This window comes from Cellulophaga sp. L1A9 (assembly GCF_009797025.1).
GTDB lineage: Bacteria > Bacteroidota > Bacteroidia > Flavobacteriales > Flavobacteriaceae > Cellulophaga.
In genome coordinates this window covers 3,863,986-3,979,328 of the sequence record NZ_CP047027.1, presented here as the reverse complement: position 1 = coordinate 3,979,328, position 115,343 = coordinate 3,863,986, and the positions used below count along the sequence as shown (strand labels likewise).

The 115,343-nt window shown below is 33.3% G+C and carries 111 protein-coding genes, 1 tRNA gene and 1 pseudogene (2 of these 113 only partly in view); 78 read left to right on the top strand and 35 right to left on the bottom strand.

What is annotated here, in order from left to right:
* Positions 1-609, bottom strand: partial view of a chorismate-binding protein gene (locus tag GQR94_RS17505; protein ID WP_158977571.1) — the 5' portion only. The gene continues 498 nt to the left of window position 1, outside the view; the window shows 609 of its 1,107 coding nt (coding positions 1-609); the start codon lies at positions 607-609; the stop codon falls past the left edge of the window.
* A gap of 1 nt (position 610) precedes the next feature.
* Complete coding sequence (locus GQR94_RS17500) at positions 611-1,033, bottom strand: PaaI family thioesterase (protein ID WP_158977568.1); 423 nt, start codon at positions 1,031-1,033, stop codon at positions 611-613.
* Between the two features lie 117 nt (positions 1,034-1,150).
* Between GQR94_RS17500 and GQR94_RS17495 the strand changes: the two genes are divergently transcribed.
* Positions 1,151-1,795, top strand: coding sequence for an alpha/beta hydrolase (locus GQR94_RS17495; RefSeq protein ID WP_158977566.1), 645 nt, complete (start codon positions 1,151-1,153; stop codon positions 1,793-1,795).
* Positions 1,796-2,368, top strand: a complete 573-nt coding sequence (locus GQR94_RS17490) for a GNAT family N-acetyltransferase (RefSeq protein ID WP_158977563.1) — start codon at positions 1,796-1,798, stop codon at positions 2,366-2,368.
* A gap of 103 nt (positions 2,369-2,471) precedes the next feature.
* Here the strand turns inward: GQR94_RS17490 and GQR94_RS17485 are convergent, their stop codons facing one another.
* From GQR94_RS17485 to GQR94_RS22975, 5 genes and pseudogenes are all read right to left on the bottom strand, one after another.
* Positions 2,472-2,846: a hypothetical protein gene (locus GQR94_RS17485; RefSeq protein WP_158977560.1), complete on the bottom strand. Its 375-nt coding sequence runs from the start codon at positions 2,844-2,846 to the stop codon at positions 2,472-2,474.
* A 170-nt stretch (positions 2,847-3,016) separates the two neighbouring features.
* Positions 3,017-3,811 carry a hypothetical protein gene (locus tag GQR94_RS17480; protein WP_158977558.1) on the bottom strand — a complete coding sequence of 265 codons (795 nt, stop codon included), beginning with the start codon at positions 3,809-3,811 and terminating at the stop codon, positions 3,017-3,019.
* Between the two features lie 74 nt (positions 3,812-3,885).
* Positions 3,886-4,827 carry a hypothetical protein gene (locus GQR94_RS17475; RefSeq protein ID WP_158977555.1) on the bottom strand — a complete coding sequence of 314 codons (942 nt, stop codon included), beginning with the start codon at positions 4,825-4,827 and terminating at the stop codon, positions 3,886-3,888.
* 267 nt (positions 4,828-5,094) lie between these two features.
* Complete coding sequence (gene dnaK, locus GQR94_RS17470; RefSeq protein ID WP_158977552.1) at positions 5,095-6,999, bottom strand: molecular chaperone DnaK; 1,905 nt, start codon at positions 6,997-6,999, stop codon at positions 5,095-5,097.
* 403 nt (positions 7,000-7,402) lie between these two features.
* Positions 7,403-7,555 (bottom strand): annotated as a pseudogene (locus GQR94_RS22975) (hypothetical protein); the annotation flags it as partial.
* A 325-nt stretch (positions 7,556-7,880) separates the two neighbouring features.
* On the opposite strand from GQR94_RS22975, the gene GQR94_RS17465 reads away from it, so the two are divergent.
* The 3 genes from GQR94_RS17465 to GQR94_RS17450 all read left to right on the top strand — a co-directional run bounded on the left by GQR94_RS17465 (position 7,881) and on the right by GQR94_RS17450 (position 10,873).
* Positions 7,881-9,305 (top strand): L-serine ammonia-lyase, encoded by a 1,425-nt coding sequence (locus GQR94_RS17465; RefSeq protein WP_158977549.1) that lies wholly within the window; start codon positions 7,881-7,883, stop codon positions 9,303-9,305.
* Positions 9,306-9,580: 275 nt separating this feature from the next.
* Positions 9,581-10,366 (top strand): DUF3050 domain-containing protein, encoded by a 786-nt coding sequence (locus GQR94_RS17455; RefSeq protein WP_158977547.1) that lies wholly within the window; start codon positions 9,581-9,583, stop codon positions 10,364-10,366.
* A gap of 9 nt (positions 10,367-10,375) precedes the next feature.
* A complete protein-coding gene (locus GQR94_RS17450) occupies positions 10,376-10,873 on the top strand; it encodes a GyrI-like domain-containing protein (RefSeq protein ID WP_158977544.1) in 498 nt (165 codons plus the stop codon).
* A 47-nt stretch (positions 10,874-10,920) separates the two neighbouring features.
* Here the strand turns inward: GQR94_RS17450 and GQR94_RS17445 are convergent, their stop codons facing one another.
* Entirely contained in the window at positions 10,921-11,484 is a 564-nt protein-coding gene (locus GQR94_RS17445) for a hypothetical protein (protein ID WP_158977541.1), read from the bottom strand.
* A 193-nt stretch (positions 11,485-11,677) separates the two neighbouring features.
* Here GQR94_RS17445 and panB point away from each other — a divergent pair, with 193 nt between their 5' ends.
* From panB to GQR94_RS17430, 3 genes are all read left to right on the top strand, one after another.
* Complete coding sequence (gene panB / locus GQR94_RS17440; RefSeq protein ID WP_158979666.1) at positions 11,678-12,496, top strand: 3-methyl-2-oxobutanoate hydroxymethyltransferase; 819 nt, start codon at positions 11,678-11,680, stop codon at positions 12,494-12,496.
* A 159-nt stretch (positions 12,497-12,655) separates the two neighbouring features.
* Positions 12,656-13,135: a signal peptidase II gene (gene lspA, locus GQR94_RS17435; RefSeq protein ID WP_158977538.1), complete on the top strand. Its 480-nt coding sequence runs from the start codon at positions 12,656-12,658 to the stop codon at positions 13,133-13,135.
* On the top strand, positions 13,135-13,833 hold the full coding sequence (locus tag GQR94_RS17430; protein ID WP_158977535.1) for an RluA family pseudouridine synthase: 699 nt from the start codon (positions 13,135-13,137) through the stop codon (positions 13,831-13,833). Before lspA ends, GQR94_RS17430 begins: the two co-directional genes overlap by 1 nt.
* Positions 13,834-14,026: 193 nt before the next feature.
* Here the strand turns inward: GQR94_RS17430 and GQR94_RS17425 are convergent, their stop codons facing one another.
* From GQR94_RS17425 to GQR94_RS17410, 4 genes are all read right to left on the bottom strand, one after another.
* Entirely contained in the window at positions 14,027-14,623 is a 597-nt protein-coding gene (locus GQR94_RS17425) for a hypothetical protein (protein ID WP_158977533.1), read from the bottom strand.
* 6 nt (positions 14,624-14,629) lie between these two features.
* Positions 14,630-15,664, bottom strand: coding sequence for a YHYH protein (locus GQR94_RS17420; RefSeq protein WP_199271488.1), 1,035 nt, complete (start codon positions 15,662-15,664; stop codon positions 14,630-14,632).
* Positions 15,665-15,981: 317 nt separating this feature from the next.
* Positions 15,982-16,803: a DMT family transporter gene (locus tag GQR94_RS17415; RefSeq protein ID WP_158977530.1), complete on the bottom strand. Its 822-nt coding sequence runs from the start codon at positions 16,801-16,803 to the stop codon at positions 15,982-15,984.
* A 58-nt stretch (positions 16,804-16,861) separates the two neighbouring features.
* The gene (locus tag GQR94_RS17410; RefSeq protein ID WP_158977527.1) at positions 16,862-18,406 is read right to left on the bottom strand and encodes a hypothetical protein; all 1,545 of its coding nucleotides are present in this window, start codon (positions 18,404-18,406) and stop codon (positions 16,862-16,864) included.
* A 146-nt stretch (positions 18,407-18,552) separates the two neighbouring features.
* On the opposite strand from GQR94_RS17410, the gene GQR94_RS17405 reads away from it, so the two are divergent.
* Together GQR94_RS17405 and leuB are read left to right on the top strand one after the other, a co-directional pair.
* Positions 18,553-19,725, top strand: coding sequence for a 2-isopropylmalate synthase (locus tag GQR94_RS17405; protein ID WP_158977524.1), 1,173 nt, complete (start codon positions 18,553-18,555; stop codon positions 19,723-19,725).
* A complete protein-coding gene (gene leuB, locus GQR94_RS17400) occupies positions 19,725-20,843 on the top strand; it encodes a 3-isopropylmalate dehydrogenase (RefSeq protein ID WP_158977521.1) in 1,119 nt (372 codons plus the stop codon). Before GQR94_RS17405 ends, leuB begins: the two co-directional genes overlap by 1 nt.
* Before the next feature lie 58 nt (positions 20,844-20,901).
* On the opposite strand, the gene GQR94_RS17395 is transcribed toward leuB, so the two are convergent.
* Complete coding sequence (locus GQR94_RS17395; protein ID WP_158977519.1) at positions 20,902-22,131, bottom strand: peroxiredoxin; 1,230 nt, start codon at positions 22,129-22,131, stop codon at positions 20,902-20,904.
* Between the two features lie 277 nt (positions 22,132-22,408).
* Here GQR94_RS17395 and pheT point away from each other — a divergent pair, with 277 nt between their 5' ends.
* Positions 22,409-24,835, top strand: a complete 2,427-nt coding sequence (gene pheT / locus GQR94_RS17390) for a phenylalanine--tRNA ligase subunit beta (protein ID WP_158977516.1) — start codon at positions 22,409-22,411, stop codon at positions 24,833-24,835.
* Between the two features lie 37 nt (positions 24,836-24,872).
* Here pheT and GQR94_RS17385 read toward each other — a convergent pair whose 3' ends face one another.
* Positions 24,873-25,424, bottom strand: a complete 552-nt coding sequence (locus GQR94_RS17385; RefSeq protein ID WP_233268412.1) for a fasciclin domain-containing protein — start codon at positions 25,422-25,424, stop codon at positions 24,873-24,875.
* Between the two features lie 229 nt (positions 25,425-25,653).
* Between GQR94_RS17385 and GQR94_RS17380 the strand changes: the two genes are divergently transcribed.
* On the top strand, positions 25,654-26,370 hold the full coding sequence (locus GQR94_RS17380) for a hypothetical protein (RefSeq protein ID WP_158977513.1): 717 nt from the start codon (positions 25,654-25,656) through the stop codon (positions 26,368-26,370).
* A gap of 52 nt (positions 26,371-26,422) precedes the next feature.
* On the opposite strand, the gene bshB1 is transcribed toward GQR94_RS17380, so the two are convergent.
* Genes bshB1 through ccsA form a run of 3 tightly spaced genes read right to left on the bottom strand, consistent with a single transcriptional unit; the run spans position 26,423 to position 31,576 of the window.
* Positions 26,423-27,145 (bottom strand): bacillithiol biosynthesis deacetylase BshB1, encoded by a 723-nt coding sequence (gene bshB1, locus GQR94_RS17375; protein ID WP_158977510.1) that lies wholly within the window; start codon positions 27,143-27,145, stop codon positions 26,423-26,425.
* A 44-nt stretch (positions 27,146-27,189) separates the two neighbouring features.
* Positions 27,190-28,341 carry a PLP-dependent aspartate aminotransferase family protein gene (locus GQR94_RS17370; protein WP_158977507.1) on the bottom strand — a complete coding sequence of 384 codons (1,152 nt, stop codon included), beginning with the start codon at positions 28,339-28,341 and terminating at the stop codon, positions 27,190-27,192.
* A gap of 52 nt (positions 28,342-28,393) precedes the next feature.
* Positions 28,394-31,576, bottom strand: a complete 3,183-nt coding sequence (gene ccsA, locus GQR94_RS17365; RefSeq protein WP_158977505.1) for a cytochrome c biogenesis protein — start codon at positions 31,574-31,576, stop codon at positions 28,394-28,396.
* A gap of 228 nt (positions 31,577-31,804) precedes the next feature.
* Here ccsA and GQR94_RS17360 point away from each other — a divergent pair, with 228 nt between their 5' ends.
* The 7 genes from GQR94_RS17360 to GQR94_RS17330 all read left to right on the top strand — a co-directional run bounded on the left by GQR94_RS17360 (position 31,805) and on the right by GQR94_RS17330 (position 39,683).
* Positions 31,805-32,569, top strand: a complete 765-nt coding sequence (locus GQR94_RS17360) for a Rossmann-like and DUF2520 domain-containing protein (RefSeq protein WP_158977502.1) — start codon at positions 31,805-31,807, stop codon at positions 32,567-32,569.
* Positions 32,553-33,080 (top strand): HAD family hydrolase, encoded by a 528-nt coding sequence (locus GQR94_RS17355; protein WP_158977499.1) that lies wholly within the window; start codon positions 32,553-32,555, stop codon positions 33,078-33,080. Before GQR94_RS17360 ends, GQR94_RS17355 begins: the two co-directional genes overlap by 17 nt.
* A 3-nt stretch (positions 33,081-33,083) precedes the next feature.
* Positions 33,084-33,671 carry a Maf-like protein gene (locus GQR94_RS17350; protein ID WP_158977496.1) on the top strand — a complete coding sequence of 196 codons (588 nt, stop codon included), beginning with the start codon at positions 33,084-33,086 and terminating at the stop codon, positions 33,669-33,671.
* 39 nt (positions 33,672-33,710) lie between these two features.
* Positions 33,711-34,661 (top strand): septum formation inhibitor Maf, encoded by a 951-nt coding sequence (locus tag GQR94_RS17345; protein ID WP_158977493.1) that lies wholly within the window; start codon positions 33,711-33,713, stop codon positions 34,659-34,661.
* Between the two features lie 3 nt (positions 34,662-34,664).
* Positions 34,665-35,216 (top strand): mechanosensitive ion channel domain-containing protein, encoded by a 552-nt coding sequence (locus GQR94_RS17340; protein ID WP_158977491.1) that lies wholly within the window; start codon positions 34,665-34,667, stop codon positions 35,214-35,216.
* Positions 35,217-35,303: 87 nt separating this feature from the next.
* Positions 35,304-37,835 carry a PIG-L family deacetylase gene (locus GQR94_RS17335; RefSeq protein ID WP_158977488.1) on the top strand — a complete coding sequence of 844 codons (2,532 nt, stop codon included), beginning with the start codon at positions 35,304-35,306 and terminating at the stop codon, positions 37,833-37,835.
* A gap of 108 nt (positions 37,836-37,943) precedes the next feature.
* Positions 37,944-39,683: a sodium:solute symporter gene (locus tag GQR94_RS17330; RefSeq protein WP_158977485.1), complete on the top strand. Its 1,740-nt coding sequence runs from the start codon at positions 37,944-37,946 to the stop codon at positions 39,681-39,683.
* 54 nt (positions 39,684-39,737) lie between these two features.
* Here GQR94_RS17330 and GQR94_RS17325 read toward each other — a convergent pair whose 3' ends face one another.
* Positions 39,738-40,583, bottom strand: coding sequence for a DUF2911 domain-containing protein (locus tag GQR94_RS17325; RefSeq protein WP_158977482.1), 846 nt, complete (start codon positions 40,581-40,583; stop codon positions 39,738-39,740).
* Between the two features lie 149 nt (positions 40,584-40,732).
* Here GQR94_RS17325 and GQR94_RS17320 point away from each other — a divergent pair, with 149 nt between their 5' ends.
* The 5 genes from GQR94_RS17320 to GQR94_RS17300 all read left to right on the top strand — a co-directional run bounded on the left by GQR94_RS17320 (position 40,733) and on the right by GQR94_RS17300 (position 44,420).
* Complete coding sequence (locus GQR94_RS17320; RefSeq protein WP_158977480.1) at positions 40,733-41,230, top strand: SRPBCC family protein; 498 nt, start codon at positions 40,733-40,735, stop codon at positions 41,228-41,230.
* A 3-nt stretch (positions 41,231-41,233) separates the two neighbouring features.
* The gene (locus GQR94_RS17315; RefSeq protein ID WP_158977477.1) at positions 41,234-41,926 is read left to right on the top strand and encodes an SDR family NAD(P)-dependent oxidoreductase; all 693 of its coding nucleotides are present in this window, start codon (positions 41,234-41,236) and stop codon (positions 41,924-41,926) included.
* A gap of 20 nt (positions 41,927-41,946) precedes the next feature.
* Positions 41,947-43,257 (top strand): deoxyribodipyrimidine photo-lyase, encoded by a 1,311-nt coding sequence (locus GQR94_RS17310; RefSeq protein ID WP_158977474.1) that lies wholly within the window; start codon positions 41,947-41,949, stop codon positions 43,255-43,257.
* A gap of 91 nt (positions 43,258-43,348) precedes the next feature.
* The gene (locus GQR94_RS17305; protein WP_158977471.1) at positions 43,349-44,008 is read left to right on the top strand and encodes a hydrolase; all 660 of its coding nucleotides are present in this window, start codon (positions 43,349-43,351) and stop codon (positions 44,006-44,008) included.
* Between the two features lies 1 nt (position 44,009).
* A complete protein-coding gene (locus GQR94_RS17300; RefSeq protein ID WP_158977468.1) occupies positions 44,010-44,420 on the top strand; it encodes a GNAT family N-acetyltransferase in 411 nt (136 codons plus the stop codon).
* A 46-nt stretch (positions 44,421-44,466) separates the two neighbouring features.
* Here GQR94_RS17300 and GQR94_RS17295 read toward each other — a convergent pair whose 3' ends face one another.
* The 6 genes from GQR94_RS17295 to GQR94_RS17275 form a co-directional block, all read right to left on the bottom strand.
* Positions 44,467-45,957, bottom strand: coding sequence for a calcineurin-like phosphoesterase family protein (locus tag GQR94_RS17295; protein ID WP_158977466.1), 1,491 nt, complete (start codon positions 45,955-45,957; stop codon positions 44,467-44,469).
* A gap of 10 nt (positions 45,958-45,967) precedes the next feature.
* Positions 45,968-47,764, bottom strand: coding sequence for an alkaline phosphatase (locus GQR94_RS17290; RefSeq protein ID WP_158977463.1), 1,797 nt, complete (start codon positions 47,762-47,764; stop codon positions 45,968-45,970).
* A 77-nt stretch (positions 47,765-47,841) separates the two neighbouring features.
* Complete coding sequence (locus tag GQR94_RS17285) at positions 47,842-49,434, bottom strand: RagB/SusD family nutrient uptake outer membrane protein (RefSeq protein ID WP_158977460.1); 1,593 nt, start codon at positions 49,432-49,434, stop codon at positions 47,842-47,844.
* 16 nt (positions 49,435-49,450) lie between these two features.
* Positions 49,451-52,348: a TonB-dependent receptor gene (locus tag GQR94_RS17280; protein ID WP_233268685.1), complete on the bottom strand. Its 2,898-nt coding sequence runs from the start codon at positions 52,346-52,348 to the stop codon at positions 49,451-49,453.
* Positions 52,335-52,517 (bottom strand): carboxypeptidase-like regulatory domain-containing protein, encoded by a 183-nt coding sequence (locus GQR94_RS22720; protein WP_233268409.1) that lies wholly within the window; start codon positions 52,515-52,517, stop codon positions 52,335-52,337. The genes GQR94_RS17280 and GQR94_RS22720 overlap by 14 nt, the downstream gene beginning before the upstream one ends.
* Before the next feature lie 177 nt (positions 52,518-52,694).
* A complete protein-coding gene (locus GQR94_RS17275) occupies positions 52,695-56,411 on the bottom strand; it encodes a two-component regulator propeller domain-containing protein (RefSeq protein WP_158977457.1) in 3,717 nt (1,238 codons plus the stop codon).
* A 155-nt stretch (positions 56,412-56,566) separates the two neighbouring features.
* Between GQR94_RS17275 and GQR94_RS17270 the strand changes: the two genes are divergently transcribed.
* From GQR94_RS17270 to GQR94_RS17230, 10 genes are all read left to right on the top strand, one after another.
* Entirely contained in the window at positions 56,567-57,010 is a 444-nt protein-coding gene (locus tag GQR94_RS17270) for a VOC family protein (RefSeq protein ID WP_158977454.1), read from the top strand.
* A gap of 5 nt (positions 57,011-57,015) precedes the next feature.
* Positions 57,016-58,011: a pirin family protein gene (locus GQR94_RS17265; protein ID WP_158977451.1), complete on the top strand. Its 996-nt coding sequence runs from the start codon at positions 57,016-57,018 to the stop codon at positions 58,009-58,011.
* 3 nt (positions 58,012-58,014) lie between these two features.
* Entirely contained in the window at positions 58,015-59,121 is a 1,107-nt protein-coding gene (locus GQR94_RS17260; protein WP_158977448.1) for a DUF695 domain-containing protein, read from the top strand.
* Between the two features lie 33 nt (positions 59,122-59,154).
* The gene (locus GQR94_RS17255; RefSeq protein WP_158977445.1) at positions 59,155-59,724 is read left to right on the top strand and encodes a PAS domain-containing protein; all 570 of its coding nucleotides are present in this window, start codon (positions 59,155-59,157) and stop codon (positions 59,722-59,724) included.
* Positions 59,725-59,817: 93 nt separating this feature from the next.
* Entirely contained in the window at positions 59,818-60,369 is a 552-nt protein-coding gene (locus GQR94_RS22845) for a TetR/AcrR family transcriptional regulator (protein ID WP_158977442.1), read from the top strand.
* A 609-nt stretch (positions 60,370-60,978) separates the two neighbouring features.
* Positions 60,979-61,818, top strand: coding sequence for a peptidylprolyl isomerase (locus GQR94_RS17245; RefSeq protein WP_158977439.1), 840 nt, complete (start codon positions 60,979-60,981; stop codon positions 61,816-61,818).
* Between the two features lie 415 nt (positions 61,819-62,233).
* Positions 62,234-62,500 carry a transposase gene (locus tag GQR94_RS22500; RefSeq protein WP_034669045.1) on the top strand — a complete coding sequence of 89 codons (267 nt, stop codon included), beginning with the start codon at positions 62,234-62,236 and terminating at the stop codon, positions 62,498-62,500.
* On the top strand, positions 62,482-63,378 hold the full coding sequence (locus GQR94_RS17240) for an IS3 family transposase (protein ID WP_199271582.1): 897 nt from the start codon (positions 62,482-62,484) through the stop codon (positions 63,376-63,378). Before GQR94_RS22500 ends, GQR94_RS17240 begins: the two co-directional genes overlap by 19 nt.
* A gap of 163 nt (positions 63,379-63,541) precedes the next feature.
* Positions 63,542-65,101, top strand: coding sequence for a hypothetical protein (locus GQR94_RS22495; protein ID WP_233268406.1), 1,560 nt, complete (start codon positions 63,542-63,544; stop codon positions 65,099-65,101).
* A 153-nt stretch (positions 65,102-65,254) separates the two neighbouring features.
* Positions 65,255-66,025, top strand: coding sequence for a hypothetical protein (locus GQR94_RS17230; RefSeq protein ID WP_158977436.1), 771 nt, complete (start codon positions 65,255-65,257; stop codon positions 66,023-66,025).
* A 67-nt stretch (positions 66,026-66,092) separates the two neighbouring features.
* Here the strand turns inward: GQR94_RS17230 and murA are convergent, their stop codons facing one another.
* The 3 genes from murA to GQR94_RS17215 form a co-directional block, all read right to left on the bottom strand.
* Entirely contained in the window at positions 66,093-67,403 is a 1,311-nt protein-coding gene (murA, locus tag GQR94_RS17225) for a UDP-N-acetylglucosamine 1-carboxyvinyltransferase (protein ID WP_158977433.1), read from the bottom strand.
* 16 nt (positions 67,404-67,419) lie between these two features.
* Positions 67,420-68,094: a DUF4290 domain-containing protein gene (locus tag GQR94_RS17220; RefSeq protein ID WP_158977430.1), complete on the bottom strand. Its 675-nt coding sequence runs from the start codon at positions 68,092-68,094 to the stop codon at positions 67,420-67,422.
* Positions 68,095-68,181: 87 nt separating this feature from the next.
* The gene (locus GQR94_RS17215) at positions 68,182-68,469 is read right to left on the bottom strand and encodes a DUF493 family protein (RefSeq protein ID WP_158977427.1); all 288 of its coding nucleotides are present in this window, start codon (positions 68,467-68,469) and stop codon (positions 68,182-68,184) included.
* Between the two features lie 189 nt (positions 68,470-68,658).
* On the opposite strand from GQR94_RS17215, the gene GQR94_RS17210 reads away from it, so the two are divergent.
* The 5 genes from GQR94_RS17210 (at position 68,659) to GQR94_RS17190 (ending at position 73,166) form a co-directional block, all read left to right on the top strand.
* Positions 68,659-69,201, top strand: a complete 543-nt coding sequence (locus GQR94_RS17210; protein WP_158977424.1) for an AAA family ATPase — start codon at positions 68,659-68,661, stop codon at positions 69,199-69,201.
* On the top strand, positions 69,201-71,102 hold the full coding sequence (locus GQR94_RS17205; protein WP_158977421.1) for an ATP-dependent DNA helicase RecQ: 1,902 nt from the start codon (positions 69,201-69,203) through the stop codon (positions 71,100-71,102). Before GQR94_RS17210 ends, GQR94_RS17205 begins: the two co-directional genes overlap by 1 nt.
* Positions 71,099-72,046, top strand: coding sequence for a methionyl-tRNA formyltransferase (gene fmt, locus GQR94_RS17200; protein WP_158977418.1), 948 nt, complete (start codon positions 71,099-71,101; stop codon positions 72,044-72,046). Before GQR94_RS17205 ends, fmt begins: the two co-directional genes overlap by 4 nt.
* Before the next feature lie 172 nt (positions 72,047-72,218).
* Positions 72,219-72,491, top strand: a complete 273-nt coding sequence (locus GQR94_RS17195; protein ID WP_013552055.1) for an HU family DNA-binding protein — start codon at positions 72,219-72,221, stop codon at positions 72,489-72,491.
* A gap of 114 nt (positions 72,492-72,605) precedes the next feature.
* Positions 72,606-73,166, top strand: a complete 561-nt coding sequence (locus GQR94_RS17190; protein ID WP_158977415.1) for a YqgE/AlgH family protein — start codon at positions 72,606-72,608, stop codon at positions 73,164-73,166.
* Positions 73,167-73,242: 76 nt separating this feature from the next.
* Here the strand turns inward: GQR94_RS17190 and GQR94_RS17185 are convergent, their stop codons facing one another.
* Both GQR94_RS17185 and GQR94_RS17180 read right to left on the bottom strand, forming a co-directional pair.
* Entirely contained in the window at positions 73,243-74,088 is an 846-nt protein-coding gene (locus GQR94_RS17185) for an aminotransferase class IV (RefSeq protein WP_158977412.1), read from the bottom strand.
* A 55-nt stretch (positions 74,089-74,143) separates the two neighbouring features.
* Positions 74,144-74,527 carry an START-like domain-containing protein gene (locus GQR94_RS17180; protein ID WP_013552052.1) on the bottom strand — a complete coding sequence of 128 codons (384 nt, stop codon included), beginning with the start codon at positions 74,525-74,527 and terminating at the stop codon, positions 74,144-74,146.
* A gap of 137 nt (positions 74,528-74,664) precedes the next feature.
* Here GQR94_RS17180 and GQR94_RS17175 point away from each other — a divergent pair.
* Positions 74,665-74,741, top strand: a tRNA-Met gene (locus tag GQR94_RS17175).
* 245 nt (positions 74,742-74,986) lie between these two features.
* On the opposite strand, the gene GQR94_RS17170 is transcribed toward GQR94_RS17175, so the two are convergent.
* Positions 74,987-75,370, bottom strand: a complete 384-nt coding sequence (locus GQR94_RS17170; protein ID WP_158977409.1) for a hypothetical protein — start codon at positions 75,368-75,370, stop codon at positions 74,987-74,989.
* An 85-nt stretch (positions 75,371-75,455) separates the two neighbouring features.
* Here GQR94_RS17170 and GQR94_RS22970 point away from each other — a divergent pair, with 85 nt between their 5' ends.
* From GQR94_RS22970 to GQR94_RS17125, 10 genes are all read left to right on the top strand, one after another.
* Entirely contained in the window at positions 75,456-76,115 is a 660-nt protein-coding gene (locus tag GQR94_RS22970) for a tyrosine-type recombinase/integrase (protein WP_370458260.1), read from the top strand.
* A gap of 23 nt (positions 76,116-76,138) precedes the next feature.
* A complete protein-coding gene (locus GQR94_RS22965; RefSeq protein WP_370458259.1) occupies positions 76,139-76,582 on the top strand; it encodes a tyrosine-type recombinase/integrase in 444 nt (147 codons plus the stop codon).
* Between the two features lie 52 nt (positions 76,583-76,634).
* A complete protein-coding gene (locus GQR94_RS17160) occupies positions 76,635-77,387 on the top strand; it encodes a hypothetical protein (RefSeq protein WP_158977404.1) in 753 nt (250 codons plus the stop codon).
* Between the two features lie 218 nt (positions 77,388-77,605).
* Positions 77,606-78,043, top strand: a complete 438-nt coding sequence (locus GQR94_RS17155) for a hypothetical protein (protein ID WP_158977401.1) — start codon at positions 77,606-77,608, stop codon at positions 78,041-78,043.
* Between the two features lie 229 nt (positions 78,044-78,272).
* Entirely contained in the window at positions 78,273-78,848 is a 576-nt protein-coding gene (locus tag GQR94_RS17150; RefSeq protein WP_158977398.1) for a hypothetical protein, read from the top strand.
* Positions 78,849-79,080: 232 nt separating this feature from the next.
* A complete protein-coding gene (locus GQR94_RS17145; protein ID WP_233268404.1) occupies positions 79,081-79,461 on the top strand; it encodes a transposase in 381 nt (126 codons plus the stop codon).
* Positions 79,462-79,474: 13 nt separating this feature from the next.
* Positions 79,475-80,332, top strand: a complete 858-nt coding sequence (locus tag GQR94_RS17140) for an IS3 family transposase (protein ID WP_158977367.1) — start codon at positions 79,475-79,477, stop codon at positions 80,330-80,332.
* Between the two features lie 47 nt (positions 80,333-80,379).
* Positions 80,380-80,751, top strand: coding sequence for a hypothetical protein (locus GQR94_RS17135; protein WP_158977395.1), 372 nt, complete (start codon positions 80,380-80,382; stop codon positions 80,749-80,751).
* A 307-nt stretch (positions 80,752-81,058) separates the two neighbouring features.
* Entirely contained in the window at positions 81,059-82,576 is a 1,518-nt protein-coding gene (locus tag GQR94_RS17130; protein ID WP_158977392.1) for a lipopolysaccharide assembly protein LapB, read from the top strand.
* Between the two features lie 261 nt (positions 82,577-82,837).
* Positions 82,838-83,251 carry a DUF3997 domain-containing protein gene (locus tag GQR94_RS17125; RefSeq protein ID WP_158977389.1) on the top strand — a complete coding sequence of 138 codons (414 nt, stop codon included), beginning with the start codon at positions 82,838-82,840 and terminating at the stop codon, positions 83,249-83,251.
* A 232-nt stretch (positions 83,252-83,483) separates the two neighbouring features.
* Here GQR94_RS17125 and GQR94_RS22710 read toward each other — a convergent pair whose 3' ends face one another.
* Positions 83,484-83,654 carry a transposase gene (locus GQR94_RS22710; RefSeq protein WP_158977302.1) on the bottom strand — a complete coding sequence of 57 codons (171 nt, stop codon included), beginning with the start codon at positions 83,652-83,654 and terminating at the stop codon, positions 83,484-83,486.
* A 94-nt stretch (positions 83,655-83,748) separates the two neighbouring features.
* On the bottom strand, positions 83,749-84,948 hold the full coding sequence (locus tag GQR94_RS17115) for a transposase (RefSeq protein ID WP_158977382.1): 1,200 nt from the start codon (positions 84,946-84,948) through the stop codon (positions 83,749-83,751).
* A gap of 300 nt (positions 84,949-85,248) precedes the next feature.
* Here GQR94_RS17115 and GQR94_RS17110 point away from each other — a divergent pair, with 300 nt between their 5' ends.
* From GQR94_RS17110 to GQR94_RS17005, 22 genes are all read left to right on the top strand, one after another.
* A complete protein-coding gene (locus tag GQR94_RS17110) occupies positions 85,249-85,938 on the top strand; it encodes a hypothetical protein (protein WP_158977379.1) in 690 nt (229 codons plus the stop codon).
* Between the two features lie 247 nt (positions 85,939-86,185).
* Positions 86,186-86,557 (top strand): transposase, encoded by a 372-nt coding sequence (locus GQR94_RS17105; protein ID WP_024479941.1) that lies wholly within the window; start codon positions 86,186-86,188, stop codon positions 86,555-86,557.
* Positions 86,557-87,414: an IS3 family transposase gene (locus tag GQR94_RS17100; protein ID WP_158977367.1), complete on the top strand. Its 858-nt coding sequence runs from the start codon at positions 86,557-86,559 to the stop codon at positions 87,412-87,414. The genes GQR94_RS17105 and GQR94_RS17100 overlap by 1 nt, the downstream gene beginning before the upstream one ends.
* 159 nt (positions 87,415-87,573) lie before the next feature.
* A complete protein-coding gene (locus tag GQR94_RS17095) occupies positions 87,574-87,933 on the top strand; it encodes a hypothetical protein (RefSeq protein ID WP_158977376.1) in 360 nt (119 codons plus the stop codon).
* A gap of 217 nt (positions 87,934-88,150) precedes the next feature.
* A complete protein-coding gene (locus tag GQR94_RS17090; RefSeq protein WP_158977373.1) occupies positions 88,151-89,146 on the top strand; it encodes a phosphotransferase in 996 nt (331 codons plus the stop codon).
* Between the two features lie 30 nt (positions 89,147-89,176).
* Positions 89,177-89,926, top strand: a complete 750-nt coding sequence (locus GQR94_RS17085) for a hypothetical protein (protein WP_233268398.1) — start codon at positions 89,177-89,179, stop codon at positions 89,924-89,926.
* Between the two features lie 1,047 nt (positions 89,927-90,973).
* Positions 90,974-91,510: a hypothetical protein gene (locus GQR94_RS17080; protein WP_158977371.1), complete on the top strand. Its 537-nt coding sequence runs from the start codon at positions 90,974-90,976 to the stop codon at positions 91,508-91,510.
* 16 nt (positions 91,511-91,526) lie between these two features.
* Positions 91,527-92,141, top strand: a complete 615-nt coding sequence (locus GQR94_RS17075; RefSeq protein WP_158977370.1) for a DUF6037 family protein — start codon at positions 91,527-91,529, stop codon at positions 92,139-92,141.
* 265 nt (positions 92,142-92,406) lie between these two features.
* Positions 92,407-92,778: a transposase gene (locus GQR94_RS17070; protein WP_024479941.1), complete on the top strand. Its 372-nt coding sequence runs from the start codon at positions 92,407-92,409 to the stop codon at positions 92,776-92,778.
* On the top strand, positions 92,778-93,635 hold the full coding sequence (locus tag GQR94_RS17065; RefSeq protein WP_158977367.1) for an IS3 family transposase: 858 nt from the start codon (positions 92,778-92,780) through the stop codon (positions 93,633-93,635). The genes GQR94_RS17070 and GQR94_RS17065 overlap by 1 nt, the downstream gene beginning before the upstream one ends.
* A 113-nt stretch (positions 93,636-93,748) precedes the next feature.
* Positions 93,749-94,093 (top strand): PadR family transcriptional regulator, encoded by a 345-nt coding sequence (locus GQR94_RS17060; protein WP_158977365.1) that lies wholly within the window; start codon positions 93,749-93,751, stop codon positions 94,091-94,093.
* Positions 94,066-94,755 carry a permease prefix domain 1-containing protein gene (locus GQR94_RS17055; RefSeq protein ID WP_158977362.1) on the top strand — a complete coding sequence of 230 codons (690 nt, stop codon included), beginning with the start codon at positions 94,066-94,068 and terminating at the stop codon, positions 94,753-94,755. Before GQR94_RS17060 ends, GQR94_RS17055 begins: the two co-directional genes overlap by 28 nt.
* A 216-nt stretch (positions 94,756-94,971) precedes the next feature.
* Positions 94,972-95,661, top strand: a complete 690-nt coding sequence (locus GQR94_RS17050; RefSeq protein WP_158977359.1) for an SH3 domain-containing protein — start codon at positions 94,972-94,974, stop codon at positions 95,659-95,661.
* A 332-nt stretch (positions 95,662-95,993) separates the two neighbouring features.
* On the top strand, positions 95,994-96,479 hold the full coding sequence (locus tag GQR94_RS17045) for a hypothetical protein (protein WP_158977356.1): 486 nt from the start codon (positions 95,994-95,996) through the stop codon (positions 96,477-96,479).
* A gap of 34 nt (positions 96,480-96,513) precedes the next feature.
* Entirely contained in the window at positions 96,514-98,253 is a 1,740-nt protein-coding gene (locus GQR94_RS17040; protein WP_158977353.1) for a hypothetical protein, read from the top strand.
* A 221-nt stretch (positions 98,254-98,474) separates the two neighbouring features.
* Entirely contained in the window at positions 98,475-99,377 is a 903-nt protein-coding gene (locus tag GQR94_RS17035) for a peptidoglycan DD-metalloendopeptidase family protein (RefSeq protein WP_233268397.1), read from the top strand.
* 1,034 nt (positions 99,378-100,411) lie between these two features.
* Entirely contained in the window at positions 100,412-101,716 is a 1,305-nt protein-coding gene (locus GQR94_RS17030) for a leucine-rich repeat domain-containing protein (RefSeq protein ID WP_158977347.1), read from the top strand.
* 160 nt (positions 101,717-101,876) lie between these two features.
* Positions 101,877-103,877 (top strand): ATP-binding protein, encoded by a 2,001-nt coding sequence (locus GQR94_RS17025; RefSeq protein ID WP_158977344.1) that lies wholly within the window; start codon positions 101,877-101,879, stop codon positions 103,875-103,877.
* A 229-nt stretch (positions 103,878-104,106) separates the two neighbouring features.
* A complete protein-coding gene (locus GQR94_RS17020) occupies positions 104,107-104,490 on the top strand; it encodes a VOC family protein (protein WP_158977341.1) in 384 nt (127 codons plus the stop codon).
* Between the two features lie 416 nt (positions 104,491-104,906).
* Positions 104,907-105,377, top strand: coding sequence for a hypothetical protein (locus GQR94_RS17015; RefSeq protein WP_158977338.1), 471 nt, complete (start codon positions 104,907-104,909; stop codon positions 105,375-105,377).
* 165 nt (positions 105,378-105,542) lie between these two features.
* Positions 105,543-106,724 (top strand): M949_RS01915 family surface polysaccharide biosynthesis protein, encoded by a 1,182-nt coding sequence (locus tag GQR94_RS17010; RefSeq protein ID WP_158977335.1) that lies wholly within the window; start codon positions 105,543-105,545, stop codon positions 106,722-106,724.
* Positions 106,725-106,874: 150 nt separating this feature from the next.
* Positions 106,875-107,564 (top strand): hypothetical protein, encoded by a 690-nt coding sequence (locus tag GQR94_RS17005; RefSeq protein WP_158977332.1) that lies wholly within the window; start codon positions 106,875-106,877, stop codon positions 107,562-107,564.
* A 76-nt stretch (positions 107,565-107,640) separates the two neighbouring features.
* Here GQR94_RS17005 and GQR94_RS17000 read toward each other — a convergent pair whose 3' ends face one another.
* Together GQR94_RS17000 and GQR94_RS16995 are read right to left on the bottom strand one after the other, a co-directional pair.
* Positions 107,641-108,537 carry an IS3 family transposase gene (locus GQR94_RS17000; RefSeq protein ID WP_233268392.1) on the bottom strand — a complete coding sequence of 299 codons (897 nt, stop codon included), beginning with the start codon at positions 108,535-108,537 and terminating at the stop codon, positions 107,641-107,643.
* On the bottom strand, positions 108,537-108,848 hold the full coding sequence (locus GQR94_RS16995; RefSeq protein ID WP_158974992.1) for a transposase: 312 nt from the start codon (positions 108,846-108,848) through the stop codon (positions 108,537-108,539). The genes GQR94_RS17000 and GQR94_RS16995 overlap by 1 nt, the downstream gene beginning before the upstream one ends.
* A gap of 738 nt (positions 108,849-109,586) precedes the next feature.
* Between GQR94_RS16995 and GQR94_RS16990 the strand changes: the two genes are divergently transcribed.
* The gene (locus GQR94_RS16990; protein ID WP_158977329.1) at positions 109,587-110,102 is read left to right on the top strand and encodes a hypothetical protein; all 516 of its coding nucleotides are present in this window, start codon (positions 109,587-109,589) and stop codon (positions 110,100-110,102) included.
* A 220-nt stretch (positions 110,103-110,322) separates the two neighbouring features.
* Positions 110,323-110,895 carry a hypothetical protein gene (locus GQR94_RS16985; protein ID WP_158977327.1) on the top strand — a complete coding sequence of 191 codons (573 nt, stop codon included), beginning with the start codon at positions 110,323-110,325 and terminating at the stop codon, positions 110,893-110,895.
* A gap of 180 nt (positions 110,896-111,075) precedes the next feature.
* Here the strand turns inward: GQR94_RS16985 and GQR94_RS16980 are convergent, their stop codons facing one another.
* A complete protein-coding gene (locus GQR94_RS16980) occupies positions 111,076-112,542 on the bottom strand; it encodes an IS1182 family transposase (RefSeq protein WP_233268396.1) in 1,467 nt (488 codons plus the stop codon).
* Positions 112,543-112,887: 345 nt separating this feature from the next.
* On the opposite strand from GQR94_RS16980, the gene GQR94_RS16975 reads away from it, so the two are divergent.
* From GQR94_RS16975 to GQR94_RS16960, 4 genes are all read left to right on the top strand, one after another.
* Entirely contained in the window at positions 112,888-113,121 is a 234-nt protein-coding gene (locus tag GQR94_RS16975) for a hypothetical protein (RefSeq protein WP_158973594.1), read from the top strand.
* Positions 113,121-113,438: a type II toxin-antitoxin system RelE/ParE family toxin gene (locus GQR94_RS16970; RefSeq protein ID WP_158973595.1), complete on the top strand. Its 318-nt coding sequence runs from the start codon at positions 113,121-113,123 to the stop codon at positions 113,436-113,438. The genes GQR94_RS16975 and GQR94_RS16970 overlap by 1 nt, the downstream gene beginning before the upstream one ends.
* 173 nt (positions 113,439-113,611) lie before the next feature.
* A complete protein-coding gene (locus tag GQR94_RS16965; RefSeq protein ID WP_158977324.1) occupies positions 113,612-114,448 on the top strand; it encodes a hypothetical protein in 837 nt (278 codons plus the stop codon).
* 225 nt (positions 114,449-114,673) lie between these two features.
* Positions 114,674-115,343, top strand: the 5' portion of a protein-coding gene (locus GQR94_RS16960) for a hypothetical protein (protein WP_158977321.1). Its footprint extends 434 nt past the window's final position; 670 of the gene's 1,104 nt are visible here — the first part of the coding sequence; its start codon is at positions 114,674-114,676; its stop codon lies off the right edge, out of view.

Below are 115,343 nucleotides of genomic sequence, written 5' to 3'. Positions count from 1 at the left end.
TTTCTGTTCCTCTAATTCTTTTTTTTCCCAAACGGGAGCTTTCCCTTCTTCTACTTTTTTGGTCCCAGCGAGAGACATGGTCTTGAGTTGTTTATTTTCTGTTCTGAGCAAAATTTCAGGAGTTGCTCCCAACCACAAACCTATTCTAGGGTGGTACCAGAGGTAACAAAATGCATTTGAATAATTGGCGAGTAAAGCTTCAAATAACGTAAAGGCCGACTTATTTGTTACTACTTCCAATTTTCTAGAAAGCACCACTTTTTTTAATTCATCCTTTTCAATCAATTCAATACCTTTTCGCACTAAATTGATATGGAATTCTTTCTGATCATCATCTGCCTCCAAAGGTATACTAGCAAGTTCCTTGGTGCTTTCCGAAGCTGTATATTCGACCACATGTTTTTCATCTGGCTGTAATAAAATAATCTTATCATCTGCATTAAACGGAGCAAAAACAAAACCGCTTTTCGAGAAGTCTTCTACATAATGAAGTTCATCATCGTTTTGAAACAAGCCATTAACGGTAGTTTCTGAAGGTTTCCGATACAAAACAAATGGTTTTGAAGCCTTAAAATGGTTTTTTGCTTTAGAAAAAAAATCGTGCAACATATTACTTTTTAGGTAATGATATGGTCGTAAGTTTACAAATAGAAATTAAATTGTCATTCGCATCGGTAAGTTTAATATCCCAGACTTGAGTGGTTCGCCCCTTATGAATAACTATTGCTTTTGCATATACGAAACCTTCGCGAATACTTTTTACATGATTTGCTGAAATTTCCAATCCACGAACCGTAACTTCTTGTGCATTTAAGAAAATATAAGATGCTGCACTACCTACGCTTTCCGCAAGAGCTACCATGGCCCCTCCATGTAAAACACCATCAGGCTGAAAAACTTTTGATGTCACCGGCATTTTACCTACCAAATAATTTTCTCCAACATCAACATAAGTAATATCTAAAGTTTCCATCAAAGTACCCTTACAGGTATCATTGCAAATCTTTAGTATTTTCTCTTTATAATCTTCCATGAACTCATTTTATGTAAAATTAACGATTCCTAGAACAACAAAAGCAATGATTAGAAGCACAATTTGAATATTCTTATTAAATTTCATGACTGAACTGCAATTCCTGAAAAAACTCAAATGAATACAACAGAAAAACAAGTTTCATATACCACTAGAAATACCTACGAAACCCTAAATACGCTTACGGCAAAAACAAAAAATGTTTGGATTGTTTTTCACGGGATCGGCTATTTGAGTAGGTACTTCCTCAGGTATTTTAATGCCTTGAATCCAGATGAAAATTATATCATCGCTCCACAAGCACCTTCTAAATATTATTTAAACGGAAAGTATGTGCATGTAGGGGCAAGTTGGCTCACGAAAGAAAATACGGCATTAGAAATGGAAAATGTTTCTAGCTATTTAGATGCTGTTTTTGCTGCGGAACAATTGCCAGAAAACACCAACCTTATTGTTTTCGGCTTCTCCCAAGGGGTTTCTATTGCTTCTAGGTGGACTGTCTTGAATCGCGTAAAATGTAATCAGCTCGTACTTTATGCCGGAGGAATACCGAATGAGATGACTCCTGAAGAATTTAAATTTTTAGAAGAGCAACACACGCAAGTAAAAATTATTGTTGGTACTAATGACGAATACTTAAATGAGGAGCGTATGAAATCTGAGTCCAAAAAAATAGCGACTTTATTTAATAATAAAGCAGAAATCACCACTTTTGAAGGCGGACATGAAGTGAGAAAAGAAATTATTAATAATTTAGTCTAAATGAAAACCAAAGCCATTACACTAGAAAACGATGTTGTAAAACTCACACCACTGAGCTTGGAAAATTTTGAATACCTCTACCCAATTGCCGAACAGCCTAAATTAGTACAGTATTCTCCATCTGCGATTGAAAAACATGATGAGTTAGAAAACTATGTGAAGATTGCTTTAAAGCAACAGGAGGCCAAAACTAGTATTCCGTTTATTGTTTACGACAAAAGAATAAGCAGCTATGCCGGCAGTACTCGTTTTATGAACATCAATTGGAAAAACAAAACGCTAGAGATTGGATCTACATGGATAGGCCGAGAATTTCAGGGTACTGGATTAAACACACAAATAAAAGCCTTAATGCTCCAGTATGCGTTCACAGAACTAGATATGGAAAAGATCGAATTTAGAATAGACGAGCGCAACGTTGCCTCCCGTAAAGCGGTAGAAAAATTAGGCTGTATTTTAGAAGGCGTCTTACGTAAAAATGTATACTTATTAGATGGATTTAAACGCAACACGTGCTGTTACGGACTCCTAAAGGAGGAATGGATTGATAATAATTTGAAAAACTCGCTTTAAAAACAAAAGTTAAATAATAAAATCTAGGAATCAAGAACAAGAATCAAGTTGCAATTAAAGTATACTATCAGTTCGAGTAATCTAGCAAACCTTATTGGAACCCTTATAATTTTAGTTTTGAGACTTCATCAACAGATAGCTTTCTTCCTTCTTCAAAACCTAAATAGTCATCATCACCAAATTTCTCTGACCAGAATCCGTCTAAGACATTTTCATTTATAATCTTGTACACCACAACCCCCTTAAAGGTTTTAGGTCTGTTTTTTAATTCTCCACGATAGGAAAAGTTAATGACTAAAACGTCATCCTTAAAGAATCCTTTTCCCGTTTGTGTTTGCTCACCTCCTATCGTCCAAATAGCATCTACACGATTTTCACTCGTTACAATTAATCGTAAATAACCGGTATAACCAGATTGGTCTCTGTCTTGATTAAAACCTATAATTTGGTATATCCCTTCTAGTTTTTTGATTGCCATAAAAATAATTAACACCTATTTATCACAAAGTAATGGAAGAACTAGGCTTGGTTCCTGTTAAAATTAATTTTATTAAAATGCTTTTGATTTTTGAAATAATCGAAAATAGGTTTACCTAATGAGTTTGGAATGAAACACTGAAATTTGATAGTTCATGGAGGCATAGCTTTTTATAAAATTTTATTATCTCTTAAAAACTCAATGCTTTTTGCATTTAATTTATGGGTTGGCTGTTCAATATAAGAATTAGGATGCTCCTTTTTTTGCTCTCCTATCCAAATTTCTATTTCTTTCTCCGTCATAAAATAATCGAAATAATCTTCGGGCTGTACTACTACAAAAATCATCAAAGGATAATAGTTATACCCTGTAAGATAGATTTGTATTTTATTTTCCTCCTCGTTATCATCAACAGACCAAGTACCATCAAATCCTTCTACTATTTCATCGTCAACATTATTTTCATAATAAATTTTTAATCCCCCTCGATTATGATTCATCTGCCTAAATCCAAGAAGCGGAACTGAATTGTTATGAAAGGTAGAAGAAGTTCTTGCAATACCAGAAGTATCAACTTTTATCAATCTAGAACCACATAAACCAAAAAATGAACTGGTCCAGATTTCATCTTGACCATTAGCTTCATTGTATTTTACAGCAACAATACCTTGGTAAGTATTAGGTAAAATAATAGTTTGCCTATAAGGCCTCCAAACATACCAAGAAATTAATGCCACATATATGAAGGGTAGCGCTATGAGTAAAACATCTAATAATTGTAGTGCTCTCTTATTCCAAGAAAAAATGAAGGATGCTTCTTTAAAGAAATATTTTAACACTAAAAAAATTAACAAAAGCAATACGCCTAAAATACTAATTGGCCATAAATTGCTAAAAACATAACTGACAGCCAATAAAATACCGAAGATCAGGTAGTAAATTCCAGTATTCCGTAATCGTTTCATCGCGTTAAATAAGATACTTATTATATTAGTTTTCGTATAATTTATTAATGATAAGAAAAAAATATTAAAAAAAATTACTCTTCAGTTGCAGCAACCTCGTAGTATTTAATTTTACGGCTGATAAATGTATTGTCTGGGGTTATGATTTGTTTGACCCAATTGCCCTTTTCACCATGATCATACTGATAAATATATTCTTTTACACCTACTAATTTACCATGCTGCGTTTTTACTTCGGTAAGCATACCTAGCGCATTATAGCTATAGGTTTTTAATTCTTTTGAGAAGAAAGCATTTGTACTCGTATCGAAATCAAAAAAGTTCTCAGAAATTAATTTATCATTCTGATTAAAAATTTGCTCCAGAGCTTTTGAAGGCTTGCCTTCTAAAAATTCTTTTGTTAACTCAATACGCTGTACACCTTTCGTTTTTGTCTTACGCTCTGATACTCGCACTGTTTTTTGTACTTCATTATTTATTGTATAGGTAGTTGTTGCTTCTCCTTTATCTGTAGAATAAGCCACCATTGTACTCTCAATACCGTTATCATTGTTCCGCTTAATTTCTACCAGCTTATCTTCTGCATCGTAGAAATACTCATATTGATCTAAAAACTCTTTGGTATACGAAATTATTTTTTCGGTGATTTTTTTACCCGAAGGAATAGTATCGCTACTATAAATATTAGCAATGGACGTGCTTTTATCAAAAGCACCATCACGATAGTTTTCTACACGCTTTTCACTTATTTCCCCATCTACGAATCGGTAGTAGGTAATATCATAATCGGCGTCATTATATCGTGTAGTAAGTTTTGTAAGTACTCCCTTTTCGTTAAAGTTGAATTCTTCCTTTCCATAATCCGTAATAACCAAACAGGTCTTCACTTTTCCTGACAAATCAAAATCAGCAATCGTAAAAATTTTTGCCTTTTGTGCGCTTGCAGTCAAAGCAACAAACATAAAAGTTGGCACCAGAAAAGTTCTCAACATTTTTAAAGGGTAGTTTTTTATCATAATACAAATTTAGTAGTTATTCTATGAAAAGCATTTAGAGAATATTAATTTATTGTGATAATTCTTAAATTATGAACTGTAATGACAATAAATAACAGAAGAGGGGTGCTCTTTAATTTTAAACCCGGTTGCTAGAAATTACAACGAAAAAAAACTCCAACTAGTACAGTTGGAGTTTTCTTCTTATAATGTTTCTTAAAAAGCTCCCGACTTGCATCGGGATAAGCTATTTACACTTTTTCGTTTGCAACGAAAATGGCTCACTGCTTACTTAACTTCTTCGAAGTCTACGTCTTCTACGTTATCACCTTCAGCTGATTCTGCACCTGCAGCAGCATCTGGTCCTGGAGCAGCTCCTTCTTGTCCTTCAGCTTGCGCTTTGTACATTTCTTCAGAGGCAACTTTCCAAGCTTCGTTAATCTTATCTAAAGCAGGAGTAATTACAGCGATGTCTTTAGACTCGTATGCTGCTTTTAATTCCGCTAAAGCATCTTCAACTGGTTTTTTCTTATCATCAGATAATTTATCACCAAATTCAGTTAACTGCTTTTCTGTTTGGAAGATCATTCCATCAGCTTCGTTTAATTTATCAGCAGTTTCTTTCGCTTTTTTATCAGACTCCGCATTAGCTTCCGCTTCTGCTTTCATTTTCTTGATTTCTTCTTCTGTTAAACCTGAAGAAGCTTCAATTCTAATATCCTGAGTTTTGTTAGTCGCTTTATCTGTTGCTGATACTTTAATAATACCGTTCGCATCAATATCAAAAGTTACTTCAATTTGAGGTGTTCCTCTTTGTGCTGGTGGAATACCATCTAAATGGAAACGTCCGATGTTTTTGTTATCTGCCGCCATAGGTCTTTCACCTTGTAAAACGTGAATTTCTACTGATGGTTGATTGTCTGCTGCTGTAGAGAATACTTGAGATTTCTTAGTAGGAATCGTTGTATTCGATTCTATCAGCTTAGTCATTACACCACCCATAGTTTCAATACCTAATGATAATGGAGTAACATCTAATAACAATACATCTTTAACATCACCAGTTAACACACCACCTTGGATTGCAGCACCTACCGCTACAACTTCATCAGGGTTAACTCCTTTTGATGGTTTTTTACCGAAGAATTTCTCAACAGCTTCAACAACCGCAGGGATTCTTGTAGAACCACCTACTAAGATAATTTCATCGATATCACTTTTAGATAATCCTGCACTTTTCAATGCTGTAGCACAAGGCTCGATAGTTCTTTTTACTAAATCGTCAATCAATTGATTAAATTTAGCCAAAGTCAATGTACGAACTAAATGCTTAGGTCCACTAGCAGTAGCCGTTACATATGGTAAGTTAATTTCTGTTGAAGCAGAAGAAGATAATTCAATTTTCGCTTTTTCAGCAGCCTCACGTAAACGTTGTAAAGCCATTGCATCATCACGTAAATCTATATTTTCTTCACTTTTGAATTCATCAGCTAACCAATCAATAATTTTTTGATCAACATCATCACCACCTAAGTGTGTATCACCATCTGTAGCCAATACTTCAAAAACGCCATCTCCTAATTCAAGGATAGAAACATCATGCGTACCACCACCAAAATCAAAAACAACAATTTTTTGATCTGTATCTTTCTTATCCATACCATATGCTAAAGATGCAGCAGTTGGTTCGTTGATAATACGTTCTACAGTTAAACCAGCAATTTCACCAGCTTCTTTTGTTGCTTGTCTTTGAGCATCATTAAAGTAAGCAGGAACAGTAATTACCGCTCTTGTTACCGTTTGACCTAAATAGTCTTCTGCAGTTTTCTTCATTTTCTGAAGAATCATTGCAGATAATTCTTGTGGCGTATATAAACGACCATCAATATCTACTCTTGGAGTATCATTATCTCCTTTTACTACCTTATAAGGTACTCTTTTAGCTTCTGCGCTAGATTCAGAGAACTTGTTCCCCATAAAACGCTTAATAGAATAAATCGTTTTAGTTGGGTTTGTAACTGCTTGTCTTTTTGCAGGATCTCCTACTTTAATCTCTCCACCTTCTACAAATGCGATAACTGACGGTGTAGTTCTTTTTCCTTCTGCGTTAGGAATAACTACAGCTTCATTACCTTCCATTACAGAAACGCAAGAGTTTGTAGTTCCTAAATCAATTCCTATAATTTTACTCATCTCTTATTATATTTAATTATTAGTGCTTTTTATATTCTCTTACTATTTGGCAAACAATATGCCAAGAGAACAAAACTGACAGGTTGTCATTTTTATAATCAAATGATCATTAAACGAGGGCTTAATTTACCATAGCTGACATAATTAAACCTATAATGTGATTTTGTTGCTGCAACAATTTCAGCCTTTTACAGACAACATTTCATTTCATTGTGCCGCATCCCTAAGACTTCGCTCCTTTTTATCCATTTCCATGCTTTACTCCAAGTTCCCACCAAAGCCGATGACACCCTTGATTGTCCAATTTTGAGATTTAAACAATCTACTTCTCTCATTAGTTTACTTTTTGATGCGGACGGAATTTCAAACAAATTGCCTTGAACCTAATGTTCTAGGATACGTCCTAAAAGATGTACATCTCCTTTTTATCCCGAAAGCCTATCCTATATATAAGCTGTAATGCCTTTTTAGCTTCTTGCAGTAATACCAAGGTATCGTTCGTAGGAACATTTGGTCTAACCGCAACACTATTGAAGTATTGCCTGTCTTTATTTCGATGATAATTAGTGGTAACAAAAACCTGTAATGCACTTGTGCAAGAACGCTGCGCACGTAAAAAGTTGCATCCCTATTACCAATAAGCTCTTGATTTCAATTTAAAGCTGGTTCTAAATAATGCGCAGCGGGACTATTTGCTTCGATACTTCAGGTGCATGTCACTTTTCTGCTTTTTTAATTTTTCTGTGAAAAAATAGTTCCATAAAGCAAGAATATGGATATACCCCTAATTAATGGATATGATCCTTAAATAAATAAATTTAGAGATTGTGAAATTAGTCAGTACATTTACCTCTGAAAGTTGTATTTATAACAAAATATTTATGGAGTCAATCAGTACTTTTGATATGCTTAAAATTGGGGTAGGACCATCAAGTTCACACACCCTAGGACCTTGGCGTGCTGCTGAAAAATGGATTGAAGAATTACAAACCGATGAAAAATTTTTAGATGTTGCAGAAATAAACGTATTTATTTACGGTTCTTTATCTCTTACAGGTAAAGGCCACGCTACCGATTATGCTGTAATGTTAGGCCTATCTGGGCAAGATCCTGAATATATTCCTATTGAACAGATCTCTAGTATTGTACAACGCATCAAAGAAGAACAAAGAATTGAATTTGGAGGAAAACGCAACCTTCCTTTTAATCCTGAAAAAAATATCATTTTCAAAAAAGAGTTCCTCCCATTTCACGCCAATGGAATGAGGTTTGAAGCCACTTTATACACGGGTGAAAAAATTGAGAATACTTATTATTCTATCGGAGGCGGATTTGTAGTAAAAGAGGAGCGAAAAAGAGCCAAGAAAAATATTGAAATATTTAAAGCTTTTCCTTTCCCAGTGAGAAATGGAGTAGAATTATTGGACTTCTGTTCAAAAGAAAATAAAACTATTTCAGAAATTGTTTTAGAAAACGAACGCTCTTTGCGTACCGATGCGGAAATAGATCACGAATTACATCGCATTTGGGATACGATGCTAGAATGTATGTATATTGGATGCCATACCGAAGGCTCTTTACCTGGCGGCCTAAATGTACGAAGACGTGCTTTTGATATTCACAAAAAATTAAAAGATAGCGAACCCTATACCACACCACAGGAATGGCTTTCTGCGATACGAAAAACTGAAGTTAAATTCAGACAAATATTACAATGGGTAAGCTGTTTTGCTTTAGCCGTTAACGAAGTAAACGCTTCTTTAGGACGTGTAGTTACCGCACCTACAAATGGTAGTGCCGGGGTTATTCCGTCAGTACTTATGTACTATTTGGTCATTGAAGACCATAAAGCAGGTTTTGAAGAAATTAAAAAATTCTTATTGGTATCCGGTGAAATTGGAAGTATCTTTAAAAAAGGAGCAACTATTTCTGCGGCCATGGGTGGCTGTCAAGCAGAAATTGGTGTATCGTCTGCAATGGCTGCAGGGGCCTTAACGGAATTATTGGGTGGTACTCCCGAACAAGTATTAATGGCTGCAGAAATTGCAATGGAACATCATTTAGGCTTAACTTGTGACCCCATTGGTGGTTTGGTTCAAATACCTTGCATTGAGCGGAATTCTATGGGAGCCATTAAAGCGATTAATGCTGCGGAATTAGCTCTAGGCTCTGACCCTAAAGACGCTAAAGTTCCTTTAGATAAAGTAGTGCAAACCATGTGGGAAACTGCAAAAGATATGAGCTCTAAGTACAAAGAAACCTCTGAAGGTGGTTTAGCCGTAGGTGTTTTCTTGAGTGATTGTTAAATTAATTAATATTAAAAAAAAGAAACATGGCAAAAAGTAAAGATGCGAAGAAGAATGTAAAAAAGGAGCCCCTAAAAACGGCTAAAGAAAAAAAAGAAGAAAAAAGAGCTAAGAAAAAGTAATAGCACCATAAAATCTCTGAGAGAATAATTCTTCAGAGATTTTTTTTGTGATTAACTTTCATGGAAAAAATAAATACTTGCATAAAATTTTTAATTTTATTTTAAATAATTTTAAAACATTTTCTTGTTACTTCGCATTAAAAATGCTGAAGAATGGATAGATTGGAATATATTGAACGTGAACTTTCAGGTTTAAGAGAACAGCTAAAATCTCATGCGCTTTACAAGAATCTTAAAAACTTAAATGATGTTAAGATCTTTATGGAAAATCATGTTTTTGCTGTTTGGGACTTTATGTCACTATTAAAAGCATTACAAATTGATTTAACTACGACCACTACACCATGGATTCCCAGAAAAAACGCCACTTTAGCGCGCTTTATCAACGAGATTGTACATGGCGAAGAAAGTGACATCAACGAAGTAGGAGAACCTAAAAGCCATTTTGAAATGTACTTAGAGGCCATGAATCAAATTGGCGCAAGTACAACCACCATCAAGTCCTTTATAAAAACTATCGAAGCCGGTACTCCTATTGAAGAAGCATTAGCCCTACTACGCATTGACTCATCCGTTTCAGATTTTGTTTCCTTTTCTTTTGATTGTATCAACACTAAAAAAACACATGTCGTTGCTTCTGCCTTTACTTTTGGCCGAGAAGATGTAATTCCAGATATGTTCTTCGAGATCTTAAAACAAGCTGATAAAGAAAATACCGAGTATAATAAATTAAGATACTACTTAGAGCGCCATATAGAATTAGATGGCGACGAACACGGTCCGCTTTCCTTAAAAATGATTTCAGAATTGTGCGGTGATACTACTACCAAATGGGATGAAACATTAGTAGTTGCTAAAGAAGCGCTACAGAAACGCATTGAACTTTGGGATGGCATTAATCAATTAATTCTGAAACAAAAAGAAGTATCCGTAAATTAAGAGTCTAAAATGGAATATCGCATTGAAACCCTTCTAGATAAAAAATTGGTAGGAAAACAACGAACTATGTCATTTAACAATGATAGCACTGCTGCACTTTGGGGGAGTTTCATGCCACATAAGAAATTGATTTTAAACACTAAAGGTTCAGACTTATTTAGTTTGCAAAAATACCCTAAGGTTTTTAACTATCAGGATTTTGACCCTAATGCGCTATATCTAAAATGGGCCGCTATAGAAGTCACCCATTTTGATCTGGTTCCTAATTCATTGGAAACCTATACACTCAAAGGCGGATTGTATGCTGTTTTTAAACATGTAGGCACTGCCATGGAATTCAGAAAAACTTTCGATGCTATTTTTTTAGAATGGCTTCCAAATTCGGAATATGAAATTGATGATCGAGAACATTTTGAGTTACTTGGAGCAAAATACAGCAATACCGACCCTAACTCCGAATCCGAAGAAGAAATTTGGATTCCGATTCGGTTAAAAAGCTACCTTTAATCTAACAACTATATATGAAGTCTCTTTGATCAAGAGACGTTATATTGTTAAAACCTATACCCCATACGTATCTGTAAATTTACCGCAGCATCGCTTTCATCCTCAAGATACCCGGCTTGTTTTGCAAAGGTATATTGGTACCCAATACCTACACCAACTTCATAGGTGAAATGATTTCCAATATTTCTTCGAATCCCCCAAGTGGGAACAATCGAAATATCACTGATTATACGAATATTATCATAATTAGAAATAACAAACCAATCCGGGTGATATGATGTTTTAAGACTTATAAAATTTCCACTATTTCCATCTATCCTTCGTGATTTCCCTACTCTCTTATTTAAATTATAATAGAGCCTAGGCTCTAAAGTAAGTACAGGCGTTACTAAAAAACCTGTACGATCATAATAATCGCCTCCCCAGATTCCTGAATCAAATCCTACTTCTGATCTTAAAGCAATTGTGTTCGATAATTTTGATTCATTATGCACCCAAACCCCTAAAAAACCTGTTTGTATCCCATAGGTAGATGCTTCCACACTTGCTGCCTGAGAAAACCCATGTAAACTACACACGAATAAAATTGTACACGCTAAAAACTTTTTCATTTTTCTATAATTTGTGGTGGTTATACTAATTTGAATAGGATCACCAATAATTGTGCCGATTTTAATCTACATCAATTTTGCGCAACACTTAGAAGTTGGTTTATTTTTTAAAGAAAAATTTGAAACAGAAATACAACAAGCTCCTATAAACGAATCAATTTCCTTACTTTTAACCCACCAAATAAAAGAACTAATGTCTGTTGCAAAAAAAGAATACAAAAGAGTGACTGTGAAATCTCTTGTAGAGATGAAAAAGAACGGTGAAAAAATTTCAATGTTAACAGCCTATGATTATTCTATGGCCAAAATTGTTGATGCTGCAAATGTTGATGTTATCCTTGTTGGAGACTCAGCAAGTAATGTGATGGCGGGTCACGAAACAACCTTGCCAATTACCTTAGATCAAATGATCTATCATGCATCATCTGTGATTAGAGCTGTAAACAGAGCTTTGGTTGTAGTAGATTTACCATTTGGGAGCTACCAGAGCGATCCTAAAGAAGCCTTGCGTTCTGCTATTAGAATCATGAAAGAAAGCGGTGGCCATGCCGTAAAACTTGAGGGTGGTTTAGAAATTAAAGAATCTGTAAAAAGAATACTAAATGCAGGGATCCCTGTAATGGGGCATTTAGGGTTAACGCCACAATCTATATATAAATTTGGCACCTATACGGTACGTGCTAAAGAAGAGGAAGAAGCTAAAAAATTAAAAGAAGATGCTTTAATGCTTGAAAAGGCAGGATGTTTTGCTATAGTTCTAGAGAAAATTCCAGCTACGTTGGCTAAAGAGGTTGCTGAGCTTGTAACTATTCCTGTTATAGGTATTGGTGCTGGTAACGGTGTTGACGGTCAAGTTTTAGTAGTTCATGATCTTGTTGGACTTACCCAAGAATTTAACCCTAGATTTTTACGTAGGTACATGAACTTATATGAAGAAATGGGAAAAGCTATTTCAGATTACGTCTCTGATGTAAAAAGTAGAGATTTCCCTAGTGATGATGAACAATATTAATTTAGTGTATTAGCTATTTGAGTCTTTTATTTTGAAAAAGAAATGAATTCAATCTTTTCATAGCATCGCTACCCAAAAATTGAACGCCACATTTAAATTTAAGGCATCAAAAAACCGAAACAACTTATACTTTTAATAGCTCCTAATCCATTTTATTTTTTGAAAAAAATAGCCATTCTTATTCTCGTTCTTTTAAATATTGGTTGCGATCAAATCAGTAAAAAAATGGTGCGTAATTCTGTAGACCAGAATGAATATATTCGTTTAATTCAAGATAATTTTATTCTTACGAACGTAGAAAATACTGGAGCCATGCTAGGTTTTGGTCAAAGCTTCCCTCCTATTTTAAAAATTATTTTACTTCAAGTTTTACCTGTCCTTGTGTTAGGAATTATACTAATAAATATTTTAAGAAAAACACATTTAAACAAGTGGTTGATCCTTGCTTTTTCTTTTGTAATTGGTGGTGGAATTGGTAATTTAATGGATCGGATTGCTTTTGGTAGTGTCACCGATTTTTTCATCTTAAAATTAGGCATCTTTAAAACTGGAATATTTAATATGGCCGATGTATCGGTCACTATAGGAGTTATTCTTATATTTATTTTAAGCATACGTCATAAAAACCTTGAATTTTAGTGGATAACAAAATACTTTCAACAGCCAAAAACCTTCTAGTCCTCTATGAGGACAATCATTTAATCGCCATAAACAAACGCCCAGGCGATATTGTTCAAGGCGATAAAACTGGTGATGCCCCTTTGAGCGATGTTGTAAAGGAGTACATCAAAATAAAATATAATAAACCAGGTAATGTGTATTTAGGTGTTGCTCATCGTCTAGACAGACCCACTTCAGGTATTGTTGTTTTTGCTAAAACATCAAAAGCACTGCCTAGATTAAATAAATTGTTTGCAGAAAAAGACGCAAAAAAAACGTATTGGGCTGTGGTAAAGAATCAGCCGCCTAAGCAAAACGACGTACTTACCCATTGGTTAAAACGCAATACCAAACAGAACAAATCATACGCAAATACCAAAGAAGTTCCTGAAAGCAAAAAGGCCATACTAAGTTATACCGTAGCGAAGAAGCTTGACAACTATTTTCTTTTAGAAATTGACTTGCATACGGGAAGACATCATCAAATTCGGGCACAATTAACCGCTGTTGGCTGTGTAATTAAGGGCGATTTAAAGTATGGTGCAGACCGCAGTAATAAGGACGGGAGCATTCACTTACATGCGCGAAAGCTATCATTTATTCATCCTGTTAAGAAAGAACCTATAACGATACTTGCGGAACCACCTAATGAGGCTATTTGGAATGCTTGTTTGTAATTTTTTGAGAACATACTAGTCCACATCATCACTTCAAACAATTGTTTTAGCTATTACCTATATCCTTTTTTGTCTTTAGATCACTATGACTAAACAGATCGTATTTACAGGACAAAAAAACGTAAGACTATTAATTCACTAAAGTTAACTTTTACACAGCTGCCTTAGCTTTATTTGTGTTTAAAAACCTTGATTAGTGAGACAGTTTCTTCTTCCTAAATTTAAAGCCAATCATTACTAATCCTATAGCTGCTACTGCAATTATTGAACTTATTACAAAATAAGAATAGTCTTCTTTTTTTTCGAAATCAATTTTAGTTTTAAAATTATTTTTACTATTTAAAATAATCTTTTCATTGGTGCCATCATTTTTTCTGAGGTAAAAAATAGTCTGATGGTATTCATTATTTTTAAATGACGTTATTTCTAGTGCAACATTGTTAATTACCGTAGGTATTTCAGAAGTGATAAAAGTTAAATCTGTTTCGTGACTGCCATATCTTATGCCTCCTTTTTTTAACTGAATATCAACATTATTTATAGCAAGCTTAAAATTTTCTTTTATATAACTTACAATTAGTTCTTTAAATTCTTTCTCTGAGACAGTGTTCATAACATCGGTTCCATGAATAGCTACTAAAGCTTTATTTACTGCTGCTTGAGTTAAAAAAACATGTAATACACCACCATCGTTTTTAGTTTCTAGGCGGTACATTGCCGATAAAGGGTTATGCGCTAAGAGAAAAAGAGGGCTGATTAAAAGCAGCAACCCTAACAGTATTTTTTGCATAAGATATTAATTAACTACATAAGCATTTCTGGCGGCTACACCTACTAAACATTTAGGCACATTTGGGGCTGAAGTGGTACTTGCTACATAATGATAGATTCCGTCAGGGTATTCATCTGTAACTGCTTCTATTCCACCACATTCATCTAATCCGTCTGGTTCTGTGGCATAAGCATAAATAGGATACCCATCTTTAGCAAAACCAGAAAGTACTTTATCTGTTGTTTGCGTAATATTTGTACACGCAATCTGATCAATACTATTAGCTTCTAAGACTTGATTTACCACCTCAGGAATCATATGCCAGTGGTAGTAACCAGATGGGTCATTATGACCGCCACAGGGATCGAGTGATGGAATATTTACCACAGTAACCGTTGCTGTACTTCCATTATTGAACATTGCAGGACCGTTAATGGCAGATGGTGGGTTACCATTAATAGGAATACCATCAACAGAAAGACCTACTAATTCTATTTCTTCAATTTCATTTACTTCATCTGCTAATACGGGAGTCACAGGAATTAAAAAAGTAATCTCTAAGCTATCATCATCTTGACCATCTAAACAATAAGAATAGGTGTCCGGGTCATTACTAGTCGATCCACTAAAATCATCAACATGTACTGTACCATCATCATCTACAATATCATAACCGTCATTTTCTATATCGTCTAATAGTGCCTTTTCCCATACTCGCAATCCAGGATTAGTTTCTCCATCATAAAAGCTCATTCCGGCTATATCTTCATCTGTTTCTGGGCAAAAAGGTCCTTTTTCAACATTATCAGGGTTACTTGAAAAAACCAATTGATAACAATCGGCCGTAGTACCATCTTCTAGTTGTGAAGAAACTATATCAAAAGATATTAATGAAGCCGAATTTAATAATGATTCTTGAATAATATATTCCGTTGTATCACTAGTATCAGAATCATCATCAGTAATAGCATCGGTCGTTGAATCTGAAGAATTATCTGTACTACATGAAAAAATAAAACTTGCGCATACTATCGGAATTACAAACATTTTTTTTAACATAATCAACTTGTATTTTTTAGGTGAGCACTCAAAGTTTACCTTTATAAAAATAGACAGACTTAAATTGCTATTCGCTTATTAAGTTGACCAATCAGTGAAACCCTACATCTTTTCAGTGAATCGTCTTTTAAGAGAAGAACTATCTTAGAAAATACAAATCCTTTAATGAAATATGATAAACTAAATATAAGACTGGAGCTAAAGGATTAAATCTAATGTAATTAAAAAATGTTCTTTAAATGAAAGTACTCCTTATTCTAAGGGAATTAACAGAATTATAAAAGAAATAAAAACGGCATAGGTAATTATTTGGAGGGCTAGATTTTAGTTCTTTTTGAAGAACGTATACTTTCAATCACTACAGAACTTAGAATTAAGAAGCCTCCTATCAGTGTATTTGTTTCAGGAAATTCATGGAGTAAAATTGCGCCCATTATAATTCCGTAAATGGGTTGCACACTACTTAATATACTTACTGTTGTAATAGAAAAATTTTTAAAACTATTTAAAAATAGGGTGTGCCCTATAGCGGTAGTCAGCAATGCCAATGCAACGAGTCCCTTCCATTCACCCAGCACAACAGCAAAATCTACCGTAAAATAAAAAGGAGCCAAGAGAACGCCTATTACAATTAATTGGTAACACATTAGCATGGAGCCATTATAGGTCGCAGCTTTAGCTTTTAACAATAAGTTTCTTAAGGAATAAAACAATGCCGACAGCACCCCAATACAAACAGCGAGCGTGTAATCATTGGCCATGTCAAAACTTGGCACTAGAAAATATATTCCAACTAAAACCAATAAAGCTAAAAACAAATGTATTTTTTGAAATTTCGTTTTTAGTAATATAGGTTCTAAAAAAGCCGTTAAAATAGGATATGTAAATAAGGAAATCATACCGATGGCAACATTAGACAAACGAAGCGCATAGAAGTAAGTAATCCAATGTAAGCCAAATAATAATCCGCTTGTTAACACAGGGAATAGATGTTTTTTATCTATTCGTAAGGATATTTTCTTCCATTTACAATATACCAATAATAAAAGTACCGCTATAACTGCCCTAATCCCTATAGTAACCGGTACTGGCAAATCTACATACCTTCCTAAAGTACCTGAAGTACTAACAAAGAGCATTGCCAGGTTGATTTCTAATAAGTGACTAAGATGATTTGAATTCTTCAAAAGAAATATGCTATCTAATTAAGGTCGCTGCCTTTTCTTTTATAATTTGTGCTACTGGTTTATTTTCTAAATGACTTTCTAACCAAGACAGTATATCTAAATATAAAAAAGCTCTTTTTTCATAGGGATGATCTTCATACTTCTTAAGCGAATCGTATAATTTCTGAAATTCATTGCGTAATTCATTCGGATAAATATCGCCTAAACCACGTAAAAATTTGATCATCTCTTTTTGAACGGCATGTAAATCGTTCATTTTTAATAAAAACTTGTAGGTACTTTTAAGTTGTACTTCTAAATGATAATCCATTCCTGCTTCATAATGTGCCACCAAACTTAAAACCCGTGCAAAGCACATTAAGTCCTCCCGCATTTTAAGATTTTTATTGTTTATGATTTTCTTTAAATAAGAAATACAGGTTTTGTTATCTCCCATTCCAAAATACAAACAAGCAATCTTGTAATAGAATAACATAATATGATGCATATCAATACGATCTTTATGTTTGATTATACCATATTCAATAATTTTTACTAGATACACGCCTTTATCAAAAGTACCTTCTAAGAAATGTAAGTTTAATTTATTACTATTAATGTATAAAAAAGCCAATGAAGTTACATTATCATTATGAGGAAAATCTTTTTCATTTATTGTAACCTCTAATTTCTCTAAGACCTCTTTAAACTGGGAACTATACCGCACATAGAAAAGTGATTCTAATAAATAATTACTCCCTTTTAAATAAAACACAGGATTTAAATAAATCATCTCCTTATGTTCGTAAAATAAGTCGGACCATTTACTGGAATATTTATAGCATGATAAAAAATCTTGTATTAAAAAACTATACCATAAATGTGCTTTATATAACCATAATTTTTCCCTGAAACCTAATGCATCAATTTTATATTTTGGCAAATGACTTTGAAAATAATTCTTTACAAATTGATAATCTTCATCACTACGTACATAGCCCATTTTAAGCATTTGCCCATATAATTGTAAGGATAAATTAGAAAGCTTACTGGTCATTACATTTTGAGCAGAAAGTTCTTTAGCTTGTATCGCTAGTTCATCTGCACGATCTGGAATACTTCGTGTAATGTATTGAGTTTCTATAATTTTTTCTAGCTCAACAATTTCATAAGCTATATTTTTTTCTTCATTATCAATAGCCGTAGTCTTCGCTTTATCTAATATTTTAAGGCTCTGTTTGTACAAGCCCTTCTGATAAAGAATAGTAGCAAAATCTAATTGTTCACGGATATGAACACGAATGTTTTGATTGACAGGATTTAGACGAAGGCTAATTAAAATTTGCTTATACAAATGTGCTTTTAAATTAGAAAGCTGCGCCTTTTTTACAATTCCTGTTTCTAATATAACTTTTTCATCATATTCCCTTACCTTATCTAACAAATTAAATAATGCTAAAAATTTCGCATCGGTATTTACCCCCAATCGACCTACATATAATTTAAACTGTCGCTTTTCTGACTTAGAAAGTGATTTTATAAGAACAAATAAAGAATCTTTATTGGCATTTGTCATCGTAAAAAATATTATTTAACTACCTGATTACCCAATACTTGAGTATCGTAAAAACTATCTAAACGTTGTAAATGAATTTTTACTACAGATATAATTAATAAGAGTACATCTATATTCGTATAGACTAGTAAAACTACGCAAATATAATGAGCAAAGATATAGTACAAATATTTGATACAACACTAAGAGACGGAGAACAAGTTCCTGGATGTAAATTAGACACCACACAAAAATTGGTGATAGCTGAACGTTTGGAGCTTCTTGGCGTAGATGTTATTGAAGCAGGCTTTCCTGTTTCTAGTCCCGGTGATTTTAAATCAGTTCAAGAAATCGCAAAACTTGTTAAAAATGCAACAGTTTGCGGATTAACAAGGGCTGTAAAAAAAGATATAGAAGTTGCTGCTGAAGCATTAAAATTTGCAAAACATCCAAGAATACATACTGGAATAGGTACCTCTGCATCTCATATAAAATTTAAATTCAATTCTAATAAAGAGGCTATTATAGAACGTGCAATTGAAGCCGTTTCATACGCTAAATCTTTTGTAGAAGATGTAGAATTTTATGCTGAAGATGCTGGTAGAACAGATAACGAATTCCTAGCTCGAGTCTGTGAAGCAGTCATTAAGGCAGGTGCTACCGTGGTTAATATCCCAGATACTACAGGCTATTGTTTGCCTGATGAATATGGAGCAAAAATAAAGTATTTGTATGAAAATGTAAATGGTATTGATAGGGCTATAATTTCTTGCCACTGCCATAATGATTTAGGCTTAGCGACTGCTAATTCTATTGCAGGAGTAATAAATGGTGCACGCCAAATAGAGTGCACTATAAATGGAATTGGAGAGCGTGCTGGTAATACAGCATTAGAAGAAGTTGTCATGATTTTAAGACAACACCCAACTTTAGGCTTAGACACCAATATTAACAGTAAATTATTAAATGACACAAGCCGTATGGTTTCTCAGAAAATGGGAATGATTGTGCAACCTAATAAAGCAATTGTTGGTGCTAATGCATTTGCTCATAGTTCTGGAATACACCAAGACGGAGTTATCAAAAATAGAGAAACTTACGAAATCATAGACCCTTTAGATGTTGGCGTTGATGAATCATCAATTGTATTAACTGCAAGAAGTGGTAGAGCAGCCTTAGCGTATAGAGCTAAAATTGTTGGTTATGAACTAACGAAAACACAGTTAGACGTAGTCTATCAAGAGTTTTTAGTTTATGCCGATAAGAAAAAAGAAATAGTTGATGAAGATATTCATCAAATTATTGAAACAAGTAATATTAATATTGAAAGCGTTGCCTAATGAATATTAATATTGCACTTTTACCTGGAGATGGTATCGGACCAGAAGTAATCGCTCAAGCTGTAAAATGCTTGCAAGCGGTTGAAGAAACATTTGGCCATCAATTTACATTTACTACCGAGCTTATTGGGGGAGCTGCAATACTTGAAACAAAAAAAGCACTCCCTGAAAATACTATAAAACTATGTCTAAATTCTGATGCCGTTCTTTTTGGCGCCATTGGATTACCAGAATACGACAATAACCCTGATGCTAAAATAAGACCAGAAAATGGACTTTTTGAATTACGTAAAGCATTGGGTGTATTTACTAATATTAGACCCGTGGCGGTATTTCCTACGCTATTAAAAAAATCTCCTTTAAAAGAAGAGGTTTTAAAGGGAACGAACTTTGTAATTTACCGTGAATTAACTGGTGGAATTTACAGTGGAGCGCATTCATTAAGTGAAGATGGAGCAACGGCTACTGACATTGCTTCCTATACTGAAAGTCAGATTAGTAGAATTACTCATTTGGCATTTAAAGCAGCAAAAAAGAGAAGTAAAAAGATTACATTAATAGACAAGTCTAATGTTTTAGAGACTTCTAGACTTTGGCGTAGAGTAGTAAAACGCATTAGTGAGAGCTACCCTGAAGTAGAATTAGAGTGTATTTATTTACACAATGCCATTATGCAAATGATACTAAACCCAAGCAGGTTTGATGTTATTTTAGCACCTAACCTTTTTGGAGATATTATTTCTGATCAAGCCAGTGTTATTGGTGGTTCTATTGGACTACTACCTTCTGCATCAATAGGAGATGGTATTGCTATGTTTGAGCCTATTCATGGCTCTTATCCGCAAGCAGCTGGCAAAGATATTGCCAACCCAATTGCAGCCATACTTTCTGCAGCAATGTTACTTCAACATTTTGGATTAGAAGAAGAATCTAGAGCGGTTGTATCTGCCGTAAACAAATCATTAAAGAAAAAAATAGTCACTCCCGATATAAATTCTAAAAGCAAACATGGCACCAATGATGTTGGCGATTTTATTGCGAATAATATTGTTGACACTGATGACAGTCTTACTATGAATTATGAGAATATTGGATTGGGTAAATCCACTATTATTTAAATTATACCCAGAATTAGTCCGTTAAAAGCCTTTCAATATTTGAGAGGCTTTTTCGATTTTATTCATTAGACAAATTTGTTACCAAAGTTTTAAACTCTTTTTTAAATTCAGTAAATTTCTCTCCTGTAGCAGGACCATTAAATCCCGTTTTTATTTTACACACTACACCTTGTTTATCTATAAATAGTGTAGTGGGGTATGATAGTACATGGCTCAACATTGGTAGTTTCTTCTGCGCCTCCTCCTTATCTGCAGTTCCATATTGTGCCAAAAGAACGGGGTAAGTAACTCCTACTCGCGCTATTAAACGGTTAATGGCTTTAAAAGCATCTTCCTCTGTTTTCGCATATTCAAAAGATAACGCAACAACTTCTAACTCTAAGTCTTTATTATTCTCTATAAAGTCTACTAAAAATTTGGTTTCATCTAAACAATTAGGACACCATGTCCCCATTATTTGTACCACAACAGCTTTATTGTTGAACTTCTCATCAGATAATGAAACGATATTTCCGTTTTCATCCGGAAAAGAAAAATCGAACTTAGTATACCCCTCTTTTAAATACGTAAGAGAATCTTCATCAGGCAATTCAAACACTTCATTTCTAATTGCGGTGAATGGCTCCTTAAAATGGTTTCCAGAATAGAAGGTTCCATTTAGCGAACTATCACTTACTTTAGCATTAAACAAGAAGGCATGTGCTCCATCAAAAGCGGACAGCTTTAATGAATCTCCATCTAATACTCCCTCTAAATACCTATAATCACCCGTAGTGGTTCTAAAAGTACCGTGAACACTATTGTTATTTTGAACAAAGATGCCCTTCCCTATATAAGCCTCTTCTGTATTGGGGCTAAATATTGTTTCCCAGATTCCAGAAACAGAAGTCTCAGCATCACTTTTAAGCTCAAATCTATTGGTTTTTCCATAGGTAGCCGTAAAAGGCACTACTCTATCTAAACTCTCTTGAATAAAATCTCCTTTAATGGTCGTTTCATCAAAAGTACCTTTTAAATACCCTTCAAAAACAGGAAATTTAATACTGATGGTATCCCCTACAATACTAATTTCATTGGTATGAATTACTTCATCCCCATTATAAACATCTGCAGAATACGTAGAATTCGCTTCTTTATTTAAACTCAAATTAAAAGGTAATTGTTGATGATCCATAACTTGTAATTCTACCACCCACATCCCCTCTTTTGGCATCTCTTGATGCTCTTTCTTTTCTTTACATGAAAAAAACAAAACAAAAAATACCACAACAAATCCCAACTTCCTCATAATTCCTTCTTTTTCCGAAGCCGAATTAACAATTAATTTGTTACAATTAAAAATAAAAATCAATTCAATTAAATAGCTATTGAATGTCTTGACACATTGTTTTATATTTGTTGGCTGTTAGCTGCAAATTATTATAAACTAATAATAGCAAGGTTTACAAGAACAAAATCAGAAACCAAAACTAATTATCCGATGAGGATACTTGAATAGAGGCGTATGGTTCTAAAAATTAGAACACTACACTATATTTAAAACTCGGAATTGAAAATATTATTAAATGAAAATATCTTACAACTGGCTAAAACAATTTTTACAGATTAGCTGGGAAGCTGAGCAAACTGCGGAATTATTAACAGATCTTGGCTTAGAGGTAGAAGGAATTGAAGCATTTGAATCGACAAAGGGAGGCTTAAAAGGCATCGTTGTAGGTCATGTTTTGTCTTGCGAGAAACATTCAAACGCTGATAAACTAAAAATAACCACGGTTGATATTGGGACAGGAAACCCAATTCAAATAGTATGTGGTGCTGCTAATGTTGCGCAAGGACAAAAAGTACCTGTTGCAACTATTGGTACAAAACTCTACACGAAAGAAGGTGAAGAGTGGATTATTAAAAAAGGTAAAATTCGAGGTGAAGAAAGCCACGGAATGATTTGCGCTGAAGATGAAATTGGTGTTGGGGAAAGTCACGATGGTATTATGGTACTGAGTGATGATCTAAAACCAGGAACACCTTGTGCTGCTATTTTTGAAGTAGAAAATGACACCATATTTGAAATTGGCTTAACGCCCAACAGAGCAGATGCTATGAGTCATTTAGGTGTCGCTAGAGATCTAAAAGCGGGTCTAAAACAAAAAGATCTTCAATTAGAACTCATTACACCTTCTGTAAGTAATTTTCATATTACCAATAGATCTTTAAAAATTGATGTTTCCGTTGATGATAATAAACTTGCGCCAAGATATGCTGGTGTAACGATAAACAATCTTACGGTTCAAGAATCTCCAAACTGGTTAAAGAATAGATTAAAGGCAATTGGTTTAAGCCCTATTAACAATATCGTAGATGTTACTAATTACGTACTTCATGAATTAGGACAGCCTTTACATGCATTTGATGCTAATAAAATAAAGGATAATAAAATTAATGTAAAAACTTTAGCTACTGGTACTAAATTTAAAACTTTAGATGGGGTAGAAATAGAATTACATGAGGATGATTTAATGATTTGCGATGCAGAAAAACCACTTTGCATAGCTGGTGTATATGGAGGATTAAATTCAGGGGTTACAAATGATACTACCTCAATTTTTCTAGAAAGCGCCTATTTTGACCCTATTTCTGTACGTAAAACATCAAAAAGACATGGTTTCAACACCGATGCATCGTTCCGTTTTGAAAGAGGTATTGATATTAATAGTGTTGAATATTGTTTAAAAAGAGCTGCAATATTAATTCAACAAATTGCCGGTGGTGATATCACCTCTGATATTATTGACTTATACCCAAACAAACAGAATGATTACCAAGTTTTCTTGACGTATAAAAAAATCAATCGCTTAATAGGACAAGAAATCCCTCAGGATATTATAAAATCTATATTAGCTTCTTTAGACATCAAGTTAAATAATGTTACGGAAACAGGATTAGGTTTAACTATTCCATTCTATAGAGTTGATGTTCGCAGGGAGGTAGATGTTATTGAAGAAATTTTAAGAGTCTACGGGTATAATAATATCAATTTCAAAGAAAAACTAAACGCTTCGATAGCTACGACAAGTCCTTTTGAAGATTACAAAATTCAATCTATTATAGGCGACTTTTTAGCAGCGAAGGGGTTTAATGAAATAATGACCAACAGCCTAACTTCTCCTATTTATAATAAAGAGGTTGAAAAGTTAAACGAAGAACATACTGTTAACATTATAAATCCCTTAAGTAATGATCTCTCTATTATGAGAAGAACGTTATTGTTTTCAGGATTGGAAGCTATATTATACAACAGCAATAGAAAAAGACAAAATTTAAAGTTCTTTGAATTTGGAAAAAGCTACCATAACTATAATGGGAAGCAGCAAGAAAATAAACATTTAGTTCTTTTCCTAACAGGCAACAAAAATGAAGACTCATGGATTGCACCAGCAGCCAAGACAAGTTTCTTTACCTTAAAATCAAATGTGGAAAGTATCTTAGAGCGTCTAGGTTTAAAAAATCTATCTACTGTGATTTCTAAAAGCGAAGAATTTTCTGAAGCAATAGCCATAAAATCTGGTAAAATAGACGTTGTAAATTTAGGAACGGTTCAGAAATCAATTCTAAAGAGTTTTGATTTAAAGAATGAAATACTTTATGCTGATTTTAAATGGGATGAAATTTTAACTCTTATTCGCGATCAAAAGATAGCGTATCAAGAAATTTCAAAATTCCCAGAAGTGAAAAGAGATTTTGCATTGCTTATTGACAATGAAGTTTATTTTAAAGACATTCATAACATTGCCTTTGAAACTGAAAAAACCTTATTAAAAGAAGTAAGTCTTTTTGATGTGTACACAGGATCTAAATTACCAAAAGGTAAAAAGTCTTATGCCGTAAGCTTCACGCTTAAATCTGAGAAAGCAACCTTGACAGATAAACAGATCGAAAAGATTATGTCAAAATTCAAACATAATTTTGAATCTAAACTTGGTGCTGAATTGCGCTAAGATGCTTATAAAGTGGTACTGCAAGTAAAGCTTATACTTAAGCTTTACTTGCAAGATGACTTACACTATCTATTACATGGATAACACCATTACATTGATTTGCATCGGCTTTAGTAATCACAGATTGATTTCCAAATTTATCCGTCAATATAATATCAATACCCTTCATTGTTGCCGTAAGCGTATCTCCTGTAAGCGTAGTAAAACGAGCGCTCCCTTCTCCACTACAAAGTGCCTTTAATATTTTTGAAGCCGAAAGTTTGCCTGCAATAATATGGTACCCTAAAATCGATTGAATTTCTTTCTTATTCTTCGTACGAACTAAATCTACAATTCTAGCTTTAGTTGAAGAATCAAAATTAATATCACTAGGCGCAAAAACAGTAAATTGAGCTTCACCATCCAATAAAGCATCTAATTCTGATACATGTACTGCTGCAATAAGAAGTTCGTGATTTCCGGAGTTTTCGGCATTCTTTAAAATAGATTTTTCAGGATCCATTTTAATATTGCCATTTTTTTTCTGCGCATTAACACTAAGCATAGTAAGCGTTAACAGCACTAAAAGAGGGGATTTTAGTAGCTTCATAATTCAAAGTAGGTATTAAAACTTAATCAATTTAAAAAAATTTGGGATGGTATTTCATCGTTGAAATACCAAATAATAATGACAAGATACACCTATTATTGGGTAGTTCATGGGCAATAAGATGCATTTCATAGAAATTAACATTTATTTAACATGTGTTTAGTGAAAATCCTCAATATATCTAATCCAACAATTTTGTAAATTTGATATGATCTCAAAAAATATTCAGATGCTATTGAAAAAGATAAACCTTGAAGATCAACTCAAAAAAGAGAAAGTGAAGCATTCAAGCTCCTCTAATACTTTGATTGATCAATTTTACCACATTCTAGAAGAAGAGCATAAAACAAGCACTAGAATCAGAGAGAAAACCATTAAAAAAAATCAGGGAAATTACAATCACTTTATTATTGATCTTTTAGAAACGGATAAAATATATCATATTGATCAAATAAAAAAAATATGTATTGACTACAGACTTCGCTTTTTAGATAGTTCCTATTTCAAAGGAGAAATCCCTAAAGAAGCCTTTTTAAAAATAAATAAACTAGAGCAAGAGCATAAGACCACGCTTAAAAATTTTAAAATAATTGCACCGTCTAAATTATTTAAATTGGAAGATAAGGACGACCCTTTATTATTTGCTTCTATAGGTAATAACTATTATTATTTAATACACCAATGGGGCAATGATATGAGTGCCTATAGAAAATTACTAATGCTCCCTTTTAAGAATATCATCAATTTACTGCTGGTCATTATGGCACTAAGTTATTGCATGACCTTATTGGTACCTTCTGGACTTTTTTCTAAATCTGCATCTAATGCTCAATTTTGGATCCTTTGTTTTTTTATGTTCAAAACAATTATGGCTATTACTATCTTTTATGGTTTTTCAAAGGGGAAAAACTTTACACCTGCTATTTGGAATAGTAAATTTATATAATAACAAAAACAGCGGCTCTAGGCCGCTGTTTTTTATTTGATATTTGAAGTCTTTAAATAAGATCACTTAATTGTGCTACCGCAGGAAAACGTTCTGTTGTAAAACCCTCCGCATACTCTACTCCTATTAACCTTCCTAAATCTCTAGCTCTGTAATTTACGCTGTCCGTAAAATTCTTACTACTTATTGGTGTCTCTGGTTCATTACTTTTTGGATCGTAGAACTGAGAACCATACGCAAAAATTGCTTCCGTCTTCTTCTCTATAAACCCAGAAACATCTACTAAAAGATCTGGATTTAAATTTTTCCATTGAATGTAATGGTACACTATTTTTGGTCGCCATGCATCTTGCCAAACGTCATCACCATCAAACTTTGTATCAATTTTAATCAATCCGCTCAAAAAACAAGCATCACTAACCAATTTACTGCCTTTACCATGATCTATATGACGATCATCGATAGCATTACAAAGCACTATTTCTGGTCGGTATTTCCGTATCATTTTTATTACCGCTAATTGATGCTCTCTATCGTTGGTAAAAAATCCATCTGCAAATTCTAAATTCTCACGAACCGTTACCCCTAAAATTTTAGCAGCAGCATTTGCTTCTTTGTCTCTAATTTCTGCACTACCACGAGTTCCTAACTCGCCCCTAGTTAAATCTACAATTCCAACTTTCTTACCATTGGAAATTTCTTTAGCAATTGTTGCTCCTGCACCTAACTCTACATCATCAGGGTGTGCACCAAAAGCCAATATATCTAATTTCATACTTCTCATTTATGATTCATTTGTCGCACAACACGACCAATTACTTACTTAGCAACAGCAATTGCTTGTTCAATATCTTCAATTAAATCTTCAATATCTTCAATACCTAATGAAAACCGAATTAAACCATCTGCTATTCCTTGGTTTTCTCTTTCTTCCGGACTCAATAAACCATGAGATGTTTTTGAAGGTGATAGCATGGTGCTTTCTACTCCCGCTAAGCTCATAGATGATTTAATAAGCTTTAATGCTTGCTGAAAGGTATATGAATCTATTGCTTCATTAAGTTCAAAAGAAAGCATCCCACCAAAGCCACGCATTTGAGATTTTGCCAATTCATGGTCTGGGTGGCTGGGTAATCCTGGATAATAAACCGCTTGAATATTTTTATTTTGATATAAAAATTCCGCCATTTTCTGAGCATTTTCATTCTGTGCTCGCACACGTATGCCCATTGTTTTAATACTTCGTTCTAACAACCAAACCGTATAATCACTTAAACTACCTCCAAAATTTTTCGCTAAATGAAATATACGTTCCATATATTCTTTCGTAGAGGCCACTGCCCCTGCTAATATGTCTGAATGCCCACCCATGTACTTAGTGGCACTATGAATCACGACATCTATTCCAAAATCTATTGGGTTTTGATTCACGGGACTCGCAAATGTATTGTCGATCATAGAAACCAAACCATTTTTTTTAGCAATTTCGCTAATCGCCTTTAAATCGGTGATGGTTAAGAGTGGGTTTGATGGAGTTTCTATATAAATAACCTTTGTATTTTCCTTTATTTTAGCCGTAAAATCTTCTGGTTTTAAACCGTCTGTAAAGGAATAAGAGATTCCGAACTTCTCAAACTCTTCTGTAACCAGATTATACGTTCCGCCATACAGTGTTTTTTGAAGAACAACATGATCACCTGCTCTTAGAAAAGCCAATAAAGCCGTACTTACGGCAGCCATACCACTACCAAATATCATGGCAGCTTCGGCGTGTTCTAAAGCCGCTACTTTTTCTGATAGCGCTACCTGATTTGGAGTATTAAAATAACGTGGGTACCTTTTTACTTCAACATCATCAAAGGCATAAGAAGTACTCATATACAGTGGAGAAACAGCTCCTTTATATTTTTCGTCTTTTAATTCTCCGAAATGTGTACAAATGGTATTGAATCCTGCTTTTTTATTTTCCATAATTCCTGTAGTATCGTATGTTAATTAGTTGGCACTAAATTAGCTCGTTTTTTTATTTTTTAGAATAGTACTTTTTATATTTCCAAAAACTTAATCCGCCTAGAATAAAAACTCCCGCAACGGTATAATAGACAAACGTTGGCGTAATCACCTGGGCTCCACTGGCATAACTATGTAGGCCTGCCAAATAAAAGTTTACACCAAAATAGGTCATCATAATACTACCAAAGGCAACAACACTGGCAAAATTAAACGTCCACCGACCTCTAAGACCCGGAACAAGACGCATGTGTAAGACAAAAGCATAAACCATGATAGAAATTAATGCCCATGTTTCTTTAGGATCCCAACCCCAATATCTTCCCCAACTTTCATTGGCCCATTGTCCTCCTAAAAAGTTTCCTATAGTAAGCATAACGAATCCTGCAGTCAAGGCTAGTTCATTAACAATAGTTATTTCTTTGAGGTTATACTCCATTCGCGTTTTGTTCTTTTCGTTGGTCATTAGTATTAAAACTAAACTAACCACACCAAGAATCATCCCTACTGTTAAAGGTCCGTAACTTCCAACGATAACCGCCACGTGTATCATTAACCAATAACTATCTAGTACTGGTTGTAAATTTGCTACAGCAGGATCTATCCAATTCCCATGCGCTATCCATAATAACATTGAAGTAACAAAGGCTGTAGAGGCAATAGTCAAATTACTACGGCTACTGAACGCCAAACCAATTCCCATGGTTGCCCATGCTACATACAAAATACTTTCGTAAGCATCACTCCAAGGCGCATGGCCAGAAATATACCAACGCATGATAAGTCCCGCTGTATGTAGAACAAATAAGAGCCATATAATTACTTTAAAAGTTGCAACCCCTACTCTTAGCGCTTTTCTATCTTTAAAAATCTGAAAGATTAAGATAAAGAACATTACAATACCCGCTAAAGCATAGTATTTGTATAGTTTATTAAAAATATCTGCCTTGTTATAAAAAACCTCTGCATTTATTTTATTTTCTGATGGCAATACTGCTGCTCCATGATTTTTCTGATTTTGTTTAAAAGCCTGAAGTAGTTTATCTGCCTGTGTGTAATCATTTGTAGCTACTGCGGTCTTTAGCGTCATTAAGTAAAACGGCAAGGCATTACTGATGAAGTTGCCATACAAAGAATCACTTACTTGATATTTACCTGAGCGGTATTCTACCGCAGAAATCCATTTGTTATTTTCGTCATCTAGCAGTGGAAAAACCTTGATAATATCTCCTCCTAACGCCCGGTTCAATAAGCCCAAACGCAAATAGGTATCTTTTATATCCGATTGAAATTTATTCGGATTTGTGGTATTAAATGCATCATCTAAAAAAGGTTCAAATTTTGTTTGCCCTTTTGTATCGAAAAAATCAGTTGCTTTTACATAACGTTGATCATTGGGAACACCAATTATTTTACGAATGCTGTCATTTACCCCCTTTTTATCCAACGCGATAAATTCCGTATTATACCAAATTGCAGGATTCAGCATCATAGAGAGCAAGACCTGATCTGAATTTAAATCATTGAATTTATCTTTAAAACTTAGTTTTCTCAATAATTCTGAAGAATACGTATTAATAGGCTTCATTCGCCCACCTTCATCTTGAATTACCAATTTACCAAAATGTTCTGCGTGTTCTTTAGATACAATAGTTCCTTGCATCATAGAATCCATCTGCTGTGTTGTAGGCGCTGCCGCATGATCATGACCATCATCTGCCGAATGCTCTGTTTGTGCAGACATGCCAAAACTTAACCCTAAAAATAATACTACTGTGGATACTATTTTTTTAGCATTCAATTTTTTCAAAGAAGCTGTTAAATATTTAAAGCGCGTATCCCCAAAAAACATAATTCCCATTAAACCTGTATACAGGAGGAAGTAGCCAATATAGGTAATCCATGTGCCCCAAAAATCATGGTTCACAGAAAGTCCAGTTCCTTTTTCATCTGGATCAAAATTTGCTTGAAAAAAACGATAGCCTTGATGATCTAAAACGTGATTCATATAAATATCATAATCAAACGGACGTTCATCTTCAATGGTTACTTTACTCATAAAAGAAGAAAATCCTCTTTCTGTTCCTGGATATTTATCTGCTATAAAATCATTTAATTTAATTCCGAAGGGCAATTCATACACCTTAGACCCATAACGCAATGAAAAATCTAGTCCACCAATGCTAACTTTCTCCGAATATTCTGCAGAACCTTTACCACCCAATAAGGTTTGTTGTACTTTCTCCCCTTTGGTTTCAATTTCTACAACCATAGCATCTCTGGTTTTTTCATTTACCTCTGCTTCTGGAACTTTAACAATACCATAAGATCCTTTCATAATTGAATCAGGAATTACAAACTGCATGCCAGCCGTATTGTATAAAGAGCGTAATACTAAAGGTTGTATGCTATCTTTTAAAAGTGTTCCTTTAAACTGATCTGCCATACGCATATAATCGCCTTCAAAAGGAGATTTAATTTGATACGCTCCATTGGCATACATAATATTTATAGCACCTTCTGTTGGTTTATTTAAAGCAAACAATACATTATGAATGCTTGAAACCTCTCCACTTTCAAGATAATGATCATGACGTTCGCCATCACCAGCTTCAACAATTTTTAAATATTCATTTCCATTTTCGTCAGGGATTAAGCCTTCCTCTGCACCTTGTATAAACTCCACAAATGATATTTTAAAAGGCTGACCGTTAAAATCCATTTTCCAAGGCAAGCTAGACTTAATACCTTCTGGAGTAACAATAATATCGTCTTCAAGAGGTTTACGCAAACGTTCTCCATCAATATCACCATCAATATTGGCACTCAAAAACGTTTTATCAGAATAGAATACTTTTTCCGTTTGCCCCTCACGTATGGGCATCATACCTTCAAAACTGATATATCTTGTAACAAAAGCACCTATGATAATTAAAATCCAAGACATATGAAGCAATAACACAGGCCATTTTTCTATTCTTAATAAGCGATATCTAAAGACATTCCCTGAAAAATTTATAACAAAAAACACCATAATAGCTTCAAACCATGTGGTGTTGTAAATATAAATCCGAGCTGTATCTGTACTATACCAACTTTCTATAAACGTTCCGATACCCATTGAGATGGCAAAAACAATAAATAAAACGGACATTAATCTTGTGGAGAAAAAAAACTTCTGAAGGAGTGCTTTCATGGATAATAAACCAATTGAATTTGGTCTACAAAAGTAAGCCCTTTTACTACTAAATTAAAACCTAACTCGGGTAAAAACAGTTTTAAGATGTTAATTATTTCTTATAATTTATTTAACAATTCTCTTAGAAAGGATTCAGCATCAATACGCTGTAAGGTTTAAATTTAAAAAAAAGAGAAGTAGTAGGTAATATATAAAGCTATTTTCTGAAAATTAGTACTTTTGGGTATGATTTCAATTGTGCTTATTGGTACTGGAAATATTGCAACCCATCTATTTGATACTTTTTTGCAATATGACATGCTTAACGTATTACAGGTCGTAGGAAGACGGAGTGAATCTTTGAACTATTTTAGTCAGAAAACTGATACTTGCCTTTTCAACGATACGATTAAACAAGCTGATGTATATATTATTGCGGTAAGCGATGATGCTATTCCTGAGGTTTCTACTAAATTAAAACATGTAAATGGATTGGTTGTCCATACTTCTGGCAGCGTACCTTTAAAGGCATTAAATGCCTGTAAAAATACTGGCGTATTTTATCCATTACAAAGTTTTTCTAAGGGAAAACAAGTAGATTTTAGAACTATTCCAGTATGTATAGAAGCAAAAAATGAAGGTCATTTAAAATCACTTTCTTTTCTGGCAGAAACAATCTCAGATAAGGTGTATGACATTTCTACGGAGCAAAGAAGTCATTTACATGTAGCAGCTGTTTTCGTAAATAATTTTACGAACTACATGTACACTATAGGTAATGAAATTTGTGACGAACATGATGTACCGTTTGAAATTTTACGCCCATTAATTAAAGAAACATCAGATAAAATTGCGACTTTAGAACCCAAAGATGCACAAACAGGTCCTGCAAGACGAAATGATGTTGCTACCATGCAACGTCATCTAGATCAATTAAAGGGCAAGAACAAAAAACAGATTTATAAATTATTAAGCGAATCAATTCAGGAAAAATATGGAAAAAAGTTATAAAGAGTATCTACAGAACATTACCACATTTGTTTTTGATGTTGACGGTGTTTTTACAGATGGCAAATTACTCATTACTACCGATGGCGAAATGCTTAGAACTATGAATGTAAAAGATGGATACGCACTAAAAACTGCTTTGAATAAAGGGTACAACGTCTGTATTATTTCTGGAGGTACAAATGAAGGTGTTCGTCAACGTATGATCTCTTTAGGAGTTAAGGATATTCATTTAGGAGCCCATCAAAAAATAGAATTTCTCAATGAATATTTAAATAACAACAATATTTTACCCGAACATGTTTTATATATGGGTGATGACCTACCCGATATTCCTCCAATGAAAAAAGTAGGCTTAGCGACGTGCCCGCAAGATGCTATTCCTGAAGTAAAAGCGATTTGTAGTTACATTTCGCATAAATCTGGTGGAAATGGTTGCGTACGCGATGTTATTGAGCAAGTTTTAAAAGTACGTGGTGACTGGTATGAAAATTTTGATGCTTATAACGCCTAAAGTATGTGGAACGAAAAATTAAATACACTGAATATTATTTTAGCTTCCGGATCTCCACGTAGAAAAAAATTCTTCGAAGAATTGGATCTTTCTGTCGCTATTGATGTTAGACCTGTAGAGGAAGTATATCCTGAGCATTTAAAAGGAAGTGAAATTCCTGACTATTTAGCAGTATTAAAGGCCTCAAAATTTAAAGAAACCCTGAATGAAAATGATGTGGTTATTACTTCTGACACCGTAGTATGGTATAAAAATGAATCTTTAGCGAAACCAGAAAATGCTGATGAAGCATACCAAATGTTGCGAAAAATGTCTAATGATTGGCATGAAGTAATTACTTCTGTTTGCTTTACTACTGCTACGAAACAAGAGGTATTAAATAGCACAACCCTTGTAAGGTTTAAAGAGTTAAGCGACGAAGAAATCTGGTATTATATAAACACCTACAAACCTTTTGATAAAGCTGGTGCCTATGGTATTCAAGAATGGATAGGCCTTATTGGAATAGAAGAAATTAAAGGTTCTCATGCCAATGTTGTTGGTTTACCTACACATTTAGTTCATAAAATGTTAATGAGCATGGTAAACTAAGCTAATTACTTTATTTTTAATACAAAAAAATTGAACGTTATGAAGAAGTGGATGAAATTTGAGTTCTTAATAATTATAATCGCGCTAGGTGTTTTTAGTTTAGAGTCTTGTGCTCAAAGTGAAAAAAAAGAAAAGCCTGAGCAGATTACTGTAAACGAAAAAACGAATACACAAGAAAAGAAAAACGTATCTCCAGAATTTAAGAAGTATTGGTATTCAGGGAATGCCGAAATTACTTCCTACACCTTAGACCAAGCTCGATATGGTGAAATGAGAGGAGGAAGTGCTGTTTTAATTTATGTTACAGAACCTTTTCTTGCCGACAAACAAGTAAAAGCAGATGGTACTAACCCAACTAATATTCCTGTTTTAAAACTCAACAGCGTTAAAAACTATATTACAGGAATCTACCCGTATTCATTAATGACAAGTAGTTTTTATCCTGTACATGATGATGCGCATGCTGTAAAATTATCTTTTTCTGCTCAAGAATGGTGTGGACATATTTATGCACAATTAAACAACAGAGAAAAATTTGATGTAGTTTCTCATTCTTATTTTGAAAGTGAAGCCGATCAGGAATTTAGTTTAGAAAAAACAATTCTTGAAAATGAAATTTGGAACAAAATTAGAATAAATCCTAGTAATTTACCTGTCGGTACTTTTGAGGTAATTCCTTCATTAGAATACATAAGACAAACGCATAAAGAATTAAAAGAATATACTGCAAATCTGAGCTTAGAAGCTAAAAATGATTCTATTAACACCTATACCTTAGTGTTCCCTACATTAGAACGCAGCTTAAAAATTGACTATACAAAGGCTTTCCCTCACACTATAGAAGGATGGTCTGAAACGTATAAGAGTGGCCATGGAGATCATGCAAAATCATTAACAACTACCGCTGTTAAAAATAAATCAATTATAACACCATATTGGCAACAAAATAAGAATAGTGACTTATTTTTGCGCGATAGTTTAGGTTTATAATTTATGACGCGTTTTTTTGTTAATCATCAGGAAGAATTACTAAGATCACTGATTACATTTGTTGTAGTTATTGTCTTAAAATTTATATTTACTAAAACCGTAAAAAAGGTTGCTAAACTTGGCGATTTCAACAAAGTTAGAACGAACCTTATTATAAAATACATTTCTATTGCTTTAACCATCATATCTGGAGCTGTTCTAACCTTAATATGGAGTGTAAACTTTAAGGATCTCGGAGCCTTATTAGCCTCTATTTTTGCGGTTATTGGCGTCGCATTATTTGCACAATGGTCTATTTTAAGTAATATAACTGCAGGTGTAATTATCTTCTTCTCATATCCCTTTAAAATAGGAAATACCATCAGAATATTCGATAAAGAAATACATGAGGTAATTAATAATTGGGATGAAACTTTTGTAATTGAAGATATTCGTGCGTTCCATATGCATTTAAGAAGAAGTAATGGAGAAATTCTAACGTACCCAAATAGTTTAGTACTTCAAAAAGGAATCTCTTTAGTACAAACCTATAATGAAGATTCACAGGAATTGTAAGTAAGCCTGTTAAAGATATTTTAAAAATTGCACTCTAGCAGTTAATATTTCTATATTTGAGTGCCAACTAAATTCAAAAAATTATATATGCGCAAAATAACCACGTTGTTTGCATTAGTCCTTCTATTATCAAATTTCACATTTGCACAAGCTCCAAAGAAAAGTTCATCGTCAGATATTTATCATTCTCTTGAAAAATTAAACTTCTTAGGAAAGGCATTATATATTGCCGCTCATCCTGATGATGAAAACACGCGATTAATTTCTTACCTATCTAATAATCTAAAAGCTAAAACAGCTTATTTATCACTAACAAGAGGTGATGGTGGACAAAATTTAATTGGCACTGAATTATCAGAATTATTAGGTGTACTACGCACACAAGAGCTATTGGCCGCTAGAAATGTTGATGGTGGAAATCAATTTTTTACAAGAGCCAAAGATTTTGGATATTCTAAGCATCCTAAGGAAACTCTTAAAATATGGGATAAAGATCTTGTTCTGAGTGACGTTGTTTGGGTGATTAGAAACTTTAAACCCGATGTAATTGTAAACCGATTTGATCATAGGTCTCCAGGGACGACACATGGACACCATACTTCTTCTGCAATGTTAAGTTTTGAAGCTTTTGATTTGGCTGGAAATAGTGCTAGTTATCCTGATCAGCTTTCAAAAACAAGTACTTGGCAGCCTAAACGTTTATTTTTCAATACTTCTTGGTGGTTTTATGGAAGTCAAGAGAAATTTGATGCCGCTGACAAAACAAATTTATTAAATGTAGATACTGGTGTATACTATCCTAATTTAGGGCTTTCCAATAACGAGATAGCAGATATGGCCAGAAGTCAGCATCTATGTCAAGGTTTTGGCAGACTTACTTCAAGAGGTTCTGAAACTGAATACATTGAGCTTTTAAAAGGAGATTTACCTAAAGATAAAAGCAATATTTTTGATGGAATTAATACCACATGGACGCGTATTGATGGCGGTAAAGCTATTGGTGATATTCTTTATAAGGTAGAAGAAAATTTCGATTTTAAAAATCCTGCTACCCACCTTCCTGAACTAATTAAAGCATATAAATTACTTCAAAACAGCAAGGATAAAGACTGGAAAGAAGATAAAGAAAAAGAATTGTTAGCTATCATAGAAGCAATCACAGGTCTGTATCTAGAAGCTTCTGCAACTGCTGCTGCTGCTGTACCAGGCGAAAGCATTGATATTTCAATAGAAGCGATCAACAGAAGTAGTGTTAACATGCAATTACAAGCTATAGAGCTAAACCCTGATGAAGTGATTATTGATGGTACACCTCTAAAAAATAATATTGAATATAAAAATACGCTAGTTTTAAATATCCCTGCATCAGAAAACTATACCAATCCTTATTGGTTAAATGAAAAAGGGACACTTGGAACGTATACGATAAAGGAGCAAGAGTTAATTGGTAAGCCAGAAACCCCTAGACCTTTCCATGTTTATTTTACTTTAAATATTGAAGGAGAAATCATTACTATTAAAAAACCAGTAGTTTACAGGTATTCTAAACCCGATAAAGGAGAGTTATACCAACCTTTTGAAGTGATTCCTGCAGCCACTGTAGCTATAAAAGAAAAGGTGCTAATTTTTGCTGATGGCAAACCAAAACAAATAGCTGTCGTGGTAAAGGCACATAAAGACAATTCAAACGGAGAGGTTATCCTGCAACATGCTAAAGAATGGATTGTTAGTAGTCCATCATTAGCCTTTAGTATTGCGAAAAAAAATGACGAGCAGACGCTTATTTTTAACGTAACCCCGCCTTCCACTCAAAATGAAAGTTATATTTCGCCGCTCGTAAAAATTGATGGACAGGAAATTTCTAAAGAATTGATTACCATAAACTATGATCATATTCCAGAACAAACAGTATTGATGCCTGCAGAGACAAAGGTGGTGCGTTTGGATATAAAAAAAATAGGTCAGAATATTGGATATATAGTAGGTGCTGGAGATAAAGTTCCTGAAAGTTTAGAACAAATAGGATATACGGTACATGAGATAGATCCCTTAAGTATTTCAGATGCATCTTTAAAAAAATACGATGCTATTGTTATGGGAATTAGAGCCTATAACGTGCTACCTGAACTAAAATTCAAACAAAAAAATCTTTTAGACTACGTGAAGAATGGTGGCACCATGATTGTGCAATACAATACGGCCGGCAGAAGGAATATCCCATTTGAAAACATTGCTCCTTTTGATCTAACACTATCTAGTGACCGTGTTACGGATGAAAATGCTGATATAACTATTCTAGCGAAAAAGAATTCTTTATTAAATTTCCCTAATAAGATCACAGATGACGATTTTAAGGGTTGGATTCAAGAAAGAGGATTGTACTTCCCTAATGCTTGGAGTAAAGAGTTTACTCCAATTTTAGGAATGAAAGATGAAGGGGAAACTGAAAAAAAAGGGAGTCTACTTATCGCTACTTATGGAAAAGGAACTTATATTTATACGGGACTCAGTTTCTTCAGAGAATTACCTGCTGGAGTAACAGGTGCTTATAAATTATTTGCTAATATGTTATCTGTTGGAAAATCTAAGATTAGTTCAGATAAAAGATTAAAAGATTAAGTACTATGGAAAATAAATTTACTTGGAAAAATGAATATTCTGTAGTGTTAATATTGAATATTATTTACATCATAATATTTTACTTCATCATGACAGGAAATAGGTAATATGGAAGCGATTGATTGGAGTATTTTAATAGGAACCTTAACTTTTATTGTAGGTTATGGAGTTTGGAAAACAAAAGGGAGTAAGAATGTTAAGGATTACGTTCTAGGAGGCAAGGAAGCCAACTGGGCTACTGTGGGCTTGTCTGTAATGGCTACACAGGCCAGTGCAATTACCTTTTTATCTACACCTGGTCAAGCATTCCATGACGGAATGGGATTTGTTCAGTTTTATTTTGGCTTACCGCTAGCCATGATTATCATCTGTATTGTTTTCGTTCCCCTCTACCATCGCCTTAAAGTATATACTGCTTACGAGTTTTTAGAGAATCGTTTTGATGTTAAAACAAGAACACTTGCTGCCTTATTATTTTTAATTCAAAGAGGTTTGGCTGCTGGGATTACCATCTATGCGCCTTCTATAATCTTATCAGCCGTTCTGGGCTGGGATTTACTCACCTTAAATATTATTATTGGTACCATTGTAACTATTTATACCGTTTCTGGGGGTACCAAAGCCGTAAACGTTACGCAAAAACAGCAAATGTTTATTATAATGCTGGGAATGTTTGTAGCCTTCTTTTATATTTTAGGCTACTTACCCGAAGATATTACCTTTAGTAAGGCTTTGAAAGTCGCAGGAGCAAGTGGAAAGTTAGATATTTTAGATTTTAGTTTTGATACTTCTAAAAGATATACTTTTTGGAATGGGATAACGGGTGGTTTTTTCTTGTTCTTAGCCTACTTTGGAACAGATCAGAGTCAGGTACAGCGCTATCTTTCAGGAAAATCTGTAAGAGAAAGTCAGCTTGGCCTTATTTTCAACGGGATTCTTAAAATTCCTATGCAGTTCTTTATTCTACTACTAGGAGTTTTGGTTTTTGTTTTTTATCAATACAACCCTTCTCCATTAAATTTTAATCCCGCAGCAACTTCTGCTGTATACAATTCTAAATTTGCAGACGATTATAAGTTGCTTGAACAAGCACATGATGAATTGGCAATTGAGAAAAAAATTGCGCAAGATGAATTTTCAGCCGCTTTAGACATAAAAGAGTATGATGCTACTATGGAAGCTAAGCAGCACATCATTTCGGTAAATGAGAAAGATAAAAAGAATAGATCCGCTGCGCGTGAAGTAATTAGCGAAGCAGACCCTACTATAGAAACCAATGACAAAGATTATGTCTTTATCCATTTTATCTTGAACTATTTGCCAAAGGGACTTATAGGCTTACTTCTTGCGGTTATTTTATCGGCAGCTATGTCTTCTACAGCATCAGAACTAAATGCTTTAGGAACTATTACCGCTTTAGATATCTTTAAAAGACATACGGAAAAAAATGGCGAAAAACCTCAAGAATATTATGTTAAGGTATCTAAGTGGTTTACGCTCTTATGGGGAGTCATAGCCATTTGTATCGCATGTGTCTCTAATTTATTTGATAATTTAATCCAGTTGGTTAATATTATAGGTTCTATCTTTTATGGCAATGTACTTGGTATTTTCTTACTTGCTTTTTTTATAAAATTTGTCAAAGGAAATGCCGTTTTTATTGGTGCTATAATTACACAATTTTTAGTTATCGCCACGTACTACTTCTTCATTTACATCATGCCAGAAGGAGAAGAAAAAATAAGTTACCTTCTTTTAAATTTAATTGGCTGTACTCTGGTCATGGGTATTTCAATTTTCTTACAATTGTTTGATAATATTATCAAAACACCATCCATAGAAGCATAAAAAAAAGCTTCATAACGAGTTATGAAGCTTTTTTAGTTTTTTAGTGCGCAAGTATTATTTTGCTCCCCATTCTTTTAAGGAGTCTTTATTCATTTTCACGTAATCTGCATTACCAGCTGCCTCTGATGCTGCTAATGATTTTTTAGCTAAATCAATTGCACCTTTCTTATCTCCAGCTTTTGCATAGATTAAAGATTGTTTTCTTAGTTGATAAAAAGCTGGTTTTTCTGTCATAGCCATTGCTTTATCCATCCATGTTTTAGCTTTAGCTATATCTTTATCTGCTTCTAAATAATAAACCGCAGCAGCATAATAGTCATCAGCACTTGGTCCTGCTAAGACTTTATCAATAGCAGATGATACCGCAGCATCTGTAGGTACTGTAAAAGGAATAGCTACTTTAGTATTTTCCCAAGTAATTTCTAGATTTGCACCATCCCCAGTAATAGCTGTAATAGCCATTGTAAACGATTCTACTTTTTCTGTTATTTTGCTAGGATCTACCTTTATTACTGCAGCAACTTTACTAGCGTCCCAACTTTGTGGTGTTCCCCAATTTTCAGTATCCGTATAGAAATTAACTTCCCAAACTGCTTCTCCTGGAATAGTAAAAATAGCATATGAACCTGCTTTGAGCGCTTTACCCCCAACCTTAACGTCATTGCTAAAAGTTACAATTGAGTTTTTGTTAGCACCTGTTCTCCACATTTTGTCAAAGGGTACTAAATTTCCAAATACTGTTCTTCCGCGCATTGCTGGACGAGAATAATCTAAAGTGACATCTGTTAAGCCTACAACTTGCATCACTTTTGCAGCTGGACTAGGTTGCGGTGTTGCTATTTGTGCGTTTATAGCAAAACTTGAACAAATTGCCAAAAATAAAAATAGTGTTCTTTTCATGATAATTAGTTATTTAATTTTAACAAAGCTACTAATAAAGGAATCCATCAATTGTTAACAAATCCTTAAATAAGAATTCTACAAAATTATTCAAGAATTCGATTTTTGTTTAAACTTTAATCACTAACTTTAAACAAAATTTTAAGTTAATGCGACTTTATAGATTACATTCAAAACAAATACTGCCAATATCTAAGGAGAAAGCTTGGCATTTTTTATCAGATCCTGCCAATTTAAAAGTGATCACTCCAGACGCCATGGGTTTTGAGATCCTATCAGGAGCCGATAAAGAAATGTTTGCTGGTCAGATCATCCAATACAATGTATCACCAATTGCAGGGATTAAAACGCGCTGGGTTACAGAAATAACCCATGTAGACCAAGGCAGGTACTTTGTAGATGAGCAACGTTTTGGTCCTTATGCCCTTTGGCATCATAAACACTTTATCAATCCGACAGAAAATGGGGTAGAGATGGAAGATATAATCGATTATAAAATTCCGTTTGGCCTTTTAGGGCAGCTGGTACACCGCCTATTTATAAAAAATCAATTGACAAAAATTTTTAAATATCGAGAAGATAAACTAATAGAACTCTTCGGAAAGGTAGATGGGAAACCAAGCCTTCTTGAATTAAAAAAGATTTAAAAGATGAAAAAAAATATACTACTTATAGGAGGCTCCCATGGTATCGGGTTGGCTATAGCAAAAAGAGTACAAGAGAACCACACGGTTTTTGTTGCCTCTAGAACTAAAGAAGAATTAGCAGGACTTTCTGTAACTCATATTCCTTTTGATGCATTGACTGATGAATTAGATACTTCCCTCCTTCCTGAGACTTTAGACGGATTTGTCTATTGCCCAGGAAGCATTAATTTAAAACCATTTAAAATGATGAGTCTTGATACTTTCCATGAGGACATGGAACTCAATTTTTTCAGTATGGTAAAAGTTGTGAAATCGATTATCTCTAAGATGGCAGAAAATTCTAGTATGGTCTTTTTCAGTACGGTAGCCGTAGGTACAGGCATGCCTTTTCATACGAGTGTAGCTGCTTCCAAAGGAGCAATTGAAGGTTTTGCTAAATCTATGGCTGCAGAATATGCTCCAAAAATAAGAGTGAATGTTATTGCCCCATCGCTAGTAGACACTCCATTAGCAAAACGCTTATTGAGCAACGATAAGAAAATTGAAATGATGTCAGAGAGGCATCCATTAAAACGTGTTGGAAAACCAGAAGATATTGCTGCTATTTCCGTATTTTTATTGAGTGATGACAGCACTTGGATGACCGGACAGGTTGTGGGCGTTGATGGTGGTATGTCTACCCTTAACATTAATTAACCCTACTTTAAAATAGTTAAATGAGTAAAAAAGTTTCCATATTTTGGTTTAGAAGAGATTTACGATTAGAAGATAACATAGGACTATACCATGCGCTTCAAGGTGAATACCCTGTACTGCCCATTTTTATATTTGACAAAGAGATTCTTGAAAATTTACCTAAAGATGATGCCCGTGTGAGTTTTATTTTTGAGCAATTGGAAAGCATGAGAAATACGCTCCAAGAAGAGGTTGAAAGTTCTTTGGCTATCTATCATGGAACACCACAAGAGATTTTTAAAAGTCTTATAAAAGATTATGAAGTACAGGCCGTATATACCAACCATGATTATGAACCTTATGCTACGGAAAGAGACGCAAAAATTCAGGACTATTTAAAAGAAAATAAAGTTGAATTTCATTCCTATAAAGATCAAGTAATTTTTGAAAAGGGCGATGTTTTAAAAGACGATGGAGATCCTTATGTAGTCTATACGCCATACAAAAACAAATGGAAGTCTATTTTTAATGCAACCAAAGATTTGCAAACCTATAACACTAAAAAATATTTTAAAAATTTTATTGCGCACAGTAGACTCCCAAATTTGAGTTTGTCTGATATGGGGTTTGAAACCTCCAAAATAAAAGTTCCTAACTATACTGCAAGTGCCAAAGTTATTCAGAATTATGAGGATACCCGTAATTACCCGGCTATTGAAAATGGCACGTCGCACTTAGGACCGCATTTGCGCTTTGGTACCGTTTCTATTCGTGAAATAACCAAACGCGCTATCTCTGAAAAAAATGAAGTATTTTGGAGTGAGCTTATTTGGCGCGACTTTTTTATGCAAATATTGTGGCATTTTCCACACACTACAAAAAACGCCTTCAGGCCAAAATATGACCGAATTGAATGGCGTAATAATGAAGCAGAGTTTGAAAAATGGAAAAAAGGAGAAACAGGTTATGCACTAGTAGATGCAGGCATGCGCGAACTCAATACAACTGGGTATATGCATAATAGAGTGCGTATGCTGGTCGCTAGTTTTTTATGCAAACACTTGTTAATAGATTGGCGTTGGGGAGAAGCTTATTTTGCAGAAAAGCTTTTAGATTTTGATTTGAGTGCCAATGTGGGTAACTGGCAATGGGCTGCAGGTAGTGGTGTTGATGCTGCTCCCTACTTCCGGATTTTTAATCCCATGACACAGATTGATAAATTTGATAAGCAAAAAGAATATATTAACAAATGGGTAACGGATTTACAGGAGCTTACTTATCCTGAGAAAATGGTGGATCATAAGATGGCAAGAGAACGTTGTTTAAAAACCTATAAAGAGGCGCTATCTTAATTTTATCGTCCTGATGTTAAAATTAAATAGCCAATTGCAAATTACCATATCTTTAGTCTTGAATTCTTGATTAAAAAGATTCATAAATCTTATGGATAAAATCCCATCGTTTGGCAGTCGCCTTAGAAGAAACATCGTAACAGTACCAGAAATTATCGATCAATGCTCAGGAATTAGTGTTTTTGGCCAGGTGTTAAAATCGTTCTTATTTAGTACAGACGTGGCAATTATCAGAAATACCAATGCAAATGCAATCATAGCGGTGTACCCATTTACACCCCAACCTGTAATTTCTAATGCTCTTATTTTAGCAGCAGATAAGCCTATTTTCTGTGGTGTTGGTGGCGGACTCACCACAGGAATTCGTTCCTTGGAGTTAGCCATACATGCAGAATTTCAAGGTGCAATGGGAGTTGTGCTCAACAAACCCACTCCCAATAGTTTAATTGCAGAGTTAAAAGAAAAAATAGATATTCCTGTGACGATAACTATCGTATCTGATAAAGATGATATTCGTGGGAGAATTAAAGCAGGCGTAGATATATTCAACGTTTCTGGGGCTGGCAAGACTACAGATATCATTAAGAGAATAAAAGATATTAATCCGGATGTTGCTATTTTAGCTACTGGAGGAAAATCAGAAGACACCATCCTCGAAGCTATAGAAGCAGGTGCGAATGCTATATCTTACACCCCGCCTTCTACGGGAGAATTATTCAAAGAAATTATGACCCGATATAGAGACGAATAAGATGATTGAAATAAAAGAAATTACCGCAGAAGAAACGTATCCACTTCGGCATGAGGTCATGTATCCTAACCATCCTTTTGACTATATAAAATTACCAAAAGACCAAGAAGGAAAGCACTTTGCTGTAGTGCATGATGGAAAAAATGTGACGGTAGTTTCGTTATTTTTTGAAGATAGTATAGCCCAATTTCGCAAACTGGCTACACTAGAATCTGAGCAAGGCAAAGGCCATGCTTCTAAACTTCTAGATTTTATAATTGCTTATGCAAAGCAAAAAAAAGCTAAAAAATTGTGGTGCAATGCAAGAGCTAATAAGACCCGTTATTACAAAAAATTTGGATTAAGAGAAACCGACAAGACCTATACGGAAGCAGGCATTGATTTTATTATTTTAGAAATGGACTTAATTTAAAAATTCCCATTTAAAAAAATAATTAGGGATCTAAAAAGCGACAACATTACCTCCATAATACGCTACTCTCCCGTACATTTAATAGCAAATTAGAATTCGTTGCTCTTACTTGTATTAAATGAGCACCTTCCTTCATGTTTTCTGGAATAGCCATACGCCACAAATGTTTACTATTTTTAACTGTCTCTGGAAATGCACTAATAGGCTGACCTTTATAACGGCCTAAAACTTGGAGTTTGTACAATCGTTTTAATTCTGGTGCAACTCCTTCATGTTTATCCATTGACAACCATTGGTTATCCCCAAAATTAATTTCTACTTCAGTATTTTCATCTGCCGCAAAAACATTAGCATAGACAAAAGGCTCGTTCAATTCATTTAATGATTTATCCCACTCATTAACTTCAGGCACCCATATATTTATTTGCTTGGTTGCGGGTGCTCCTGAAACTTTATATTGAAGTTCACGTTTATTTCCTTCCACATTCATAAACCAATACCCTTTAGGCGTACCATCATGCATAATAGAAAATGGGATACCTCTCAAATCATGTGATCCTTGCCACCACGAACCACAAACTGCTCCACAAACCAATTCATGTATTGCAGTTTTCTGTAATGCTCTGTTATAATAATTATGATATTGGGTATGTGTATGACCCGCAGTAATAAAAACATCATCAAAAGGACGCAGTAGCTTTAGTAAAGCATCCTTATTACTAACTTCATCAAAAGGAATATGCATAGCAATATTGATTGCTTTGTACTTATCATTCTTTAAAGCGATAAGGTTTTTTATAAATTCTAACTGATCACTATCGATTTGTGCTTTGTACTTCCCTTCAGGTAAAGGGCTGATATTATTTAAAACCAAAAATAAATTATCTCCATATTCAAAAGCATAATATGAAGGCCCAAATTTAGCTTCAAAACTAGCATCTCTATCACTCAAAGTTGTGGCTTCAAAATTCAAATCATGGTTGCCAATTACATAAAAAACAGGACAACCGACTAAACCTAAAACAGCCGCTAGTGGATCAAATATTTCAAGGTTATCAAAAGATAAATCTCCTAACGGCATTATAAAATCTGGTCTATTATAAACCAATTCTTCTGTTACCAATTTTCCAACATGGTGCACATCATCTATAACATCTACTTGTACATCTCCTAAAAGTGCTACTTTGGTTTTTTTATTCTCTGTATGCGCATATAATGCAAAGTCATAATCCTTAATGTTCTCTTTTAAAGGATGAAAATACGACTGTACAATATTCAATTCATTTAGTTCTGAAATATAGCCTGACGGTTTTATTACAAACACTAAATTACCTGGAATAGCGTTAATAGTATACGCTCCATTAAAATCAGAAACAACAATATCTTTTCCGTTACTTATCAAAATATTGGGAAGTCCTTTTTCAGTTCCATTAAAAGTCCCATTCTTATTCTCGTCTAAAAAAACAGTTCCACTTATTTTCTGACCGAAAGAATACATAACTAGAAGAAAAAATAATGGTATTAATCGTTTTTTCATGACAATTCTTTTATTTATTTAAGGCATTAATAATTTTTGAAAACAATGCGGTATTCTCATAGACTCCTTGGAATTTTCCTGAACCTGGACCATAAGCAAAAATGGGAACCATAACTCCGGTATGATCATGTGATGCAAAATCAGCTTCAATTTTATTGGTATTCATATCTCCGTCAAGTAAACTCAACCCAGATGTTTCATGGTCTGCTGTAATTACCACTAAGGTTTCTCCATCACGATCTGCAAACTTTATAGCTTCCGTAATAGCGGTATCAAAATCAATTGCTTCAGAAATGAGTCCTACAATATCATTATAATGGCCAAAACTATCTATTTGAGCTCCTTCTACTAGTAAGAAAAATGGGGTGTCATCTTTTGATAAAAAAGAAATTCCTTCTTTGGTTGTTTCTGCGAGTAGATTCCCTCTTCCGTTGCTCATTGAAGGCACTCCATTTTCCGAGAGAAAAAAGCCAACTTTTGCCACTTTCTGATTACTTAACTCATTCAATTGATTAATTATAGAAAAATTTGAAGCTATTGGTAACGTATTGAAAGTAGATTTTCCACCACCAGCGAAAAAGTTTAATGGACTAGAAATTAGGTCTTTTGCAATAGCCAAGGTCTCTGACCTATCTATTTGGTGGGCATAAAAAGAAGACGGAGTAGCACCTGTAATTTCATCAGTAGTAATTATTCCCGTTTTATATCCTTTTTTAGAAAGAATTTCTATGATATTAGGGATTGGTTTACCCTTACTATCTGTACCTATTGCTCTATTGTTTGTTTTTTCTCCCGTGGCCATAGCAGTAGCACCTGCTGCAGAGTCCGTCGTAAAATCATCAGCAGCTTGCGTTTTCACAAAGCCCATACTTTTTAATTGTGTTAAGGTAAGTTCCCCTTTATTCGCTAAAGCAGCCGCTGAAATTTGTGATAAACCCGTGCCATCACCAATCATCAAAATAATATTTTTTATAGGCTTATCTCTATTGTCTGATTTGAAATTTGGACTATAAACCTCTGAAAAAATAGTAGCTTTATGAATCCGAGAATCTAGACTGCGAACATATTTAGAACACTCATAAATAGCATCGGTATTGATCACATCTACCCCTAGATCTACAAAGGTGCGCCATGCCGTTTTTGAATCTGGTGTTGCCCAAAACCTAAAAGTCTTTCCTAAACTCTTTGCTTGCGCTACCACATTTGTTACCTTTTCTAAATCTTCATGGGTAAGCCTTCCTTTACCATTCCAGTGAGAATACTGCTTAAAACTTGTACTTACCATAGCTACTTTTTTCCAATTCTCATCACTTAAATTATGTGTGATTTTTTGATGATCAAAAAATAAAAATTCCGGATAGTTTCTATAGTTTTCAGCTTCTGGCCTATTTCCAGAAATAACAATCTTCACCTCAGGATGTTCTATTATTTTGGGATACTTTTTTAAACTCTCAATAATTGCATCCAAAGTTGCTACTGCATCAGACTTTACATCTATCATCAACATCAGTTGCTGTACTGTACCAATTTTATTTTCGATAGCTGTATTTAAAGGTTCTAAATATAATTTTTCAAGAGTACGTTCAGCATCTATTTCTGCTTCTGTGTGTGCTACGTTTAAAGATTTATCGTTTAAATAAACATCAACCTCTATACTATTTAATCCATTTGAAAAGGCAGTCCAAAAAGGTACACTTTGTTCGTAGTCATTATGAGAATGAATTAAAACAGCATTTTTTTCTTGTCCGTAGGAAGCTATTGTTATAAAGAAAACAACGATCCAAACGATTCTTTTTAATAAAAACATAAAATCTAAAAATTAAGAAAAGGTGCAACCAGTGAGTATGCACCTTTTCAAATTAAAATATATAAAAAGTGTTGCTTTTACCAACCTTGATTTGGAGCTATTCCTGAAGATTGAATTACCGTAGCAGGAATTGGCCATACCTGCATATAAGAAGGGTCAAAATTTCTTGCCGGCCATATCACTTCCGATGTATACGGAGAATCTGGATTAGATCTATCCGAATAAATTCTTCCATAAATAGGCTTACTATAAGCTTCTTCTGCGTCTCCCCAACGTACTAAGTCAAAATGTCTATTCGCAAATTCACCTGCTAACTCCACACGGCGTTCATGCTTCAGATCTTCCAATGTAGCATTACTTTTTGGAGCCAAACCTGCTCTTTCTCGTACCAAATTTAAAGGCACATCTCCATTCTTACCATCTGCAATAAGTGCTTCAGCCTTCATTAATAAAACCTCAGCATAGCGCATCAGTGGCACATTATAAACGGTAGATGGATTATCACCGTTTGTATTTAAATAAGTCCCAACAGGATTTTCAAATTGAAACTCATACATGTATTTATTAAATTGAAAACCTGAATTTGAATTTTCTGATTGATATCTCTTTTCCTCTCCGAAATAGGTAAAATCGTCTCCAAAATTTAAAATAGTAACCCCTCTTCTAACATCATCATCTTCAAATTCATTATACAATCCTTCGGAAGGCGTATAATACCCCCAACCATTGTACTTTCCCCAACCTTTGTTTTCTAGCATAACACCCGTTAAGATGCTACCTCCATCTACGCCTGAATCTACAGACCAAATATATTCGCTCCCCCAATTGTTCAAATGACTATGCAGTTCGCGGAAATCCTTTTCTGGATGATCTGTATCTATTAAAGCTCTCCCTGAACCTGAATTAGCCACAGCATCTGCAAATTTAACGACCTCTGCATACCTACTGTTATCATATTGTGCCCAGTATAAATTGGTTTTAGCTATGTAAGCTAGCGCTGCATCTTTATGAGGTCGACCATAATCATCTGCACTATAGGAAGTAAAAACAGGTAAAAGATCTACTGCCATTTTTAAATCATCTTCTATCTGTTGGTAGTTTTCTATTACACTTGCAGGTCTTGTATAGCTACCTGCATCATCATTCATATTAAGTTCTGTAACGATTGGAACACCCCCATTAGGTCCGTTATCCCCATACGTATGTGCTACCCAGAAATAACTAAACGCACGCATAAAATAAGCTTCCCCCAAATACTGATTTTTTAAAGTCTCGCTAATTTCCATATTTGGAACATTTAAAATCACATCATTAGCTCTTCTAATTACCTTATAACTGTTTGGATAGCATGTAGAAGTATAACTCCCTTCTCCTCCCGTAATATTAAAATCTTTAATATTGTCTGCAGCTGCTTTTATGCGCCCGGTAACCATATCGTCGGATGCATTGATGTACCAAAAGAACCCTCTTGAAAACATTTCTTGGTCGCTCATGTAATCGTACATACTATTTACTGCTTCTTGTGCATCTTGCTCTGTCTTCCAGAAATTTGCATATGAAGTACTTCCTAAAGGAGAAACTTCTGTGAAATCTTCAGAACAAGAATTAGCTAAACCAAGACCTGCAATAGCTATCGTAAATATGAATAATTCTTTAAATCTATTTTTCATTTTTGTCGTTTTTTTATTAAAGAGATAGTGATAAACCAGCAGTGATTGTTCTAGAAAGAGGATATTTGGCAACATCTAATCCCTTACCTCCTACTTCTGGATCTAATCCTGAATACTTCGTAATTGTAAAAATGTTTTCTGCGGATAAGTAGATGCGTAAAGAAGAACCTTTTGCTATTGTATTCATTATACTAGCGTCTAAAGTGTACCCTAGCGTGATGTTTTTCATTCTCAAATAAGAAGCATCTTCTAAATAGTAACTAGACGTTGTTCCAAAATTCTTATTGTCATCTTTTGTAGAAATTCTTGGTATATCAGAATCTGTGTTTGATGGAGACCAAGCTCCTAAGACACGATTGTCTAAATTATACCCTGTTAACGAAGCATTGTAGGTGGTAAACTTATATCCATTGAATACATCTACACCAGCAACACCTTGGAAGAGCATATTAATATCAAAATTTTTGTAGTTTAAGTTTAAACCAAAATTATACGTAACATCTGGTTGATAGCTATCATAAAAAACTTTATCCTCATCGTCTATCTTGCCATCATCATTACTGTCTGCAAATTTGAAATCTCCGGGTACCGCATTTGGCTGAATCAAAGTGCCCTCTTTTGTATGTGCATCAATCTCTGCTTGATTTTGAAATATTCCCAATTGTGGAACTAAATACATGGAATATAATGATCTTCCTACTTCGGAACGGAATGGTCTTAATACTTGACGAACATCATCATCATGTGCAATAAAATTGATTCCGCTTTTATTATAGCCCTCTAAGTTTATCAACTCATTGTCTAAGATGCTAGCATTTGCATTTATCGTAAAGTTTACATCGCCAAGAGCATCGGAATAGCTTGCTGCAATTTCATACCCTGAATTTTGTACTTCTCCACCATTTACATCTGCAGCACTAGTTCCTTGATTCAAATCTTCTAAACCCGGTAAAATCATTCCTTTTGTGGTTTTTTGGAAGTAATCAAAAGTTAAGCTCAAGCTGTTATTAAACAAAGATGCATCCATACCTAAATCTATAGACTCAGAAATTTCCCAGTTTAAATTAGGATTAGATTGCTTCCCTACATAAGCCCCTTTATAATCTTGGGCTGCGTTTTCTCCTAAAATAACCGTTGTACTATTTAAGGGTACATCAAAAGAATAATATCCTACAGAATTAATATTCCCTATTTGCCCCCAAGAAGCTCTAAACTTTAAATCATTTACCGCTGGAACATTGAAGAAAGACTCATCACTCAAACGCCAACCTAAAGTAGCTGAAGGAAAATTATCTACTTGGTTGTTTACCGCTAAACGCGAAGTTCTGTCTCTACGGATAGCTCCTGAGATAAAGTATCTATTTTTAAAATTATACATTACTCTACCAATAGCAGAAGTAAGTGCATCTTCATAAACTCCAGTTCCAGGATTACGAATAACAGACGCATTTGATAGGTATTGATTAAACGGTTCTTCATTGCTAAACCCTTCCCCTTGTACAGCTAAAGACTCATAATCTGTATGCTGGGCAGAATAAATGGCTGTAATATCAAGGTTATGATTTCCAAAAGATTGTTTGTAGGCTATTTGATTGTCCCATACCCAACGGTTTGTAGTGGATGTATTCTGATTTAGGTAGTTATTTGGATTAGACCTGCCCAATTCAGGAACACTAGGCTGAAACCTTTTAGAGTCTGATTGTGTATAGCTATACGCATAACTGGTTTTAAAAGATAAACCGTTTACTATTTTATATTTGGCATACACATTGGCATTAATAAAATTGGTTGGTGCTGTCACTGTTGGACGTATCAATAAAGCTAAAGGATTATAAACATCTCCATAAGCCCCTGCAAATTGCGAAAGATTCTCTGGAGCAACTCCTGCAAAACTACCATCCTCATAATAGATAGGTGCCGATGAAGGCATATAAATTGCATTGATAATGGTACCAGAATATGGGTTGTCTGTATTTGTACCTAACGCTTCTGTTCTAGAGAAATATACATTTTCTCCAATATTTATTTTATCAGATAAATCCATGTCTGATTTCACTCTAAAATTAAAACGCTCTGAACTGGTCCCTTCAAGCAAACCTTCTCTCTTAGTATATCCAAAAGAAGTTAAATAATTCATTTTCTCCGTAGCGCCACTTAAGTTAATGTTGGTGTTTACTATTTTGGCTGGTCTAAAAATTGCATCTATCCAATTCGTACGATTTACCTGTCCGTAAGGATTTTGTAATGCATCGTGAGCAGATTGTCTTGGAGAACCTCCATTATCTGCTGCTAGATTGTAAGTTGCCGATTGTTCTTGCGCTGTTAAAGGTGTCGGTAAATTTGTAGCTTCTTGAATTCCACTATAAAAATCTACAGCGATTCTTGGCTTCCCAATTTTTCCTTTTTTAGTCTGAATTACGATGACTCCTGATGCTGCTTGTGCGCCATAAATTGCTGCTGCAGCCGCATCTTTTAGAATAGATACCGAAGCAATATCATTAGGATTAATCGCCGGACCGTAATATGGAACACCATCTACAACCGTTAAGGGTTGTTCACTAGCGAAAGAGCCCAAGCCTCTTATTACTATACTTCCACTTTGTGATGGATCACCACCCTGTTGCAGTACGGTAACCCCTGCAACATTACCCTGTAAGAAATCCGTTAAACTAGCTACTGGCCTAGAAGCAATACTTTCTACATTACTTACAGTAGAAATTGCGGATGTTAAATCTCCTTTCTTAGAAGAACCATAGCCAATTAACACTACTTCTTCTAGCGCACTTGTTTCCTCATCTAAAGAAACAGTTAGCATTTGACTCCCACTATAAGCTACTTCCTTAGTAGCGTAGCCGATAGAAGAAAATACTAATATTCCGTTTTCTTCTTGTAAATTAATACTAAAAATTACCATCAAAATCAGTTGCCGTTCCACTAATTTTCTGGTCCTTTACAGTGACAGAAACGCCCGGAGCCGGCATACCATCTAAGCTTGAAACAACATTTCCCTTTACGGAGATTTGCGCATTGGTCATACTAATTACTCCAAATGCGAGCAACAACAATAAGTACATTTTTTTCATTTAAATATCTATTTTGGTTTGTGTCAAATGTATTTTAAGCGATGCCCTTGAGGGGGTACTATTGTTTCGAAAAGGAGGATAAAACATTCAAATTAGGGGGTTAAAAACAAGAAATAAGCGCACTTTTGTTTCACTAACAATTTGCTAACATTGCCATAATCTTGACAATACAATACGTTATACTAATTGTTCTTTAAATTCTTTGGGACTCACGCCATAATACTTTTTAAAAGAACGGCCAAAATATTTGGGATCGTTATATCCACATTCAAAGCTAATTTCAGATACATTAAATTTTTTAGTTTTCAGTAATGCTTCTGCCTTTTGTAATCGCAAAGAAGTAATAACATCAGATGGAGATTGCCCTAGTAATTCTTTAAAGATTCGGTAGCATTTTACTCGTGATATACCCAACTGCTCTACTAACATTTCTACATTAAAAGAAGCGTTAGAAAGTTCCTTTTTGATAATGGTTAAACTGTTTTTGAGTAGCTTATCATTCGGAGAATCTAAATCGGCATCGTCCGAAAGAATCTGAAAGATCTCTTGCTGTAATTTATGTGTTGTAGATTCTTCTTGCTTCCCTATTAAACTAGCTATTTTCTTTATAATAAACCGTTCACTAGCCGGTAATTGTATAACTACATCAATGCCAAATTCTACAGACTGTTCTTGCAATTCGTAATTAATATCTTCCGAAATATACACCATAGGTATCTCTCTCTTTCTAGAAGGGTTATTTACTAGCCCTTTTAAGTAGTGCACTAATTCTTTTGAAAATGTAGCTTGGTAAAATACAATAGCATCTATGGTCATCTGATGTACTGCAGAAACAAAATTATCCACATTATTTTCAAAGAAAAGTTGATAGTTTACATTTTCTAGAATTTGGTTTGCTACACTAAAATTTTTAGCATCACCAAACACCAAAAGAAGCTTTTTACCAGGTTGTACTTCTTTTTGTTGGTCTAAATACTTCCACGTAACATTCTCTATTTGTTTTTTATCAGTATCAATACTTTCAACTGGAATTTGAAGGGCAAGGGAAAACTCATCGTTAACATCTTCTTTAAAAGTACCTTTTAAATCATTTAAAATAATCTTAACAGCCTTAAAATAAGGACTATAATGTGAAATACTATACCAATTATTACTTAATACACTACTATTGGAATGTATACAAATTTCTAAGAGACTATTTCTAGTTCTAACAATGATGTTAATTGTACTTGAAGTATCAGCATACTTTGCCATGTCATTAAACAAGTACTGCAATAGTAAGCGCAAGCGCAATACATCTACTGCAACCCAACACAAAGAACTATCAAATTCGGTATTAAGATTAACTTTATTCGTTTGTAAATTATTTTTGAGTTTTTCTATACTACCTCTTAAAAGATCGGCGAGATTAACCGCTGTGGTTTTAGTACTTCCAATATCTTTTACATGATCTAGGTAGTTCCATTCTGATACTAAGTTTACCAATTTCCCTGCTTCCCTCAGCAAATCATGCTGAATATTAGTATTCCCTTTTAACGCATTAGATAATGTTATAATTTTAGAAATAGGATTTTGAAACTCAGACAAAACAAAAGTTTTAAACTTTTCTATCTCAAAAGCTTCATTTTTTAAATTGTTATGAACGGTAAGTAACTTTTCTTTCTGAAGTACAATCTCTTTATTCTTATCATCAAGTAAGGTGTTTATGGCTATTAAATCTTTCTTTTGATTTTCTATAACCTGTGTTCTAGCACTTATTTGATTTTCTAGTTTTTTCTGCTGCGCCAATGCTGTTTTACTCTTAAAATAAATAATTAAAAAGGCGCTAATCAATAGTATAAAAAGGAGAAGTACATAGAAATATATTGTTTCATAAAAAGCTTTCTTAATTTTTAAGTTAAAGGAAAGCGTCTCCACTTTTTCATCACTGCCTTCTTTTACGTGAAAAGTATACTCTCCTGAAGAAAGGTTAGCATACTTTATGGTATGGTCTCTTGATACTAAATTCCAACTCTCATCTTTTCCTGAAAGTTTATAGTAAATTTCAGCATCGCTCGTATTAGGGAATTTAATGGGAATAATATTAATTTCTAAGCTATTATCCCTAAACTTCCTTTCCATATTTTTTTTATAATTTTCATCACCATCTACTACAACCTTGATCTTTGCGGCCACCGTTCTATTTAATATCGTATTCGGGTTAAAATAATTTAATCCGTTAACCCCTCCAAAGAACATAAGCCCTTTGTTATCTTGATAATAAGCACCTTCTGAGAATTCTGGAGCTTGCCAACCTTCCTTTGGGTTAAAAGCCTTTACTTCAAAGCTATTGGTGTCTATTACTGCAATTCCTTTAGTAGTGCTTGCCCAAATCTGTTCTTTATTTTTTAGGAGTCCGTACACCATATGACTCGGCAGTCCATCTTCTTCGGTAATATTTTTAATTGCTTTAGTAGCCTTGTTGTAAACACTAATTCCGCCTAGCGAAGCAATCCAATAGTTTGGAGTTAATTCATCTTTATAAATAGCATATATACTGTTTCCAAGAATACCATCATCTTTGGTAATATTTTCTACTGTTCCTGTTGTGGTGTTAAAAAACAACACTCCATTTTCTTCTGTACCAATACTAATTTCAGCACCATTTTTAGTGACGCTTCTAATATTAAACGCATCAAATTGTTTCTGGCCTTTAAACTTTTCAAATAGGTTTTTTTGTACATTGAATTTTGCCAAACCACCCCAACAAGCTATCCATAATTGCTTTTCTGTATCTTCAAACATGGAATAACTGCGGTTATTAGGGAGTTCGGGAATTAGATCCGCATCATAAGTGGTATAGCCATCACCCTTTATACGCAATATTCCAGCATAGGTACCCACCCAAATACTACCGTCACTAGCGGTATATAAATTACGTATCCGTTCCCAATCACTATTTTGCGTAGCTTCTTTTACTTTAAACTTTAGGTAGCATTTTGTTGTATTGTCATAATAATAAATTCCCTTGGTATAATACCCCAGCCATATATTAGAGGTATAATCTTTTGTGATCGCGCGAATGGTTTCATTAGGCAAATGTGGATAATTTACTGGATGCGGAATTACGGAATTAATCTTCTCTGACCCCGTATATGCCATACTCAAACCTCCATCTTTTTGCGCAAGCCATACATTACCAAAAAGATCTTGATGCAATTTTTCTATTTCGTTGCTATTAAAACTATAGGGAGTATACACATCATATGTATAATGGTCTATTCTTTTATTATCAATATTATTTATATCATTGGGAAGAATAAAAAGTCCGTCTCTACGCGTTGCAAACCATATATTACCAACATTGTCTTTTAAAATATCATTTATAATTAAGCCTGGGTACTCATTTAGCAGTATTTGTTTTAAGTTCTCGTAATTCTCCTTCTCCGGAGGCGTATATGCAGCTACAACAAATTTTCCGTTTTCAAATTTGTAGGCTGTTTTAGCTACAAAAACGAATAAAGTACCATCTACAGCTAGTTTTATTTGTTGTGGTGCTATATTAAATTTAAAATTTTCAAAAGTAGAATTCCCTATGTACCTACTTACATGCCCTTCTTTAGTTATCAACCAAAGGGTACCATACTTATCTTTTTCAAGGTTTATGATATAGTTTCCTGGTATGGTCCCTTCTTCATTAATCCCATGTTTGTAGTATGTGATAGTATGTCCATCAAAATAATTCAACCCATCAAGGGTAGCAATCCAAAGACCACCATTTTCGTCATTCTCAACATCAATTACAGAGTTATTAGAAAGGCCATCATCTGTAGTAAAATTTTCAAATTTTATTTGTTGCGCTAAAAGCTTTGTAAAAGAGAAAAGTAAAAAAAGGAAGCAAAAAAAACGATTCATTTTAGTTGTTTAAACCTACAATGATAAGAATACACCATTACTCCAATATGAACGCTAGGTTAACTTAATAAAAATAATCCATTACATTAAGGATTGTAACACCCGTAGCCTTAATTATATATTTTTTGGGTAACTTAGGTGTCAAAATTCTTTTAATGAAAAAACTATTCTTCTTCGTGGTATTGTTTGTTGTTACCATAAGCAACGCTCAGAAATTTGACTTCACAATTGATCATACAACATTAATTGTAACGGATTTAAAAACTACGGGAGACTTCTATCAAAAAGTTATCGGCCTTAAAGAGATTGATCATCCTACCAAAGATCCTGGTTTCCGATGGTTTTCTATTCAAGGAAATACACAATTGCATTTAATTTATAAGGAAGATGTAGTTATGAAAAAACACAAGTCTAGTCACATATGCCTATCCACATCAAAGCTAGACGCATTTATAAAAAACTTAGAAGAAAATAAGATTTCTTATGAGGATTGGCCAGGTACTAAAAGTGCAATTACTTTACGTGCAGATGGCGTTCAACAGATCTACATAACAGATCCAGAAGGTTATTGGATAGAAATAAACGATGCAAAACATTAAGTATCATGGCTAAAATAAAATCTGTTTTCCCGCTAGGCTTCCCTTGGCAAACGGAAGATCCTTTTTTATTCTGTGTATATCATGCAGATCATTATCCTGAAGGCAACGCCCAAATGGGGCCTAAAGCATCTTTAGAAGGCAGAACCTTAGGAAATGATTTTACACTAAAAGATGGTTGGCGCATGTATCATGGAAAAACGGTTCCTGGTTTTCCTGCACATCCACACCGTGGTTTTGAAACTATAACTATTGTGAACAAGGGGTTTTGTGACCATTCTGATTCTTTAGGAACTGCGGGTCGTTTTGGGATGGGAGATGTACAATGGATGACAGCAGGTAGTGGCGTACAACATTCAGAAATGTTTCCGCTACTCAATACAGGCAAAGAAAATCCGCTAGAAATGTTTCAAATCTGGCTTAATTTACCGCAAAAAAACAAGTTTGTAGCACCTCATTTTTCGATGCTCTGGCATGAAGAACTACCCATAGTTAGAACAGAAACGAGTACTGTAAAAGTAATTGCAGGAAACTATAATACTCAAGAAGCTTTAGCTCCTGCACCAAATTCTTGGGCTGCAGCTATAGCTAATGACGTTGCTATTTGGAATATTCATGTAGATGCAGGCAGTACCTATACTTTACCAAAGGCAAAAAGCGATGTATCTAGAATTTTGTATTTTTATGAGGGTGACACAATAGAAATTGAAGGGCGAACAATTACTCCTAATCATGGGATTAGTATTGATGCTTTAGAATCACTTGAAATACTAGTACGCGGAAAAAATGCACATTTTCTTATGTTACAAGGAAAACCTATTGATGAACCCGTTGCTAAATATGGCCCTTTTGTTATGAATTCTGACGAAGAAATCCAACAAGCCATGGAAGAATACCAACGAACGCAATTTGGTGGATGGCCTTGGCCAGATGCGGCTAATGTTCATGACAAAACCAAAGGTAGATTTGCTAAATATCCGGATGGAAGTATTATAGAAAAATAGTTTATGAGTTTTTTAAAATCTTTATTTCATAAAAAGGAAGCCGTTACTTCAGAAACAGCAGAAGGTACATACCAAGAATTTTGGACATGGTTTCAAAGGCACGAAAAAGAATTTTATAAGGCAATTAAAAAAGGTGATGCTATTGAAAAGAATTTTTTTGATGTTTTAGGTCCAAAATTAAATGAAGTAAAAGAAAATACTTTCTGGTATTTAACGGGCATGACTGATGATAATACGGCGGAATTAATTTTAACAGCCGACGGAAATTTAAGAAATATTCCGTTTGTAGAAGACCTCGTCGCAGCAGCACCAGTTATTGAAAAATGGAAAATTACGGCATTAAAGCAACCCAGTACCTCTAGTACTTTTGGAATTAAAATGAATGGGTATACATTTAGTGAAGAGACCATGAGTTTCTATGCAGACGAAAATCCTGAAATGCCAGATCAAATAGAAATTACCATCCTCCATCAGGAATATACTAATGAAAATGAATCGGAAATTTCGCATGGCGCTTACCTACTTTTAGATAATTATTTAGGAGAGTTAAATTGCGTAACCACAATAGATCATATAAATTTTAAGAATACAAAAGACGCTGAAAAAGAAATTATCCCATTAGAAAAATTAAAAGATTTTTTAATATGGCGAGAAAAAGAATTTATTGAAAAATATGAAGGTATACGTCACAATACCCTAAAAGATAACTACTCAAGCTTTAATGGCACCTTAAAAAATGGACTCCCTATTATAGCCACCATAAATACTGATATTTTAGAGTGGAATGCCAAGGCTTCCCATCCATGGGTAGCCATTGCTATTTTTAAGTTTGATGGAGACAGCCATAATGGAATGCCTAATGATAAAATGTATGATTTATTAAATACGCTAGAAGATGCTATCATGTTAGAATTAAAAGATTCTGACGGCTATATCAATATCGGCAGAGAAACGGCAAATGCTACGAGAGAAATTTATTTCTCTTGTTATGATTTTAGAAAACCAGCTAAATTATTTGACCGAATACAGAAAGAAAATAAAGAAAAAATTAGCTTCGATTTTGAGATATATAAAGATAAATATTGGCAAACCTATAATAAGTATCTTTAGCCTAAAATATCAAAACAGAAAAAGAAAAAGAAAATGAAAAAAGAAATGGATCAAATGATGTGTTTAGATATTTATCTGTCATCATTAACAGAAGAAGAAAACAAAAAGGTTGCACCCCGAATAAAACCGGCAAAAAAAGGAGCTATGGCACCACTACTAAGTTGGGATATGCACATTAATAACTTCTACAACCTATCCTTACAATCTAAAAAAGAAACTGCAGTAAGAGAATTTGAAAAAATTGCAAAAAAATTACATTGGAAAAATGACATTTCAGCACTTTTTGAAAATCAAGAATTTGAAGCACTTGTTATTACCGATTTAAAAAAGAAAATAGTCTGGGTGAGCGATGGTTTTTCTGATATGACTGGGTACTCTAAAAAATTCGCAATAAACCAAACACCAGCCTTCCTGCAAGGCAAAGAAACCACTCCAGCAGTAAAGTCTAACATCAATACAAAGTTAAAAACAAATAAACCGTTTACTGAAATTATTACCAACTACCGCAAAGACAAATCTCCATATAAATGTGAAATAAAAATTATCCCTTTATATACCGCAGAAACTACACATTACTTGGCTCTAGAACGGCAGGTAGTATAAGTTCTCTTTTATTAAAGCTTTTCAGAATAATTTAAAAAAATAGTTATAGCTATAATTTGGAATACCTGTTCCAAAAACACCTACGTTTGTTTTGTGAGTAAGAGACAACAAATTATTGAGGCAACCTTAAAACTTCTAATAGAAAAGGGAGTTCATAATACCCCTGTTTCTGCCATTGCAAAAGAGGCGGGTACAGGAATGGGAACGATCTACAATTACTTTCCTGACAAGGATGCTTTAATCAATGAAATTTACGTTGATATAAAAAATAAGGAAGAAAATACGTTTCTTGCCTTAAGTACGGAGCAGCCCATAAAAACTCAATTTGAAGTGTATTATACTGCTTTAATCGACTTTTTTATTAAAAATCCCAGCTATTTTAACTTTATGGAGCAATTACAAGCCTCTCCTATTATTACAATAGGAAGTAGAAATGCAGGATATAAAGCTGTATTACCCGTTACTGATTTATTACAAAAAGGAAAAGAAAAACGTATAATAAAGCCTATTGAAACCGATGAACTTCTACAATTTATTGGTGGTTCTGTATTTTCTTATTTAAGATGGTATTTTAAGCAAGCGAATACCAACGCTAGCACCAACTCTAACCAGCTACAAATGGTTTGGGATGCCATAAAAACATAACAAATTCAGTGCTAAAATTGGAATGATTATTCAGTCTAAACTAGAAATAAAGAAAACGTATGAATAACAGGAATTTCTACAGGATTAGGATTAGGATTAGAAACATGTCTTATTACCAGAAATGGCTATAAAGTATATGCCACGATGCGTAATTTACCAAAACTTAACACCTTAAAAGAAGTCATTTAACAGAAGGATAAGACATAGAAATACTGTCTTTAAACGTCACAAATAACCAATCGTTAACTGTTGCTGTAGCATTCACTTTAAAAAAAGAAGGTCACCTAGATATTTTAATAAACAATGCAGGTGCGGGTTTCTATAAGACAACAGAACAAGCATAAGAAAAAGAAATTAAATGGGTAAACGATAATAATTACCTAGGGCTAATCTGGTGTACAAAAGCAATACTTCCTTACCTAAGAAAACAACGGTCGGGCCAACTAATTAGTAGCTCAAACAAAAAGCACTTTTTTATAATTAAAATACATAAGAGAACGTTTTTTGTATTCCCCAAAATAACTTGAAAATCCTAGAATTTTTGGAGTGACATCTTTTACATTCCTATTTTTCAGTATATTCGGTACAACCGACCTTAAAGTATATACCATGAAAATATTTTCAAAACTGTCTCCACTCCTATTCTTGTGCATTTTCCTACTAAATTGTACTGAAGCAGAAAAAAAAATAAAAAGCACTTCTTCTGATAAAAAACAAAAAATAGCATTGGTTACCAACAAAGGAACGATGATCCTTGAACTCTACAATGAGACTCCGCTGCATCGTGATAATTTCATAAATTTAGTAAATAATAAAGCGTATGACAGTGTACTTTTTCATCGGGTCATCCAAAATTTCATGATCCAAGCAGGTGATCCTGAAAGTAAAAATGCACAAACAAAAGACACCTTAGGGGAAGGCGATGTTCCTTACCGTGTAAAAGCCGAGTTTGTACCTAGCCTTTTTCATAAGAAGGGTGTATTAGCTGCTGCTCGTGATGACAACCCAGAGCGTGCCTCTAGCGGCATGCAATTCTACATTGCTCAAGGTAAAATTTATAATGATAGTCTTTTAAGCATAGCCGAAACTAGGATTAATGGCTGGTTGGCAGCCTATGAAATAAAAAAAGATAATAAAAACAGCTATCTTTTAGATTCCCTACAACAGGCCATGGACAACGGAAACAAAACGCACTATGCCCTTTTTAAAGATAGTATAGCTGCTTGGGCAGAACATACAGAGAACTTTACTAAATATAAGATTCCGGCGACACAACGCGAAGTCTATAAAACGCTTGGTGGCGTACCCCATTTAGATCAGAATTATACCGTCTTCGGAGAAGTCGTGGAAGGTTTGGAAATTATAGACTCCATTGCTGCTACGCCTACAGGTACATTTGACAGACCGGTAGAAGATGTAAGGATTATATCTATCCGTTTGATTGATTGATTAAACTATTTTTTTATATAAACCATTACAAATTACACTTATAGTACATTGATTAGTTCTAATAAATTTCAAACTAATAGCTCATTAATCGTTAAGGAATATGTTAATAAGATAGTATTTATATATCCACTGCGGTTTACCGCAGTATAAATTCATTTTTTCCTAATAAATTTGATGAAATGCCATTGCGACAAAAATATTAAAAATGAAATTAGAGAAAATATTAGATAAATTAGGGTCTATTGAAAAAAACTCGTTCATAAAAATAATTGATAATATTATTTCAAAGAACCCAAAAAATTCGAAAGAAATAGAAAAAATTTTAAGTTCCTCTGATAAGGGGCTTATGTAGGCTTCCCTAAAAATAGGACAGTTTATAATTCGAATTTACTAACTTTAAATTCAAACTGTCACAATGAAAAACAGCAAATTTAGCGAGAGCCAGATTATTAAAGCTCTTAAGGAAAATGAACAAGGAAGATCCGTAGGTGATTTATCTAGAGAATTAGGAATTGACAAAAGCACCTTCTACTATTGGAGAAAGAAGTACGGCGGTATGGAACAACAGCAGCTTAAACGTTTAAAAGAACTTGAAGAAGAGAACAATAAACTTAAACAGATGTATGCTGATGTGAGTCTTGATAATAAGATGCTTAAAGACGTATTGTCAAAAAAGTTCTAAAGCCTTCCGACAAGAGAGTTCGTGTAAAGTATCTCATCAAAAGGTTTGTAATTCCTATCATCCGTGCCTGTAATATTGTAGGACTGAGTAGATCGATGTGGTATTACCAAAGTAAGAAAGATGATAGTGAGGTTATTGATAAGCTAACAGCGTTAGCGGAATCATACCCAACTAGAGGTTTTGATGAATATTATTATAAGATCCGTCGTGAAGGCTTAAAATGGAACAGAAAACGAGTGTTACGTGTGTACCGTGAGATGAAACTCAGTCTGCGCCGTAAACATAAAAAACGTTTGGTTAAACGTATAAAACAACCTTTAGAAACACCTTTAACATTAAATGAGTGTTGGAGTATGGATTTTATGAGCGATGCCCTTACTGATGGTAGAAAGCTCAGAGTGTTTAATGTTATAGACGACTGTAATCGGGAAGCTCTAGCAATAGACGCAGGACTTTCTTATCCAGCAAGAGCTGTTGTAGAAACTCTTGAATGCCTAAAAGAGGAAATAGGAATACCCAAATATGTAAGATGTGATAATGGCCCGGAGTTTATCTCTAAGACTTTTATGAACTGGTGTAAAAAGAACTTTATAGAAATTAAATATACCCAACCGGGAAAGCCAATGCAAAATGGATATATAGAACGATTTAACCGTTTCTTTAGGGAGGATATATTAGATGCCTATTATTTCAATGACATTTATCAACTTCAAAAAATAAGCGACAACTGGAGAGAAGACTATAATTTTAATCACCCGCATAAATCTTTAGGTAATATATCACCTAAAGAATTCATGCCCAGATTTGATGAAGAATTTAAATTCTTCATCAAATCTGGGCTAAATAATAATTATTTATCGAAATTAGAGGTGTCCTAAGAAGGGGAAGTCTACACTTAAATCTGTTGACAATCAAAATGTGTCAAACATTTTTCATTTAACCTCATTCGAATTTACGGAACACTTAAAATGTGAATTCCAAGAAGCAAACTCCCAATTAGACATTCTAATTGATATAATTATTAGGGATGGAAATTGCATCATGAAACAAGATTGGTTCTCTAGGTTATATGAAACCGAAATTAAAAAATTGAAAACCAAAATTAAAAACTTAAATACAGAATTAGAGAATGATAAGTCCGAATTAAGCCTGTCAAGAAAAAGAGATTATAAAATTTATAAAAGCTGTTTATCAACTGCTTACCATAATGACATTACTAACAACCGAGAAGCAAAAATAACATCAGACGAATTATCAATAATTCTAACCTTATCAAAACAACTTGGTTTATCTCAAGAAGATGTAAAATTAATTAACTATTCAATTTTACCAATTAAAAAATTAGATGTTTTAGAGGTCATCAATGATTTAAAAAATCTAGGTGTAATTTTCTTTTCAAAAAAAGAAAACTCAATCTATATTGCTGATGAAATGGTTAGATTATTAAGAGCCGTTAGAGGAAAAGAAATTGCTGAAAAATTTTATAGACGAACACTAAAATTATTAAGAGAACCAATAGTTAATCAAATTTCAAAGAATTACAATATTGATAGAAAATTGAATAATTTTCAAAAAATTGAAGAGATTATTAAGGAAGGTATATCTTTTTCAAGTTTACTTTCAAATGATATATACAAAGAAGGAATAACCCTCACTGAAAAGAAAAAAAATCTTAATGAATTATGCGAAAAAGGCCTTAATATTCAAAATTTAAAAGGGAGTACTTTAGATGATAAGATTAATAGCTTAATTCAACATTTTGATAATGTTGAAAGAGATGAAAAAGTTGGAATCTCTCTGGATGGCTTTGATAAGATGCTTACCGAATTAAATCAAACTTTCCCTATACTTAATAAGGAGTTAAAAGAACAGTTCGAATTACAAGATGAATACGTTTTAAATGCAAATTTCTTATTAGATTACAACATAAAACCAAGGGATATTTTAGATTTAATTAGTAAAACGGATTTATCAAAATTTATAAAAATTAATGGAATTAAACAAAGAGGTGATGATATTCTCAACATTCTTGATCATTATAAAGACGTTGAAAATTTATATCTTGAAAATTATGAAAACGTTGGCTTTAGGAATCTAAATATATTGAAGGAAAACGGAATATCAATCAAAGAAAGTGAATTAGGTTTAAAATTTGAAGAACTCACAAAAGTAATATTTGCAGGCCTAGGTTTTGATGTTGACGATAAGTTTAAAAACCAATTGAATACCCAAAAAGATATGATGGATATTCTTCTAAATCTAGGAAACAGTGAAATTATAATTATTGAATGTAAAACTATAAAAGAAAAGGGTTACAATAAATTTAGTGCTGTTTCAAGACAGCTAAAATCCTATCAAAATTTAGCCTTAAAAAATGATTTAAGGATTGTCAAAATATTATTAGTTGCTCCAGATTTTAGTGATGATTTTGTTTATGATTGCGAAATGGACACCGAAATGAATTTATCTCTATTAACGGCAACGACATTATCTAAAATATTTGAATCCTTTAAAGCTTCAAAGTTTAAAGAATTTCCACATGTATTATTTAGAGATATCGTAATTAATGAAGATAGAATTCTAAAGGCGCTAAGTAAATAAAAGGGTTTATACCTATTTCACTATCGCTTTATAAAATCCTATTACCATTCATCGAAAAAAACCAAATTATCAGTTTCAATAAATAACTAAACCTATTCTCCATGCGTTAGTATTGGGTAAGCTTCCTAAATCAAGCCAACCTAACCTGCGATTATGGATAAATTTCTACGAATTTTAAAACCTGTAAAGGTCTATGCCAAACATGAATCTAAATCTAGAATTATAAAAGAATTAGTCGCGGATGAACTTATTTTATTCAACCGTGAAAAAAGAAGAAACCAACAGAATTGGATGGAAATTTATCTTGAAAAAGATAAAGTTGGGTACCTAAAAAAAGATAGTGATGCATTTTTTCGATGCAGTTTTGCTAGCTTGAATGACGAAATCTCTTCTGGGTTTAACTACGAATATAAAACAGAAGACGCATCTAAGATAGCTACTCTTTTTCACCAGGTAGGCACCCTTAACAAAGAACAACATACCGTAGAAACTATTGAGGTAAAAACAATAGATGATTCTGACGAGAAAAAAATAGCGCAACTACAACTAGAATACAATGCAGATATTATCAATGTTATTCCTGTAGTATTCACCAAAGAAAGCGAATTCTATGTGACCAATGACGCAGAAACTAACGACAGTTTATTTATTCAAGTAGATAACCGCTTAGGAAAAAAAGGGTATTTATTAAAAACGACCAATTATACCAATACAGAAGACAAATGGGTGACTCCTTTTGCAATCACGGTAGCCATACTTGCTGTCATAGGAATTTTTATAGCTTTTCTAGCTTCTGGATGGATTGTGATAAGCGGACTCATGTTTATAGTAGGATTTGGCGTTGCTTTTGTAGCGATAATTGTGATGCAAATACTCATCCTTATTCTTAGAGGCATCTTCAATCATATTAGAAAGCGTTTGTAAAAACAAGACCTAAAAAAACCGCAAAGCTTTCACGTTGCGGTTTGATATAATTTATGGGTTTAACTTATTAAGACACTCGCGTAATTTTTGCACCAATAGCACGTAAACGCTCGTCTATATTCTCGTAACCTCTATCTATTTGTTCTATGTTATGAATGGTAGATGTTCCTTTTGCAGATAATGCTGCAATTAATAAAGAAACTCCTGCTCTAATATCTGGAGATACCATAGTCGTTGCTTTCAATGTAGACTCAAAATTATGTCCTATAACGGTTGCTCTATGCGGATCGCAAAGAATAACCTTGGCGCCCATATCTAACAATTTATCCACAAAAAATAATCGGCTTTCAAACATTTTCTGATGCACTAAAACTTCACCTTTTGCTTGGGTTGCTACGACTAAAATAATACTCAATAAATCTGGAGTTAATCCAGGCCAAGGGGCATCTGCTATTGTTAAAATAGAACCGTCTATATAATTTTGTATTTCGTATCCATTGGTATGTGCAGGAATGTAAATATCATCGTCTTTACGTTCAATCGTAATTCCTAATTTACGGAAGACACTTGGTATTTGCCCTAAATCATCCCAACTCACATTTTTAATTGTAAGCTCACTTCTGGTCATCGCCGCAAGACCTATCCAACTACCAATCTCAATCATATCTGGAAGCATGGTATGCTGTGTTCCTCCTAAACTATCTACACCTTCAATGGTTAATAAATTAGAACCTACACCGCTAATTTTAGCTCCCATACGGTTCAGCATTTTACATAACTGCTGCAAATAAGGCTCACAAGCTGCATTGTAAATAGTAGTGGTGCCTTCTGCAAGTACCGCTGCCATAACAATATTAGCCGTACCCGTCACAGATGCTTCATCTAAAAGCATATACGTACCTTTTAGTTTTTTAGCTTCTACACCGTAAAAATGCTCTTCTTTGTTATAACGGAACTTCGCACCTAGGTTTATAAAACCTTCAAAATGTGTATCTAATCTTCTTCTTCCAATCTTATCTCCTCCTGGTTTAGGAATATATCCTTTTCCAAAACGCGCTAATAAAGGCCCAACTAACATGATAGAACCACGTAATCCACGTCCGTCTTGTTTAAATTGGTCTGATTGTAAGTAATCTAGATTAACATCATCGGCTACAAAGCTGTAAGATCCTTTTCCTTTTTTTTGGATTTTCACACCCAAATCTTCTAATAAAGCAATCAGTTTATTAACATCAATAATATCTGGAATATTATGAATAATAACAGGTTCTGCTGTTAATAATACTGCACATAGTATTTGTAGTGCTTCGTTTTTTGCACCTTGCGGTGTAATTTCACCATGAAGTTGATGACCGCCTTCTATTTTAAATGTTCCCATTTAATGTAAACTAGTATTAATAGCGTTTTTTACCGCGATTAGTATTTCTATTATTTGTGTTCTTTTTATTATTCGAGCGATTCGAGTTTTGTTTCGCCGGTCTATTTTTTAAGAATTGTCCGCTATCGGTAAGGTGTTCTCCTTCTACAGCTAAATCTATCTCACCGTCACTCAACTCATGTAAATGCTTAAAAATAATCTTATCTTCTACGGTATCTTTATTCCAGTTCAGGTAGCATTTTTTCATGTGGTTGGCAATGGCATACTCAAGACCATCGCGCTTGTCTCCTTTTTCCCAAGACATAGCCACATCAATCATTTGCTTGATATTGTTTCCGTAGAAACGATATTTAGGATAATTTTGAGGATATCCTAAAGGCTCTGGACGTTCCAAAAGCATTTCTTTTGTAGTAATTGGATACGGTGAATCTACTTTCAACTTAAAATCAGACATAATAAAAAGCTGATCCCATAATTTATGTTGAAAATCTGGAACATCTCTAAAATGAGGCTGTAAATTACCCATCACACTTATAATAGATTGTGCAACTTTATTACGTTCCTCATCATTTTCTATGCTCATAGCATAGTCTACCATTTTCTGGAAATGACGTCCGTATTCAGGAATAATAAGCTGTGGACGCTCCGTGTTGTACTCTAGATTGAATACTTCGTTATTAGCTAAATTCAAATTGAAAAGTTTTTCTTAATAATTATAAAGAGGAAAGTATGCTCTTAAAGCACGCAAAATAACAAAATTCTGTTAGATATGCTAAGATTATAAAGATATTAAACCTTCAACAGTAGCAACCTTTTTGTAATAAGCTATAATGGCATCGGCAGAATCTAAAGGTAAACTAATAGAAACACTTGTAAATTTTCCGTTTTTAGACAATTTGTTGATTACAATAGCCTCTGTATCATCAAAGGCACTTTCAATTTCTTTTACTCCCGTTCCTGCAGTAGGTACTATAAACTTATACAAATAAGTCGTGGGAAAGGTACTTGTTTTCTCAAGACGTTCTTTAAGCGTGTCGTAAAACTCTTTTTCTTTATTTGAATCCATAAAAGTCTTTTTACAAAGATAATCTGATTTTTTTGATTAATTAAATTGTGGAGTTAACAATTGCCCTTTGGTGAAAAAAATTAAAAACAGGACCATTCATAGGTACAAACCCCTCTAAGAGGAAACATTTTTAGCTGATGTGGCAATACTACATCATTTCATTACTTTTGTGCTTCTAAAAAAAATGTATTGAGCACAAAGAAAATTGTTATTGCAGGCGGACCAAGTACAGGAAAGACTTCTGTGGTAAACGGAATTGAAAAAGCTGGGTTTAAATGCTTCCATGAAATTTCTAGAGAAATAACCTTGCAAGCACGAGAAGAAGGCATAGAACAGTTATTTTTAACAGATCCTTTATTGTTTAGTCAGCGTATACTAGAAGGTAGACGATCGCAATTTAAAGACTCCGAATCTCTTACAGATCCCTTGGTTTTTTTTGATAGAGGATTGCCAGATGTTGTTGCGTATTTAGACTGTTTTGGCACGGAATACCCAAAAACATTTTCAGAAATCTGTGCAGCGCACCAGTATGATGCTATATTTTTACTTCCTCCTTGGAAAGAAATACACACTTCAGACAATGAACGCTTTGAGAATTTTGAAGAAGCCATGCAGATTCATGATGCTTTAGAAGAAGCCTACAAGAGCTTTGGTTATGACGTTATTGAAGTACCTAAAGTATCCGTAGAAAAACGAATAGCTTTTATTTTAGACCAATTAAATTTGAAGTAGTGCAGCTAAGCCCAAAAGACATTTTAAAAAAGTATTGGGGTTTTTCTGAGTTTAAAGAATCTCAAGAAGAAATTATTTCTTCCATTTTAGACAAAAAAGATGTATTAGCTTTACTACCTACTGGCGGTGGCAAATCACTCTGCTTCCAAGTTCCTGCTTTGGTAAATGACGGAATTTGCATTGTGGTTTCGCCTTTAATCGCCCTTATAAAAAATCAAGTTGATACCCTTAAAAGTAAAAACATAAAGGCAATTGCTTTAACGGGGGGTATCTCTCAAAATGAAGTCGTAGATCTGCTTGATAATTGTCTTTATGGCAATTATAAATTCCTATACCTTTCTCCTGAGCGTTTACAACAAGATTTAATTAAGGAACGCATTCAGCAAATGAATGTAAACCTTATTGCCATAGATGAGGCACACTGTATCTCTCAATGGGGAAATGATTTTAGGCCCTCTTATCTTACGTGCAGTATACTCAGAGATTTAGCACCGGACGCTCCAATCATTGCATTAACGGCAACAGCCACACCTATTGTTGCTAAAGATATTGTAGAAAATCTACACTTAAATAATCCGTTAATAAAGAAAACCTCATTTGCAAGAGATAATATTACTTTTAATGTTAGGTGGGATGAAGACAAAAATTACCAGCTGAAAGAAACACTGCGCAATAGTACTCAAAGCGGCATTGTCTATGTGCGTACGAGAAAATTAGCCAATGAATTAGCAAATTATTTAGTGGCCGAAAAGATTAGTGCTACTTTTTATCATGGCGGACTTTCCAAAGAACTAAAAGGAGAACGTTTAACCTTATGGTTAAAAGACAAGGTACAAATCATGGTGGCTACGAATGCCTTTGGAATGGGGATTGACAAACCAGATGTTAGTACGGTTATCCATTATCAAATTCCAGATAGTATAGAAAATTACTTTCAAGAGGCTGGAAGAGGTGGTAGAAACGGCAGTCCCGCAACAGCCACAGTGCTCATTAATAAAGCTGATGAAATACATGTAAAAAGACAATTTTTAAGTGGTTTGCCAACGGTTCCTTATTTAAAAACGCTTTATAATAAACTAAATAATTATTTTCAGATTTCTTTTGGAGAAAGCACCACAGAAACCTATCAATTAAATTTCAATGCTTTTTGCGCTACCTATGCTTTAAATTCTTTTCTTACCTATAATGCCTTGCGTATTCTGGACCAAAATTCGGTTATAGCATTGTCAGAATCATTCTCAAAGAAAACAAGCATCCAATTTATCGCTCCTAAAAATCATATTTTCGATTATATAGACACTTATGGTAAAATAGCGCCTGTGATTCAAATTATTCTTAGAACCTATGGCGGTATTTTTGAATACGACACGAAGATAAATACGTATGCCATTGCTAAAAAATCAGGCATTAGTGAAAAAGAAGTTGTAAAAGTATTAGAGCAATTAAAAAAAGATGAAATTATAAACTATACCGCGCAACATAATGATATAGAAGTATTGTTTCTTGTACCAAGGGAAGATGATAGAACGATTAATCTTTTTGCCAAAAAAGTAGAATTGTTAACCGCCCAGAAAACTAAAAACATAGAAGCTGTTCTTCAGTACCTAAAGAATGATACTGTTTGTAGAAGCGTACAGCTACTAGCCTACTTTGGAGAAACAAAAAAGGCCTGTGGCCGTTGTGATGTTTGTTTAAAAACGCCACCTATAGCAGTAGAAATTATTGCATTGACTAAAGAAGCAATTTTAATGCAATTACAGCTAAAACCTTTAACATCAAGAGAAATTATTAAAACCGTCTTATATAAAGAGGAAGCCATCTTTAGTGCAATACAAGCACTTTTAGAGGATGAAATAATAGAAATAACCGTGAAAAACGAATACAAAATAGCAAAAGCATGAGTAAACTACGAATAGTATTTATGGGAACCCCAGATTTTGCAGTAGGGATACTAGATACCTTAGTGCAAAATTCATATGACATAGTAGGAGTAATTACTGCTCCAGATAAACCAGCAGGTCGTGGTAGAAAACTAAACGAATCTGCTGTAAAAAAATATGCTATTGAACATAACCTAAAGGTAATGCAGCCCACCAATTTAAAGAGTGAGGAATTTCTTGACGAATTAAAAAGCTTAAAACCAAACTTGCAAATTATAGTTGCTTTTAGAATGTTACCAAAAGTGGTCTGGGAAATACCGGCATTGGGTACATTTAACCTGCACGCCTCTCTCCTACCCGATTACCGTGGTGCAGCGCCTATTAATTGGGCTATTATTAATGGTGAAACAAAAACAGGAGTGACCACCTTTTTTATAGATGATAAAATCGATACAGGAGAAATACTCTTACAATCTGAAATAGCCATTACTCCAGAAGACAACGCAGGAAGTTTGCATGATAAACTAATGAGCCTGGGCGCTGGTGTAGTTGTGGAGACAGTGAAAGCAATTGAGGCTGGCACTGTAAGTCCTAAAAAACAACCCACTACTCCTATTGAAAAAGTAGCTTATAAAATACATAAGGACACTTGTGAGATTAATTGGGATACAACTATTGATAAAATATACAACCACATTAGAGGTCTTAGTCCGTATCCGGCAGCATGGACTACCTTATATAATGGTGATGACAAACTATTTCTGAAAATTTACGATGCCACACTAGTAAAGGAGGCACATGATCTAAAACCTAAATCAATTGTTTTTGATAAAAAGACAATGAAAATTGCGGTAGCAGGTGGTTTTATTGAGCTCTTAGAAATACAGTTACCAGGAAAGAGAAAAATGAAAACCCATGAGGTATTAAATGGCTTAAAATTGAATGAAAAAGCATATGTGGGCTAAGCCCTTGCTATCACTAGTCTCGATGAAGTGTAAAAAATAGCCTACTTTATCAACAAACTGTTAGAGTTATTAACAAAAACACTGATTTCCCCTTGTTTTACTTGCGTTAACCACTTTTACTTATAAATTTGTTAGGGTATAGAAATTTTAACAACAATTAATTATTAAAATTATGAACAAAACAGAATTAATCGATGCAATGGCAGCAGATGCTGGTATCACGAAAGCAGCTGCAAAGAAAGCTTTAGAGTCTTTTTTAGGAAATGTTGAAGGTTCTCTTAAAAAAGGTGATAGAGTTTCTTTAGTAGGTTTCGGATCTTGGTCTGTATCTAAAAGAGAAGCAAGAGATGGTAGAAATCCTCAAACTGGAGCAACTATCAAAATCGCTGCTAAAAACGTTGTTAAGTTTAAAGCTGGTGCTGAATTAGCGAAAGCAGTAAACTAAAAATACTTTAGTACTATAATTAAAGCACTTCTTTTTAAGAAGTGCTTTTTTTTTATACTACACTTTGTAGGAAACTAAAAAAAATCTTACATTAGAACAACGAACCACGACTATATGATACATCTTCAACCTGAAAAGGGTAAGCTCTTAATTGCAGAACCAGCGTTGGCTGGTGATGTTTCCTTTAGTAGATCTGTTGTTTTACTCGCCGAACATGGCGAAGAGGGATCTGTAGGATTTATTTTAAATAAGCCTTTAGATTACTCTATCAGTGATTTGGTTACTGAAATAGAAGTGCCCTTTAAAGTATTTAACGGAGGCCCTGTAGAGCAGGATAATTTATATTTTATACATAAAGTACCAGAACTGATAGCCAATAGTATAGAAATATCTGATGGCATCTATTGGGGCGGAGATTTTGAGTGTATTGTAGGTCTTATCAATACCAATGCGATATCTGAAGAAGATATTCGTTTTTTCTTAGGCTATACCGGATGGTCCTCATTACAGTTAGATAAAGAACTGTCTTCAAAATCTTGGGCAATACTACCTAACAAGTATGAAAGCAGCATCATTCAGAAAGCCCCTGGAGCCTTCTGGAAGGAAAATATGTTAACTTTGGGTGGAGATTACCTTTTGTGGTCTAACACTCCTGAGAACCCTAGTTTAAACTAAATACCCGATATAATTAATGCATGTACTTCCTTCAAGGTTATTTGAAGAACGTAATGCTATTCTTTATTCTTTGAAATTACCCTAAACGCGCTGCTGCGTTTAATTTTCCTATTAAGTTTTTAGCCACAACATTTGTAAAAATCTTTTTGCGGTATTTTGTAATTGGCTGTATGCCTACAATAGCATTTGTAATAAACAATTCATCTGCTTTCTGAAGTTCAAAAGGAGAAATGGAAGCCTCTTCAAAGATATAGTCGTCTAGTTTTCCTAAAATATCAATAAGTTTCTTACGTAAAATTCCGTTTAAACACCCTTCGCTTTTTGGAGGTGTTTTAATTGTTTTCCCAGAAACAAGAAACAAATTACCATTTAACGCTTCTACCACCATTTTTTGATTGTTTAAAAGCAAGCAATTCTGGTATCCATTTTCTTTTGCAAAAATACTCCCGACTACATTTAATATTTTATTATTAGTTTTTAGTGTAGAAAGCATGTCTGGATTTACATAAAAGTCTTTAAAAAGTTCGACTTCATAAGGAGATTCATTAATAATAAAAAATGTATTCTCTAGTTTTTTAGCTTCAATGATATAAGAAATATCATTTGTCTCAGGCGCATATAAGCCTCCTTCATTCCTAAAAACGGTAAAACGTATGCGTACTGCAGAATTTTCTAAAGCATTCTGAGCAATGGTTTCTAGAATTTGCTTTTCAAGATATTCCATGGTAAAACTCATCGGTATTTCCATACGTAGAATCCGCATAGAAGCCATTAGCCTTAGATAATGATCTTCCCAGAAATAGATTTTACTATTTACAACCCTGATCGTTTCGAAAAGAGAATCGCCATAACGGAGCCCTCTATTTTCTTGATTGATAAAGTGTGATGTTGTCGGAATTAATTTTCCGTTATAATTGAGCATAAAAAAACCTTGAAAAATTTCAAGGTCAAAGATATTGTTTTATGTTAAAATAGCCTTAAGCAGAGCCTAAAACTTGTTTTAAACTAGATACTTGGTTGGTCCAAAGCATCTTAGATTCTTCAATTTCATCTTCTTCAGCAAAATCTGTAATAAATAGAGAAACATCAGAAGTAATTTCGTCTACTATAATTTTCATTTCGAAAAAACTATCGTCCTCTTCGGCTGTCCATCTAAATTTAACAAATTCCTCATTTTTCCTTTTCAACAACTTTGCTTCTTCTTCGGACTCATCCCAAATGAAAAAGAATTTTTCTCCTCTTGAATTAACGTTGTCTGCGAACCATTCAGATAATCCTGAAGGCGTTGAAATATAGGTATATAATAATTGAGGCGACGATTGTATCACAAACTCAATTTCAAATTTTACTTTATCACTCATTCTAAATAGTATTTTCGTTGAGCAATATATATATTTATATAAGATAAAAAAATTAAAAGTAGTAGAATATTTTTTTCAAAATAAATTTTGATAGGCAGGAAATTAAAGCATATATTTGCAGCCGTTAAAAAAAACATGGCGAGGTAGCTCAGTTGGTTAGAGCGTCGGATTCATAACCCGGAGGTCACGAGTTCAACTCTCGTTCTCGCTACCAGTAAACAAACGGTTTAGTTCATTCTAAACCGTTTTTTTTTGCTTTTTTTTTAGAGATATTACTTTTTAAATTCATAAATAAACGTGAGCTCCTAAAAGAGTTAACTTCATTTTTCTATTGCGATACTCACGTATTTCAGGATAAATACAAAAAGTAATGATTCTTAAAAGTAATAAATGGCTCTCTTTTAAGCTGATAAATTAAAAATTTAAGCGAAAATAAAGAGTGAAAAACAATATGCTTTTCTAAGTTTTAGCCATATATTCTTGCCAAAGTACTAAAACATATTTTTCATTATTCCTTTCTTTTATTTTCAAGAAACCAAATTCATACACAAACAAATAGACTTCTCCTTTTTGATTTTTCCAATAATGTGTAAAAAAATTAGGATCAAAACCTTTGTCAACTAACAAAGTTTCTCTTACGGTTACTTTGCCCCCTCTATTGTATTCTTTTAATATTTTACGGTTTAGCTTTAGCTGATTATCTACTTTATTAAAAAAACGTTCTGGCTGTAGTTTTGTTTGTTGGTATTGGTATGCACTTTTACACTGGGCATCACAAAATTTTTTATCTGATCTTCCTACCAGTTTTTCATCGCAATACACACATTTTTTATGCTGTTTCATTCCACAATTTAAGAGTATAATATACGCATATTATCCGATTAATAAACCACTAAGTACTTTATATCAATTAGTTTAGTATAAAAAAATGGAATTACACAAAAGCATAACATTAAAACATCTCCTTATTAATCAAAAGAAGTTTATTGGTATTCAATTTAGCACGAATAAGGTTATACAAGCGCTTATAGATACGCTACCTGACGTATCTTGGAGCCAAGAGTTTGCGATGTTTTATGTACCTAATACCACCGCTAATTTAAAATTAATATATCGTACTTTCCAAGGTGTAGCCTGGGTAAATGGTAACTTTTTCTTTTCTGACAAACTTATTAATGCAGATAATCCCATACTTAATTTAGAACGGTATAGAAGCAGAAAACCTAAAGATGGCTTTAAATATTGCCCCGAAGAATACTTATTAAAACTAGAGTTAAAAAGATACGCTGACAACACTGTACGCAACTATGTCTCTTGCTTTGAAGGGTTTATAAATTATTATTACACTATTGATCCTATTGCGCTTAATGAGATTGACGTTAGAAAATATCTACAAAAGCTAATACAGGAAGGGAAGTCTAATTCTTATATAAATATGGCTGTTAATAGTATAAAATTCTTTTATGAAATAGTCCACGGAATGCCAAATAGGTTCTATGCTATTGAAAGACCTAGAAAAGAAAGACAACTGCCCGAAGTTATATCTAAAGAAGAAGTTGTTTTAATTATGAACATACGAATACCCTAAAACACAGATGTATTATAGGTTTATTGTATTCTGCGGGACTTAGAAGAGCAGAGTTATTAAACTTAAATATTTCGGATATAGACAGTAAAAGAATGGTGGTGAAAATTAAAAATGCAAAAGGCAATAAAGATCGAATCTCTTTGTTGAGTCCAAGTATATTAAAGGATCTACAGGAATATTACAAAGAGTACCGTCCAAAAAAATACCTTTTTGAAGGGCAAAGCGGAGGCAAGTATAGTCCTACAAGTGTACTTAATTTAATTTCCAGTGCTGCCTTAAGAGCTGGCATCTTAAAAAGAGTTACACCTCATATGTTACGGCATAGTTTTGCAACACATCTCTTAGAAAATGGTACTGATATTAGGCACATTCAGCTCTTATTAGGGCATAGCTCTACGAAAACGACTGAAATTTACACGCATGTAGCCAATAGATCATTTATGGAAATAAAAGATTTACTATCTTAGGCACATAGTACAGATATACGCAATAGCGTATATCCAATTGTTGTACACCATTATGAAACAAACATTTTTCATTTACACATTTTTAGTTTGGACAAGTCTAATCTTTTGTCAAAAAAATGAAATAGATGGACTTAAAAAATATCGTGCCTACACCGAGAAAAATTTAGAATCAAACCATTGGGTATCAAAATTCACCCTTACTGACGGACTCATATCATCCCGTGAAAGCTATTTTAAAGGAGAAAAACGAAGTAGAAATGAATTCGAATATGATAAATACGGCAATAAAATCATGGAAATAAGGACTTTCGACATTAACGAAGGATTTATAAGAGACACCGTACGGATTGACCTGACTTACGTTAAAGACAGCCTGCTTACTGAAAGAAAACAACTTGGAATGCTAGAAAAATATTCGGATTTCAATGCGCAAGGTAAACCGAAAATTTTAGAAAGGACAGATGTAATATTCGACTTTCATACCGAAAAAGAGCTTTATGAATATGACAAACATGGTAATATCTCTAAAATCACCACTTACTCAGAAACTAAAAAAGATGACAAAACTATTGAAAAGCAGACTGAAATTTTAAGCTATTTGTATGACAATCGAGGCAACGAAATAGAGATAAGACGAGTATACAGCCCTGAACGAGAATTTCCAATTTATATGTTAGGCGGACCATCATTACATCCAATTGAAAATTATAGATACGTTTACAATAAAAATGGAGTTTGGACAAAGAAATTTAAAATTATCGACGGCAAAGAAAAGTTGATAAGAAAAAGAAAACTCGAAAAATAACGGTGTACAACAACGGCTATAAAACATAGCTATTACAGGCTTTCCGAGAGGTTCGTGTGTATTTGCTAAGTCGCCAAATTTTTAAATTTGGCTTTTGGGGAGAATAAGATAAAAAGAAAATTTAAAAATTCGGCTTGGGTATAAACCGAAAGTTCCGTGTTTTTTTACACGCTACGTTTCATAGCCCAAACGTTGTAAAACATTAAAAAAACTAAATATTGAATTGTATTTTAATAATTGAAGGTTCAAAATTTGATGTAAATGGTTTTTTAAAAGAAACCGGATTAAGTCCTTATGAAAAACATTTGAAAGGAGATAAAAAACCTTTTAAAAAGCTTAATAAGCCAATGAAGTATGAAACCAGTGGTTGTAGGTTTGATTTAAGTAAAGCGGATTTTAATGACTTTGAAGCGCAAAGAAACGATGTTATCCTTTTTCTAAATCAGAATTATGAAAAATTGGAAAAACTAAACGGATTCGGACTTGAAAACAAAGAGATTCCTTTAATCGGATTTGCAATTGAAAATCAAATGGCTGACTTCTGGTGTCAAACTGAATACTTGCAACCTGAATTACTCAAACTGACTGGGAATTTAAATATCGGTATTGAAATAAGCTTATATCATCCAGCAACTGATGAAAATGAAACCGAATGAAACGTTTTACAACACTATATATAGCAAATTGGGCGATTAGTGTTTAATCGAAAGGTTATTGTCTATTTGCAAAGTCGCCAAATCTTTTGATTTGGTATTAAATGAGAGAAATTAAAACAAAATACAAAAGATTTGGCTTGTGACTAAACCGAAAGTAATCGCTTATTTTCTGCCCAACTTGCCATATATTTAACGTTGTGCGCAAGCTGAAAAATCATTTTTACCAAGATTGAAAAAAGAGCCCAAATACGAAATTTTAAAATCGCTTCCACCCTATGGACCGATGTATGTTACTGTCTCAGATGATGGAATGGAAAGCTATTCGGAAGGTTATGTGGTGAAATTTTTTAAGTCCGATAGTACTGAATGGATAGCTAATTTTAAAACTGGCTGGTCTGACTTCAATTGTGTTCATTCATTTGAAAATACTGATTTAATCGTTGTAATTTCTAGTGGAACATGTTACTTAATGCATCCAGATGAGATAAAACCAAGAAATGTATTTGGAGTTGGGTATAAGTCTTTACTAGAAAAAGAAAATGGAGGGCTGATTTTGGAAGACCAAACTAACTTGACAATTATTGAAGAAAATGGAGAAATTTGGCATTCAGAACGTATCTCATTTGACGGATTTAAGGACATCAAACTGAAAGAAAATATTGTTAGTGGATTTTATTACGTGCCTACATCTGGAGATGGACAATGGACAGAGTTCTCCCTTAATCTTTTAACCAAAGAATTATTAAGCGGTAGTTCTTATATATTTAATGGAAACGAAACTAAGCCATGGTGGAAAATCTGGTAGTGGAAAAGCCAGCGCACAACACAACCTATAAACAATACGGGCTTCGGGCTTAGTCGAAAGGTTTGTGTATTTTTATGAAGTCCGCAAAATCTTTGGGATTTTGCTTTAAACAAGGAAAAGAAAAAACAAAACAAAAAGATTTCGCTATGTGCGTGGCGGAAAGCAAACGCTGGTTTGCCCCCGTACTGTTCATAGCTAAACCGTTGTACCCAATTTTGACCCGTCCTGAAATATGTATACAAAACACTTCAAGTATATGTATAAAAATGATGGATATGTAAAACGCTATAGTGAGAGCTTTAAGCTCAAAGTCTTGGCAGAACTTACCAAAGGAAACCATTCCAAAAGACAAATTGCATTAACTTACGGTATACAATCCAGTACTATAAATGTATGGATCAAAAAGTATGATCGTAAAGATTTAATGAACACCCGTGTAACCGTGCAAACAGACGATGAACTTTCCCGTATCAAAGCCCTTCAAAAAGAGCTGAAACAACTTAAGGACCTTCTTATTAAAAAGGACCTAGACAAACTGGTGACCGACAGCTATCTTGAGGTAGCCGCCGAAAACCTGGGCTATAGAGATGTTGAAGAATTAAAAAAAACTTAAACATAAAGCCTTGATGAAAGTAGCACCGATAAACCGTAATGAAAGACTGTATTCGATTGGTACTATCTGTAATGCCTTTGATCTGAAAAGAGATGCCTATTACAAATTCCAAAAACGTTTTGTTATCAAAAAACAGATAGAACAAGATGTACTCGAACTTGTTCGAAAAAGCAGAAGAACACTACCTCGAGAAGGTACCAGAAAACTCATGAGATCATTAAAAGATGAGTTTCATAAGTACCACCTTAAAGTAGGTAGAGACCAGCTGTTCCGTATCTTAAGAGAAAATCGATTGCTCATTAGAAGAAAGAAGTACTCCTCTAGAACCACCAATTCATATCACCGGTTTTACAAGTATGGTAATATTATAAAAGACTTGAAAATCAATAGACCTAATCAGGTTTGGGCATCCGATATTACCTATATCAGAACCATAAAAGGATTCTGTTACCTAGCATTGATTACAGACATGTATTCCCGTAAAATCGTTGGATACGACCTAAGTGATAGCCTAGAGCTAAAAGGGTGTGTCAGAGCTTTAAATAAGGCTATTTACAATGCTAAGAACATTGATCACCTTATTCATCACTCGGACAGAGGTATTCAATATTGCAGTAACGTCTATACCCAAATACTAAAAAGAAAGAAAATTAAAATCAGTATGACAGAAGAAAATCATTGCTATGAAAACGCCCTAGCCGAAAGGGTCAATGGTATTCTAAAAGATGAATTCTATCTTGATCAAACATTTACCAGTGTGGTCCATGCTAAAAAAGCAGCCAAAAATGCAATCAAATTATACAACTCAAAAAGATTACATTTATCTTTAGATTATAAAACACCTAATTACGTGCATCAATATGCCGCTTAAAACTAATATTAATCTGTAGCCGTATTTTAGGACGTGACATTTAAAAAATGCAAAAAACCGATGAATATATCGCTAGCAGATTAACATGGAAAGCTAAACAATATAGCCTTCCTACCGAATATTCATTTTACTTTGAAAATCTTACTCAAAAAAAGAAAGACCATTATTATGAATATATAATGGACCAAAATATTGGAATCCCGACTTTACTTTTCATACAACCCAATAGTACTAAATGGACAATTATTGGAACGCGAAAAATAGTTTGGGGAGAAAACGGACAATCGGAATCCTTATTATTTTCAAATATTAAAGAAATCAAACCTCATTCTCTTGATAGTAAAGAAAAATTCGAAAAAGCGGTTAACGGTTCTTTACCAAAAATGGAATGGAACGAATTGACTTTGACTGAAATATGATAAAGTAAGCAATGTTTATGCATTTAAAGGTTCGGACTATTTTGCTATGTGGAATATAATAAGAATGGTATGGCAGCTGAATTCAAAATAAAAACTGGGTACAACAAAACCTATAAACAATACGGGCTTTGGGCTTAATCGAAACGTTTGTGTATTTTTATGATGTCCGCAAAATCTTTGGGATTTTGCTTTAAACAAGGAAAAGAAAAAAGAAAACAAAAAGATTTTGCTATGTGCTTAGCGGAAAGTAAACGCTAGTTTGCTCCCGTACTGTTCATAGCTCCATCGTTGTAGGTAATTTAAAAAAATGAAAGAAAACGAGCTGTTAGCAATAGCAATTGACCTTTATCACAAAGAAGGTAAGGAACTTGACGCTATTCCAGCATTTAAGGAATTACTGAAAGCTTACCCGAAAAATTTAGATGGATGGACTCATTTATCGACGATTCAAAATAAAATAGCTGACTTTGATGGGGCTATAGAATCTATAAATCATGCGATTAAAATTGACCCAAATAATTCTTGGACAATTCAACAAAAGTGCACGACACTTTCTCTAATTTCAAAATTTTCTTCTGAGGGACAAATGTATTTTAATGAAAATACAAAAGAGGCATATGAAATAAAGACATTCAACTCAAAAGTAGAATTATTCCAAGATTTGAATAAATCGATTACTAAAGTAATTCAGCTTGAGGGGGGAGACGAGAAGAAAAAATATGACTATTCTTGGAAACTTGCGAATAACAAAAACAAGTTAGGTCAATTTGAAAATGCAATTGGGATACTTACCAAATTGAAAAAGCAAATACCAAAAACGATTAGCTCTTCAAAAAAAGAAAATGAAATTACTAAAATCGAAAACGGTATTACTAAAAATCTAATTGGACTCAAAAAATATGAAGAAGTCATTAAGCGATTAAAGAAATCACTAGTAAACCAAAGTGATGATTATTTTATTGGTATTCAATTAGCAGAAATTTATTCTGAAATTAACGATACAAATTCTAAGGAGAATACCTTACAAAAGGTACTACAAAATAATGACAAGAAGTTAAGAGAGAAGCCGGAGCTTGCTTTTTTAAGTAGAAAATTTGAAATACTTAAAAAGCTAAATCGGCAGGATAAAATGAAAGAGGTTATCTCAGACTTTGAACTAATTGAAAATCAAAATGAGTTTACTATAACAAGAAAAAATGAAATCAAGAAAAAGATAAACGAATACCTAGCAAAGCATGAAGAAAAGGTGGCTTTAGATAATCCAAAGCCATCAACCAATTTTGAAATTCTACCACTAACGTCCGCAGAATTGGATATTCTTAACAGAAAATATGAAAAGAGGTATACCAAATTCAAAAGTGTTTCTGTGGTTGCTTCTTTATTAGGTATTCTAGCATTATTTACACCTCCAAAAATTTGGAATTTTATAAAATATTTTGACAAAAAACAGAGCATTAGAAATTTAGAAGATGTAAACGAATATATGTTTCAGAATCCAACAATGGTTATCATAGTAATCTTATCAGTTATTGCCGTGGTTTTTTTTAGTCATTTTATTTACATCAGACCTCTAAAAAAAGACCTAAATGATAAATTGAAAACACGAGGAAAATTTAAAGTTATAAGAATCGAAAACATTAGCAAGAGAGTATCGGAAAAGTTAGATGGATTAGATACCTTACTTCACTTTGAAAAGAACAACTCTAAAATTAAAAAACACCTTTTTAAAAAAGCTGATAATCCTGAACTGATTCATGCAAAAGAAATTGTAATTGAGCAATCAAAGCACACAGGTATAATTTTTTCAGAAACGATTATAGAATAGGCCAAAATTGTATTTTTCAGAGCTATATAATGGGATAAAACTACCTACAACAAAACCTATAAACAATACGGGGTTAGGGATTTAAACGAAAGGTTTGCGTATTTTTATGAAGTCCGCAAAATCTTTTGGATTTTGCTCTAGACAGGAAAAAATAAATCAAAACCAAAAGATTTTGCTATGTGCGTGGCGGAAAGCAAACGCTAGTTTGCTCCCGTACTGTTCATAGCTCCATCGTTGTACCACATATTGACTAACCAATCGATGAAAATTAAACTACTCATTTTAGCATTCGGAATTCTGACTTTGAATTCGTGCTATTTATTTGATAATGATGCTGATAAAATCATTGGAAAGTATGAAGTATCATGGATTGACACGCCGAATACCCGAGCGGTTTGCGAACGGACTAGTTCTACTGGCTATTTAGGTCTTATTAGCGAATATGTATTTGCAGTTGGACATAACTCGGATTTTATAATTGCGAAGCAGCACCCTACAAGCGGATTTAAAAACGGTTATGAAATTGACACAACCAAAACGAATTATTTTATTATTGATATCAGAATCCAAAGCAAAGTGTTCGGACCTATGAATAAATCGAATTTTGAGAGTAAGGTTAAAGAACTAAATATTAGCGAAATTAAATTTGACCAAACTTATCCCGAAGATTTATAATAGCGGAAAAAATACGTGGTACAACAATGGTAACCGTTGCACAACTCCATAATTTATAAAATAATGGCCTTTATAACCGCCTTTTAAGGCGGTTTCATTTTTCAATTAGTTAAGTAACTGGTTATTTTTGAGGTGCTTAAACATGAGTTTTTTAGAGCATATAAGGTCTTTTTTAGAAGAATGAATAAAGACCCCATTCCTGCTCCACTTTTTACGTGTTTTTGAGTGAATTTCAGGTACTCCTGCCTGCCGGCAGGCAGGTCTTCAGATTATAGGCTATTGCTGATAGGTGCATCACCTTATTGGCTTGTTTTAAGCCTAGCGTATTTATTTTCCGTAAGCCCATAAACTGCGTTAAAGTACCAAATACGGGTTCAACTGTACTTTGGCGTTTGCCTTTCATGTATCTGCCCTGTGGACTGTGTACCCTAGCATTATTACGTCATATTCTTCTCGGTAATACGTTACACTAAACTTCTTTTCTTGGGCACTTTTCCCTAGACAACTACTGCGCATTGGGCAAGCAACACAAACATGTTTTCGTGCCCTATATTCTTTCTTTTTGTTCCTGTTCTATAATCATTAAACGCTTTAGTAAAGGGGATAATCTTTCCTTGTGGACACTGATAATAATCTTCTTCCCTATTATAAATAAAACCATCCGGACCACCTTTATAGGTCCCATGTGGAGGAATAAAACTTCTAAGTCCTTTCTGCTCTAAATAAGCATAGTTCTCGCCACTACTGTAGCCAGTGTCCGCAACACAATTTTCCCAAAACAGACCCTGTTGCCACAAACGCTTATGTAAACGTTCTACTATATCTGGTAATTGTTGATTGTCTTTTCCATCAGCATGATACGCCCGAATGTCGGTGATGACATGACTAGCCGTATCCACACTTAACTGACTCAAGTAATTAAGCTTCCGAGCCTTGCCAGGCTTTACACTAATCCGAGCATCTGGATCAGTAGGACTATAATGGGTTTTATTACTGGTATACTTCGAGCCTTTGTTTCCTGACCCTGGTCGTTGGTCTTGATCTGTACTCCATTTCTTATTTCTGCTTTGGATAGCACCTAGTTCTTTCTTGCTCGCTGTAACGATACGCTGACCTCTATCTGACTTATCGTCTTTGCTTTTACGGTGCGGTGTTTCTTTGTCCATAGAACTAAACACACGAACCTTTCGCAAATGTGCTTGCAAATCTTCTTCAGGTACTTTAAGCTCCAAAGTATCCATACTTGCATTCGCTTTTATTGGGGCCGAATCAATAGCTTGTGTATGACCACTTACCATTCCCTTTTCTATACACATACTAAGTACTTTAGTGAAAACTTCTTCAAATACTGACTCAGGAAACAACTGACGAGTCCTACTTATCGTACTGTGCCAAGGAAGCTCCTCGTCTAAATCGTAATCAATGAAATAGAGAATATCTAATCGCATAGAACAATGCTGTATTAATTTACGGTCACTGATAATATTCTCTAAATAACCAACCAAACACAACTTGAAGAACACTACCGGATCTATACTCTTCTGGCCACTGTCGCCATAGTAACTCTTGGTTTGAACATAGAGAAAATTTAAATCTAATACACCTTTTAATAAACGATAAAAATTGTCTTGAGGAACTCGTTCGCTTAAGCGAAAACTATTAAAAAGCTTTTCTTGATATGTTTTTTTGCCTTGCATCCTTAAAGTTAAGAAATCAATCAATAATTTACTTTAACACTATGTCAATTAATTGCTAACTTGTGCAACAGGCACAATGCCTAAACGTAATGCGGACTTTAGGGCAAAACCGAAAGGTCTGTGTATATTTATTGTGTCGCTAAATCTTATGGATTTAGCTTTGGACAAGAAAAAATAAAACTAAACAATAAGCTTTAGCTTCGTGCGCAGACGGAAACGAAAAGTTTCCTTGCCTCCGCACTACGCTTAGCCTAACCGTTGGCAATAATTATGAAAAAAATCATCTTTTTAATACTAATCTTGTTTTCAACAACTAACTGCTCGTCTCAAATTGAACAGAATGTAGACGGAAAATGGTATATGATTAACAAAAGTGGCTTTGTTGAATGGACTATCACAAAAGACAGCCTAATTAATCGGAAGTTATATCCTAATTTTATTCGAAAAGGGAAAGGAAAATTTGATTACGGTATTACAGAAAAAATAAAGTTAGCGGATAGAGTTTTGTTGATTGGAGAAAATCCTAAAAATCACTCTGAATTTTATACTATAATGACCTTAGTTCCTTCTGAAAACCACAAGTCTCTTAAATACGTCTGGAACGGAATTGATTCAATTTCTAATATTAAAACGATAACAAGACTTAATCAAAATGATAAGAGACAGCTTTTTGGTTATGATTTATACTCAAAAGAGTATTTGGAAACCTTCAAAGAAAAAAAATCGATTGACGAAATGCCTTTGAGTGACTTCAAAGAATATTTGAAAATTTACTATCGGAATTCAAAAATTTCGACAGAAGAATATATGAAAAACATTAAAGGTTATTATGGCGAAGCTTCCTCTTTTAATTATCAAATAATTGTTTCGTCTTTATTAGAATTGAACTATAATCCAATACAAACATCTGATTCAATAAACTTATTATTTCAAAAGTTTATGGAAAATGATGAGATTAAAGAGTATTTGAAGGAGCTGAAAGAAGAATAACTATTGCCAACACAACCTATAAACAATACGGGCTTCGGGCTTAGTCGCTAGGTTTGTGTATTTTTATGAAGTCCGCAAAATCTTTTGGATTTTGCTTTAAACAAGGAAAAGAAAAAACAAAACAAAAAGATTTTGCTATGTGTGTGGCGGAAAGCAAACGCTAGTTTGCTCCCGTACTGTTCATAGCTCAAGCGTTGTAAACAAGCTTGACCCGTCCTGAAATATGTATACAAAACACTTCAAGTATATGTATAAAAATGATGGATATGTAAAACGCTATAGTGAGAGCTTTAAGCTCAAAGTCTTGGCAGAACTTACCAAAGGAAACCATTCCAAAAGACAAATTGCATTAACTTACGGTATACAATCCAGTACTATAAATGTATGGATCAAAAAGTATGATCGTAAAGATTTAATGAACACCCGTGTAACCGTGCAAACAGACGATGAACTTTCCCGTATCAAAGCCCTTCAAAAAGAGCTGAAACAACTTAAGGACCTTCTTATTAAAAAGGACCTAGACAAACTGGTGACCGACAGCTATCTTGAGGTAGCCGCCGAAAACCTGGGCTATAGAGATGTTGAAGAATTAAAAAAAAACTTAAACATAAAGCCTTGATGAAAGTAGCACCGATAAACCGTAATGAAAGGCTGTATTCGATTGGTACTATCTGTAATGCCTTTGATCTGAAAAGAGATGCCTATTACAAATTCCAAAAACGTTTTGTTATCAAAAAACAGATAGAACAAGATGTACTCGAACTTGTTCGAAAAAGCAGAAGAACACTACCTCGAGAAGGTACCAGAAAACTCATGAGATCATTAAAAGATGAGTTTCATAAGTACCACCTTAAAGTAGGTAGAGACCAGCTGTTCCGTATCTTAAGAGAAAATCGATTGCTCATTAGAAGAAAGAAGTACTCCTCTAGAACCACCAATTCATATCACCGGTTTTACAAGTATGGCAATATTATAAAAGACTTGAAAATCAATAGACCTAATCAGGTTTGGGCATCCGATATTACCTATATCAGAACCATAAAAGGATTCTGTTACCTAGCATTGATTACAGACATGTATTCCCGTAAAATCGTTGGATACGACCTAAGTGATAGCCTAGAGCTAAAAGGGTGTGTCAGAGCTTTAAATAAGGCTATTTACAATGCTAAGAACATTGATCACCTTATTCATCACTCGGACAGAGGTATTCAATATTGCAGTAACGTCTATACCCAAATACTAAAAAGAAAGAAAATTAAAATCAGTATGACAGAAGAAAATCATTGCTATGAAAACGCCCTAGCCGAAAGGGTCAATGGTATTCTAAAAGATGAATTCTATCTTGATCAAACATTTACCAGTGTGGTCCATGCTAAAAAAGCAGCCAAAAATGCAATCAAATTATACAACTCAAAAAGATTACATTTATCTTTAGATTATAAAACACCTAATTACGTGCATCAATATGCCGCTTAAAACTAATATTAATCTGTAGCCGTATTTTAGGACGTGACATTTAAAAAAACAAATCTATTACTACTGACTTTAATTCTCATTGGATTAAATTCCTGGTCTCAGGACTTGACTTGCAAGGATTTCAGGATTGGTAAATTCTATATTCCAACAAGTGAAGAAATGAAAAAGTTCACGGTCGTTTCAAAAGATAGCGTAACGGAATTGATTCAAGAAAGAGATTCTAGCATTAAGAAATACATCGTTATTCGGAATGAAACAACTCAAACAGAATGGTATAATGGACTTAATAATGGGACTCCTATGCATGAAATAATCGAGTGGATTGATGATTGTACTTACCGATTAACTTACGACGCTTCAAAATCGGATTTGGATGAGCAAAAGCAATGGGTTAATGCTAATAATGGAATTGTGGTTTCAAAAGATAAAATAGAGGGTAAATGTATGTTTTATAAGGCCACTATGACAACAAATGGAGGGAAAGTAATATCCCAAAATGGTATAATCTGTGTAGAATAAATACTATGTACAACACAACCTATAAACAATACGGGTTTTGGGCTTAATCAGAAGGTTTGCGTATTTTTATGATGTCCGCAAAATCTTTGGGATTTTGCTTTAAACAAGGAAAAGAAAAAACAAAACAAAAAGATTTTGCTATGTGCTTGGCGGAAAGCAAACGCTAGTTTGCTCCCGTACTGTTCATAGCTCCATCGTTAGCCACAATTAGAAAAAAATGAGACCATTTCCAGTTATAGCCTCTACAATTTCAGAAAAAGAATTGGGAGAATTTGCAAAAAAAAGATACGGACTTAATGAAAATTATGACTGTAAACTATTTAGGACAGGAATGAACCATACTTATTTTCTTTCGGACAATGAAACAAAATATGTTTTGAGAGTTTATAGTCATAATTGGAGGTCAAAATCTGAAATTATTGCTGAGTTAGAGCTGTTAAACCTATTAAAGGAGAATAATTTAAGTGTCTCTTTTCCAATTCAAGATAAAAACAGAGAATTAATTCAAGAAATAAATGCACCAGAAGGAATTAGATACGTAGTTCTTTTTTCGTTTGCGGAAGGAGTGAAAATTAGATTTACTGACAAAGAAACTTGTTTTGTAATTGGCTCATTAATGGCCAAAATCCATAATCTTACTTCAAACACAACTATCGACCGAATTTCTTATGATAAAGAATCGCTTTTAGAATTACCATATGAACACTTAAAAGAATTCTTTTCAGAGAAATTACCGGAAATGGAATTTATTAAAGAGATTGGTGAATTTTTTCAAAAAACTGATTTTGAAAACACTCAAAAAGGAGTCGTTCATATGGATATTTGGTATGATAATATGGCAGTAACAAATGAAAAGGAAATTACATTTTACGATTTTGATTTTTGTGGGAATGGAATACAAATTTTAGATGTTGGTTATTTTTGCAAGCATCTATTTCACATTGAAACTGACAAGAAAGAATACGAATTAAAAATGAAACATTTTTTAGAAGGTTATCAAAGTATTAGACTATTATCTGATAATGAATTGAAATTAATTCCTAAAGCAGGATTGGCTGTTTTTGTTTTTTATCTTGGTATTCAAGCACAAAGGTTTGATTGGTCGAATATCTTTTTATCTGAAAATTATCTCAAAATGTTTTATGTCGAAAGACTAAAATCTTGGATTGAATATAATAATATCGAAAAAATAACTGTGGCTAACACCGTATAAAAATAATAGGGCAATTAGTTGCTTAATTCAATGGCTTGGGCACTTTTGCGAAGTCGCCAAATTTTTAAATTTGGCTTATTGAGAAAAAAAGATAATAAGAAAAATTTAAAAATTCGGCTTGTGTTTAACCGAATGGTTTGTGCGTTTTTTCCGCCCTACTATTCTTATACAATTCCGTTAGCCACAAGCTTGAAAAAACATTTGAAAGCCAAACAAACATATCTCAAAGGGAAATCAGTTTTTAAAGTATCTCTAATCGTAATTGGAGTTACCATCTTAACCGTTTATCTAACCGGAGAAAATTACAACAGAAGTTTAACCGATAATTTTTATCTTTCTTTAGGTGTTATTTCTTGTGCACTTTTTCTGTTTATGATTTATGGACTCTATAAAGGTGTAGGACTTTTGGACGACTTTCCAAAAATGGAAGATTATAAAGCAAAAACACCAATATTTAATTCTGGCAATATGCCAGTAGCACCTAGTATAGAAGTCGGAGATGGAATTGGTGGACTTTTAATATCAATACTCTTATGGATTGGAATAACTATTCTACTTGCTATCTTATTAGTGCTTTTCGAAGCTGTATTATGGCTTTCGATTTTTATTATTTTGGCGATGTTATATTGGGTATTCTTCCGTGCTTTAAAGTTTGTGTTTACCAAATCGTCTGAGACAAAAGGAGATATTGGCATATCCGCAATGTATGCAATTGGCTATACCGCTCTCTATGTCGGCTGGATTTTCGGACTAGTTTTTATTGTGGACTCACTCGGATGAAAAGCCTGTGGCTAACAAAACCTAAACGTAATGCGGACTTTTGGGCAAAACCGAAAGGTCTGCGTATATTTATGATGTCGCTAAATCTTATGGATTTAGCTTTGGACAAGAAAAAATAAAACTAAACAATAAGCTTTAGCTTCGTGCGTAGACGGAAACGAAAAGTTTCCTTGCCTCCGCACTACGCTTAGCCCAACCGTTACCACACATTGCCTAAAATAGGTCTAAGCTGCACGGTAAATTGCAAAGTCATCGGGTTCGGCCTAGATCCCTGGCAGGATTCATATTTCCACCGAAAAGAGCGTTAAGAATCAAATGCTGTTTGAGCGATAGCGAGTTCATTTGATTTAGCGAATAAGGATGTGAAATATATCCGAAGGGTCAAGCCTTGATTTTTTTGGTTCGTTTTTTTATCAAGAAAAAAATGAATAAACAAATACCTAAATCTTTCTGAAATTGCAATAAACTAATAATCAGTACACTACAACAAATTTATTTTCATATTACCTTGGAAAGGAGTAACTTGAGAAAGTCGTGCAAGCGAGGAGCGCTTAAGCACAGAATGAACAAGTTACTCCCTACCCCTTAATTTGAGCATCGATTTTTAGCAGATTTCTACGGTAATTATACCAATACTTCAAAAGGAATTTTGCTAGTTTAACAAAGCCGAAATTCTTACTCAAACGCAACTGTTACGGTCGGATTTTAGCCTGTTTATCTGCAAAAGATTTTAACACTCAAAACTAAATAGTAATCGCCAATCTTTAGCGTAAATAAAAGCGGAAAAGCGTTACGTAGTCGTATGTTAGAATAAAAAACGTGTGGTAACAAATCCTATAAGTAATGCGGAGGTTTGGTGTTTAATTAAATCGTTTGTGTATATTTACTATGTCGCCAAACCAGTTTGATTGGACATTTAGAACGAAATAAAATTAAACGCAAATAAAATGCTTTGGCTAAGTGCTTAAAGGTAAGTTAAACGCAAGTTTGCTTCCGCACTACTCATAGCCTAAACGTTAGCAACAAATTCAAATACAACACAAAATAATGAGAAAATCACTTTACGAAGTTGGCGATTATGTGAAATATGGAGGGGATTATTCTACTCTAGACGAAACGAGACGGGAAAAAGGTTTTGCGAAAATTTTAAATATAAAAAAGTTTGATTATTACTGGTTAGTTGGTCTTGAATTAGTTAAGTCTAAAGATAAAATTTCTTGTGTAATTGATAGAATAAGACCAATCGATACTTCAGAGAAGTGCTTGAAAGAAATTGGATTTGAAGGAGAAATAGACAACGCAGGGAAAAAAGCGTATGTGATGAATGATATTATTATTTCAAGTATGTGTATCAATATCTTACACAAATATTCTAAATCAGTTTTTATATCAGGATTTTGTATTGCTGACTTCCGAAATAACGAAATGATTGATTTTGAAAAATATAAAGAAGATGACTTTATTAATGCTCAGAAATTCTATTCAGATTTCAAAAATGTAAATAACCTTAATGATTTACTAAATTATCTTGAATCCGAAAAAGGAATTGACATTGACAAGGAAAAAATAATCTCTTTAATTTAAGAAAAGAATACAGGCAATGAATATTTTTGAAAACTTCAAGTTACTTAAATCAGATATGATTCAGAATGGCTGGGTAATAGAAGCTTTTCCCTTTAACTACAAAATGGTTGACTATATAATCCTTGCAAAATTATATCAAGAACACGAAAAAAGACCTAAATACGCTCTTTTAAAAACTGAAATCATAAAAGCAGATAATACCTCTAAAAGCTTAACAATACCTGCTAATTCAAACGGTTTTATAACAGATGCTAAAACATTACGAGAATTTTTTAATATTGAATATTCAAAAAACATCGGAGATATTTTAAAACAATTTGAAAATCACTTTTCAATATTTATTCCTACTCAAATAAATCCTAACAAGCCTGGGAATTTAAAAAAATCAATGATTTCTTCATTATCAAAAAGTGACAGTGAAGACCCTGAAAAAATATATTGTTTTACAGTTAGACGAAATCCAAACAAGGAAAGTCGCTCCCTATTTAATGACAATAAATCTAGATTATTAAGACCAAATTTGTATTTGAAATTTAAAGAAGAACCAACAATAAGCTTTTGCTATTCGAAAAATATTATTGACGAAAAAAGTGATGAAGAAGTACTTTTAAATTTCAGCAAAAGAACTTAATTTAACAGACATAAAAATAAACATCTGTTGCTAACACGGTATAAAAAACATAGGGCGTTTGTGTTTACCGAAAGTTCTGTGCCTATTAACAAAGTCCGCTAAATATAAAATTTGGCGTTTATAGTAGAAAAGATAAAAGCAAAATATTTATATTTAGCTAAGTAATAAAACGAAAGTGCTTTTCACCTGCCCTACGTTTCTTATACTTAACGTTGTAACCAATACTGACCCGTCCTGAAATATGTATACAAAACACTTCAAGTATATGTATAAAAATGATGGATATGTAAAACGCTATAGTGAGAGCTTTAAGCTCAAAGTCTTGGCAGAACTTACCAAAGGAAACCATTCCAAAAGACAAATTGCATTAACTTACGGTATACAATCCAGTACTATAAATGTATGGATCAAAAAGTATGATCGTAAAGATTTAATGAACACCCGTGTAACCGTGCAAACAGACGATGAACTTTCCCGTATCAAAGCCCTTCAAAAAGAGCTGAAACAACTTAAGGACCTTCTTATTAAAAAGGACCTAGACAAACTGGTGACCGACAGCTATCTTGAGGTAGCCGCCGAAAACCTGGGCTATAGAGATGTTGAAGAATTAAAAAAAAACTTAAACATAAAGCCTTGATGAAAGTAGCACCGATAAACCGTAATGAAAGACTGTATTCGATTGGTACTATCTGTAATGCCTTTGATCTGAAAAGAGATGCCTATTACAAATTCCAAAAACGTTTTGTTATCAAAAAACAGATAGAACAAGATGTACTCGAACTTGTTCGAAAAAGCAGAAGAACACTACCTCGAGAAGGTACCAGAAAACTCATGAGATCATTAAAAGATGAGTTTCATAAGTACCACCTTAAAGTAGGTAGAGACCAGCTGTTCCGTATCTTAAGAGAAAATCGATTGCTCATTAGAAGAAAGAAGTACTCCTCTAGAACCACCAATTCATATCACCGGTTTTACAAGTATGGTAATATTATAAAAGACTTGAAAATCAATAGACCTAATCAGGTTTGGGCATCCGATATTACCTATATCAGAACCATAAAAGGATTCTGTTACCTAGCATTGATTACAGACATGTATTCCCGTAAAATCGTTGGATACGACCTAAGTGATAGCCTAGAGCTAAAAGGGTGTGTCAGAGCTTTAAATAAGGCTATTTACAATGCTAAGAACATTGATCACCTTATTCATCACTCGGACAGAGGTATTCAATATTGCAGTAACGTCTATACCCAAATACTAAAAAGAAAGAAAATTAAAATCAGTATGACAGAAGAAAATCATTGCTATGAAAACGCCCTAGCCGAAAGGGTCAATGGTATTCTAAAAGATGAATTCTATCTTGATCAAACATTTACCAGTGTGGTCCATGCTAAAAAAGCAGCCAAAAATGCAATCAAATTATACAACTCAAAAAGATTACATTTATCTTTAGATTATAAAACACCTAATTACGTGCATCAATATGCCGCTTAAAACTAATATTAATCTGTAGCCGTATTTTAGGACGTGACATACTGAAAAAAATTATAGTATTGCTTTTTATACATCGAACTTCTATGTATATTTGTTTTCAAAGAAACATCCAAATGGAAAAACTATCTAAAGAATTAATTGGCGCCTCTTCCATGCCAATTATTCTCTCAATACTCTCTAAAAATGAATCTTACGGCTATGAAATAATTCAAAGCGTAAAAGAAATATCCAATGGACGAATAGAATACGGAGATGGAACTTTGTATCCGGTACTACACAAGTTAGAAAAAAAGGGTCTAATAGAATCCTATTGGAAAGTTGGAGAAACTAGCAGAAAAAGAAAATACTATAAAATCAGTAAAACAGGCAAAAAAGAACTGTCTCAGGAAAAAGAAAATTGGGCAGAAATGAATAAAATCATATCAAAATTATGGAAAATAGAACCGAGTTTAGCATAGATAAAAGCATAATTAACTGGAAATCTCAACTATCTAAAAAAGTTAATTTTACAGGAGATAACATCAATGAACTAGAAAGCCACCTATTAGATGAAATTCAAGGATTAAAAGAACTTGGGTTGAATGATGAAGAATCATTTTTAGTAGCCATTCAAAGACTTGGCTCAATAGACCAACTTACTTCTGAATTTAGTAAAGTTAACCAAAAAGTATACTTTAGAAGTATGGTTCTACCCTACCTTAAAGGTATTTTAATGTTTATTGCATTCATGACAATCACAGAATTATTAACAAACACTTCAATATTACTAGTTGATAAATTGGGATTGAATGATTCTTATTACAATTGGGTTTCGATAGGTTTACTGATATCACTAAGCATATTTCCGTTTGCACTATTCTATAAAAAATACAAGAATGAAAATTTTAATATGCGCAATTTCACAAATATTCCCATCTTAGTAATTACAATTATTGTGGCTAAATTTTTAACCATATATAGTTTAATAACTCTTACTCATTCTATAGAAATTTCAAGCTTTGGAATTACGAGAATGAATTTTGGTTATTTTGAATTATTTCTTGCTACAACTATTCTGATTGCATCTAGCGTTATATTTTACGTTACCAAAAAAGATAGAACAATAAAGGCAGCGGAATAAGTACTGGTTACAACAAAACCTATAAACAATACGGGCTTCGGGCTTAAACCAATGGTTTGCGTATTTTTATGAAGTCCGCAAAATCTTTGGGATTTTGCTTTAAACAAGGAAAAGAAAAAACAAAACCAAAAGATTTCGCTATGTGCGTGGCGGAAAGCAAACGTTAGTTTGTTCCCGCACTGTTCATAGCTAAACCGTTGTGCCCAATTAAAAAAAATGAAGAGCCTACCATTAATAATACTTTTTATAATTAGTTCTAACGCTATTTTTTCTCAAGAATTTAAAGCTGGACTTATAATGCCAAATGAAGAGTTTAAGTTATGTTGTGTTTATATTCCAAGTTCTGGACTTAAAATTTATGACAAACCTAATGGAAAAACTCAAGGACAAATCTATTTAGGAAAGGCAGATGATAACAATGAATTTTATACTGCTATTATTGAAAAAAATGGAATTGAAAAAGAATTGGAATATCAGAACCTTGAAATGGTTGGTTATGAAGTAATGGCTTTAGTATTTGTAGACTCAAAATTTGGATTCGTAAAGCTTAATAATGGATGTTGGATTAATTCGGAAGAACTAAAATCTAAAAATTTAAGATTAATTTCTTGGATGGATTATGCCATTAAGAAAGACACCGAATGGTATGCAAATAAACCAGGATTGAATTTAAGAAAAGGGCCTTCAACTGACTTTGAAAAAATAACAACGCTAAAAGGCGACTTGTTTGGTATTAAACTGACAGCTGAAAAAAAAGGGAAATGGAGTAAAGTGAAAGTTACGATATATAGAAAACATCCTTGTTCTGGCGAAGATAATCTCGTTATTAAAACGTATTCAGGTTGGATTAAACTTATTTCGGAAGAAGAAACTCTTAATGTATGGAATTATGGAAAAGGATGCTAAAATAACTGGGCACAACAAAACCTATAAACAATACGGGCTTCGGGCTTAAACGAAAGGTTTGTGTATTTTTATGATGTCGCAAAATCTTTAGGATTTTGCTTTAAACAATAAAAGAAAAAACAAAACAAAAAGATTTTGCTATGTGTGTGGCGGAAAGTAAATGCTAGTTTGCTCCCGTACTGTTCATAGCTCCATCGTTGGGCGTCATACAAAAAAACATCAACACTGTCCAAAAAACCATCAACCATTATTATTGATAAATAACTGTTAAAGTATATTTTTAACATTAAATTCGTCCGCTAAATTATAAACGACAATTTATCAATTAAAATATGGATGATTACAGATCAATAGAAGTTGAAATAGCAAAAAGACATAACGCAAGTGCAAAAGGGACAAGGAAATCATTAGGGGATTTTTTACTCAATGATGATATTAAAAAACCAGTTAACGTTAAAAGTAACAATCTGGCTAAAAACAACTATTCACCAAATATCATTTCTGCAAAAAGACTAATTAAGTGGATGCAACAAGATGGAAATGAGTTATATTTTATTTTTGTAGATTATAATAAAAACCCAAATGGCTTACAAATTGTAAAAGATTCTGGACTAATAGCAATTGAACATATCAGTTGGGATTGTCTTACTATTGAGGCACAAGGTTGGGGAGTAATACAGATGCCGCGACCCCTGAAAATTGATTTGAACCAAGATAAAAAAGCTTTTTTTAAAGGAATGAGAACAGCTTACGAAAAATATATGGCCAAAGAAACAAGAAAAATGGAATTGATTAGAGAAATGATTAAAGACTTTTAGATGTTAAAATTGATAATATTTAGTATATTAGAATATGATTTATGATGAAATAAATATAAGCAATTTAGCATTAGAGTTCTTTAAAGAAAACGTAGAATATTTATCAAATTATAATACTTCAAACGAATTATTACGAAAGATTTGCGGAATTAACAATTTTTTCACTTCCCAAAACGAAGCAACAGAATTGTTAGAAAATATTACTGAAGAAAATTCCATTGTTTCAGAGCCTTTCAGAAGGGAATACGGAGATTTTCAAACAAACGAAAATTTAGCTTTACAAGTAGCCGAGTATACATTTTTGAAACGCAACGATTTTGAATTTGTTTTAGAGCCAACTTGTGGAAAAGGAAACTTTATTCTTGCCTCAATAAAACAATCGAATTCGCTAAAAAAAATTGTAGGTGTAGAAATTTATCAACCTTATGTTTGGGAAACTAAATTTAAAATTCTCGATTACTATCTACTAAATTTAAATGCTAACAAACCTGAAATTGATATAATTCACGGAAATGTATTTGAGTTTGATTATAATCAATTGGCAGAATCTACATCTAATTTAAAAACATTAGTTATTGGCAACCCACCTTGGGTTACAAATTCGGAGCTTGGTTCAATAGATTCAAAAAATCTTCCTGAAAAATCAAATTTTAAGAACCATAGTGGATTTGAGGCTATTACCGGAAAAGGTAATTTTGATATTGGAGAATATATTTCATTAATAATGCTCAAGTGTTTTGAAAATCATAATGGAACTTTTGCTTTTTTAATAAAAAATTCAGTTGTAAAAAACCTAATTCAAGACCAAAAAAGAAACAATTTTAAGATTAGACATTCGGAAAAATTAAATATTGACTCTAAAAAAGAATTTAACGTTTCTGTAAATGCCTGTTTATTTTTAACCAACCTCAATACCGAACCAGATTATACTTGTGAAGAGTTTGACTTTTATAGTCGAGAATACTTAACAACTTTTGGTTGGTATAAAGATAAGTTTGTTAACTCTGTAAAAGACTACGACATATCAAGTATTGTAGATGGAAAATCTATTTTCACTTGGCGTTCAGGAGTAAAACACGACTGCTCAAAAGTTATGGAGTTTGAGCGCATGAATGGTCATTTTATAAACGGATTGGGAGAAGAATTTAATCTTGAAAAAAAATTAGTGTTTGGTTTGTTAAAGAGTTCAGATTTAAAAACTGATAAAACTAACGATTATAGAAAACTAACAATAATCACTCAAAAAAAAATAGGGCAGGAAACAAATTATATTAAAGATAGTTTACCTCTAACTTATAAATATTTGAGTTCACAAAAAGATTTTTTTGATAAACGTAAATCTTCTATCTACAAGGGCAAACCAGATTTTTCGATTTTTGGCATTGGCGATTATTCATTTGCAAAATATAAAATTGCTATTTCGGGACTTTATAAATCAACACATTTTACTTTAGTCTGTCCTGAAGATTCTAAACCAATTATGCTGGATGACACTTGCTACTTTATTGGATTTAAGAACATTAAAATGGCAAAGATTGCTCATTTTTTAGTTAACTCTGATTTAGTTCAAAAATTCCTTAAATCAATCATATTTTCAGATTCAAAAAGATCAATCAACAAAGATACTTTAATGCGTATTGACTTTGAAAAAGCGTATGAAAATTTTGAGTTTGAGAATGCTAAAGATAGAATTTCCGACTTGAAAATTGAACATTGGGAAGAGTTTGGAGCAATGATTAAAGTAAGTGTAAGTGAACAAATGTCAATCTTCTGAAAAAAAGTACGAACGCCCAACAATGTATAAAAATAATAGCGGTTTTAGTGCTAAATCAAGGGTGGATAAATATAAAAAAGGTCTGTGTTCAACCGAAAAGTAAGTGCGAAAAAATCCGCTACTATTCTTATACTAGACCGTTGCCCACAATTATGAAAAAAACACCTGTACTTATCATTTTACTTTTCGTTTCGATTTTGAGTTATGCTCAAACCGAGAAAATGAGTGACAAGAATATTTCTGGAAAGTTTGAAGAATTTTTCAACTTAAGCGATTATAATGGAATATTTGAATTGTTTTCTGACGATATGAAAAATGCACTTCCGAAAGAACAAGCAAACCAATTTTTTGTTGGATTAAAAACGCAAGCTGGAAAAATAAATACTCGTGATTTTACCAAATACGTGAGAGGCAGTTTTGCTTCATACAAAACCACTTTCGAGAATGGAGTTTTTGCTGTCAATATATCAACAGACAATCAATTAAAAATAATCGGACTTTATATTGAGCCTTTTAAAGAAGATAATTTACCTAAAATAGAGCGGAACTCGACCAAATTGATTCTTCCGTTCAAAGACAAATGGTCAGTAACTTGGGGCGGAGACACAGCAGAATTAAATTATCACGTTGAAAGTAAGGCTCAAAAAAACGCATTTGACTTCGTAATAACAGACAAAAATGGAAAGTCCTATAAAACTGATGGAAATACCAATGAAGATTATTACGCATTTGGAAAAGAATTAATTGCACCTTGTGATGGCGAAATTGTTTTAGTTGTAGATGGTGTTGATGATAATGTTCCAGGAGAATTAAATCCAATTTATGTGCCTGGAAATACAGTAATCCTAAAAACAGCTAATAACGAATATTTATTTTTTGCACACTTCAAACAGAATTCTATCAAAGTCAAAAAAGGTCAAAAAATAAAACAAGGAGAAACTTTAGGGCTTTGCGGTAATTCTGGAAATTCGTCCGAACCACATTTACATTTTCATATTCAGAATGTAAAAGATATGAATGTAGCGACTGGAGTAAAATGTTATTTCGACCAAATAATGATTGACGGAAAAATGAAAATGGATTACTCACCGATTAAAGGAGAGAAAATACAAAGCGGAAAATAACTGTGGGCAACATTGTATATAAAAAATAGCGCAAGTCATTGCTAACACTATGGTTTGGGCATTTTTGGAAAGTCGCCAAATTTTTAAATTTGACGATTTCCAATGAAAAAGATAAATAGTAAAATTTAAAAACTCGGCTTGTGTTAATCCGAAAAGTAACTGCTTATTTTCAGCGCTACTTTTCATATACGGAGCCGTTACCACACATTGCCTAAAATAGGTCTAAGCTGCACGGTAAATTGCAAAGTCATCGGGTTCGGCCTAGATCCCTGGCAGGATTCATATTTCCACCGAAAAGAGCGTTAAGAATCAAATGCTGTTTGAGCGATAGCGAGTTCATTTGATTTAGCGAATAAGGATGTGAAATATATCCGAAGGGTCAAGCCTTGATTTTTTTGGTTCGTTTTTTTATCAAGAAAAAAATGAATAAACAAATACCTAAATCTTTCTGAAATTGCAATAAACTAATAATCAGTACACTACAACAAATTTATTTTCATATTACCTTGGAAAGGAGTAACTTGAGAAAGTCGTGCAAGCGAGGAGCGCTTAAGCACAGAATGAACAAGTTACTCCCTACCCCTTAATTTGAACATCGATTTTTAGCAGATTTCTACGGTAATTATACCAATACTTCAAAAGGAATTTAGCTAGTTTACCTAAGCCGAAATTCTTACTCAAACGCAACTGTTACGGTCGGATTTTAGCCTGTTTATGCGCAAAAGAATTCTACACTCAAAACTAAATAGTAATCGCCAATCTTTACGGAAAATAAAAGCGGAAAAGCGTTACGTAGTCGTATGTTAGAATAAAAAACGTGTGGTAACAAACCCTATAAGTAATGCGGAGGTTTGGTGTTTAATTAAATCGTTTGTGTATATTTACTATGTCGCCAAACCAGTTTGATTAGACATTTAGAACCAAATAAAATTAAACGCAAATAAAATGCTTTGGCTAAGTGCTTAAAGGTAAGTTAAACGCAAGTTTGCTTCCGCACTACTCATAGCCTGAACGTTAGCAAATATTAAAAAAGAATGACAAAAACATTACTTCTACTTTTCTTATCCTTTTTTCTAAATGGGTATTCACAGACATTAAAAGAATATCAATCATTAGAAAAAGCTTTAAACTCTAATGAAAAAGTATTTAAGCTTAATTTAGATGATAAGGGTATAGATAATGTCCCAAAGAGTCTCAAAAAATTAAAGAATTTAAAAGACTTGAGCATCAATAGTAATAACTTAATTGAATTGCCTAAATGGATTGGAGGTTTTAAAGAATTGGAAAAATTATACTTTTATAGAAATGAATTAAAATATATCCCTAAAAACATACAAAAACTTTCAAATCTAGAAGACATTTGTTTTGATTCTAACCAAATCAATTCATTGCCAGTTGAATTTGGTAATCTAAAAAGTCTTAAAAAACTTCAAGGTAGAAGTAATAAATTTACTTCAATTCCTAATTGTATTAAAAACTTAACTCATTTAGAGGAAATTTCTTTTGCACAGAATCAACTAACATCAATTCCTACTTGGATTGGTGATTTGCAAGAATTAAAACGTCTTTGGTTAGAATATAACCAAATTAAGGAATTACCAAATACTATAGGAAAATTAATAAATTTAAATAACATAAGTTTAAGAACAAACCTACTTGAATCTTTTCCAAGCTCAATAAGAACTTTAAAAAAAATAAAAATATTGAACCTCGGAGAGAATAAAATTACAGTTTTACCACAATGGATTGGTGAATTAAATACTTTGGAAAAACTTTTTTTATGGGAAAACGATTTAAAAGAAATCCCTAAAGAAATAATTAAATTAGATAAACTTATTGAATTACATTTAGGCGACAATAACATTGTTTCTCTTCCCAATGAAATAGGTGAATTAAAAAATCTTAAACTCTTAAGATTAAGTAATAATAAAATAGATTCTCTTCCTTTTAGTATTAGCAAAATCTCTACACTAAATGAATTGTACTTAAATGACAATAACATAAAATCACTAACTACAAGTATAGGTAATTTAATAAATCTTAGGGTTTTGTGGTTACGAAATAACAAAATTAGTTCTCTACCTAACGCAATTGGACAATTAGAAAATTTACAAGAGCTGCATTTAGATCAAAATCAACTTGAGATTATACCTAAAGAAATAGGGGAATTAAAGTTTTTAACTAAGCTTGATCTATCAGAAAATAAACTTAAAAAGTTGCCCAAAGAAATTTCAAATTTGAAAAACCTAAAACAATTATTTATTTCTGGAAATAATTTTGATAAATCTGAAATTGAAGCTTTAAAAAAAACTATGCCAAATACAAGAATTTATTTATAATAAAAACATTTGCTAACAAATTGTATAATTAATTGCTTAGGTCTGTGTGTACCCGGAAAATCCTTCAGATTTCCCTAACATTCGGTTTCCTTTTGTTAAATTAGTTGTTTAAACCAAGCAACTAACCATACACCAACCGTTGGGCACAATTTAAAAAACTATGAGTAGAATTAATATTCAAGGAACGATTGATAATATTAGAAGTAAAACAAATGTATATACTCCTATAATAGAATCTATTGTGAATTCTATTCAGTCAATTACAAAAAAAAACGTAGAAAATGGTAAAATTGAAATCACACTTATAAGAGAACATACTTTAGATTTTGAAAATCAAATTCCACCAATAAAATCAATATCAATCAGAGATAACGGAAGTGGTTTTAACAAAGAAAACAGAGATTCCTTCGATACTTTTTATAGCGAGCATAAGAAAAAAATTGGAGGAAAAGGATTTGGTCGCTTTATGTTTGTGAAATATTTTGGTGATGTTAACGTAGAAAGTGTTTTTCAAAATCAAGAAATCAAGTTAAAATCAAGAACATTCAGGTTTGGAAGGAAATATGAAATAATCGTTGATGAAACCATAAACGATACAATTGCAGTAGATACTTATTCTATAATTAATTTGAATAACCTTATTTCTACTCATTCATTCGATAAGAATATAGAAACGTTCTCTCGTAAACTTTTAGAAAAATTATTAATATTCTTTATAAACGATTCTTTCAACTGTCCAACTATTATAGTGAAGGAAGAAGGTGATAACCAGTCTATAATTTTAAACGATTACATCTCAGGCAGAAACGAAATACAACAAATTGAAGAATTTGATTTCGTCCTAAAAACTAAAGATGGGTATTCTGAACAATTTAAAGGAAAAGTATTTAAAATCTATTTTCCAGGAAATCAAAAAAGTAAAATTAGTTTGACAGGTCACAATCGAGAAGTTACCGAAACCAATCTACATAGATACATTCCTGAATTTGAAGATGAATTTTATGACAACAATAAAGGTTCAAAAAGTAAAAAAAACTATATAATTAAAACCTATATTTTAGGTGAGTATCTAGATAATAACGTATCCTTAGAAAGAGAAGCTTTTGATTTTGATAAAGAAGAAGGTGATAGCTTTTATCCATTTTCGCAAAAAGATATTGAAACGCAAGCTGCTTTAGAAACAAAACAAATTTTCAACGAAGATATTTCATCTCGGTCTGATATTAAGGCTTCCAAAATTAGGGCTTATGTTAAAGAACATGCCCCTTGGCATAATTCATATGTGAACGATTTAGATTTCTCTCAAATGGGCTACAATTTATCTAATAACGAAATAGAAGTTGCCTTACATAAAGTAAAGCATAAAAAGGAAATTGAAACACGAAGTAAATTTACAGAGCTTTTAGAAAATCCAGAAAATTTTGAAGATAATACCTTAAGTGAAATGGTTAATCAAATTTCTGAAATTGGGAAAAGTGATTTAGCTCATTATGTCTACAACAGAAAATGTATTTTACAAGCTTTTAAAGAAATGCTTAAAAGAAACGATGAAGGCAAAGGGCATTTAGAAAAAGAAATTCATAATATTATTTATCCAATGACAAGAAATTCTGAAAACACAACTTATGAAGAGCATAATTTGTGGTTATTAGATGAGAGACTTGTTTTTTCTGAATATATTTCTTCAGATGAAAAAATATCTTCAAACAAAAAAAACAATGCTCTTGACGAGCCCGACTTGTTAATTTTTGACCAAAAATCATCTTTTAGAGCTGGTGATAATGAATTCAGCAACCCGTTAACCATATTTGAGTTTAAACGGCCTAAAAGAAACGATTACGCAGCCAAAGATGACCCAATTTTACAAATTGGAAGATACTTAGAAAAAATACGTGATGGTAAATATGAAATGCCTGATGGTTTAGAACCAATAAAAATTAATGACTCCACTCCCATTTACGGTTATGTAATTGCAGATATAACTCCTAAAATAAAAGAGTTTGCACGTAATGGTCAATTGACCGAAAGTCCAGACAAAGAAGGTTTTTTTGGATTTCATAATGGATTCAAGATGTACGTAGAAATTATTAGTTTTAAAAAATTATTGAAAGACGCTACATTAAGAAATAAAATATTTTTCAAGAAATTACAATTGGAATAAAACTGTGCCCAACAAAACCTAAACGTAATGCGGACTTTAGGGCTTAATCTAAAGGTCTGTGTATATTTATAAAGTCGCTAAATCTTATGGATTTAGCTTTAGAATAGAAAAAATAAAACTAAACAATAAGCTTTAGCTTCGTGCTCAGACGGAAACGAAAGGTTTCCTTATCTCCGCACTACGCTTAGCTCAGACGTTGTCATTAATGATGAAAAAATAAAATCGTGTAATGGAATTTGACCGAACTGGAATAATATTATATACTCTTGAATACAAAAATTGTGTGGAGTTTTATGAAAATATTCTAGGTCTCAAAAAAATATTTGAGGGCAAAAATCTGACTTGTTTTAAATTCGGACAAGCATATTTAATGGTGGAGTTGGATGACGAATATGATGGACAAAAAACTGGAACGGAACGGACAAAAATGTGTTTGCGTATGAATGTTCCAAATGTAAAAATACTTTCGGATAGATTGACTTCGAATAATATAGAAGTGGACTATCAAGAACATTCTTGGGGTAACATTGCAAAATTCCGAGACCCTGACGGTAATTTATGTGCATTTAAAGACAGTTCTAAATTCGAAAAGCAAATCTCGGATTTTAAGTAAATGGACAACTTACTCAAACGCAATTGTTATGTCGATGGACTTTCTAGCTTGATTGCGGAAACAACCAATCAAAACGTAATAGTTACGCAAGTAAAACGTGCCAAGCAGAACGCAAAATCACTAATGACAACAAAACCTATAAACAATACGGGCTCCGTGATTAATCGAAAGGTTTGTGTATTTTTATGAAGTCCGCAAAATCTTTGGGATTTTGCTTTTTAGGCAGACAAAGAAAAAACAAAACAAAAAGATTTTGCTATGTGCGTGGCGGTAAGTAATCGCTTATTTGCTCCCGTACTGTTCATAGCTCCATCGTTGGCAACAAGCTGAAAATGAAACTCAATAACAAACATATAATTGGAATATTATTCTTAATCTCAATTCTGACCTCTTGCAAGTCCGAAACGAAAAATGAATTGACCGAAAAAACATTTCCTGTAGTAATTGAGGAATATTCAAAAAGCAAATTTCATCATTCTGACACAACAACTTTAACTATCCGAAAAAATGACAGCATAAACTTTCACTTATTTGGACTTGAAAGTGATGGCGAATATGAAATAATTATGGACTTACCTTTCGAATTCAATCTGAACGATAGTTCCCAAATTCTGATTGACAAAATTCCTGTAAAACTGATTTCCGAAAAACAGTATTCTGATAAAAACAATCGATTGACTGTCAAGAAATATTATTACGACATCGAAAATCAGGCAGATGAAGAAGGAAAATTTTTTGTGATGGAAGACAGAATTATAGCTTTTAGTTCAGACGCTTGGAATTTGCAAAAATTTTATAAATATGAGAATTCGAAAATTACAGAATTACTAAAAAAAGATACAACTGATTTCTTTTATAGATTTAAAAACGACAGAATAATTGAATAAAAGCCAGTTGCCAACACCGTATAAAAATAATGCTTAGTTTAGTGCTTAATCAAGAGTCCGTGCACTTTTGTTACGTCTGATTTTCCTGCGGAAAATCCTCGCACACAAAACCGCACTATTCTTATACATAAACGTTAACAGCAATTAACAAACTTCATATAATAGATGAAAAGAATATTTTTTTTATTACTGTTTTTAAGCACTAAAACATTTAGCCAGAGTTATTTAATTGAAGATATCGATGGAGATAATATAAAAGACTCTATTTATAGTTCAAATGAGTCAATTATACATAAATTATCTACAAAAAAATTCCACCCGATTTCTATTGACTTAATAGAAAATTATGGTGGTTCCTTTCACATTATAAAAACTAGAAATGGGTTTCAATATGAAATAAATTATAGAAAAGCAGGAGTTAAAGCTCAATTTAGATACAATTTAAATTCAGAAAAAATAGAACTTATAGGAATGAGTAGGTATGAGTTTGGAAACGCATCAAATGACGGAAGTGGTAAATCTAGCATTAATATACTAACTAATGACTATATCGGAAATTGGAAATACTATGATTTAGATAAAAAAAAATTGATGGCATTACCCACTATTAAAACTAAAATGGTGCTCCCAAAAATAAATTTAAGTGAATTTAACGAAGAGTACTTAGATGTCTATTCAATGAAATGTTCTGAATTATATCATAAATATAAGAATGAGTATTTAACAGTTTCAAAGAAAGACAAAGATTACAATGCTTATATCAAAAAAGTTGAACAGGACATAAATTTCGAAAAAGTTACTTTAAGTGAAATACCCAAATTCATTAAATATGATGGAAAACTAAAAAATGTAATATCTTGGAAAGACACTAATGGTAAACATTATATAATTACAAGCGAAACAGGAATATACACACCTAAAAATTCTGAAGATGATGGTTCTAATGCTGAAATATTTGCTTATCACTACATATTAAAAAACAATACTCATAAAAAAGTATGGAAAGTATATGATTTTATAAAAGAATGCCCTGTAGAGATTGAAGCTAAATTTAGAAAAAACACATTACACGTAACTGATTTAGATAATGACGGAATTAAAGAAGTATGGTTAATGTATAGAAAAGTATGTCACGGAGATGTTAGCCCTTTAGAAATGAAAATAATAATGTATGAAGGCGTTCAAAAATATGCTATGAGAGGACATAATAAAGTCAAAATTTCATCAGATGAATATTACGGAGGTGAATATAAATATGATGAGAAATTTATAACTGCTCCTAATTCATTTAAAAAATTTAGTCAAAAATTGTGGAATGAAAATATTTTACATGAATGGGGAGAATAAAAAGCTGTTAACAATGTATATAAAAAATAGGGCTTTTGTGCTAAATCCAAAGTTCTGTGTTTATTTACAAAGTCCGCTAAATCTGAAATGTAGTGCTTATCAACTGCCCTACTTTTCATATACTTAACGTTGTAACACATTTAAAACTGAATGAAAAACGAACCTTGGAAATCGGGACCAAAAGAATTATTAAGGCATGGTCTTGAGCACTTATCTCTCGAAACGGACTTTGATTATCGAATGGGAATGATTGTTATCGACAATTCAGTCGAATTAATGATGAAAACATATTTGGGCTTACCAAAACGGATTACAAAGCTTGAAGGCGTAACTCGTAAAATATATGACGAAGCGACTAAAAGCTTTCCAAGTTTAATTGATACAATGGACAGGTTTGCAAAAGATAAACTTGTAGGGATTGAACTAGGCGAAATAGAATGGTATCATAGAATTAGAAATCAACTATATCATGACGGGAATGGAATTACGGTTGAAAAAGAAAAAGTAATTGCCTATTCCAGTATAGCAAAAATACTTTTTGAAAATTTATTTGGCGAAAAAGTTGAAATCGAAGGCAAAAAATATGGTATCGATGATTTCCTATTAGTTTGGGCGGACTTCAATAAATTAGTTGTTAATCAAGGTCCAAAAATTTATAGCAAAAAGAACTTCAAAGAACTATTCAATTTATCAAATAATGAAGAGTCTGTATTAAAAGGGATAACTGAGTTTAGAAATAAATTAGTTCATAGACCAGATGAAATTAGTGAGGCCGAATTAAATTTAAAGGTTAATGAACCAATTGAATTTATAGAATTGGTAAAGCAGAAACCGAAATAAAACGTGGTACAACAAAACCTATAAACTGTTTTGACCCCTATAAAACAAGAGTAATCTTTTAAATTTCGATTATAGCTTAAGCTGTTATTTTTTTCATTAGAATTAGGTGTTTATCAGCGTTCCATTTTTCCATTGGTGTAATACGCCCTAAGAGCCCATGTAACCTAGTATTGTTGTAAAAAGTCACATACCTTTTTAAGATTTGTTCAATTTGCCCAAAACATGTGTAATCCACTCTTTTAAAAATTTCTTTTTTTAGTATTCCATGATAGGCTTCTATATGCGCATTTTCTTCTGGTGTGGCTATATGTGTAAATTCTTGCTGAACCCCAATTAGTCCAAGGTATTCACGTACATTATTTGCAATAAACTGACTACCGTTGTCACTTCTAATAACAACGTTATCAGGGTATTGGTATTCTGCAAACAACTCTGATAAAAACGCTATCACCTTATCCTGTTTAATAGAAAAAGAAAAATAGTCTTTTAATATTCTACGAGTATGTACGTCTATGATGGATAATAAATAAGCGTTTTTACCCACATTAGGAATCCATACCATCTTTATATCCATCTCTAAACATTCCATTGGTCTTGAGGTATTTACTTTTCTGAATTTTACAAATTTACGCCCAGAACCACTCCTGTTTATCCGATTCTCTAGTTTTAGCATTCCCTGTTCTTTCATAATTCTGTAGAGCTTTTTATGATTAATCAGGTATGCTTCTTTTTTTAAGTAAGAAGTCATTAATCGGTAACCACAATCTATAAATTCATGACTTAAAATCTCTTTTATAGAAGCAATAACAGCGTCTTGATTAACCCAACCTCTAGATTTATGATAGGTGAGTTTACTAGGAGTATTACCCTTTTTACCAAAACTGGGAGTACGGTAATAGCTACTATGAACCATCCCTACCATATTAATTATGTTGGTTTTACTAATTTTATGCTTGCTATAAACAGCATTCACTAAATCTTTCTTGGATCGGACGTTCCAAACTTTTTTTTTAAAAGTTCTCGTTGTACTTCTAATTCAATTTCCTTATTGCTTAGAAGCTTACGTAGTATTCGGTTTTCTTCTTCTGCCTGCTTGTGTTCTTTACTTTTAGTATCATAGATGACTTTTAAGCCTGCTTCTCCTTGACTCTCATGTTTCGTCTTCCAACTATAAAAAGTACCTGTACTAACTCCGTATTTACGACAGGCTTCTATGATGCCGATCTCTTCTGAAATAGAGAGAATTTCTAACTTCTGATCTAAGGTCCATTTCTTGTATTTCATATCTCAAATATATTAAGTTTGAAATTTAAAAGATCACTCCGAACTTATTAGGGGCTAAACTATAAACAATACGGGCTTCGGGCTTAATCGAAAGGTCTGTGTATATTTATAATGTCGCGAAATCTTTGGGATTTCGCTTTGACACAAAAAAAGAAAAAACAAAACCAAAAGATTGCGCTATGTGCGTGGCGGAAAGCAAACGCTAGTTTGCGCCCGTACTGTTCATAGCTCAAGCGTTGTGATGCCATTTGCAATACCGCTAAGACATTTTTTTAAAGGTTATATGAAAAGGTTTATGAATAAAGAAATGGGAGATCTCCTGTTTTGTTAGTTATAAATTACAGCCTTTAGGATGGAATTATAACTCAAGTATTGCGCTTGATGGCGTAGAAAGAAGACTTTCTAAACGTTATCACGTTAAAATACTTGTTATAAGAACGTTAAAATAAAATACAAAGTCAAATAATTATGGATTTATAACAAAATAGGAGATCGATTTTTCTGTTTCCCATACTAACGTTTCATGCTTCTACATAAAAACATAAGTATGGGTAATCTTTAAAAAAATGGATCTATTACGTTCGGTATTTTAAACGGTTACCTTTTTTATTGCTAATTTTAGAAAAGTAAAAATTAAAATAAAACGGCACACAACACGCTGTATAATTTATGGCCTAAACTAACTGATATGAATAAAGGCCACAAATTATACATCTATCGTTGGCAACAAGCTGAAAAATGAAAAATAGATTACAGATATTATTTCTCATATTAACATTGATTTCTTACAATGCATTTGCTTGTACCTGTTCCATTCCTAAAAGTTTAAAAGCTATTCAAGACTACGAATTTCAAAATTCTGATTGTATTTTTATTGGAGAAGTACTCAAAATTGATTCTGAAAATAGCACTTTTGAGATTAAGGTAGTTGAATCTTTTAATGGAGATGGAATTGGAAACATTTATAAAGGAACTTATGATAATTATTGTGGTCCGATAATTAACAAGGAAGGTAGATGGCTAATTTATGGCAATTATAACACTGAAAATTTAATCGAGATAAACGCTTGTGGGCTAACTCGTAGTTTTGAAAACCCCGAAAACAACGTTTCTGCCACAACACCGCCGGAACCATTACCGCCGAACAAAAAAGAGTCTAAAACTCAAGCCGAAAACGAAAGAACGGAATGGAAATTAAGAGCAAAATATGATTTAGAAAACGAAGTAACTGATTTAAGGAAAAGAACGGAATAAAAAGCCAGTTGCCAACAAAACCTAAACGTAATGCGAACTTTAGGGCAAAACCGAAAGGTCTGTGTATATTTAGAATGTCGCTAAATCTTTGGGATTTAGCTTTGGACAAGAAAAATTAAAACTAAACAAAAAGCTTTAGCTTCGTGCGCAGACGGAAACTCAACGTGTCCTTACTACCGCACTACGCTTAGCTCAAGCGTTAGCTGCAAGATGAAAAAAAATGACAAAATTAACCTCAAAAATAGTTTTTATAATTTTTCTCATACTTACGCTATTGTTATTATGGGATTTAATACAACCTGAAAAAACAGCAAGAACATCAGCCATTGATAAAGAAATAATTATAACTGAAAACATTAGTGAAACCTTTACAACTGATTTTGATTATGGCTACGAATTGAGTGTTATATTGCTTGAAGATAAATTTCTTTCAGTTGAAAAAACATTTAATGTTTTACTTAAGCAAGAAGGTAATATAATTTTGAATAAAACCGAATTGTTAAATATTGACAGAAATAATAATTTAGTATATAAACGCTTTGTTGCTGATTCGGGAGATGATTTTGAATTAATAATTAACGGAATAGACAAATCACTAATCGGAAAAAAAGTTCGTATTTATGCCGACGTAACAGGTGGAGGTCCATCTGTTGGAATTGCTCTAGCAAAAGCCCTTAAACCATACTTTTGGATTGCATTCGGAGTTTTATCTATAATAACTCTAGGAATCGGAATATATAGCTGGAGAAAAAAGCCAGCAGCTAACAAAGGTAACCGTTGCACAACTCCATAATTTATAAAATAATGGCCTTTATAACCGCCTTTTAAGGCGGTTTCATTTTTCAATTAGTTAAGTAATTGGTTATTTTTGAGGTGCTTAAACATGAGTTTTTTAGAGCATATAAAGTCTTTTTTAGAAGAATGAACAAAGACCCCATTCCTGCTCCACTTTTTACGTGTTTTTGAGTGAATTTCAGGTACTCCTGCCTGCCGGCAGGCAGGTCTTCAGATTATAGGCTATTGCTGATAGGTGCATCACCTTATTGGCTTGTTTTAAGCCTAGCGTATTTATTTTCCGTAAGCCCATAAACTGCGTTAAAGTACCAAATACGGGTTCAACTGTACTTTGCCGTTTGCCTTTCATGTATCTGCCCTGTGGACTGTGTACCCTAGCATTATTACGTTCGTATTCTGCTCTATAATAAGTAACACTAAACTTCTTTTCTTGGGCACTTTTCCCTAGACAACTACTGCGCATTGGGCAAGCAACACAAACATGTTTTCGTGCCCTATATTCTTTCTTTTTTGTTCCTGTTCTATAATCATTAAACGCTTTAGTAAAGGGGATAATCTTTCCTTGTGGACACTGATAATAATCTTCTTCTCTATTATAAATAAAACCATCCGGACCACCTTTATAGGTCCCATGTGGAGGAATAAAACTTCTAAGTCCTTTCTGCTCTAAATAAGCATAGTTCTCGCCACTACTGTAGCCAGTGTCCGCAACACAATTTTCCCAAAACAGACCCTGTTGCCACAAACGCTTATGTAAACGTTCTACTATATCTGGTAATTGTTGATTGTCTTTTCCATCAGCATGATACGCCCGAATGTCGGTGATGACATGACTAGCCGTATCCACACTTAACTGACTCAAGTAATTTAGCTTCCGAGCCTTGCCAGGCTTTACACTAATCCGAGCATCTGGATCAGTAGGACTATAATGGGTTTTATTACTGGTATACTTCGAGCCTTTGTTTCCTGACCCTGGTCGTTGGTCTTGATCTGTACTCCATTTCTTATTTCTGCTTTGGATAGCACCTAGTTCTTTCTTGCTCGCTGTAACGATACGCTGACCTCTATCTGACTTATCGTCTTTGCTTTTACGGTGCGGTGTTTCTTTGTCCATAGAACTAAACACACGAACCTTTCGTAAATGTGCTTGCAAATCTTCTTCAGGTACTTTAAGCTCCAAAGTATCCATACTTGCATTCGCTTTTATTGGGGCAGAATCAATAGCTTGGGTATGACCACTTACCATGCCCTTTTCTATACACATACTAAGTACTTTAGTGAAAACTTCTTCAAATACTGACTCAGGAAACAACTGACGAGTCCTACTTATCGTACTGTGCCAAGGAAGCTCCTCGTCTAAATCGTAATCAATGAAATAGAGAATATCTAATCGCATAGAACAATGCTGTATTAATTTACGGTCACTGATAATATTCTCTAAATAACCAACCAAACACAACTTGAAGAACACTACCGGATCTATACTCTTCTGGCCACTGCCGCCATAGTAACTCTTGGTTTGAACATAGAGAAAATTTAAATCTAATACACCTTTTAATAAACGATAAAAATTGTCTTGAGGAACTCGTTCGCTTAAGCGAAAACTATTAAAAAGCTTTTCTTGATATGTTTTTTTGCCTTGCATCCTTAAAGTTAAGAAATCAATCAATAATTTACTTTAACACTATGTCAATTAATTGCTAACTTGTGCAACAGGCACAACACCTATAAACAATACGGGCTTCGGGCTTAAACGCTAAGGTTTGTGTATTTTTAAGAGGTCGCGAAATCTTTGGGATTTCGCTTTTGACAGAAAAAAGAAAAAACAAAACCAAAAGATTTCGCTATGTGCGTGGCGGAAAGCAAACGCCAGTTTGCTCCCGTACTGTTCATAGCCAAATCGTTGGCAACAAGCTGTGAAAATCCGTTAATTCAAGAAAAATGATGACTGAATTGATAATTTTGTATCTTTGATAAAAAGCTTAATAAAATGAATTTAGAAGCTCGAAAAATAGAATTTGTTCAGGAATTTTTAAAACTTCAAAGTGAAGAAGCTGTTTCTCGTCTTGAAAAAATATTGAGAAAAGAAAAAAATGCTTCTGACGAGCCGATATTTGAATCTATGACCGAAGATGAATTGAATAAACGAATTGACCAATCAGAATCTGATTTCCGAAACAATCGATTTAAAAACAGTTCTGAACTTTTAGCCAAATACGAATAATGGTCTTGAAAATTATTTGGTCTGAATTCGCTGAAACTCAACTTGACGAAATCTACGAATATTACGAAAAGAAAGCAAGTCCTAGAATTGCAAAAAAACTTCTGAAAGGAATTATCAACGAACCAAAAAAGTTGATAAAGACACCTCAAATTGGACAAGAAGAGGAATTACTAAAACAAAGAGAAATTCATTATAGATATTTAGTTTACAAAAACTACAAACTGATTTATTCTGTTGATACGGAAAACGGATTTATAAAAATTGCTGACGTTTTTGATACTCGACAGAATCCACCGAAACTCAAACGGACAAAATAAAAGCCAGTTGCCAACACCGCCTATAGTTTACTGCTTGGTAGTTTTTCCTTCGGAAAAACTACGCAAACGTGAATGGTCAGTTTTTATTTACTAAATTTATTGCTTAACCAACGCAGCAAACCATAGCCAAAAACGTTGTATGCCATATGCCGAAAACAACATAGAGAAACAAAATGGACAAAAAAGCGATTAAAATCTTACTAAAAACAATTAAAACTTCTCAAGCCGAAAATTTAAGAAGTTGGTATGAATGGGATACATATAAAAAACATATTACTGATGAGGATTTTAATTATGCAAAGAAACATTTTGTAATGTATGACCGAGTAAAATTAGACCATAATGAAATTTGCAAAAGAATTAAAATAGCGGTTGAAAAAATTAAAAAGCAAGAAGTTGTAGATGCTTTTCTATATAGTTTAAGTACAAGACAATTAGAATACCGTTCATTTCTTTCCAGTTATTGTATTGGAAAAAGTTTAACTGAGCATAGTTTCACAGCAAGTCCTAAACCAAACGAAACGATTTGTGAAATTTGCGGACTCCATAGTTATGAATTTGAAGAATTAATTGAATTTAATACCTTGAATTATTTCAAATACAAACACGGAAGTTGTACAGATAATTTAATTTCGGTTTTATTTGATTTAGAACAGTTCCCTAAATATTCTATTAAAAAGCCTAACAATAATGACTTCGAAATATTAAATGGGCTCAAAAAAACTATTGAAGACAGCGAAAATAACGACAGAGTTTCACAACTAAAAAAGAATATTTCTAAAACTATAAAATCAAATGACGAAGAGCGTTTAGGAATTTTAGAGATTTTGGGTATAATTGGTGTTTTGCACGATGAAAAACATTTTGGTTATTTTGAAAAATACGTAACATATTCCGAAAGAGAACACAGACCGGTAAGAAATGATGATGTTGGCTATCCTTCAAGATGGTGGAAAGGAGAATTTGGAATTGACAATGAAAAATGGAATTATTGGTTTGTGAAAAAATAATACGGCATACAACAATGTATAAAAAACATAGGGCGTTTGTGCTAAACAGAAAGGTCTGTGCATATTAATAAAGTCCGCTAAATATAAAATTTGGCGTTTATAGTAGAAAAGATAAAAGCAAAATATTTATATTTAGCTAAGTAATAAACCGAAACGATTGTGCTTATCACCTGCCCTACGTTTCTTATACGGTAACGTTAGCAAAAATTTAAAAAACGAACATTTATGACAATTAAAAACCTACTAAATCTACTTCTTTGTTTAATTCTATTAAGCTGTTCAACAGACGATAATAACTCCGAACCAACTGAAAACATTTTCAATGGAGATATTGTAATCAGTTCTCAAGCAGAAGTTGACTTACTTGAAGCTTACACAAAAATCTCTGGCGATCTAAGAATAGAAACTCTACTTAGTTCAACTGACATTATAAACTTATCAGTATTTAGTGATTTAACTGAAATAGGAGGAGATTTTATATTAGAGAATAATTATGGTGTTATGAATACAGAAAGCTTTTCCAAGGTTCAACTTGTTGGTGGAAGCTTAGAGCTAGTTAATAATGCAATAAAAAATCTAAATGGATTTTTAAATTTGAAAAGTATAGGTTCAAATTTAACTATTAGAAATAATGCTCTTGAAAATATTGATGGACTTGCAAACTTAGTTTCGATTGGAGGAGACTTTAATATCAAACAATCTCAAATTAGTAGTTTAGAAGCATTCAAAAATGTTACATCAACTCTTAAAGGTTTTATTTGGCTGGAAATGGAAAGTCTGCAAAATTTAAATGGATTACCTAAAATTGGATTAACTACAGAATCGATAGTAATTTCACAAACAAAAATTCAAAGTTTAGAGCAATTTTCTGACCTTCAAAAAATAAACGGTTTAT

Excerpts from the sequence above, each read along its gene's own strand:
- GQR94_RS17500 (WP_158977568.1), bottom strand. The coding sequence starts at position 1,033 with ATGGAAGATTATAAAGAGAAAATACTAAAGATTTGCAATGATACCTGT.
- GQR94_RS17495 (WP_158977566.1), top strand. The coding sequence starts at position 1,151 with ATGAATACAACAGAAAAACAAGTTTCATATACCACTAGAAATACCTAC.
- GQR94_RS17490 (WP_158977563.1), top strand. The coding sequence starts at position 1,796 with ATGAAAACCAAAGCCATTACACTAGAAAACGATGTTGTAAAACTCACA.
- GQR94_RS17485 (WP_158977560.1), bottom strand. The coding sequence starts at position 2,846 with ATGGCAATCAAAAAACTAGAAGGGATATACCAAATTATAGGTTTTAAT.
- GQR94_RS17480 (WP_158977558.1), bottom strand. The coding sequence starts at position 3,811 with ATGAAACGATTACGGAATACTGGAATTTACTACCTGATCTTCGGTATT.
- GQR94_RS17475 (WP_158977555.1), bottom strand. The coding sequence starts at position 4,827 with ATGATAAAAAACTACCCTTTAAAAATGTTGAGAACTTTTCTGGTGCCA.
- dnaK (WP_158977552.1), bottom strand. The coding sequence starts at position 6,999 with ATGAGTAAAATTATAGGAATTGATTTAGGAACTACAAACTCTTGCGTT.
- GQR94_RS17465 (WP_158977549.1), top strand. The coding sequence starts at position 7,881 with ATGGAGTCAATCAGTACTTTTGATATGCTTAAAATTGGGGTAGGACCA.
- GQR94_RS17455 (WP_158977547.1), top strand. The coding sequence starts at position 9,581 with ATGGATAGATTGGAATATATTGAACGTGAACTTTCAGGTTTAAGAGAA.
- GQR94_RS17450 (WP_158977544.1), top strand. The coding sequence starts at position 10,376 with ATGGAATATCGCATTGAAACCCTTCTAGATAAAAAATTGGTAGGAAAA.
- GQR94_RS17445 (WP_158977541.1), bottom strand. The coding sequence starts at position 11,484 with ATGAAAAAGTTTTTAGCGTGTACAATTTTATTCGTGTGTAGTTTACAT.
- panB (WP_158979666.1), top strand. The coding sequence starts at position 11,678 with ATGTCTGTTGCAAAAAAAGAATACAAAAGAGTGACTGTGAAATCTCTT.
- GQR94_RS17425 (WP_158977533.1), bottom strand. The coding sequence starts at position 14,623 with ATGCAAAAAATACTGTTAGGGTTGCTGCTTTTAATCAGCCCTCTTTTT.
- GQR94_RS17420 (WP_199271488.1), bottom strand. The coding sequence starts at position 15,664 with ATGTTAAAAAAAATGTTTGTAATTCCGATAGTATGCGCAAGTTTTATT.
- GQR94_RS17415 (WP_158977530.1), bottom strand. The coding sequence starts at position 16,803 with ATGCTCTTTGTTAGTACTTCAGGTACTTTAGGAAGGTATGTAGATTTG.
- GQR94_RS17410 (WP_158977527.1), bottom strand. The coding sequence starts at position 18,406 with ATGACAAATGCCAATAAAGATTCTTTATTTGTTCTTATAAAATCACTT.
- GQR94_RS17405 (WP_158977524.1), top strand. The coding sequence starts at position 18,553 with ATGAGCAAAGATATAGTACAAATATTTGATACAACACTAAGAGACGGA.
- leuB (WP_158977521.1), top strand. The coding sequence starts at position 19,725 with ATGAATATTAATATTGCACTTTTACCTGGAGATGGTATCGGACCAGAA.
- GQR94_RS17395 (WP_158977519.1), bottom strand. The coding sequence starts at position 22,131 with ATGAGGAAGTTGGGATTTGTTGTGGTATTTTTTGTTTTGTTTTTTTCA.
- pheT (WP_158977516.1), top strand. The coding sequence starts at position 22,409 with ATGAAAATATCTTACAACTGGCTAAAACAATTTTTACAGATTAGCTGG.
- GQR94_RS17385 (WP_233268412.1), bottom strand. The coding sequence starts at position 25,424 with ATGAAGCTACTAAAATCCCCTCTTTTAGTGCTGTTAACGCTTACTATG.
- GQR94_RS17380 (WP_158977513.1), top strand. The coding sequence starts at position 25,654 with ATGCTATTGAAAAAGATAAACCTTGAAGATCAACTCAAAAAAGAGAAA.
- bshB1 (WP_158977510.1), bottom strand. The coding sequence starts at position 27,145 with ATGAAATTAGATATATTGGCTTTTGGTGCACACCCTGATGATGTAGAG.
- GQR94_RS17370 (WP_158977507.1), bottom strand. The coding sequence starts at position 28,341 with ATGGAAAATAAAAAAGCAGGATTCAATACCATTTGTACACATTTCGGA.
- ccsA (WP_158977505.1), bottom strand. The coding sequence starts at position 31,576 with ATGAAAGCACTCCTTCAGAAGTTTTTTTTCTCCACAAGATTAATGTCC.
- GQR94_RS17360 (WP_158977502.1), top strand. The coding sequence starts at position 31,805 with ATGATTTCAATTGTGCTTATTGGTACTGGAAATATTGCAACCCATCTA.
- GQR94_RS17355 (WP_158977499.1), top strand. The coding sequence starts at position 32,553 with ATGGAAAAAAGTTATAAAGAGTATCTACAGAACATTACCACATTTGTT.
- GQR94_RS17350 (WP_158977496.1), top strand. The coding sequence starts at position 33,084 with ATGTGGAACGAAAAATTAAATACACTGAATATTATTTTAGCTTCCGGA.
- GQR94_RS17345 (WP_158977493.1), top strand. The coding sequence starts at position 33,711 with ATGAAGAAGTGGATGAAATTTGAGTTCTTAATAATTATAATCGCGCTA.
- GQR94_RS17340 (WP_158977491.1), top strand. The coding sequence starts at position 34,665 with ATGACGCGTTTTTTTGTTAATCATCAGGAAGAATTACTAAGATCACTG.
- GQR94_RS17335 (WP_158977488.1), top strand. The coding sequence starts at position 35,304 with ATGCGCAAAATAACCACGTTGTTTGCATTAGTCCTTCTATTATCAAAT.
- GQR94_RS17330 (WP_158977485.1), top strand. The coding sequence starts at position 37,944 with ATGGAAGCGATTGATTGGAGTATTTTAATAGGAACCTTAACTTTTATT.
- GQR94_RS17325 (WP_158977482.1), bottom strand. The coding sequence starts at position 40,583 with ATGAAAAGAACACTATTTTTATTTTTGGCAATTTGTTCAAGTTTTGCT.
- GQR94_RS17320 (WP_158977480.1), top strand. The coding sequence starts at position 40,733 with ATGCGACTTTATAGATTACATTCAAAACAAATACTGCCAATATCTAAG.
- GQR94_RS17315 (WP_158977477.1), top strand. The coding sequence starts at position 41,234 with ATGAAAAAAAATATACTACTTATAGGAGGCTCCCATGGTATCGGGTTG.
- GQR94_RS17310 (WP_158977474.1), top strand. The coding sequence starts at position 41,947 with ATGAGTAAAAAAGTTTCCATATTTTGGTTTAGAAGAGATTTACGATTA.
- GQR94_RS17305 (WP_158977471.1), top strand. The coding sequence starts at position 43,349 with ATGGATAAAATCCCATCGTTTGGCAGTCGCCTTAGAAGAAACATCGTA.
- GQR94_RS17300 (WP_158977468.1), top strand. The coding sequence starts at position 44,010 with ATGATTGAAATAAAAGAAATTACCGCAGAAGAAACGTATCCACTTCGG.
- GQR94_RS17295 (WP_158977466.1), bottom strand. The coding sequence starts at position 45,957 with ATGAAAAAACGATTAATACCATTATTTTTTCTTCTAGTTATGTATTCT.
- GQR94_RS17290 (WP_158977463.1), bottom strand. The coding sequence starts at position 47,764 with ATGTTTTTATTAAAAAGAATCGTTTGGATCGTTGTTTTCTTTATAACA.
- GQR94_RS17285 (WP_158977460.1), bottom strand. The coding sequence starts at position 49,434 with ATGAAAAATAGATTTAAAGAATTATTCATATTTACGATAGCTATTGCA.
- GQR94_RS17280 (WP_233268685.1), bottom strand. The coding sequence starts at position 52,348 with ATGGTAATTTTTAGTATTAATTTACAAGAAGAAAACGGAATATTAGTA.
- GQR94_RS22720 (WP_233268409.1), bottom strand. The coding sequence starts at position 52,517 with ATGAAAAAAATGTACTTATTGTTGTTGCTCGCATTTGGAGTAATTAGT.
- GQR94_RS17275 (WP_158977457.1), bottom strand. The coding sequence starts at position 56,411 with ATGAATCGTTTTTTTTGCTTCCTTTTTTTACTTTTCTCTTTTACAAAG.
- GQR94_RS17270 (WP_158977454.1), top strand. The coding sequence starts at position 56,567 with ATGAAAAAACTATTCTTCTTCGTGGTATTGTTTGTTGTTACCATAAGC.
- GQR94_RS17265 (WP_158977451.1), top strand. The coding sequence starts at position 57,016 with ATGGCTAAAATAAAATCTGTTTTCCCGCTAGGCTTCCCTTGGCAAACG.
- GQR94_RS17260 (WP_158977448.1), top strand. The coding sequence starts at position 58,015 with ATGAGTTTTTTAAAATCTTTATTTCATAAAAAGGAAGCCGTTACTTCA.
- GQR94_RS17255 (WP_158977445.1), top strand. The coding sequence starts at position 59,155 with ATGAAAAAAGAAATGGATCAAATGATGTGTTTAGATATTTATCTGTCA.
- GQR94_RS17245 (WP_158977439.1), top strand. The coding sequence starts at position 60,979 with ATGAAAATATTTTCAAAACTGTCTCCACTCCTATTCTTGTGCATTTTC.
- GQR94_RS22500 (WP_034669045.1), top strand. The coding sequence starts at position 62,234 with ATGAAAAACAGCAAATTTAGCGAGAGCCAGATTATTAAAGCTCTTAAG.
- GQR94_RS22495 (WP_233268406.1), top strand. The coding sequence starts at position 63,542 with ATGAAACAAGATTGGTTCTCTAGGTTATATGAAACCGAAATTAAAAAA.
- GQR94_RS17230 (WP_158977436.1), top strand. The coding sequence starts at position 65,255 with ATGGATAAATTTCTACGAATTTTAAAACCTGTAAAGGTCTATGCCAAA.
- murA (WP_158977433.1), bottom strand. The coding sequence starts at position 67,403 with ATGGGAACATTTAAAATAGAAGGCGGTCATCAACTTCATGGTGAAATT.
- GQR94_RS17215 (WP_158977427.1), bottom strand. The coding sequence starts at position 68,469 with ATGGATTCAAATAAAGAAAAAGAGTTTTACGACACGCTTAAAGAACGT.
- fmt (WP_158977418.1), top strand. The coding sequence starts at position 71,099 with ATGAGTAAACTACGAATAGTATTTATGGGAACCCCAGATTTTGCAGTA.
- GQR94_RS17195 (WP_013552055.1), top strand. The coding sequence starts at position 72,219 with ATGAACAAAACAGAATTAATCGATGCAATGGCAGCAGATGCTGGTATC.
- GQR94_RS17190 (WP_158977415.1), top strand. The coding sequence starts at position 72,606 with ATGATACATCTTCAACCTGAAAAGGGTAAGCTCTTAATTGCAGAACCA.
- GQR94_RS17185 (WP_158977412.1), bottom strand. The coding sequence starts at position 74,088 with ATGCTCAATTATAACGGAAAATTAATTCCGACAACATCACACTTTATC.
- GQR94_RS17180 (WP_013552052.1), bottom strand. The coding sequence starts at position 74,527 with ATGAGTGATAAAGTAAAATTTGAAATTGAGTTTGTGATACAATCGTCG.
- GQR94_RS17170 (WP_158977409.1), bottom strand. The coding sequence starts at position 75,370 with ATGAAACAGCATAAAAAATGTGTGTATTGCGATGAAAAACTGGTAGGA.
- GQR94_RS22970 (WP_370458260.1), top strand. The coding sequence starts at position 75,456 with ATGGAATTACACAAAAGCATAACATTAAAACATCTCCTTATTAATCAA.
- GQR94_RS17160 (WP_158977404.1), top strand. The coding sequence starts at position 76,635 with ATGAAACAAACATTTTTCATTTACACATTTTTAGTTTGGACAAGTCTA.
- GQR94_RS17145 (WP_233268404.1), top strand. The coding sequence starts at position 79,081 with ATGTATACAAAACACTTCAAGTATATGTATAAAAATGATGGATATGTA.
- GQR94_RS17140 (WP_158977367.1), top strand. The coding sequence starts at position 79,475 with ATGAAAGTAGCACCGATAAACCGTAATGAAAGACTGTATTCGATTGGT.
- GQR94_RS17135 (WP_158977395.1), top strand. The coding sequence starts at position 80,380 with ATGCAAAAAACCGATGAATATATCGCTAGCAGATTAACATGGAAAGCT.
- GQR94_RS17130 (WP_158977392.1), top strand. The coding sequence starts at position 81,059 with ATGAAAGAAAACGAGCTGTTAGCAATAGCAATTGACCTTTATCACAAA.
- GQR94_RS17125 (WP_158977389.1), top strand. The coding sequence starts at position 82,838 with ATGAAAATTAAACTACTCATTTTAGCATTCGGAATTCTGACTTTGAAT.
- GQR94_RS22710 (WP_158977302.1), bottom strand. The coding sequence starts at position 83,654 with ATGAAAGGCAAACGCCAAAGTACAGTTGAACCCGTATTTGGTACTTTA.
- GQR94_RS17115 (WP_158977382.1), bottom strand. The coding sequence starts at position 84,948 with ATGCAAGGCAAAAAAACATATCAAGAAAAGCTTTTTAATAGTTTTCGC.
- GQR94_RS17105 (WP_024479941.1), top strand. The coding sequence starts at position 86,186 with ATGTATAAAAATGATGGATATGTAAAACGCTATAGTGAGAGCTTTAAG.
- GQR94_RS17100 (WP_158977367.1), top strand. The coding sequence starts at position 86,557 with ATGAAAGTAGCACCGATAAACCGTAATGAAAGGCTGTATTCGATTGGT.
- GQR94_RS17095 (WP_158977376.1), top strand. The coding sequence starts at position 87,574 with ATGAAAAAGTTCACGGTCGTTTCAAAAGATAGCGTAACGGAATTGATT.
- GQR94_RS17090 (WP_158977373.1), top strand. The coding sequence starts at position 88,151 with ATGAGACCATTTCCAGTTATAGCCTCTACAATTTCAGAAAAAGAATTG.
- GQR94_RS17085 (WP_233268398.1), top strand. The coding sequence starts at position 89,177 with ATGGCTTGGGCACTTTTGCGAAGTCGCCAAATTTTTAAATTTGGCTTA.
- GQR94_RS17080 (WP_158977371.1), top strand. The coding sequence starts at position 90,974 with ATGAGAAAATCACTTTACGAAGTTGGCGATTATGTGAAATATGGAGGG.
- GQR94_RS17075 (WP_158977370.1), top strand. The coding sequence starts at position 91,527 with ATGAATATTTTTGAAAACTTCAAGTTACTTAAATCAGATATGATTCAG.
- GQR94_RS17070 (WP_024479941.1), top strand. The coding sequence starts at position 92,407 with ATGTATAAAAATGATGGATATGTAAAACGCTATAGTGAGAGCTTTAAG.
- GQR94_RS17065 (WP_158977367.1), top strand. The coding sequence starts at position 92,778 with ATGAAAGTAGCACCGATAAACCGTAATGAAAGACTGTATTCGATTGGT.
- GQR94_RS17060 (WP_158977365.1), top strand. The coding sequence starts at position 93,749 with ATGGAAAAACTATCTAAAGAATTAATTGGCGCCTCTTCCATGCCAATT.
- GQR94_RS17055 (WP_158977362.1), top strand. The coding sequence starts at position 94,066 with ATGGAAAATAGAACCGAGTTTAGCATAGATAAAAGCATAATTAACTGG.
- GQR94_RS17050 (WP_158977359.1), top strand. The coding sequence starts at position 94,972 with ATGAAGAGCCTACCATTAATAATACTTTTTATAATTAGTTCTAACGCT.
- GQR94_RS17045 (WP_158977356.1), top strand. The coding sequence starts at position 95,994 with ATGGATGATTACAGATCAATAGAAGTTGAAATAGCAAAAAGACATAAC.
- GQR94_RS17040 (WP_158977353.1), top strand. The coding sequence starts at position 96,514 with ATGATTTATGATGAAATAAATATAAGCAATTTAGCATTAGAGTTCTTT.
- GQR94_RS17035 (WP_233268397.1), top strand. The coding sequence starts at position 98,475 with ATGAGTGACAAGAATATTTCTGGAAAGTTTGAAGAATTTTTCAACTTA.
- GQR94_RS17030 (WP_158977347.1), top strand. The coding sequence starts at position 100,412 with ATGACAAAAACATTACTTCTACTTTTCTTATCCTTTTTTCTAAATGGG.
- GQR94_RS17025 (WP_158977344.1), top strand. The coding sequence starts at position 101,877 with ATGAGTAGAATTAATATTCAAGGAACGATTGATAATATTAGAAGTAAA.
- GQR94_RS17020 (WP_158977341.1), top strand. The coding sequence starts at position 104,107 with ATGGAATTTGACCGAACTGGAATAATATTATATACTCTTGAATACAAA.
- GQR94_RS17010 (WP_158977335.1), top strand. The coding sequence starts at position 105,543 with ATGAAAAGAATATTTTTTTTATTACTGTTTTTAAGCACTAAAACATTT.
- GQR94_RS17005 (WP_158977332.1), top strand. The coding sequence starts at position 106,875 with ATGAAAAACGAACCTTGGAAATCGGGACCAAAAGAATTATTAAGGCAT.
- GQR94_RS16995 (WP_158974992.1), bottom strand. The coding sequence starts at position 108,848 with ATGAAATACAAGAAATGGACCTTAGATCAGAAGTTAGAAATTCTCTCT.
- GQR94_RS16990 (WP_158977329.1), top strand. The coding sequence starts at position 109,587 with ATGAAAAATAGATTACAGATATTATTTCTCATATTAACATTGATTTCT.
- GQR94_RS16985 (WP_158977327.1), top strand. The coding sequence starts at position 110,323 with ATGACAAAATTAACCTCAAAAATAGTTTTTATAATTTTTCTCATACTT.
- GQR94_RS16980 (WP_233268396.1), bottom strand. The coding sequence starts at position 112,542 with ATGCAAGGCAAAAAAACATATCAAGAAAAGCTTTTTAATAGTTTTCGC.
- GQR94_RS16975 (WP_158973594.1), top strand. The coding sequence starts at position 112,888 with ATGAATTTAGAAGCTCGAAAAATAGAATTTGTTCAGGAATTTTTAAAA.
- GQR94_RS16970 (WP_158973595.1), top strand. The coding sequence starts at position 113,121 with ATGGTCTTGAAAATTATTTGGTCTGAATTCGCTGAAACTCAACTTGAC.
- GQR94_RS16965 (WP_158977324.1), top strand. The coding sequence starts at position 113,612 with ATGGACAAAAAAGCGATTAAAATCTTACTAAAAACAATTAAAACTTCT.